The 115,343-nt window shown below is 57.6% G+C and carries 70 protein-coding genes, 4 tRNA genes and 1 pseudogene (1 of these 75 running past the window's edge); 38 read left to right on the forward strand and 37 right to left on the reverse strand.

Going from position 1 to position 115,343, the window contains the following annotated elements; all coding sequences use genetic code 11:
• Positions 1 to 48: 48 nt before the first annotated feature.
• Positions 49 to 930: a ThuA domain-containing protein gene (locus tag DHV10_RS14405; RefSeq protein ID WP_239461678.1), complete on the reverse strand. Its 882-nt coding sequence runs from the start codon at positions 928 to 930 to the stop codon at positions 49 to 51.
• Positions 931 to 1,080: 150 nt separating this feature from the next.
• Here DHV10_RS14405 and DHV10_RS14410 point away from each other — a divergent pair, with 150 nt between their 5' ends.
• The gene (locus DHV10_RS14410) at positions 1,081 to 1,845 is read left to right on the forward strand and encodes a DUF72 domain-containing protein (protein ID WP_109487048.1); all 765 of its coding nucleotides are present in this window, start codon (positions 1,081 to 1,083) and stop codon (positions 1,843 to 1,845) included.
• 62 nt (positions 1,846 to 1,907) lie between these two features.
• Positions 1,908 to 3,200, forward strand: a complete 1,293-nt coding sequence (locus DHV10_RS14415; RefSeq protein WP_109487049.1) for a cysteine desulfurase-like protein — start codon at positions 1,908 to 1,910, stop codon at positions 3,198 to 3,200.
• Between the two features lie 152 nt (positions 3,201 to 3,352).
• Here DHV10_RS14415 and DHV10_RS14420 read toward each other — a convergent pair whose 3' ends face one another.
• Complete coding sequence (locus tag DHV10_RS14420) at positions 3,353 to 6,904, reverse strand: carboxypeptidase-like regulatory domain-containing protein (RefSeq protein WP_162601540.1); 3,552 nt, start codon at positions 6,902 to 6,904, stop codon at positions 3,353 to 3,355.
• 403 nt (positions 6,905 to 7,307) lie between these two features.
• On the opposite strand from DHV10_RS14420, the gene DHV10_RS14425 reads away from it, so the two are divergent.
• Positions 7,308 to 8,636 (forward strand): hypothetical protein, encoded by a 1,329-nt coding sequence (locus DHV10_RS14425; protein ID WP_109487051.1) that lies wholly within the window; start codon positions 7,308 to 7,310, stop codon positions 8,634 to 8,636.
• Positions 8,637 to 8,654: 18 nt separating this feature from the next.
• Here DHV10_RS14425 and DHV10_RS14430 read toward each other — a convergent pair whose 3' ends face one another.
• The 3 genes from DHV10_RS14430 to DHV10_RS14440 are packed head-to-tail and all read right to left on the reverse strand — an operon-like array spanning position 8,655 to position 12,363.
• Positions 8,655 to 10,787, reverse strand: a complete 2,133-nt coding sequence (locus tag DHV10_RS14430) for an alpha-N-arabinofuranosidase (RefSeq protein ID WP_109487052.1) — start codon at positions 10,785 to 10,787, stop codon at positions 8,655 to 8,657.
• 37 nt (positions 10,788 to 10,824) lie between these two features.
• On the reverse strand, positions 10,825 to 11,793 hold the full coding sequence (locus DHV10_RS14435) for an RraA family protein (RefSeq protein WP_109487053.1): 969 nt from the start codon (positions 11,791 to 11,793) through the stop codon (positions 10,825 to 10,827).
• 36 nt (positions 11,794 to 11,829) lie between these two features.
• Positions 11,830 to 12,363 (reverse strand): enolase C-terminal domain-like protein, encoded by a 534-nt coding sequence (locus tag DHV10_RS14440; protein WP_275425921.1) that lies wholly within the window; start codon positions 12,361 to 12,363, stop codon positions 11,830 to 11,832.
• 994 nt (positions 12,364 to 13,357) lie between these two features.
• On the opposite strand from DHV10_RS14440, the gene DHV10_RS14450 reads away from it, so the two are divergent.
• Positions 13,358 to 16,855: a TonB-dependent receptor gene (locus DHV10_RS14450; protein WP_239461681.1), complete on the forward strand. Its 3,498-nt coding sequence runs from the start codon at positions 13,358 to 13,360 to the stop codon at positions 16,853 to 16,855.
• Between the two features lie 116 nt (positions 16,856 to 16,971).
• Positions 16,972 to 18,177: a tetratricopeptide repeat protein gene (locus DHV10_RS14455; RefSeq protein ID WP_162601541.1), complete on the forward strand. Its 1,206-nt coding sequence runs from the start codon at positions 16,972 to 16,974 to the stop codon at positions 18,175 to 18,177.
• Here the strand turns inward: DHV10_RS14455 and DHV10_RS14460 are convergent.
• Positions 18,174 to 19,958 (reverse strand): CRTAC1 family protein, encoded by a 1,785-nt coding sequence (locus DHV10_RS14460; RefSeq protein ID WP_109487058.1) that lies wholly within the window; start codon positions 19,956 to 19,958, stop codon positions 18,174 to 18,176. The genes DHV10_RS14455 and DHV10_RS14460 overlap by 4 nt on opposite strands.
• 380 nt (positions 19,959 to 20,338) lie before the next feature.
• Between DHV10_RS14460 and DHV10_RS28290 the strand changes: the two genes are divergently transcribed.
• On the forward strand, positions 20,339 to 20,647 hold the full coding sequence (locus DHV10_RS28290; protein WP_420818750.1) for a TIGR03435 family protein: 309 nt from the start codon (positions 20,339 to 20,341) through the stop codon (positions 20,645 to 20,647).
• A 281-nt stretch (positions 20,648 to 20,928) separates the two neighbouring features.
• Here the strand turns inward: DHV10_RS28290 and DHV10_RS14470 are convergent, their stop codons facing one another.
• From DHV10_RS14470 to DHV10_RS14485, 4 genes are all read right to left on the reverse strand, one after another.
• A complete protein-coding gene (locus DHV10_RS14470; protein WP_109487060.1) occupies positions 20,929 to 21,822 on the reverse strand; it encodes an SCO family protein in 894 nt (297 codons plus the stop codon).
• Positions 21,819 to 24,410 (reverse strand): FG-GAP-like repeat-containing protein, encoded by a 2,592-nt coding sequence (locus DHV10_RS14475; protein WP_162601542.1) that lies wholly within the window; start codon positions 24,408 to 24,410, stop codon positions 21,819 to 21,821. The genes DHV10_RS14470 and DHV10_RS14475 overlap by 4 nt, the downstream gene beginning before the upstream one ends.
• A gap of 206 nt (positions 24,411 to 24,616) precedes the next feature.
• The gene (locus DHV10_RS14480) at positions 24,617 to 25,888 is read right to left on the reverse strand and encodes an MFS transporter (RefSeq protein ID WP_109487062.1); all 1,272 of its coding nucleotides are present in this window, start codon (positions 25,886 to 25,888) and stop codon (positions 24,617 to 24,619) included.
• Between the two features lie 6 nt (positions 25,889 to 25,894).
• Positions 25,895 to 29,209: a TonB-dependent receptor gene (locus DHV10_RS14485; protein WP_162601543.1), complete on the reverse strand. Its 3,315-nt coding sequence runs from the start codon at positions 29,207 to 29,209 to the stop codon at positions 25,895 to 25,897.
• Between the two features lie 410 nt (positions 29,210 to 29,619).
• Here DHV10_RS14485 and DHV10_RS14490 point away from each other — a divergent pair, with 410 nt between their 5' ends.
• On the forward strand, positions 29,620 to 30,642 hold the full coding sequence (locus DHV10_RS14490) for a transglutaminase family protein (protein ID WP_204101420.1): 1,023 nt from the start codon (positions 29,620 to 29,622) through the stop codon (positions 30,640 to 30,642).
• Between the two features lie 14 nt (positions 30,643 to 30,656).
• Here the strand turns inward: DHV10_RS14490 and DHV10_RS14495 are convergent, their stop codons facing one another.
• The 7 genes from DHV10_RS14495 to DHV10_RS14525 all read right to left on the reverse strand — a co-directional run bounded on the left by DHV10_RS14495 (position 30,657) and on the right by DHV10_RS14525 (position 42,142).
• Positions 30,657 to 31,907, reverse strand: a complete 1,251-nt coding sequence (locus DHV10_RS14495) for a cation:proton antiporter domain-containing protein (protein ID WP_239461683.1) — start codon at positions 31,905 to 31,907, stop codon at positions 30,657 to 30,659.
• Positions 31,908 to 31,971: 64 nt separating this feature from the next.
• Entirely contained in the window at positions 31,972 to 32,841 is an 870-nt protein-coding gene (locus DHV10_RS14500) for an alpha/beta fold hydrolase (RefSeq protein ID WP_109487065.1), read from the reverse strand.
• Positions 32,831 to 34,219 carry an NAD(P)/FAD-dependent oxidoreductase gene (locus DHV10_RS14505; RefSeq protein ID WP_109487066.1) on the reverse strand — a complete coding sequence of 463 codons (1,389 nt, stop codon included), beginning with the start codon at positions 34,217 to 34,219 and terminating at the stop codon, positions 32,831 to 32,833. Before DHV10_RS14505 ends, DHV10_RS14500 begins: the two co-directional genes overlap by 11 nt.
• A gap of 144 nt (positions 34,220 to 34,363) precedes the next feature.
• Positions 34,364 to 35,962, reverse strand: coding sequence for an MFS transporter (locus DHV10_RS14510; RefSeq protein ID WP_204101421.1), 1,599 nt, complete (start codon positions 35,960 to 35,962; stop codon positions 34,364 to 34,366).
• Between the two features lie 37 nt (positions 35,963 to 35,999).
• Positions 36,000 to 37,028: a sulfite exporter TauE/SafE family protein gene (locus DHV10_RS14515; protein WP_239461686.1), complete on the reverse strand. Its 1,029-nt coding sequence runs from the start codon at positions 37,026 to 37,028 to the stop codon at positions 36,000 to 36,002.
• A gap of 451 nt (positions 37,029 to 37,479) precedes the next feature.
• A complete protein-coding gene (locus tag DHV10_RS14520; RefSeq protein WP_162601544.1) occupies positions 37,480 to 39,642 on the reverse strand; it encodes an alpha-L-rhamnosidase C-terminal domain-containing protein in 2,163 nt (720 codons plus the stop codon).
• An 88-nt stretch (positions 39,643 to 39,730) separates the two neighbouring features.
• Positions 39,731 to 42,142: a glycoside hydrolase family 3 C-terminal domain-containing protein gene (locus DHV10_RS14525; RefSeq protein ID WP_162601545.1), complete on the reverse strand. Its 2,412-nt coding sequence runs from the start codon at positions 42,140 to 42,142 to the stop codon at positions 39,731 to 39,733.
• 890 nt (positions 42,143 to 43,032) lie between these two features.
• Here DHV10_RS14525 and DHV10_RS14530 point away from each other — a divergent pair.
• Positions 43,033 to 43,731, forward strand: coding sequence for a tyrosine-type recombinase/integrase (locus tag DHV10_RS14530; RefSeq protein ID WP_204101422.1), 699 nt, complete (start codon positions 43,033 to 43,035; stop codon positions 43,729 to 43,731).
• Positions 43,732 to 43,780: 49 nt separating this feature from the next.
• Here DHV10_RS14530 and DHV10_RS14535 read toward each other — a convergent pair.
• The 5 genes from DHV10_RS14535 to DHV10_RS14555 form a co-directional block, all read right to left on the reverse strand.
• A tRNA-Cys gene (locus tag DHV10_RS14535) sits at positions 43,781 to 43,856 on the reverse strand.
• A 44-nt stretch (positions 43,857 to 43,900) separates the two neighbouring features.
• Positions 43,901 to 45,124, reverse strand: a complete 1,224-nt coding sequence (locus tag DHV10_RS14540) for a threonine synthase (RefSeq protein WP_109487069.1) — start codon at positions 45,122 to 45,124, stop codon at positions 43,901 to 43,903.
• Positions 45,125 to 45,163: 39 nt separating this feature from the next.
• On the reverse strand, positions 45,164 to 46,828 hold the full coding sequence (locus tag DHV10_RS14545; RefSeq protein ID WP_239461689.1) for a M28 family peptidase: 1,665 nt from the start codon (positions 46,826 to 46,828) through the stop codon (positions 45,164 to 45,166).
• On the reverse strand, positions 46,825 to 48,804 hold the full coding sequence (locus DHV10_RS14550; RefSeq protein WP_109487070.1) for a S9 family peptidase: 1,980 nt from the start codon (positions 48,802 to 48,804) through the stop codon (positions 46,825 to 46,827). The genes DHV10_RS14545 and DHV10_RS14550 overlap by 4 nt, the downstream gene beginning before the upstream one ends.
• A gap of 56 nt (positions 48,805 to 48,860) precedes the next feature.
• Complete coding sequence (locus DHV10_RS14555) at positions 48,861 to 52,253, reverse strand: TonB-dependent receptor (RefSeq protein WP_109487071.1); 3,393 nt, start codon at positions 52,251 to 52,253, stop codon at positions 48,861 to 48,863.
• 303 nt (positions 52,254 to 52,556) lie between these two features.
• Between DHV10_RS14555 and DHV10_RS14560 the strand changes: the two genes are divergently transcribed.
• The 14 genes and pseudogenes from DHV10_RS14560 to DHV10_RS14625 all read left to right on the forward strand — a co-directional run bounded on the left by DHV10_RS14560 (position 52,557) and on the right by DHV10_RS14625 (position 75,942).
• Positions 52,557 to 53,852, forward strand: coding sequence for a lactonase family protein (locus DHV10_RS14560; protein ID WP_162601546.1), 1,296 nt, complete (start codon positions 52,557 to 52,559; stop codon positions 53,850 to 53,852).
• An 847-nt stretch (positions 53,853 to 54,699) separates the two neighbouring features.
• The gene (locus tag DHV10_RS14565) at positions 54,700 to 57,096 is read left to right on the forward strand and encodes a DOPA 4,5-dioxygenase family protein (protein ID WP_239461692.1); all 2,397 of its coding nucleotides are present in this window, start codon (positions 54,700 to 54,702) and stop codon (positions 57,094 to 57,096) included.
• Between the two features lie 68 nt (positions 57,097 to 57,164).
• A complete protein-coding gene (locus tag DHV10_RS14570) occupies positions 57,165 to 58,121 on the forward strand; it encodes a rhodanese-like domain-containing protein (RefSeq protein ID WP_109487074.1) in 957 nt (318 codons plus the stop codon).
• Positions 58,122 to 58,270: 149 nt separating this feature from the next.
• On the forward strand, positions 58,271 to 59,218 hold the full coding sequence (locus DHV10_RS14575; RefSeq protein WP_162601548.1) for a PIG-L family deacetylase: 948 nt from the start codon (positions 58,271 to 58,273) through the stop codon (positions 59,216 to 59,218).
• 79 nt (positions 59,219 to 59,297) lie between these two features.
• Entirely contained in the window at positions 59,298 to 59,519 is a 222-nt protein-coding gene (locus tag DHV10_RS28295) for a helix-turn-helix domain-containing protein (RefSeq protein ID WP_420818751.1), read from the forward strand.
• A gap of 295 nt (positions 59,520 to 59,814) precedes the next feature.
• The gene (locus tag DHV10_RS14585; protein WP_109487077.1) at positions 59,815 to 60,135 is read left to right on the forward strand and encodes a rhodanese-like domain-containing protein; all 321 of its coding nucleotides are present in this window, start codon (positions 59,815 to 59,817) and stop codon (positions 60,133 to 60,135) included.
• 129 nt (positions 60,136 to 60,264) lie between these two features.
• Positions 60,265 to 61,185 carry a family 2A encapsulin nanocompartment shell protein gene (locus DHV10_RS14590; protein ID WP_109487078.1) on the forward strand — a complete coding sequence of 307 codons (921 nt, stop codon included), beginning with the start codon at positions 60,265 to 60,267 and terminating at the stop codon, positions 61,183 to 61,185.
• Positions 61,169 to 63,283, forward strand: coding sequence for a family 2A encapsulin nanocompartment cargo protein cysteine desulfurase (locus DHV10_RS28005; protein ID WP_109487079.1), 2,115 nt, complete (start codon positions 61,169 to 61,171; stop codon positions 63,281 to 63,283). Before DHV10_RS14590 ends, DHV10_RS28005 begins: the two co-directional genes overlap by 17 nt.
• Before the next feature lie 385 nt (positions 63,284 to 63,668).
• Positions 63,669 to 64,754: pseudogene (locus DHV10_RS14600) on the forward strand (YeiH family protein).
• A gap of 271 nt (positions 64,755 to 65,025) precedes the next feature.
• Complete coding sequence (locus tag DHV10_RS14605) at positions 65,026 to 65,430, forward strand: RrF2 family transcriptional regulator (protein ID WP_109487080.1); 405 nt, start codon at positions 65,026 to 65,028, stop codon at positions 65,428 to 65,430.
• Positions 65,431 to 65,542: 112 nt separating this feature from the next.
• Positions 65,543 to 68,737, forward strand: coding sequence for a carboxypeptidase-like regulatory domain-containing protein (locus DHV10_RS14610; protein ID WP_109487081.1), 3,195 nt, complete (start codon positions 65,543 to 65,545; stop codon positions 68,735 to 68,737).
• An 822-nt stretch (positions 68,738 to 69,559) separates the two neighbouring features.
• Positions 69,560 to 72,037, forward strand: a complete 2,478-nt coding sequence (locus tag DHV10_RS14615) for a TonB-dependent receptor (RefSeq protein WP_162601549.1) — start codon at positions 69,560 to 69,562, stop codon at positions 72,035 to 72,037.
• 243 nt (positions 72,038 to 72,280) lie between these two features.
• Positions 72,281 to 74,230: an asparagine synthase (glutamine-hydrolyzing) gene (gene asnB, locus DHV10_RS14620; protein ID WP_109487083.1), complete on the forward strand. Its 1,950-nt coding sequence runs from the start codon at positions 72,281 to 72,283 to the stop codon at positions 74,228 to 74,230.
• A 23-nt stretch (positions 74,231 to 74,253) separates the two neighbouring features.
• Complete coding sequence (locus DHV10_RS14625) at positions 74,254 to 75,942, forward strand: ArnT family glycosyltransferase (RefSeq protein ID WP_109487084.1); 1,689 nt, start codon at positions 74,254 to 74,256, stop codon at positions 75,940 to 75,942.
• A 638-nt stretch (positions 75,943 to 76,580) separates the two neighbouring features.
• Here the strand turns inward: DHV10_RS14625 and DHV10_RS14630 are convergent.
• The gene (locus DHV10_RS14630) at positions 76,581 to 77,612 is read right to left on the reverse strand and encodes a hypothetical protein (protein WP_162601550.1); all 1,032 of its coding nucleotides are present in this window, start codon (positions 77,610 to 77,612) and stop codon (positions 76,581 to 76,583) included.
• Between the two features lie 676 nt (positions 77,613 to 78,288).
• Positions 78,289 to 82,200 carry a DUF7948 domain-containing protein gene (locus tag DHV10_RS14635; RefSeq protein WP_109487086.1) on the reverse strand — a complete coding sequence of 1,304 codons (3,912 nt, stop codon included), beginning with the start codon at positions 82,198 to 82,200 and terminating at the stop codon, positions 78,289 to 78,291.
• A 168-nt stretch (positions 82,201 to 82,368) separates the two neighbouring features.
• On the opposite strand from DHV10_RS14635, the gene DHV10_RS14640 reads away from it, so the two are divergent.
• The gene (locus tag DHV10_RS14640) at positions 82,369 to 82,956 is read left to right on the forward strand and encodes a sigma-70 family RNA polymerase sigma factor (RefSeq protein WP_162601552.1); all 588 of its coding nucleotides are present in this window, start codon (positions 82,369 to 82,371) and stop codon (positions 82,954 to 82,956) included.
• A 66-nt stretch (positions 82,957 to 83,022) separates the two neighbouring features.
• Positions 83,023 to 85,758 (forward strand): serine/threonine-protein kinase, encoded by a 2,736-nt coding sequence (locus tag DHV10_RS14645; RefSeq protein WP_109487088.1) that lies wholly within the window; start codon positions 83,023 to 83,025, stop codon positions 85,756 to 85,758.
• Between the two features lie 753 nt (positions 85,759 to 86,511).
• Here DHV10_RS14645 and DHV10_RS14650 read toward each other — a convergent pair.
• Positions 86,512 to 86,588 (reverse strand) — tRNA-Arg (locus tag DHV10_RS14650).
• Between the two features lie 266 nt (positions 86,589 to 86,854).
• Between DHV10_RS14650 and DHV10_RS14655 the strand changes: the two genes are divergently transcribed.
• The 3 genes from DHV10_RS14655 to DHV10_RS14665 all read left to right on the forward strand — a co-directional run bounded on the left by DHV10_RS14655 (position 86,855) and on the right by DHV10_RS14665 (position 90,921).
• Positions 86,855 to 88,510, forward strand: coding sequence for a cryptochrome/photolyase family protein (locus DHV10_RS14655; RefSeq protein WP_109487089.1), 1,656 nt, complete (start codon positions 86,855 to 86,857; stop codon positions 88,508 to 88,510).
• Positions 88,511 to 88,872: 362 nt separating this feature from the next.
• Positions 88,873 to 90,039: a DUF5715 family protein gene (locus DHV10_RS14660; protein ID WP_109487090.1), complete on the forward strand. Its 1,167-nt coding sequence runs from the start codon at positions 88,873 to 88,875 to the stop codon at positions 90,037 to 90,039.
• A gap of 120 nt (positions 90,040 to 90,159) precedes the next feature.
• Entirely contained in the window at positions 90,160 to 90,921 is a 762-nt protein-coding gene (locus DHV10_RS14665; RefSeq protein WP_109487091.1) for a Yip1 family protein, read from the forward strand.
• Positions 90,922 to 90,999: 78 nt separating this feature from the next.
• On the opposite strand, the gene fabF is transcribed toward DHV10_RS14665, so the two are convergent.
• Entirely contained in the window at positions 91,000 to 92,256 is a 1,257-nt protein-coding gene (gene fabF, locus DHV10_RS14670; RefSeq protein ID WP_109487092.1) for a beta-ketoacyl-ACP synthase II, read from the reverse strand.
• A 3-nt stretch (positions 92,257 to 92,259) separates the two neighbouring features.
• The gene (acpP, locus tag DHV10_RS14675) at positions 92,260 to 92,499 is read right to left on the reverse strand and encodes an acyl carrier protein (protein ID WP_109487093.1); all 240 of its coding nucleotides are present in this window, start codon (positions 92,497 to 92,499) and stop codon (positions 92,260 to 92,262) included.
• Positions 92,500 to 92,831: 332 nt separating this feature from the next.
• Here acpP and DHV10_RS14680 point away from each other — a divergent pair, with 332 nt between their 5' ends.
• Together DHV10_RS14680 and DHV10_RS14685 are read left to right on the forward strand one after the other, a co-directional pair.
• Positions 92,832 to 94,304, forward strand: a complete 1,473-nt coding sequence (locus DHV10_RS14680) for a DNA recombination protein RmuC (RefSeq protein WP_109487094.1) — start codon at positions 92,832 to 92,834, stop codon at positions 94,302 to 94,304.
• A 138-nt stretch (positions 94,305 to 94,442) separates the two neighbouring features.
• Complete coding sequence (locus tag DHV10_RS14685) at positions 94,443 to 95,348, forward strand: hypothetical protein (RefSeq protein ID WP_109487095.1); 906 nt, start codon at positions 94,443 to 94,445, stop codon at positions 95,346 to 95,348.
• A 48-nt stretch (positions 95,349 to 95,396) separates the two neighbouring features.
• On the opposite strand, the gene DHV10_RS14690 is transcribed toward DHV10_RS14685, so the two are convergent.
• Complete coding sequence (locus DHV10_RS14690; protein WP_109487096.1) at positions 95,397 to 95,978, reverse strand: HIT family protein; 582 nt, start codon at positions 95,976 to 95,978, stop codon at positions 95,397 to 95,399.
• A gap of 248 nt (positions 95,979 to 96,226) precedes the next feature.
• Here DHV10_RS14690 and DHV10_RS14695 point away from each other — a divergent pair, with 248 nt between their 5' ends.
• Positions 96,227 to 98,497 carry a fused MFS/spermidine synthase gene (locus DHV10_RS14695; RefSeq protein ID WP_109487097.1) on the forward strand — a complete coding sequence of 757 codons (2,271 nt, stop codon included), beginning with the start codon at positions 96,227 to 96,229 and terminating at the stop codon, positions 98,495 to 98,497.
• A 103-nt stretch (positions 98,498 to 98,600) separates the two neighbouring features.
• Here the strand turns inward: DHV10_RS14695 and DHV10_RS14700 are convergent.
• A tRNA-Pro gene (locus DHV10_RS14700) sits at positions 98,601 to 98,677 on the reverse strand.
• Positions 98,678 to 98,740: 63 nt separating this feature from the next.
• Positions 98,741 to 99,301 carry a DUF4112 domain-containing protein gene (locus tag DHV10_RS14705; protein WP_109487098.1) on the reverse strand — a complete coding sequence of 187 codons (561 nt, stop codon included), beginning with the start codon at positions 99,299 to 99,301 and terminating at the stop codon, positions 98,741 to 98,743.
• Positions 99,302 to 99,363: 62 nt separating this feature from the next.
• Here DHV10_RS14705 and DHV10_RS14710 point away from each other — a divergent pair.
• From DHV10_RS14710 to DHV10_RS14720, 3 genes are all read left to right on the forward strand, one after another.
• Positions 99,364 to 99,438 (forward strand) — tRNA-His (locus tag DHV10_RS14710).
• Positions 99,439 to 99,478: 40 nt separating this feature from the next.
• Entirely contained in the window at positions 99,479 to 100,546 is a 1,068-nt protein-coding gene (locus tag DHV10_RS14715) for a YheT family hydrolase (RefSeq protein WP_239461698.1), read from the forward strand.
• Positions 100,536 to 101,090: a hypothetical protein gene (locus DHV10_RS14720; RefSeq protein WP_109487099.1), complete on the forward strand. Its 555-nt coding sequence runs from the start codon at positions 100,536 to 100,538 to the stop codon at positions 101,088 to 101,090. The genes DHV10_RS14715 and DHV10_RS14720 overlap by 11 nt, the downstream gene beginning before the upstream one ends.
• An 80-nt stretch (positions 101,091 to 101,170) precedes the next feature.
• Here the strand turns inward: DHV10_RS14720 and gyrA are convergent, their stop codons facing one another.
• The 3 genes from gyrA to DHV10_RS14735 form a co-directional block, all read right to left on the reverse strand.
• Entirely contained in the window at positions 101,171 to 104,005 is a 2,835-nt protein-coding gene (gene gyrA, locus DHV10_RS14725; RefSeq protein ID WP_109487100.1) for a DNA gyrase subunit A, read from the reverse strand.
• Positions 104,006 to 104,244: 239 nt separating this feature from the next.
• Positions 104,245 to 105,498 (reverse strand): cytochrome c3 family protein, encoded by a 1,254-nt coding sequence (locus DHV10_RS14730; RefSeq protein ID WP_109487101.1) that lies wholly within the window; start codon positions 105,496 to 105,498, stop codon positions 104,245 to 104,247.
• A 37-nt stretch (positions 105,499 to 105,535) separates the two neighbouring features.
• Positions 105,536 to 106,759 (reverse strand): hypothetical protein, encoded by a 1,224-nt coding sequence (locus DHV10_RS14735; RefSeq protein WP_109487102.1) that lies wholly within the window; start codon positions 106,757 to 106,759, stop codon positions 105,536 to 105,538.
• 104 nt (positions 106,760 to 106,863) lie between these two features.
• Here DHV10_RS14735 and DHV10_RS28300 point away from each other — a divergent pair, with 104 nt between their 5' ends.
• The 3 genes from DHV10_RS28300 (at position 106,864) to DHV10_RS28305 (ending at position 108,621) form a co-directional block, all read left to right on the forward strand.
• Positions 106,864 to 107,454, forward strand: coding sequence for a DUF488 domain-containing protein (locus tag DHV10_RS28300; RefSeq protein WP_162601553.1), 591 nt, complete (start codon positions 106,864 to 106,866; stop codon positions 107,452 to 107,454).
• Positions 107,394 to 107,831 (forward strand): DUF488 domain-containing protein, encoded by a 438-nt coding sequence (locus DHV10_RS14745; protein WP_109487104.1) that lies wholly within the window; start codon positions 107,394 to 107,396, stop codon positions 107,829 to 107,831. The genes DHV10_RS28300 and DHV10_RS14745 overlap by 61 nt, the downstream gene beginning before the upstream one ends.
• Positions 107,832 to 107,925: 94 nt before the next feature.
• The gene (locus tag DHV10_RS28305) at positions 107,926 to 108,621 is read left to right on the forward strand and encodes a dual OB domain-containing protein (RefSeq protein WP_109487105.1); all 696 of its coding nucleotides are present in this window, start codon (positions 107,926 to 107,928) and stop codon (positions 108,619 to 108,621) included.
• Positions 108,622 to 108,676: 55 nt separating this feature from the next.
• Here DHV10_RS28305 and DHV10_RS14755 read toward each other — a convergent pair whose 3' ends face one another.
• Positions 108,677 to 109,375: an Ig-like domain-containing protein gene (locus DHV10_RS14755; protein WP_162601554.1), complete on the reverse strand. Its 699-nt coding sequence runs from the start codon at positions 109,373 to 109,375 to the stop codon at positions 108,677 to 108,679.
• 436 nt (positions 109,376 to 109,811) lie between these two features.
• Here DHV10_RS14755 and ruvB point away from each other — a divergent pair, with 436 nt between their 5' ends.
• Together ruvB and DHV10_RS14765 are read left to right on the forward strand one after the other, a co-directional pair.
• Positions 109,812 to 110,849: a Holliday junction branch migration DNA helicase RuvB gene (ruvB, locus tag DHV10_RS14760; protein WP_109487107.1), complete on the forward strand. Its 1,038-nt coding sequence runs from the start codon at positions 109,812 to 109,814 to the stop codon at positions 110,847 to 110,849.
• A gap of 51 nt (positions 110,850 to 110,900) precedes the next feature.
• Positions 110,901 to 111,452: a thioredoxin family protein gene (locus tag DHV10_RS14765; protein WP_109487108.1), complete on the forward strand. Its 552-nt coding sequence runs from the start codon at positions 110,901 to 110,903 to the stop codon at positions 111,450 to 111,452.
• Positions 111,453 to 111,638: 186 nt separating this feature from the next.
• On the opposite strand, the gene galU is transcribed toward DHV10_RS14765, so the two are convergent.
• From galU to mfd, 3 genes are all read right to left on the reverse strand, one after another.
• Complete coding sequence (gene galU / locus DHV10_RS14770) at positions 111,639 to 112,517, reverse strand: UTP--glucose-1-phosphate uridylyltransferase GalU (protein WP_109487109.1); 879 nt, start codon at positions 112,515 to 112,517, stop codon at positions 111,639 to 111,641.
• A 112-nt stretch (positions 112,518 to 112,629) separates the two neighbouring features.
• Positions 112,630 to 114,381 carry a DUF885 domain-containing protein gene (locus DHV10_RS14775; protein ID WP_239461703.1) on the reverse strand — a complete coding sequence of 584 codons (1,752 nt, stop codon included), beginning with the start codon at positions 114,379 to 114,381 and terminating at the stop codon, positions 112,630 to 112,632.
• A gap of 24 nt (positions 114,382 to 114,405) precedes the next feature.
• Positions 114,406 to 115,343 carry the final stretch of a transcription-repair coupling factor gene (gene mfd / locus DHV10_RS14780; protein WP_109487111.1) on the reverse strand. The gene runs 2,626 nt beyond the window's last position, so only the last 938 of its 3,564 coding nucleotides appear in the window; the start codon falls outside the window, past its right edge; its stop codon occupies positions 114,406 to 114,408.

Below are 115,343 nucleotides of genomic sequence, written 5' to 3' on the forward strand. Positions count from 1 at the left end.
CGAGAATTGGATGCAGCTTTGAGTTCGACCGCAGTCCAAGGACTGAGATCACTGGGCTGCGGCTGGCCGAGGATGGCTGTCCGTGCTGCCGTACGTCATGAAGAGAGCCCACTTGATGGCTTCGAAGTACATCTTGCGGACGTCGGGATCATTCCACGACTCCTCGGTGTGTCCCAGTGTCGAGTAGAAGACGCGTCCCTTGCCGTACATCTTGCTCCACGCTACGGCGAAGTCGTGATCGGTGCGATGTACTCGATCGTTGTTCGCGTAGTTGAGCTTGTTGGGGTCGAGACTCAGCAACACATTCACTTTGTCGCGCGACCACTCCTTGGGCTGATAGATCTCGTCGTACTTGACGAATGACTTGGGGAAGTGGCGCACGGCCGGGAAATCCGCGGCTTCGTTGATGATGGGCGCATTGAAGGTCATCCACGGATGCTGATCGAACCACCCGCCGATCATTTCTCCGTACTCAGGCCATTTGTAGTTCGTGTCCAGAGCAGCGTGAATTCCGACGAATCCCTTGCCATCATCATGGACAAAAGAGAGGAAGTCTTTCTTCTGGGCATCATCCAGGTCAAGTTCACCCGTGGTGCTGGCGAAGACAACTACATCAAAGTAGCCGAGGTTTCTCGCATTCCGGCCGAGATCCTTCTTGGTCAGAAGCTCGGTGTCGGTACGGATCACAGTGTCCCACAGGCCGGTTTCCTTGCCCATGTTGTAGACGGCGGCCATGGCGTCGGGAATCGAGTCGTGCTCAAAGCCCTTGGTCTGCCCGATGACGAGGACGTGCTTCATGTGCACCTGTTTGGCGCGTGGAGCAGGGGGCATATCCGGCGAGGTCTGTGCACAGGCTCGCGGCAACTGGGTGGATGCGAGAGCGGCAAGCAGCCCGCAGGAAAAGATGAAAGAACGACGTGCGATGCGCAAGGGATCTCCTTTTTTGAGCAGCAACTCAGAGCGATGGCTCAGCCGCCCTTTTTGAACGCACCAATTCTAATGCCTGCGTGCGAGGCGGGTGTGAGGAGGTCGTCACCCGTCGGCGCGGTATGCCGCAAGCGGTCGTCGTAGTCTGCATGTATGCCCTTGTTGGTTGGTACGGCAGGCTGGACAGTCCCGCGACAACATTTACCGCTGTTTTCGCAGGCGATTGAAGGGTCGAAGATCTCGCATCTGGAGCGCTACGCAGCGCGGCTACGCTGCGTTGAAATCAACTCCAGCTTTCACGGGCCGCATCGACGAGCAACCTGGGAACGTTGGGCAGCGATCACTCCGCCGCATTTCCGCTTTGCCGTGAAAGCGCCGAAGACGGTGACCCACACAGCCGGCCTGGTGAATACAGGCGGCGCGCTTCATGACTTCTTCGACTCAGTGGCCGGTCTGGGAGAGAAGCTGGGCCCGGTGCTGGTGCAGCTTCCTCCCAAGCTTGAGTTCGACGAGGGTGTAGCACGCGAGTTCTTCAGCACAATGCGGGAGCTGCATCAGGGTAGTGTGGCGCTGGAGCCTCGCCATGCGAGTTGGTTTGCGGCTTCTGCTGATCGTCTGCTGCGGGATTTTGAGGTCGCTCGCGTAGCCGCTGACCCGCCGAAGGGCTCTGAAAAAGCTGAGAACCCGGGAGGCTGGGCGGGGCTGCGATATTGGCGGCTTCATGGTGCGCTGCGCACTTACTACTCGGAGTATGAAGAGCCGTGGCTGCGGGGATTTGTAGAGCGACTGCGATCGGACGATTGCTTGTCGAACGAGACAGAGACGTGGGTCATCTTCGACAACACGGCACTGGGCCACGCAACTGGGAACGCTTTGTGGCTGGAGAGGGAACTCAATGCGGAACAGAGAGGGCGATAAAGGGCTGACGTTGTGGCGGAACGCGCGTTATAGACTTCACGTGTGTATTGGGAGAAGAGAGCATGAGCACTACTGGAACAGCCATCCGAGAAACGTTGGATATTGATTGGGTCCGGTCGCAGTTTCCTTCGCTTGAGGCGCGGGTGAACGGCAACGCTGCGACCTTTCTGGATGGGCCCGCGGGGACACAGGTGCCTGCTTCGGTGATCGCGGCCATTCAGGGCTACCTGACGCAGTGCAACGCCAATCACGGCGGCGCGTTCGACACCAGCCGCCGCAGCGACGCGATGATCGCCGGTGCGAGAGCGGCCATGGCGGACTTCGTGAACTGCAGCAGCGATGAAGTTGTCTTCGGCCAGAACATGACGACCCTCACGTTTGGGTTCTCCCGCGCTATCGGGAGAGAGCTCGGACCGGGCGACGAGATCCTGCTGACAGTTCTGGACCACGACGCAAACTTCTCTCCGTGGAAGGCGCTGGAAGAGAAGGGCGTCACCATTCGCGTTGCCGATATTCGTGAGGAAGACTGCACGCTGGATCTCGACGATCTCAAGAGCAAATTGAACCGCCGCACCCGGCTCGTGGCCGTCGGGTATGCGTCGAATTCTGTCGGAAGCATTAACCCGGTTCGAGAGATCACGCAGCTCGCGCACCAGGCAGGGGCCCTGACGTACATCGACGCGGTGCACTATGCGCCGCACGGCCTGATCGACGTGAAAGAACTTGACTGCGATTTTCTGGTCTGCTCCCCTTACAAGTTTTTCGGGCCGCATATGGGAACGCTCTACGGCAAGCGCGAGCACCTCGAGCGTCTACGGCCGTACAAAGTTCGGCCTTCGAGCGATCAGATTCCGGAGCGCTGGGAGACCGGAACCCTGGCGCACGAGCTGATTGCCGGCGTGGGTGCAGCAGTCGACTACATCGCGGGACTGGGTCGCCGAACCGATTCACTCGCCGGAAAACGCCGTGAGGCCATTGCCGCGGCGTACAACGCGACGGTGGCTTACGAGCGCATCCTGCTGGAGAAGATGATGGAGGGCTTGCAGACGGTGCCGGGCCTGCGCATCTTTGGGATCACCGACCCGCATCGATTCGCGGAACGCTGCTCGACGCTTTCGCTGCGCATCGGCGATCATCACCCGAAGACAATCGCCGAGTTTCTGGCCGAACGCGGCATGTTCACCTGGGACGGCAATTACTACGCGCTGAATCTGTCAGACCGGCTCGGCGTAGAAGGCAAAGGCGGAATGCTGCGCATCGGCCTGGTGCACTACAACACGCTGGAGGAAGTAGATCGGTTGGTCAGTGCACTGCATGATTTTGCGCGGGGCAAGGGGCCGGCCGCCGGCGCGTGACGTGACCCGCGCAACATGCGTCGGAATAGGTGGAGGGGTGGCGGACGAGGGGGGAATCGAACCCACAGAAGAACTGGGCGGAATTAGCCCTGAGAGTGGAACTGTACGATACCCAGAGCACTCCCGAGAGTGCTCTGGGTATCCTAACCAGACTAGAACTGATACTTCGCTGCGAGTTGCAGTTGGCGCATTGCGCCGGTTCCGCTGATTCTGCCGAATGTCGGCGACGTAAAGGTCATGTTGGGGTTGTTCCAATTCGGATGATTCAGCGCGTTGAACGCTTCAAAGCGAATCGAGAGCTGGTGCTTCTCGTTGTATGGCATCTGCAGGACTTTGTGCAGCGATGCGTCGAGATTCGTGACAGCCGGGCCGGTGAAGCTGCCTCGATGCGCACTGCCGAAAAAGCCGACCGGCGCAAGCTGGTATGCCGCCGGGTTCACCCAATCGTTGAGCGTGCGTGCGCTTCCCTCCAGGTAAGGACTCTTGCCCGTTGCGTTGGGCCGGTCGTAGTTGCCGCCAGCGCCCTGAATGCTGGAGCGGTCAATCCCATCTTGAGGCGTCGCGATCGCTCCTGTCTGATGAGTAAAGATGCCTCCCAACTGCCAACCGCCCACAAGTGCGTTGACACCACGGTTGCTAACGCGAAGCAATTTGCCGGGACCAATCGGCAGCTCGTAGAGCGTTGAAATGACGATTCGATTCCTGACGTCAAACGCGGACAGGCCGTAGTCGCACCGCAGACAGCGATTGTCTTGCGGAAACAACGGATCGTTTCCCTGCACTCGAACTCCGCTCGTCTCATCCAGAGATTTTGCCCATGTGTAGGAGCCGATCACGTTGAAGCCATTGCTGAAGCGGCGAGTCGCTTTCGCGCTGAGAGCGTTGTAGTTGCCGATGCCTTCATCGTGAACGTACTGAATACCGCCCATGTTTGCGAACGGAGTCCGGAACTTCACGGAAGTGCCGGTTCCGTTGGGAACATATCCTGCCGGAGTGGCAATGTTGATATTTCTGAAGCCATACAGATGCTTGCTCTGTGCTCCCTGATAACCAAGCTCCACTGACCAGTTCTGCCCAAACTGCCGCTGCAGGTTCAACAGATACTGCTCCGCATAGGTCGTCTTGTGGGTCTTTGCCATCACAAAGGCCACCGTGGTTGGCGGGAGATTGGCGATTGCTCCGCCTCCAGCTCCGGGCGTTGCATTGCCCCACGACAGGGTGGAGGTGCCGTAGGGCGCAACCCCATTCGCGTTTGTATACGTAACGCGTCCCGCGATATTGCGCGCCATGTCGAAATAAGAGTTGCCGATGTCCTGGCTGTAGAAGATTCCGTATCCGACGCGAACAACCGTCGTTGCATTCGGCGAGAACGAGATGCCCAGCCGGGGTGCGAAGTTGTTGTACTGCGTATCCATTAAAGGACCATTGGGCAGCTTTCCATTGCTGCAAACCGGTGGCGGACCGTTGCCCACCGTACTCGCCGTCCAGCGAATAGCGAGGCCGTCGTAGACGTGATCCGGCGAGCAGTTACCTTGACGCACGTAATAGGGCCACTGATTCTGCTGATACGTCGTGCTGATCGCATAATGCGCGGGCAGAACCGGAATGCCAACGGTGAAGTTGTTGCCCAAGGTGTCATTCCAGGGTGGCGTAAGCTCGTATCTGAGGCCGGCATCGATCGTCAGCTTCGGCAGGATCTTGTAGGCGTCGTCTACGAATGCGGTCTGTACGTTTCGCACGTAGTTCGCATTGGCAACAGCTACCGCAACAGTAGATTGATACAGATTTCCGAGAAGGAAGTCGGCCAGAGCATCGCCCCCTGAGAGCGGACTGCTTCCTGCGCCGGAGTTGAAAGCAGTGGCAATTGGCTGAGAACTGAATTGCCCTCGCGAAAACTGGTTACCGAGTTGGTTGAACGTCTGTCTGTTGAACTCGTACCCCAGCCTGAGCGAGTGTTTAGCCTTCACCAATGAAACGTTGTCGACAATCTGCCATGACGGGTCGGTCACGACGTAGGGACCATCTCCGCCGCGATCTCCGAACCCGCTCCATATCTGCTTGAGCGGGTTCCCTGCCGCATTGCCGAACGATACGTCCGGAATGCCCCAGGTCGAGGCTGTGCCGCCGCTTAGACCCGGAATCTTCACCTCATCCACAACGTCATGCGTAAACGCCGACAGCAGACCCAGGGAATTATAGAAGTGCGTGTAGCCGAAGCGCGCTTCATTCACAATGTGCGGCGTCGCTGTCCACGTGTTCGAGCCCATGTACTGGTAGTAGTTGGTGATGATTTTGCTGCCCGCCCCAAGCAGGCCGGTTGAGACAATCTTTTCGTCGCCTGAGCTGTATCGAAACGAGTACTGCAGTTTCTGCGATTGCGCGAAGTCTCCACGCACCGTCAAGCTCTGCCGGTCCTGAGGAGAGGACGTACTGTAGGAGTAGTTGTTGTTGACCGAGCAGCTGGCGCCGGAGCATGTGTACGCTGGAGCCGCTGGTGCGGTTCCGAGATACTTCAGGAGGGCCGTTGAGACCGGGCTCATCCTCGCAGCGGGAATCTTGTTGCCGGGGAATGGCTGCTTGCCTAATCCATTTGCATCGCCCGTAGCCGGGTCGTAGATGGTCACCGGGTGCACTCCGGTCGCATCCTGGTACGTGTAGCCGGAGAAGTCGCCGGCAGCCAGTGCAGCGGTGGGCACCACTGCCTGCCCCTGCCCTATCGATCGAATCTGTCTCCATTCGTCATCGACCATGAAGAACAACTTGTTCCGTGCGTCGAGGATTTTCGGAATTCGGATGGGACCATCGAGCTCGAACCCGTAGTCATTCCATTTGAATGGGAAGACTTTGGGAGGTGCGAGATTGTAGGGGAAAAAGTATGGATCCGCGTCCACATAGTTGTTCCGTATGAATTCGTAAAGAGACCCGTGATACGCGTTTGTGCCAGCTTTGCTCACAACGTTTACCTGCGAAGCCTCGTGGCCGAACTCAGCTGAGTAGACGCCGGTCTGCACCTTGAACTCTTCAATACCGTCGACGGAGGGCAGCCCGACGTAGGTGTTGAAGTCAGGATCGGTATTATTCACGCCATCGAGCGTGAAGTAGTCGAACATGATGCGATTGCCGCCGACCGAGATGGACTGACTGGCGCGTTCGCCGCCGAGCCGAGCTCCCGCCTGGCCCGCGTTCGGAGAGAGGGTGTTGGCATTTGATGCGAGCACCACCAGGCCCAGATAATTTCTGCCATTCAGCGGCAGCTCATTGACGGCCGCATTCTCCATCACTGTTCCGAGTGTTGCGTTCTCCGCCTGCAGCAGTGCCCCGCTGGCCTGGACCTCAACCGACTCGGTGACCGCGCCCACTTCGAAGGGGAAATCAAGTCTGATCGATTGCTGCACCTGGACCTGGACTGCATTGCTGGTGATTGTTTTGAACCCGGTCCGGCTGGCGCGAAGTTTGTAGGTTCCCACCGGAACTTCAGTGAATGTGTAGTCTCCAGAGGCTGTGGTGACGGTCGACCGCTCCGCTCGGGTCTCAAGATTGGTCATCGATATAGCCGCCCCCGCCACAGCGGCTCCAGTCGAGTCGCTGACATGGCCGGAGATCGTTCCTGCAGTTTGAGCCTTCAGCAGAGGTGCGCATGCAAGCGCTACGGCCAGGGTGAAGAGACCAAGGCATTTCGCAATTCGGCTGGCACGTACTTCCAAGTGTTTCTTAGAGGTCCAGAAAGACACGGCGGATTGAGTAAGTCGAATGATGCTCTGCGCGAAAAATTCCGAGACGGTATCGAGAATGTGGTGGCTCACTGCTGGTTGACCTCCGGGTTGAATGCAGCCTGTTCGGTTCGGGCATTTCGTTTTTTCGGCAGTGCCCCGGGGGAAGCTCATCGGGAAGTCCGTGTTCTGTGGTCAACCGAACACGGAATCGCTGCGCGAACTGTGTGCAGGTGCAAGAAGACCTTTGCGCAGGAATGAAATACAAGGTTCAGTCGGGTACAGTTCAGGGCTGATGCAGCTAAGATTCTGCTTGTCAGTGCCTTAGGGCGGAGGTACAGTACTGTGGACGACCGCCTGAGCTGGCCGGCGTACCTCAATCCCCGGGGTCTTCCCTATGCGCACGACCGATGCGGTTTCTTCCGGTGAAGTCGAACGGCAGGAGTCGCATCGCGCCGATCCGCACGAAGTTGAGCAAACGCTTTCTGCCATTTTGCAAAGTGCCCCTTTTCGCTCAGCCAAGCAGATGCAGAAGCTCCTCCGGTTCATCGTGTCGGAAACTCTCGCTGGGCACTCCGAGATGCTGAAGGAGCGCAGCATCGGTTCTCACCTTTTTGATAAGCGTCCGGATTACGACACCAATAGCGACCCGGTCGTTCGCCTGCGCGTCGCGGAGCTTCGAAAGCGCCTCGCCCTCTACTACCAGGGCTCGCCCGACGAAACGATCCTCATCAATATCCCGTCCGGTTCATTCCGGGCGGTGTTCGAACGGCCAGGAAAGCGTCCTGGTCCGCTCCCATCGGATCCTCTCAACGGCCCCGAGACTCCCTTTCCGTTGATCCTTCCCACCGTCTCTGCAACCGAAAGCGTCACTGGGAAAGCGGTCGAGAAAACATCGTCGTCAAGGTTCCACTGGAAGCCCTGGGCGGCAGCAGCATGTGTGCTGGCGATGCTGTTGATCGGACTTTTCCGCTATTCACGTTCTCCAGAAGACCGAGCATTCGAGAAGTTCTGGGCACCTGTCCTGGAAAACTCTCGGACAGTGTTGATCGGAATCGGCAACAATCCGATTTACGAGCTTTCCAACGCAGGAGAGGATGCGTACTACCGGGACCACCCCAAAACGCGATTTCAGGAGATGGGGCATCACTCCTATCTTCCTCTCGCTCCAGGCGAATCGATTGACAGCCAATATCTCCACCCGGCGGCGAACACCTATCTCACGATCGGCGATGTGGGCGCGCTGTCGGACATCGAGTACATCCTCGCGCAACAGCACATTAAGATCGACGTTCGATTTGTGAATGACCTGACCTACGGAGACTTGCGCCAGAATCCGACCGTCCTTATCGGTGCGCACAACAACGTCTGGACGCTGAACATGACCGAAGATCTTCGCTTCGGGTTCCAGGGGCATAGCACGATCATCGACCGCTTCTCCCCCGCAAAGCAGTGGACCGCCAATGCAGATCGCTCTGAGACGTACGCGATCGCAGCTCGGCTCCTGAATCAATGGAACGGCAAAGTCGTCGTCGTCCTCGGGGGCGTGGGCTATGCGGCCACGCGGGCGGCGGGAGATTTCATCGCCGATCCGCAGTCCATCGCACAAATGGCAAAGTCTCTCCCAAAGGACTGGGAGAAAAAGAACATCGAACTCGTGCTGCATACGACCGTGAAGAACCAGGTTCCCGGTCCCGCGGAGATCGTCGCTGTCTATTCCTGGTAGCGCCGCCGACAGCAATCTCTAAACAACGCTGAACTGATACAAACTAACGCTGATTTTAGGAATACGCAGAGGGCCGGCAAGCTGCCGCCCACCATGCTCTGCAATCTCAAGGGCAGTTTTCTTCTCCGCGTCGTTCGATGCGTCCAGAGTTGGCGCGGCAATCTGCCACAGCTTGCCCTCACCCCGCAACTTCACTCCCATGATTTGGGGCGACAAGCTCTTTTCCTCTTCCGTGGGGTTCACCACCGACAGGTAGAACGTTCTTCGATCGTGCGACAGAGCCGCGAGCACATCCAGTGGATAGGTTGCGCTGCCTGTTGGATGCGTTGGGATGTCGACCATCGGCGTGCCTATCATTGGTTTCTGGGGCGAATTCCCGCTCAGCTCCACAGGAGTGGCGTTGCCAAAATGAGTGGCAAACAACTTCATCACCAGCCCTTCCACAGACAGGCCTACGGCTTCTCCGGTTTTGTCTATCAAAGCAGTGAAAAGCCCACCGGTGGGGCAACTGGCACCCACCATGTCTGAATGACGAAAGAGTTCGTGAAGAAGCAGAGCGTAGGAAAGCGGCCCTACCATTCCGGTGCCCATGTGCGGCTTGCCATCCGTCGATCGAAAGCGCACGCCCCACTCGTCGAAGATGAACTTGATGTCTTTATCTTTCAGAGCCGGAATCTTGTCCCGGTAGTGCTGCCACGCCTCGAAAGCTTCTCCGACGCGATTCGCCAGTCGCCGCGTTCTGAACTGCACTTCATCGTGCGCTTCAACAAACTGTTGCTTTTCCGGATCGAACACAAGATCTGGGTATGCGTAGGTGTGCTCGGAGACATAGTCGACGTGGTCAGCGCATTTTTCCAGCAGCCATCCGTCCCAGTCGCTCACACTTCCATACTCGAAGGGGAGCTTCTCCGCGATCGGAGGCTCCCAGATGCTTGGAAAGAAGTTGCCTTTCTTCTCCGCCCCATCGATGGACTTCTCGGCGATGCTTGCGCCGGAGAGAGTTACCTTTATGCGCGGATCCACCTTCTTCATCGCTTCAACAATCGTGTTGTGCTTTGCCCAATACTGATCCAGCGACATGTGTCCGTACTGCCAGGGCCCGTACATCTCGTTTCCGATACACCACAGGCGAATGTTGAACGGCGCAGGGTGGCCGTGCTCTGCGCGCAGCTTGCCCAGCCGCGTGCTGGGCGATGAATTGCAATACTCCACCTCGTCAGCTGCCGACTGTGCGTCGCCAAATCCAGAGTTGATGGTCAGGTAAGGTTCCGCTCCAAGCAAACGGCAGAATGCCATGAACTCATGAAGTCCAACATCATTGGGCTCTACCCGGTCAGACCACATGGCCTGCAGGCGCGGAGGGCGCTTGTCAGTATCTCCAATGCCGTCCCGCCAATCGTACGTAGAGACGAAGTTGCCTCCAGGCCACTTCGCCATCTTGAAACCAGCTTCCTTATAGAGCCGGATCATGCCTGCATGAAAGCCCTCCACGTTGTCCGCGGGCATCAGCAAGACTGTCCCGACGGTGAACGTGCCCGTACCTGTGCCGAGAATTTCCAGGCGCGCGTCCTCAGCATCCGTCTTCGGCTCGAACTTGAATGCGTGCTTTTGATACTCTCGCGACAACGTCGTGATGGTTACAGCCTGCGAGTCGTCTGCGCCTGCTCCCCACATGAGCCGAACCAGCACTTTCGCAGTTGGATCACCGGCGAGGTAGACCCGTCCGACGTAGCTCTTGCCGCCCTTTACGCGCAGCTTCCCCTGGCGAATTCCGCGCGGCTCGGTTCCAGCCAGCCTGATGCGTGGACTATGCTTGCCCACGAACGGATGCTTGCTGTCCATCTCAACCGCGTCCACGGGACCCACCGGTTTGAACGGCTCTCCCGCAAAGCGGCGGAAGAATGGGTTCACTGGCGGCGGTTCCGCATTTGTGATCGCATTCGCAAACTTGCGGTCTGTCAGCATCTCCGCCCAGACCCGCGTTGTTGCCGGCTCCATGTATCCGCCGAAGATCAATGGCGTAATCGGTTCGCCGAGCCTCGAAGCATCGATCGCGACTTGTATTTCCGGACTCAAAGCAAGCGCATGCGCGCGCCGGCCAAGCATCGTCGCGCCTGCAATCGATGCAGCTACAAACTCACGTCGATTCATTGGGTTGCTTTCTCCCTGACCTGCCGCGTCTCAAGACCTAGTCTGCCACCTGATGCTCGTTCAGAATCTCGTCGACTGTAGACTGCGGCACGGGCAAATGCCCTCGATTCTCCTTCAGCCACTGGTGAAAATCCTTCTCGATCTCCGCGGACCATTTGGCGTCGATCTGTCCAGCCGTGTACTTCTTCTCCTTCAACCGCTGGTGACCGAACATGTCCTGCAGATGAGTCCGCTCTGAATACTTCACAACCTTCTCAGCCACCTGCGGAGGGATGAAGAGCACTCCTCCGTTGCGGCCGAGAATCACATCTCCCGGCATCACCAGCGCATGACCGACCCTCGTGGGACCATTGATGCCCACCATTGTTGAGTTGAGGCGCGCACCGCTCGAGAGCGTTCCGAAGTGATGCGAAGGATCGTAACTGCGTACAAAAGATACGAAGTTCGGCAGCTCATTCAGGCCGTTGATATCCCGCACAGCGCCGTCGTAAACAATGCCGTTTCCCGATCGCGCATAGATCGCGTTTCCCACATTGTCGCCAATGGATGGCCCATCAACCTTCAGACCAAAATGATCGGCAACATACACGTCGCGGGGCTGCAGCATGTCCACAGGCCACGCGTTTGTGGCGCCCTTGCGGTTGTCGAGTTTTCCCTGATCTTCAACAACCTTCTGCACGTCGGGCCGGCCCGGCATCCACATCGCCGTGAGTGCCCGCCCCACGAGTACCTGATCGGGATGTATGCAGTACCACCCATCCTCGTACTGGTGATTGAAGCCCGCAGAACGCAGAGTCGCCCATGCTTCTTCGAGAGTCACGTTCTTCATACGATCCAGAATGTCGTCGGGAACTTTGGGGCGGCCGTCGGCGAATCGTTCCCCATGCCAGTCAGGCGTGTATTTGATCACGTCTTCTCGCGTGAAAAAGCCCTGCTGTGCCGACGCAGGACAAGCAAAACTCAGGATCGCTGCTCCGGTAAGTATGCTCGCAATAAGGTTCCGCATCTGCTGTCCTTTTGGTGACCAGGTGGAGGCTGGGATTTACTTCTCAGCTTCGAACCACGGCGTACCAGGTATCTGCGCCTTCCTGGCGACTTCCTCATTCATCTCGACGCCCAACCCGGGGCGATCCGGCGGTGTCACGTAGCCGTTCACGATGATCTCGCCTTCTTTCACCCAGGACTTCCAGAGGTCGGTGTGGTTGATCCAATGCCACTCGCAGGCAAGGAAGTTCGGATACGTCGTGCACGCATGCGCCGTTGCCATCACTCCGATCGGCGACACGACGCAATGCGGGGCAACCGGCAAGTAGTATGCCTGTGCCATGTTCGCCACCTTCTGCGCCTCCGCAAGCCCGCCTACCTTTTGGAAGTCCGGCTGGATAATATCGACAGCCCTCTTTTCGAGCAGCTCCCGGTATCCCCATCGCATGTAGAGGTTCTCTCCGCACGCAATCGGCGTCGAAGTCGAGTGGCGGATATCGGCCATTGCGTCGACGTCCTCAGCTGGCGCCCTATGCCGTCGCGGTACTTGAGATCCGCGCCCAGTAACTCTGGCGAGGCATGCGCTTCGCACGGTTATGGTAAGCCTGCGGTGCGGACCTGCACAGACACGGACACGACACTCGCCTTCCGTAAAAATCAGATCTTGGTTTCTGTCGAGGACAACTATAGTTGCGCCGTTCTGGAGAGTAGAAAAGTTCTACCTCTTACCGATCCCAACGGCGCTTTGCAAAGTACCCTGGATCACCCACTGACATCTGCGTCGATAACCGAGCTCAGTGCTTGTCCTCTGCGCCCTGTTCCTCTCATTCGCAGACCGGCTGATCGTCGGCAACGGAACTGCTGGTATAGCCGCTTCAACGACCGCGGGCAGTGCGGCGGCGTAAGGCCGGCGAAGCGCCGTCCAGCTCGCGCGGAAGCGAATTGAACTGACCTCCAGCCAAAACGCCGTTGTCCTCTCCATCGCTCCGAATCCCGCCTCGACGGAAACGTTTTCCCTTCGAAGTGAACCCAACGATAGGGCAACCACCTTATTGTGTCGACTAGTGATAAATGGCGTTTTTAGGGCCTCTTTCTCCGCCAGAGCCTCCCGTCCCAAATGTGAGTTTCTCGTTGACAACCGTTGTGCGATGGCAGCAGAATGGCGCGCTAAGGAAACGATTGCTGTAAATCGCCTGGCCGAACTTGGCGAGGAGAAACCACTTCCCGCGAAATCTGCCTCCACGGGGGCGATCGCGCAAAGAGGAGAACGAGCACTTCCCCGATCTTCCCCGAGGCTGAGAATTTCGGATCCCATGCATTAGTAGGGCTTCGAGCGAACTGCAGTTTCGCAGTTGCGCTCGTCTTAAAGGGAGATTCCGCTAAGGAATCCGCATTCAAGTAGCGTGACACCCATTTGGATCCGCAGCCGCAGTTGGTATTCCAGGGCAGTTTCAGAGTATTGAGCGCTTCTGGCTTCTCAGTTGGTTCCTGTGCTGATGAGAGGCGAAATCACCTCATCTCAACGAAGTAAGCGTTTACTCAGGAGTCCAGATATGAGCCACATTTCGAGGCAAATACGATCAGCCGTGCGAGGTAGAGCGTTCCACATAGCCTTAAACCCTCGTCCCACCCTCCTCGGCCTGGTGTTGCTGCTTTTGCTTTCTGTCGTCCCGGCCCTGAGCCAGGACAATGCCACGATCACAGGGTTCGTCACCGACCCCAGCGGCGCGGTCGTTCCCAACGCCCAAATCACCCTGACGAGCAATGCGACCGGCCAGAACCGCGAGACCGTATCAAACGCATCCGGCAGTTTCCGCTTCGCCAACATGGGCATCGGTACCTACTCGATGACCGTGGTAGCTCAAGGTTTTCAGAAGTACACAAAGACAGGGATCGTCGTTAACGTTGCACAGACCCTGGAGCAAGACGCAGTTCTGGCGGTAGGGAGTCAGGAATCGACAGTCACAGTCACTGCCGACGCATTGCAGGTGCAAACCGAAACCAGTGAAGTCAGCACTCTGATCAGCGGCACGCAGGTCGAGCAGTTGGCGACGAACGGACGCAACATCACTTCTCTGGCTGCTCTCGGCTTGGGCGTGTCCAACACGCTTCCGGCCTTTGGCGGGGTAAACGCGCTCACATCCGCCAACGGGATCAGCTTCAACGGAACCCGTTCGACGCACAACATCTACATGATTGATGGCGGCGAGCAGAACGACCGCGGCTGCGGCGGCTGCTTCATGAACCTGCCGTCGCAGGATTCCATCGCTCAGTTCCAAACTCTGGACAGCAATTACAAGCCTGACTACGGAATTGGCTCCGGCGGCACCATCTTGATGGTGATCAAGTCCGGAACCTCCCAATATCACGGCGAATTGTACGAATTCAACCGAAACACCGATTACAACGCCAATGACTGGTTCCTGAACCAAGGCGGAAAGCCTCGTTCCAAATTCCAGTTGAACATCCCTGGCGGAAATCTCGGCGGCCCGGTTTTTATTCCCCACGTCTACAACGAGAACAAGAATCGCACCTTCTTCTTCTGGAACGAAGAATGGCGTCGATTGATCCAGGGCAGCGCGCCATCGGTACAAAACGCGATCCTGGCATCCAACTTTCCCAGCGCGGGCGCGAACCTGGCCTACACTCCGCCGAGTGGAAAAGCCCCTATTGTTCCCGTCGTGACCGACCCGGCCAAGCTTGCACTTTACGCCGCTGACGGACTCACGCCCGGACAGCCGTTTCCCGGCAATGTCATCCCGGCCAACCTCATTGACCAGAATGCCGTACTCCAACTGAACGCCGGCACCTTCCCAAAACCAAACTTCAACAACGGCACCCAGTACATCGCTTCGATTCCGCAGCCGACCAATGTGCGCGAGGACATCATTCGCATCGATCATGCGATCAGCCCGAAGTACCAGCTGATGGGGCATTACCTACACGACACATTGGCCCAGAATTACTTTCCGCCGCTGTGGGGCAACAGCACATATCCCACCGTCGGTACTGCGATGAACAACCCCTCGTATTCGGCCGTAATCAAGCTGACACAGACCTACTCGCCCAACCTGCTGAACGAAACCGCATTCCTCTACAGCGGAAACAAAATCACGTTAACGCCGCTCAACGGACCCGGTGGAACATTTGTGAAGCCGACCGGATGGAATGCGACCAGCTTTTTCCCGGACGCAAACAACCGCCTCAACCGCATGCCTGAAGTCCAACTCCAAGGGTCTCCCATCAACGTTACATGGAGCCCCAGCTACTATCCGTGGAAAAACGGATATGAGGGCTTCCAGTATCGAGACGACGTCTCTTGGACGAAGGGCCGTCACCAGTTCAAGTTCGGCGCCGGCGTGCTGCACACCTACAAGAACCAAGAGTTGCAGTTCAACACAAACGGAGTCACAACATTCAACTCGAGTAACTTCTCTGGCGACTCCTACATCAACTACATCCTAGGCATGTCCAGCTCGTATTCGCAGTTGGAATACCTCGCGGGCAAGCACTGGGTAAACAACAACTACTCGGGATATGTGAATGATGACTGGCACATCTCACCGCGCCTCGTGCTGAACTTAGGCTTGCGCTACGACGGACTTCCTCACGCATTCGAGCGCTACGACAAGTTCTCGAACTTCGTCGCAGAAGACTACGACCGGTCCAAGGGCAATCCTATGAACGGGGATGGCACTCTGAACCCGGCTTCGCTCTCGACGTTTGCGAAGACCGGCAGTGAGCAGTTCTACCTGAACGGTATCCGGGAAGCTGGAGTCAATGGATTCCCACGCGGAAACGTTCGCAACCATTACTACACGTTCCAGCCGCGCATCGGATGGTCCTGGGACATCACCGGCAACGGCAAAACTGTATTCCGTGGTGGCTACGGTTTGTTCTGGGAGCGCATTCAAGGCAACGATGTTTACAACGCCGCGTTGAACCCGCCGTTCGCTTACATCCCGTCTGCGACCAACGTGTACTTCTCGAATCCCAACACCAGCGTGTTGACAGGTGCGACTACGCTGAACCACTTCCCATCCAACATCACGAACATTCGATACGACTACAACGCGCCCGGAACCTCGAATTACAGCGCAGGTATCCAGCGTGAGTTGGCCCCGTCCATCATCGCGGTCGTTCAGTATGTCGGCTCCGATGGTTTCAGCCAGAACAACGATCGCCAGATCAACACGCTTCCGCTGTTCAACTTCGACACCACGACTCCAGGGTCCGACCCAAAGAATCCTTACTGGGATCGCCAGCAGGTTGCAACCGGGAAGCTGCTCGCGAACGTATACCGGCAGTACCCTGGATTCGCCAACATCAACCAGGAGGAAAACGAAACCAACTTCAACTACAACTCACTCCAGGCCGGAGTACGCATCGAGAACCGGCATGGCCTGACCACGCAAGTGGCATACACGTGGTCACACCTGCTGAGCATTGTGGCCAACGATCTCAACGGGCTCTCCAATCCGTTCAGCGCCCGATACGACTTCGGTTCGGACACGGGCTTCGATCGCCGCCACATCCTGAACGTCAGCTACGTCTACGGGCTCCCCTGGTACAGGAAGAGCTCGAATACTGCTGCACGGCTGGCGCTCGGAGGTTGGTCGATTTCCGGCATCACCTTCATCGAGACCGGACTGCCGCTTCGTCCCGCATACTCCGGAAGCGACACCCTAGGGCTCGGCGGAGGCACCAGCAACCGTCCCAACCAGGTCGCACCAATCCACTATCCCAAGACGCTCAATCACCAAACCCAACGTTGGTTCGATACGAATGCCTTCGCTGATCCCGTGGCGCCCTGGCTGGGCGGCCCCAACCAGGGATTCGGAAATGCAGCGAAGGACGCGGTGAAGGGACCTGGAATCCAAAACTGGAACATGTCTCTGTTCAAGGCCATTCCATTGTCCTCGAACGAAAGGGTCCATATTGACCTTCGCTTCGAATCGTTCAACACCTTCAACCACGCCAACCCGCAAGGAGTTAATCTGAACAACCACGACGCCAACTTCGGCAAGATCACGAGCGACTACGGCCCTCGTACTCTGCAGTTGGGCGGAAAGCTCGTGTTCTGATCAGCACACCACAACCGGCGGCGCGTCAGGTGCACCTTGGCGCGCCGCTTTCTCATCTGCGAACCAAAGTTTGAAGTTGATGATCGCCGTTCGGACGAGCGAGAATGCGACAACACATGAATTGGCGAAGAACATATCGACCCCTGTCTCGATTTGGTCTCCTCATTTCCATCTCTCCCGTTCTTTCGTTGGCGCAAACCCCGGTCAATGCCGATGACCCTCGCCAGACCGCGATACAGTTCGAGCAGCAGGGCGATGCTGCACGAGCTCAGGAAGCTTGGCAATCGGTCCTTAAGCTCCACCCCCGCGACGCTGAAGCATTCGCACATCTCGGGCTTCTTGAAGCACATCTGGAGCGTTACGAACAAGCCATTGGTCACTACGAAAAGGCCATGTCGCTCAACCCTGAGATGCCTGGTCTGCGTCTGAATCTCGGCTTGGCGCTCTTCAAAGCTGGAAGAATGAAGGAAGCTGCCGCAAACTTTCTACAGCTTCTCAAGGAACTGCCCGCCGACTCCCAAGAGGCAACGCGTCTGAATACGCTCATCGGATTGGCACGCTACGGCTCGGGTGATTATGCGGGTGCAGTGCCTTTCCTCAAAAAGGCTGTTGCCGCAGACTCTCAGAACCTTCCCTTCAGAATGACCTTGGCCCAGAGTTGTCTTTGGTCTAAGCAGTACCGGTGTGTTCTCGATGTCTACCACGAGATCGTCAACCTCAATGAGAACTCAGCTGAAGCTGATATGCTCGCCGGTCAGGCACTAGACGAGATGAAGGATCGGCCGGGCGCCATCGAGCAATTCCGCGCAGCTGTTCAGGCCGACCCGAAGATGCCGGACGTGCACTTCGGCTTGGGCTACCTGTTGTGGGCGCAATTGAAATTCGATGAAGCGGCGAAGGAACTCCAGGCGGAACTCAACAACAGTCCCGATCATGCGCAGGCGATGGCCTACCTGGCGGACTGTTACATCCAGTCGAATACTCCCGAGCCAGCACTTCCTCTACTTGAAAAGGCCGTCCGGCTCAACCCGAAACTCGAGTTGGCGCACGTCGACCTCGGTGTGCTGTACGCAAATGCCGGAAAAGACGACGATGCCCTGCGCGAACTCAAGACCGCCGAGAGACTGGACCCCGGTGATCAGAACGTCCATTGGCGCCTCGGACGCTTCTACAAATCAGTTGGGAAGAAGGCCGAAGCCGAAATCGAGTTCCAAAAGACGCGCAGCCTGCAAAAAGCAGCCGACAAGAGCATATTCGACAAACTCCATTCAGCTCAGGAGAAGCACGAGAAAGAAAGCGCATCATCCCCGACCACGAACTAGTTGAAGGCCGGCGCTTTTCGGTTGATTCCTTCAGACTTGATTACACCCTTACCCTGACTCACGACATAGAATTGGTCTGCTGCAAGCTTGGTCAAATTCTCCTTCAACCCACCCGGCCACGTGATCTCCACTTTGTCGATCATGTCGTGTGTTCCTAGGCCGAAATGCAAGCGCAGATCGTTCTGCGACAAGTAGCTGCCTCCGCTGATCACCTCATCGAATTGCACAAGGTCTCCCGCGAAGACACGCACACGTGCATTCAACGCCAGACGATTGCACTTCACGCCTTCGAGCTGAAAGCTGGCCCAGTGGTTTTGGTTGCCGCTCTTCGGACGCAGGATCATCGGCTCGCCCTTCAGATTCTCGACCACTGCATCCAATGTGCCGTCATTGAACAAGTCTCCGATCGCCAACCCACGGCTCACTTGCGTAATCTGAATTGCTGGCCCTGCAAGCTTGCTGATGTCTTTGAAAGACCCATTCCTTTGATTGAGAAACAGCAGTTTGGGTTCGAGATACCGCAGGGATGACTGGATCCGGTCCACCTGCGGATACACGTGACCGTTCACGATAAATAGATCCTTCCAGCCATCGTTGTCGAAATCAGCGAAAGCGTCCCCCCATCCGACGTATCCAATCGTCCCGCGCCCGACCCCCGACGGCAGAGAAATATCCGAAAAATCCATGGCGCTGTCGTTACGATAGAAAGCGGCTGACTCATTGTCGAAGTGGGAAATCACCAGCGAGTTTCTGCCTGTATGCAGATAATCCCCAATGGCAATACCCATGTTGGCCTGACGCGCGCCGCTCTCGCTCAGTCCCACTCCTGAAGAGAAACCAACCTCTTCAAAGGATCCTTTGCCGTTCCCTTGGTACAGGTAGTTTGGCTGGCCATCATTTGTTACGAACAGATCAAGATTCCCATCCTGATCGAAGTCACTCCAGATCGCAGTCAGGCCGTATCGATGCTCCCCGTCGGCCACGCCTGCCTTCTTCGAGACCTCGGTGAACCTCCCGTCTCGATTGTTGTGGTAGAGCGTGTCAGGCGAGCCCTTCATACCTATCGGCCCGCATTGCACGTCGATGCCGAGATACTTGCAGGTATCGCTTGAACCCACTGCCGCAAGGTGCGCCAGATCCACTTCGACATAGTGTGAAACAAACAGATCGGCAAACCCGTCGTTATCGTAGTCGCCGAATGCCGCCCCGGTGGCCCACATCCTATCGCCTGCTAGTCCCGCCTCCCTCGTCACGTCGGAGAAGGTTCCGTCCTCGTTGTTTCGATAAAGCACTACGCCGCTCAAGCAGGTCACCAGCAAGTCCGGCCACCCGTCATTGTTGTAATCTCCAACAGCGCCCCCCATCGCCCAGCACGGAAATGCAACGCCAGCTTTGTCGCTCACATCGGTGAATGTTCCATCCCCGTTGTTGTGGAAGAGAGCGCTGCGGGCTTTCTGCCCGTGAAGCGCCATTTCCGTACTTTGCGCGTTGGTGAAGTAGATGTCTGGAAACCCATCCCGGTCATAGTCAATGAGCGCAACTCCCCCGCTCATCGATTCCACGATGAACTTCTGCTCGGGGCTGGAGATGTGCTCGAAATGAATGCCGGTCGATTGCGTGATATCGACAAGCTCTGGATAATCTCGGAGTATCTGGGCGTGAGGAACTGGTTTCTGCGATTCAGGTGCCGGAGCTTGAGCAGCCTGCCAGCCTCCCGAGCTGAAACTGAGGACCGCCCAGAAGGCCGATGTGGGGATTCGAAAGCGCACGCCGTCGCTCATGCCTCCAGTGATTTCGGGTAGCCCCTAATGGGTCATTCTAAGGGACTCGGCATGCATTGGGTTCTTTCCTGCAAGCAAGTTTCGCCTCAACTGAGTGGAAGAGACCACACCAAACGCCGGAAGCGATACGACCTCTACATGCGATTAGGGCTTCATATGGCTGCATTAGCAGTCTGAGGAGTCGCGAATGCCCTCGGACAGTCTGCTAAGCCGCTGAAGTTCGAAGTAGCCGCGGTTAAGAGCGAACTAAATAGGAGAGCGGGGAAGGGATTACCGCTATCGGCGGTGGTCGATTTAGGGCGACGAACATCCCCCTTGAAGATCCTGACTGCGGCCGCTTATGACGTCAGCTGAAGTGGCCTTCGACATTCAGACGGGCGATCGGGGCCAGGTGGTCTTCACCGGCGTCTCCATGCAGCGATTCCCCCCAGTTTCTTTCAATGTTTCTGCACCGAACTGTCCTCGACAAAACCGGGTTGACGGGAGTGTATGACTTCGAGCTTGCCTGGGCACCCGATGAGCTTAAGCAAGAAGGTCCTGGAAGCCTTCCGCAAATCGATCCTTTAGGAGCAAGCATCTTCACAGCTGCGCGGGAGCAACTGGGACCTAAGCTTATATCAGGGAAAGCATCGATCGGTGGAGTTCCTGGATATCACGCGTGCCGACGGACCTTCCAAGAACTAGCTTAGGCTGATGATCTTCGCCTTCGATGCGTTCCTATTCTGGAGTCAACGCACATCTCTGCTTGGATGGAGGACACTAAGTCGGCCAACGCCCATCGATCCGTGTTCGGCCAAGATGCCTCAAAACGGGCGACGCGCTCTCTTGGTTTCAGAATAGGCGGGCTGCTCGTGCGAGAGGACGCGTTGGCGACTCTACGTCAAAGTGGATCGTCGGCCACAAAACCGTGTTCGGGGTACTTGTGTCGAGCAAGGCGCTGGCGTGACCTAAGTCTCCCAAGGCAGAGGGGTCATTGCTGCATGACGCTCTCAACCACATCACCTAACTGCTGCGCGGTGAAGCCATTCCCTTCGAGATTGGCCGCCAGCTTCCCCCTTCGGTCGATCACGATCGTATGGAAGCTATGTGTCACGAAGCCTTCATCCTTCCAAAAGTTCATTCCAAAAAGAGCGGCAACATTTCTGATGTCCTCAATGGACCCTGTCAGAAAGTGCCAGCAGGCGGGACTCGCCTTCCACGTATCCGCATACCGCTCCAATGCCTTCTCGCGATCCTGCGCGGGATCGATCACGATGGTCATCAGGATCAAATCGCGTCCAGCTGCGGATCGAAAGCGGCGTTCCAGCTGGGCCAGATTGTTGGATAGTCGGAAACAATAGTTTGGATTGGGGCATCGCGAATAAGCAAACGTGAGTGCAACTACCTTTCCTCGAAACTGCGACATCTTGGTTGAGCGCTGCGCCTGATCGGTAAGTTCAAAGTCCGGCACTTGCGCACCAACCTGGATCGCCTTCTCCTTTAGAGACGGATCCAGCGACTCTTGTAGAAAGCTGAGGCGTCCTGCTTCCGTCGGTTCCGATTCGAAGTTTGACACTTCGACAATGCGGACGTTCTCTGCATAACTAACGCCCTTCTCTTCCAACATGTCGAAGTGGATTGTCGACCCAGGCGCAAGGCTCTTCAATTCGCCCGGACCGCGCACGGTGAACGGCATCACCATCGCTTCCATAAATCCCGGGATCGCCTCGCATGAAACAACAATCGAGTGGCGCAAAGGCTCTACCTGAACGAGCACTCCTTTGACCTGATGTCGCTCCGCAGCCGCAGCACTCAACGCAACAACTCCCAGAGCAGCAGCAATGATCTGCCGCGCCAACGTAGCAATCGCGCGCGTCAAGCTCACCGGGCTGCCTGCGCGGAAGTTACGCGATTCAGATGTGCAGGTCTCGGAACAGGCGTTCGCTCAAGAGTCTTATATTCGGGAGCAAACTCCTTGATTTCTATGAACTGATCTTTTCGGATACCGGCAAAGTGCTGACGAGTGTCGCTGACAGGCCAGTAGATATCGAGGTCAACCGATTCGCCTTGCGGGCCCAGGCCAATGTGCTGCTCCAGCGGATTGCCGCCGAATGAACTCGTTTGCCCTACGGTGCGGTGGATGGATCGGGCGGGAACATGACGAGAGCGGACCGTTACATGAATCTGAGCTCCCGATGCTTCACGATTCGATTTCACCCCGACAAGACGAACGTTCAACCAGTCATTGCTGCTGCCTGGGTTCTCGAATACGCGCATCGAGTGTTTGTCGCCTGGAACAGCGCCCCCGATCTGCGCCACGATATCCTCACTCCCGCGTCTCCTCAAGTCTGCGAAAGCAATCCCATGCCCCTTATGCAGCTCACCAGTTCCGGAGGATTCAGTAACGTCGACGAAGGACTTGCCTTCATTGTTCCTGAAGAGAACATGAGGAAGGAGCGCAGCATACGACGGCTGCCCAACACCCAAATAGAAATCCAGGTACCCATCATTATCGATGTCGCCGAAGTTTGAACCCATGGGCATATAGACCTTGTTGAGGCCCACTTTGGCCGTAACATCTTCAAATGTGCCGTCATGTTTGTTGTGATACAGCTTCAGCGTCTCGGCGTTTTGCGGAATGCCGGCATAGGTTTTCAGAGCTTCCGGGACCGATGTCAGGTAGCCAGCCACAAACAGATCCGGCCAACCGTCATTGTCGTAGTCGAAAAACCATGTTGCGAAACTGAACGAGGGTGCCTGCACACCGGCTTCACGGCCCACTTCTGTGAATGTCTTGTTTCCGTTGTTGTGAAAGAGTGAGTTCGTTCCGTGCTGATGCGTAACGTAGAAATCTACGAAACCATCGCCGTCGTAGTCAGCTGCGGTTACTCCCTTACTGAAAGCGGTCTCGTCGATGCCCGCCGCCTTGCCAATCTCTTCGAAGGTGCCATTGCCTCTGTTGTGGAAGAGCTGTGCGGGCGCACCCTCATTGGCGATGAAGAGATCGAGCAGACCATCATTGTCGATGTCCGCCCAAGCTGCCGACTGCGTTGCAGTCACGGTAATTCCCAAGCCGCTCGCATCAGTGACATCGGTAAAGGTTCCGTTGCAGTTGTTGCGGAGCAGGGATTTTCGATGCGGGAATTCCCAGCCGCCGCGGAGCACCAGAATGTCCATGCAACCATCATTGTTGTAGTCGGCTTGTACGATATTCAATCCACCCAACTGGTCGAGGATGCCGGCCTCTTGCGTCCTATCGCTGAATGTGCCGTCTCCATTGTTGTGGAAGAAGCGAATCGGGTCGCACACATCCATGCTGGATGCCACGACATCGAGCTGGCCGTCGTTATCGAAATCGTCGACAATAAGGCCTCCGGCAGCCCGAAACGAGTTCAGACCCTCTGCGGGAGCGACATCCCGAAACTTCCCTATGCTCTGCTTCGAATGGAATTCCGTCTCTGGAAAGAGGAACTCATTCGGTACTCCCGCCGGGTACTGCCCGAGTGTCATGTACGCGAGGTTGAGAAGCCAACGAACTTCCAGATCGTCCGGGCGATCTTGCAGGTACTGGTTGAAGTACCCGATTGCAAGCTTCGACGCCTCCTGCCGGCTGTAGCTCGCGTGCGGATTCAGCGGCGGGAATATGTCGACATCTTTCGATCCCTGATAAACATCGTTCTCCATCTCTGCGAGATGGAGATACGAGGTTCCAAGGCTCTCTTCGAGGTTCGGCAGAAACTGCGGCTCTCCAGATTGCGCAAGTGAGTAAGCAATCTTCCACTCCTCAATGGAGTCGTTCATTTCTCCGCTGTAGGCAAAAAGCTGAGCAACAGCACTGTGGCCCTGAATCTTCTCGGCCAGTGAGAACTGATTGCCTGAAGGACGATCCGCAGAAAGATTGGCGCGGATGTTCTTCTTGGCGTGCGCAAGCGACTCCGTCCGAATACGGCAGACCTCCTCAAGATCGCGCTCCCATCCGTCCGGCTTTGAATATTGCATGAACACCGCATCCGCTTCGTTGAGCCCCGAGATCTGTGCGCCAAACCGGATTGCTCCCGTAGCCAGCAGCGAGGAGATGCGAGCAGGATTGATGTCTGTGGTGTTTGGGGCGCTTGCCAGAACCTTTACGATTGCGAACCCTGAAGGCAACGGGATGATGCCGGTCAATTCGTCGGCCCGGAGCCCGTTCAGTGCCTTCCGCAGCTCCGGCCGCAGCTGGTCAGGATCAAGCTTTCCCATGTAGCCGCCGTCCACCGAGGTGGCATCTACCGACTTCTCCCTGGCCAGCACGGCGAAGTCAGCACCGTTCTGCACTTGGTGACGAGCCGCCTCGGCATCCTTCAAAGTAGGCAGCACAATGATCGCCAGATCCAGCTTCCTGGAACCGTCTTCGGCTTCTGCCACGATCAGAGGGATCCGCAGCAGAGCGAGCAGCACGAATGTGGCGCAAACGATGATTGGCCATCCTCGCATCAAGCTGGTTGTCTTCTGTCGTTTCAGTTTTTGCATTTCCCGATGGGGATGACGTTTGAGACTGAACACCAGCCCTGCGGCTCTGACTACTTTAAGGAACATACGCCTGCACGTCTTGCGCAGGGTGGTTGAGGTCCGGACCGGCCAGAAGAATGAAGAAAGCATCAACTAATCGGACGATTTCGGGCGCTCATCGAAGTAGAGTGTCAACCCAACTCCGCATGCATCTCCGGCTCTGCCTGGAATGCCGTATGGGAGCTAACTTCCTTGCCATACCGCGGCAGAAGGAACATCAGCAGACAAGGGATGAACGCAGGAAGCGCGAGCAGTTGGATCGTGCCGGGACGATAAGAGCCGAGACTGTCAAACAATTTGCCAACAAGGATGGGGCTTACTGCCGCACCGGCAGCATACGCAGTCCAGGTGAGTGAATAGAGCGTGGAGAGCCTCTTCAGGCCGAAGTAGCGGCTGAGCAGATAGGGCGTGATGTCACCCTCGCTACCCATGCTGAAGCCGATGAGTGAAGCTGCGAACAGCCCCGCTGTCAGCGAGTGAGCCAGGGATAGAAGAACCATGCCGATCGCCGTGATCAGGAGCATCCATTGAGACACGCGAACGCCAAAGAACCGGTCGAGGAACAACCCTGTTAGAAGCCTTCCGACTAATGCTGTTGCGCCGATCATCGAAACCGCGGCAGCTGCGCCTGATGCGGACACGCCTCTGTCGGTCAAAATAGCGGAGAGGTGAGCCAGCGCCCCATTCAGGCTGGCGGCATACAGACATACTGTGATCGCAATGATCCAGAAGATTCGGCTGCCCACCGCTTCCCCTAGCGTCACGTCCTGCTTCAACACCCCATTGGTTTGATCGAGGGCGACAGCTTGTTCCTTCAGGAACATCGCCGCGAACGGAAAGCCAACTACGAACGCGAGCCCGCCAAGAATTCCGTAGGCCGCGCGCCAGCCATAGTGAGCAATCGACGCCTGCGCTACGAGCGGAAGCAGCATGGCTCCGCAGCTACCGCCCGCAAGCATCGCTGAGAGTGCCAAACCTCGGCGCCGAACGAACCAGGTTGAAATTGCGCGCGAGTATCCGAGATACGCAGTCCCGTTGCCCACCACACCGAGGATGAAGAATGCGATGTAGAAATGCATGATGTGGGGCGTAAGCCAGACAAGCGAGACATATCCCGCACAGAAAACTGCCACACATGGCAGAACGATGCGCCGCGGTCCGAACCGGTCCAGGAGAAATCCGAGTCCCGGCGAAGCCGCAGCTACTGTCAACGCGGCAATGCTGAATCCCGCCGAAACCGCCTCGCGATGCCAACCAAACGCAGCCGAAAGCGGCTTGACGAAAACACTGAAGGTATACGGGACCACGGCGGCGAAACTCACCATGACCCCGAAGAACCCGGCTAGAACTACCTTCCACCCGGGATAAGTGATGCTGGACTCGGACTGATTGCTCGCCATCATTCAACCCTAGAACAGCAGTTTGAGAGCGAATTGCGTGAGCCGCGGCGGCGATGCCCGAAGAATGCGGCCGAAGTCCTGCGACGCAATATCTGCAATCGGCAGACCGAAATTGGCGTGATTCGCAATGTTGAACGACTCTGCACGGAACTGGGCGTGCAGGCGCTCAGTCACTGTGATGCTTTTCATCGCCGACAGATCGACATCGGCGAAAGCCGGGCCTCTGACGGCGTTGCGTCCTTCATTGCCGAACTGCCCAGCCTGTGTCTGAGGATTCAGCCTCTGGAACGGAGTCCTGTCGACCCACTGACTCACTGTGTGCGGTCCGTGGTTTGGATTCCCCACGAGGTTTGGCCGGCTTGCGAAAAATCCGGATATCGGAGGCGCCGAAGCCTGAAGAGAAACATTCGCGCTGTCATAGACGGTGTAGGGCGTCGCCGAGTTCGCGCTCGCAATTGCGTTCAGTTGCCAGCCGTCCAGCAGTACTTTTCGGAAGCCCTGAGTCCTGCTCGCAAACGGTATCTCCCAACTTGCGCTCGCCGTGAATCGATGTCTCGCGTCGAAGATGGAAGGACCATGCTCCGCCTTGAGGTCGAACGGATTCTGCGCAAGATCGTTCTCTCCACTGAGCGGCTTTGCGGACGCACCCTGCAGGTTCATGGACGATAGATAGTCCAGAGTCTTCGATGCCCAGTACGACACGTTGAATCCCAATCCCCTCGCATATTGGCGCGAGAAGCTCATCTGTCCTGCGTGGTAGGTCGAGTTCTGGCCATAGGTGAGTTCCGCAATCGTTGCATATTGGCATGGACCGTTGTTGGGAGCGCAGTTTGCGTGGATTCTTCTGCGGTCGGCATTCTGCGCTGTCGCGCCTGGCCCGTATACTGCCGGATTCGCGTCGATGTTTCTGGGCAGGTGCGTCCCCTTGGTGCCAACATATCGAACCTCAAGCACATAGCTCTTTGCGATTTCGCGCTGAACCGAGAGGTTCCAGTCCTGAGCATTCGATGGTCGAGCTTTCGTGTCCATTACGAACGGAGTTGATGGGCTTAGAAACGTATTCGGCGCGGGTATCGCTACATTGCTGTACGGAGAGTCGAACTTGAGCCTCGGAGGCGTAATCTGCTCGAACTGTGCCCAGGGGAGCGAACTGATCGGGCCCTGAGATGTGACACCTGATCCGTTGGCAAAGGGATCGTAGAAGATGCCGTACGAAGACCGAATCGACCACTTTCCTTCACCGGTCGGATCCCAGACGAATCCCACACGTGGCATAAAACCCTTGTAGTAGCTGGCCGCGATACCTTTCGAAACACCCGGATCGCCTGGGAACAGCACGCCCGTTGGGGCATTCGGCATGATGTGCGACTGCACACCCGGAATGAAGGCGTTCAGCCGGTTGCGCGTCTCAGTGTTGGGATTGATGATCTCGTAACGCATGCCGTAGTTGACGGAGAACCTGCGGGTCGTTCGCCATTCGTCCTGGTAGTAGACACCCATATTCCAGTTGCGAACGTAACGCGTGAAGTCGCCGCGGCCTTGGTAGAAAACAACAGGCGCGCCCAGCATCAGGTTGGCGAATGCGTCATTGGTCGGAAACGACGAGGCAAAGATAAAGAACGCATTCGGCGCGATTGACTGAAAGAGGTTCAATTGATTTCGCCGGTACTCGCCGCCAACCTTGAACGAATGGTCGCCATGAATCCACGAGAATCCATCGTGAACTTCGTAGGTGTTCTGTACAGATGTTCGCGGACCTGTAATCGCGCCGCCGATAGGAGAGTACCCAGAGAGGTTGAAGAAAGGCGGTCCCTGGCCGATGGCAGATGCCGAGTCGTAATCAAAGCCTAGGCTGCGCGGCGGAGTGCGATTCAACCGCTCATCAAACAGAAACCCGTATCGGAAGAATGAAGCTTCGAACGAATTCACCTTCGATGGCGACAACAGGTACGTGTTCGATCCCACAACGGAGTGCGCTGTGTAATCATCTCGGGTCGGGAAGCCCGGGATATCAGATCCACGGACTGAAACCGGATTGATGTTGTAGCCGGTGTAATAGGAATAGCGGCCGAAGTATTGGCTCTTGTCAGACTGATGAAAATCGAGCCGCATTCCCGTCTGGTCGTCATCGTTCGTGCCCACAACCACGGCGGTATAGATTGACGGAGTCACGTTGCCCGACGGGTACAACTCAGCGACATTCACCGCCACCGGATCGAACGCTGCCTTTGGGATCTGGTTGTTCGGAAACGGAACCCCACCTGCTGCGAAGTTGATCAACGGATGCCCTATTCCAGAAAAGTCGCCCTGCTTTTCCGCATCGGTTGGGACCGTAGCTGAGGTCGTGATCCCCTGCCGATTGCGAAATCCCTCGTAGTAAGAAAAGAAGAACAGCTTGTCGGTCCGGATCGGACCACCCGCAGTAACACCGAACTGGTTCTGCTTCAACGGCTCGACTTCCGGCGAGAAGTAATTCCTCGTATCCAGCGCATCGTTTCTGAAGAACTCGTACGCCGTGCCATGGAACTGATTGCCGCCTGCACGGGTAACGACGCTTGTCGTCGATCCGGTGTTGGCCCCGTATTCGGGTGGCGCCGTGTTCGTCAGAATCCGAAACTCTGCGATTGCATCGATCGGGATCTTCAGAGCGAATCCGCCATCCATGCGGTTCACATTCTGAACGCCGTCCAGCAGAAAATTGTTGGCCTCAGGCCTCTGGCCGTTTACCGCATACGACTGGCCCGAGCGCAGAGAACCGCCCTCTGTCGCGAGACCTGCGGACAAGGGGGCCACTCCGGTCTGCAGAAGCCCGAGTTGAGCGAAGTTCCGCCCATTCAGCGGCAAATCGAGCACTTCCCTGCTCTCCACCACTTTTCCCAATGTGTTCGTCGAGGTGTCGATCGACGCAGTTGTCGCGGTGACCTCAATCGACTCTTTCACCGAGGCGAGGACAAGCGGAACGTCGATGCGCTTCGTCTGGCTGACCGTGATGTCCACCGGCGACTGCGAGAAGTGCGCAAATCCCGCAGCATCGACCGCGAGCGAGTAGTGGCCGACAGGCAGTTGCACAAGCCGATACACACCATCGGAATCCGTGGTCTGGCTGCGCACCGCATTTGTCTCCATATTTTTGAGCTGCACCGTGGCATTCGCTACAGGCGTGCCGCTCTTATCTGTAAGCCTGCCTTCGAGAGCGCCTGTTGCGTCCTGGGCAGAGGCTTTGCAGACTCCGAAAACAAACAGGGCGATGAGAAGGACTTTCGGGATGAGAGTGCAGGAGCGAAGAGACAGGCGTCTCCTAAAGCAAAGAAGCGCTGGCATCATGTTGGCCTCAGAATCCGGGAAAGAATCGACACGAGCGCACGCCTTCGTGAGAACGAGACATGCTGCCGATATCGTTGAGCAAACACTAGCTGCAGCGCGACCAGACGTCATCGCTCGATAGTTTGAAGTCTCGGTCAATCAATGGGACTACAGAGCAACGGAAAACCAGGCTCCTCACGTTCGGCATCCACCTCAGCTCATCGTTCCGGTTCGCCGTATGGTTGCGACCAGCTTTTCATCCTTTCGATGGAGGCGGGTTCGGTGGGTGTTTGACGATGATGCCAACAGAAGATTTCTCCTGCCCATCGGAGTCACCCGTCAGCATGACAATCTGGAGGTCCCTTTTGAATCGGCGAGCATTTTTGTCTTCGAGTGCGGCTTTTTGTTCTGGTTCTGCGCTCAGCATCTCGATGCCTGCGCTGGCAAAGGCAGTGTCCGCTGACGGATGGCGCACTTTTGAGGTTGTAACCAGCGTCTCGCTGCATAATCCGAGAGGCGCCTGTCGCATTTGGCTTCCTGCGGCGCTGAATGTGGACACGCCTTACCAGCGAACGCGATTGAATCATCCCGCTGCAGAGGGCGGAGCGGTAACACTGACCCACAACAAACAGAATGCACTCACCATCGTTTCTGCCTCATTTCCGCCAGATGCGAGGCCGAGGCTAACGTTGACGAGCCAAGTCGCGCTCAAGAACTACACGGTCGATTTATCGCAACAGAAAGGCCGACCCCGCGCCTCTCAGGCCGAATTGAACTATTTCCTTCAGCCAAGCCGCTTCGTCCCGACCGATGGAATTGTGAGAGAAACGGCCCTGAAGGCGACCGCCGGCGCGTCGTCCGACACCGAGAAAGCGCGCGCAATCTACGACTGGGTAGTCAAGAACACATTTCGAGATCCGAAGGTACGAGGCTGCGGAAGAGGCGATATACGCTTCATGCTGGAGTCCGGCGATATGGGAGGCAAATGCGCCGATCTGAACGCTCTCTATGTCGGATTAGCTCGATCCGTTGGCCTGCCTGCGCGCCACGTGTACGGTCTGCGGATCGCGAAATCGGATCTCGGCTACAAGAGCCTCGGAATTGCGACTGACAAGGCCACTAAGGGTCAGCACTGCCGGGTCGAGGTCTACCTTCGCGAGCACGGTTGGGTGCCGGTCGATCCTGCTGACGTACGTAAAGTCGTTCTAGAAGAGCCGCCCGGAAACCGGCCGCTCATTGATGAGCTCGTCGCGCGCGCGCACGATCGCCTGTTCGGCTCGTGGGAGATGAACTGGATGGCCTACAACTATGCCCACGACGTTGTGCTGCCGGGCTCGACAAACAAGCCCCTCGTGTACTTCATGTATCCCCAGGCAGAGACTTCCGACGGGCGCGTGGATCCGTTCGACCCCGACAACTTCTCCTACGAGATCACCGTGCGAGAGATCGCCTGAAGCTTAGATTGGGCTCAGTTAAATTGCGCGGCCGACGATCTCACTTGCAATGAACTGCCATCTGCAATCCCGAGTGCTCTCAGAAGCGGCACTGTAATGGCAGTGGTGACCAGCGCCATCACAACCATCATGGTGAAGAGTGTTGGCGAGAAGACGTGCGCGTTATAGGCGATATTCAGCACAATTAACTCAACCAATCCCCGAGTGTTCAGCAGCGCGCCCAAGGTTAGAGAAGACCTCCATTCCTGACCAGTCAGACGAGCCCCGATGATCGCACCTCCCATCTTGCCCACTACAGCCAGCAGGAGAACGAATCCGGTCCAGAGCAACGTCCGAAGATCGTTCAGGAGATCCAGCCTCGTTCGCAAGCCGGTGAGGGCGAAGAAGAGCGGCAGCAGGATGAGCGACAATGTACTTTCGAGCCGGACACGAAGCGATTGTTGCCAATGAGGAACTCGAGGAAAGCACAAGCCAGCCAGGAAAGCCCCGAATAGAGGATGCACTCCAATTGCATCCGTGACCGCTGCAGATGCCAGTGCGATCGCGAGCATCAACCCCAGCGCCTCGTACGTCAGAATGTTGTGCGCTCTTTTGGTTGCGAACCGGCGCCCGAGCGGCCTGACGATATAAAACATGGCGGCCAGGTATATCGCGAGCCACAGCAATCGAAACCACAGAGCAGGCCCGCTGTTATTTGCCGAAATGAAGGTCATCCCCACAGCCAGCAGCAGCCATGCCGCGACGTCGTCGAGCGCAGCGCACAGCAACGCGGTCGCTCCCAGTGGAGTCGTCTGCAGATTTCGCTCCTCCAGTATTCGTGCGAGAACCGGAAATGCCGTGATGCTCATCGAGACACCCAGGAAAAGTGCGAATGGAAGCCTGCCCACTCCGTTGGGGGAGAAGCGAGCATGAAAGAGGGGTGCGGCTGCAGTCGCGAGTGTGAACGGCAGCACGATGCTGGTCAGGCTGGAAAGCAGAGCAGTCGTTTTCTGCTGTCTCAGGTGCTCCAGGTCCAGCTCTGATCCAACGATAAACAGAAAGAGAATGAGCCCGACGGTGCTCAGAACTTCCAGCGCCGCAAAGGAGCCCTGGGGAAAGAGCCTCGCGAAGAGCGACGGTGCGATCCGGCCGAAGATGGAGGGCCCCATAAGAATGCCTCCGAATATCTCGCCGATGACCTGAGCCCGCCCAAACGCGCGTGCAATGCGCCCGCATGCAATGCTGAGTAGCACGATCATGGACATCTGAAAGATGAGAAGGCTCAATGGTTCCTCGAAATGAAGGAGGACAGCCTGGATGATTACTCTGGATCAGTCCCTGCGGCCAAGATCAGTGGGCAGCTGGAACCGGTACGAGTTCTGGCCGCGCTGTAGGCGTTGCAGTCTTCCGCCGATGAGAAGTTCCTCGGCGGACGCCAGTCTCCATGCCTCGCGATCTGAAGTATGCGGCAAGGTTCTCCGCAACTTCAACTGCGCACTCAATCGGAATGAAGTGTCCTGAATCGAGCTCAATTAAATGCGAATTCGGAATCAACTCCGCGCCGCGAGCGGCAAACGACTCCGGCAGAATGTCTCTCGAACCGTGCACGACGAGTGTCGGGCAGTCGATCTCTCTGAGAATTGATGGAAACTCTTTGAAGACCGACTCTGGCTCTCCCCATCGCACGAGGCGCATCAGCTTCCACGGACCGACGGGTCCCGAAAACGTCTTTTGAAAACTGCACCGCTGCGCCGCATTCTCTAGCTCCGGAATGGCTCGCTTCATGGCAATCTGCCAGAAGCATGCATGAACCAGCGGCGCCAGGAGTTCCCCTATCACCGGCTTCCGCAACAGATCGAGTAGAAAGAACGGGCGAAGGTCGGGAAAGATCGCCGGCGAAAGGAGTGCCATGCACCCGACTCGCTTCCGGAATAAATGCGCATATTGCACTGCGATCGCGCAACCGCCATCATGGCCCACGACATGCCAACGCTGAACCTGATAGCGCGTGCGAATCTGCTCGATCTGTTCAGCAACTTGCGCAAAGTAAGCTGCACCATACGGCAGAGCGCGCGTTCCCCCCATGCCGGGCAGATCAATAATGAAGCACCGGAAGTTTCGGGAGAGATCCCGGACAACGCCGTCCCAGAGCCGGCCATTTGTGGGCATCCCGTGGACGAGCAGGACGGCTTCTCCCTTACCGCGCACGCTACAGTGCATAGATCTGCTCCCGGGTTGAAAACGGCTGGCATTGAGATCGGTTGGCAGTACCCGAAGGCATTAGGGATGCAACCTGAAACGCCAGCCAGGCGCACATACGAATTGTGTTCAGTATGGATGTGATGGCAACACTGCGTACCCAGGAACCTGCTGGCCGCATCCGGGTGTATACGACATTCATCAGCCACGCGGGAACCGTGTATATTCGCGCTGTGCTGAAGAAGCCGATGCGATCGCGCAACATCGGCTGATAAAAGAGCTTTTCAATCAGGCTGTTGAAGTAGAACCCGACAGTGGCGACGCGCAGATTGTAGAGCGATCTCGCCCATATTGAAATTGTGCCTCGCTGCCGATAGCGGCAGATCAAGCGAGAGGCTTCCTGGGCGTGTCTCAGAGCGGCGGTCACGCCATTTCCGGTGATCGGGTCAGATTGAGATGCGGCTTCACCCACGACCACCCAGTTTGTTCCGCATACACCTTCATAAGTTCTGCACAGAAACGATGTGGTCGCAGCCTGAGATACGTGGCCTTGTTCCACGATCTCCTGCAGCCGATCAAACCTGTCGCACTGACGAACGAGAATCTCGTGAGTCGAATGTCCCGCTGCACGCTGCCTCTTCACGCTCGATCCCGGGGCGATGTAACCGATGCTGCTGACTCCCGGACGGATTGGAATCTCCCAGATCCATTCCATGTATTCGCCCGGCGAAGGCACCATGTACAGCGTCGTTCCCTCAACCCACTCTTCGGTTGTCACGTGCGACCAGATCGCTGCTTTTCGCGGACCATACGCGACCGACTTCAACTCGAATCGCTTGCCAAGCAGACTCGCATCTGATCCTGATGCATCGATGAACCACGAAGCACGCACAAAAGTGCCCTGTTGAGTACGCAGCCCGAGAATTCGACGCGTCTTCGGATTGTGTTCGTCCATCACTGCAAAATCTGCTACCCGCTCGTGGAGGGTCTTTACGCCGAGTCGTTGCGCTGTCTCGCGGAGGCAAGCATCCGTTCGATCGCGGTCCAGGTGGAGCGTGCGGAGCTCAACATTCCACGGTCTTTCGGCAAGCCATTCTCCGGGTAGAAACTCCTTCCGCCCACCGTCAATGCTTGCGACGGTGATATGGCGCTTCCAGGTTGCCACTTCCTTTGAGACGAGTTCTTCCATGGGCAATCCAAGATCTGCGAAAAGATCCGGAGCCGACCAATCCAGGGATTCGCCTACGATGTTGCGGATCTCTCGCCGTTGCTCGATGCAGATCACGCGAAAGCCGTTCCGAGCGAGATGTATCGATGCGGCAGTGCCCGCAAGTCCACCTCCGATCACGACAGCATCGGTCTCAAATACGATAGGTTTTTCCTGCAGCGGCTCAGCCATGAGGACCCGTCTAGATGGAATAACTGCAGAGGAAGAAGCGATTTACGCCGCATCATTGAGGTGGGTTCGCGACGCATTCGCAACTGTAGCGGCCTGAGGGTCCAACAGGCATCGATCAAAAGGTGGAGGATCGACGCCAAGGCACTAAGCCACTTCCTCAAGCTCTCGCAGGTCGCGGTCGTGCGTCTCGTGCCCTAAAGTCGCAAGTAGCACAATAGAAAGCAGACAAGGCGCAACCACAATGCCGGCCGTCACCCCGAGGGCAGGAACCAGCGCAAGTGTCCCGAGCCCCTGAGCCAGTAATCCTCCCCCTTTGCTGAACCCAGCCACCCACCCCGTGGCCCGCCCTCTCACCCTGATCGGGTAGCTCTCTGCTGCATACGGCAGAAGCACAGAGATGATTCCACTGGTGCCAACCATCAGCAGGACAACTGAAAACACCGGGCTCGACAATGACGGAATATTCCTGAAGTCACGGAGAAGAATCGCAACAAGCCCAAGCGTCGTCACTCCGACCGTCAACACAAGAGTTCTTTTTGTGCTCCATATGCTGTAAAGCCACGAGACGAGCACAACCGTAGGTGCGGCGAACAGTGAAGAACGGGCGATCAGTTCGCTTGCGGCGCCCACGCTGCGACCTTCCCGCATCAGACTTCCTGGCAGCCAGAGCAGCACTCCGAGATTTACAAAACCGACGCACAAGGCCGTGAGCGTCAAGGCAAGAGTCAGACCGAGGAGCTTAGGTCTTCTTATTCGTGGGCCAGATGGCTCGGCTGGTGCGAGTCTGGCTCTGGTAGGCGCCGCCTTATCAATAGAGATGCCAAACCGCGCCAAGGTATCTCGGGCCTCCTGCAGACGTCCCATGCTCTGCAGAAAGCGGGCCGACTCCTGCAGCAGTGGGCTGACGGCAATCAAGATCATTGCGAGCGGAAGATTGATGAGCCACATGATCCGCCAGCCGAAGTAGGGCTGCAACCACGCCGAGAGCGCACTTGTGGCGAAGTAGCCGCCGACCGAGCCGATTCCGCCCACCAGCACAAGGCACCAACCGCGATGCCGTGTGGGCATGATCTCCGCCAGCAGCGCGTACGCCACGGGAAGCATGCCGCCGGCTCCCACCCCCATCATGAGACACATGAAGACATTCCACGCAAAGGAAGGCATGGAACCACAGATTGACGTGCCCATGAAGACCACAGAAGCCAGCAGAATCGTAGCCCTGCGCCCGTACACATCTGCAAGTATCCCCCAGATGAAAGAACCCACTGTTGTGCCGAGCAGCGCCACGAAGGGCAAAACGGCTACACCTGAAGAGCTGAGCCCGTACTCGAAGCGCATTCCTGGTACGACAAAGCCCAGCGTCGCCGGTTTCATCACGTCGATGATCAGCGCCGCTGCGAGAATGACAATCTGAACCCAATGTGCGCGAGTGAGTGGCGCATCTTCGGGTGGAGCGATCTCGTCCATTCGTGAACTGTCATCTCTGCGCGGGGGCAACAGCCCATAAGCGGTAGCCGCTGTTCCTCCGATGATGAGCCCCATGCCGATCAGCATTCCGGTGTCCATCGGCATGCCGGCGAGCCTGTAATGCACATCGCGTCCCATCAGGAACATAGGTATATGCAGTAGTACGCCAGCTGTGACCGCCACGCATCCTGCCCAGAAAGCTATGGCTCGCCCCGTGCTCGAGAAGAGAGATACCCTGTTCGTCGCTTCAATTCCACGGCTGGGTGTGCTCATCATACAGTCGGCCTCGTTGGGTCTTCGTTGTATGGAAGATTCAGTCTTGCGCTCCGGATTCAGCCGTTTCCGACGCGTAATTCTTGATCCGTGTCATCAGCCAATCGAGAGAGCCGCAGATAAGCAGCGTGGCTGCCGACACAAGCAGGACAGAGCGAGAGATCGGCACAAGCACAATCGTGCTAACGAATTCCAGAGAGATCAGCGCCAGAAGCAGATTCACAATCCATCGCCGGCTCATGCGTGAACACAAAAGGGCCCCTAACGGCCCTCCCACAGCAACAATCGGAACCGCCGCCAGCCAATAACCCTCAACTGTGGGCGAGAAATCTTTCAGCCAGAAAAGGTGAAGTAGGAACCCGGGGATGGTCGCCATCGTCATCACGACAACGCTGGTCGGGGTGGCAATCTTCTCGTTGATCCGGAATAACAGCACCATCACCATGGACACAACCGAGTTTGCGCCCGTCCCAACAAGCGAGCTTACGATTCCGCCGAGAAAACCCGTAGCAACCAGGACCAGAACTTCCCGTCTACCAAACCGGGGCATTCGAGCGTTGCGGAACTCATTATTTTCGCGATTCAAAAGCAGCAGTGAAAATCCGATCGTGGTGACGAGAACCGTGAACGAGGTCCGGACGAACACAGCCGGAACCAACGGTGCAATCCAGACTCCGCCGAAGATCACACCCGCAATCGAAGGAATGCCTGCGTACAGAACACTTCGCCGTTCGATTGGGATGCGCAGCAGCAGGATGCTCACAGAAGCTGCGCCCATGCCAACACTCTGGATTGCGAGCGAAAAGTTTCTCGCATCGAATGCCGAGATCGTAAGGATTTTTGTGAATACAGGGAACGCAACTGCTCCCCCGCCCTCGCTCGTTCCACCGCCGACGAGAGATCCGAAGACCATCGTGAAACCAATCTTCCAGTCGGCGATCAGATGATGGACGGCGCTCGTTCCGCCAAACAGAAGCCACGCTGCCCATGTAAGCAGCGCTAATAGAGCGTTCGCTTCGATCGGGCTCAGTGCTGGAATCGACTTGGAAGCCGGTGCGAAACCACTCACCGGAGTGCGCTCTGAAAGCACCGGGGTTCCTCGGACAGGGTCTGGACGAGCTTTGGGGTACCTGCCGCATGATCCCCAATCAGGACTGAACCTGACATCCACCTAACGATGGAGGACGCCATTCATCATGGAAGGACTTCCATCATAAAACCCATTCGGACCATAGCCTTGATCAGGAAATACAACCGAGCATGCTCTGAAAAACAGGACCCATCGAAGACCCAGATTATCCACCTATAAGTCGGCGAGAGTCTACAAATCCAGTCCACTTTGCCGTAAAACTGGCAACCGCTCTCTTGGTCAAACGCTTCACGAGCCGCTCGGCATAAGGGCGCGCCGGCGACTTTCCGTCAAGGTGGAACGTTGGCCACATGCCCAATTCCAGTCTCTATGACTTGCACACCACACACATTCCCTCGAATGAGGCGAATTTGAGTGCGCAGACCGGAGATTAGATATAGAAGTCTTTGCCGTCATCGCTCCTGAGGTTGTACCGACTAGACCCGGTTGAAAGTCTTCCATCAAGAGTCCGAATCGCCGTGCCAGCAGGAACATGAACCTCTCCTTCCACGCCTCGCCACTCGACCTCAATTGGGCCGTGCGGAGTTGGAACTGCCCCTTTCACCCACTCAAGCCCGCAACGCTGAGGAGCAACGCGGCAGACGCGATATCCCGGATCAATCGGCTCGACGCCGAGCACGCCGAGCGAAAGCGCCATCACCGGGGCCGCTCCCGCCCATGCGTGGCAAAGGCTTGTGGCGTATTTTCTGCCATACATCGCAAGTTGTTCTCTATCTGTCTTCACCGGATTGATATCTTCAAAGAACCTCCCACACCCATTTTGAATCGTCGGCAGCCATGCGCTCTTCAATCTTGCCAGAGCTCTTTCGGTGCGCCGAGCCTTGGCGAAAGCTGTCAATTCAACGACCTGGCTAAGGCTGAAGTGCGATGGACGTTTGCTGGTGTCCTCTAGAAATCGGAATAACGAGTCGTATTCTTCAGGCTTCGCGATTCCAAAAGCAACGGCGTATGCCTGAGCGAAAGATGTGAAGCGCTCATCCGGTTTGCCGTCCCGATCCAGACCATTCGTAAATAGCCCAGCGCTTGGCATCCAGAATGACTTTCTGGTCGAGGCGCGAAGACGATCGGCCGCACGATTGCAGCGCATCTCCAAATCTGTATCGCCCCACGCAGCCGCCAGGCTTCCCACCGCGTTGAAAGCCCCGAAAAGCAGAACCTGACCATACGCAGGAGTTCCATGTCCATCCGGTCCGCTTTGCTCGGTCGCTGACCAATCCGGGAAAAATCCATAAGGCTGGACCCGGGCCGCATTCACGAACCCTCGATCGTCTTGCAGCGATTCGTAGAACCTGACGATGTCCTCGATGCGATCACGAAACATCCGCGAAAAGCTGGCATCTCCGCGCATCATGTATTCGCGCTCGAAGCCGATTACGTCGTACATGGGCGAGTCGATGATACCCACGTCTCGAACGGTGGGTCTCTCCGGAAGCGTCTCCCCAATCAGTGTCTGCCGGGAGAGTCCGGCATCGAAAAACACGCGCTCATAGGCCTCGAGCGTGAGCGGGCCGTCATGCCATAGCAAGCCGTCACGCCGGATCCCATCGAGGTAGAAATCATGCATATTAGAGCGCAGTGTGGCGACTGCAGTCTTCCAGATAGCATTTAGGTCGCTGTCACTCGATTCGAATGTTCCCTTTTCTTTCGTAGGCCAGAGGCTTGCATCAAAGCTCACCCCCTGTATCTGCGCTTCGTCTGAAGCGATCAGACGCGCAAATCGCAGCGCGCGTTCAGGAAGAGAGACCTGCTGCACGTCTCCACTCAGCCGGATCGGCTTCAGCGGGTACTGCTCGAAGAAGCGAGGATCGGGATCCCTAACTTCTGCTATGGACTCTCCGACCTGCACATTGAGTTCGCCTTTGCCGCGAACGTCGAAGCGCAATCTCCCGAGTTCCGTCTCCCTGAAGTCGAGCAGCAGATCGCGTCCCGCAGTTAGAGCGTATGCAGTTTGCGGCGGCCCCTCAGGGTCGACTACACGAGAGACAGGCAGGCTCACGACTATCTCCCGCGGAGCATCTGGAAGCATGCTCGGATCGCTGCCCTCACCGGTCTCCGCCGGGACCCAATGTGTTCCGTCCAGGCTTGCTTCCCAGCCGACACCTGAAGAGAATTCGCCGCCTTCGAGCAGCAGGCAAGGCAGAGATTCCGCAAAATCAATCTGCACTGCAATCTCTGAGTCGCCTTTGCGCAGAACCCCGCGCCGAACCGTGATGTCGGATCCCCGCCCTCCCACGACTGTCCTTACGCGGCTCACGGGCACTGCCCATCGCAAACTGATATCATCGCGTGCGCTACCCCGCTTTCGAAACCATGCCTCCGCAAGAGGCTGCCGAAAGTTGGCCGGATAGCCGACATTCGTGCAACGCTGCACAGCCAGATGGACACGGCGCGCGTGCCGATAAGCAGCAAGTTGCCCTGGGTACCAGATCCATTGCGCACTCCACCTTTCGGGAACGCTCTCAGCCCTGACGCTCTGAATTTGCGATCCTGCGGCGGCCGCCGCGCTCAGAAGAAGGAAGTTTCGACGATCCATATTCGTTCCCATCTTGTTGGGCCAACAGTCCGCAATCCCACTGTTCTTCCTCTGCCTTCGCAGGTCAAATCAGCCTCGGAGGTAAACCTCAGGGGGCTAGCTGGAGAGATGATTCCAGCAGGAGTTTTCGTGAGCTTGTGCCCACCGCAAACTTGTAAGTGCCGCTCCATAACTTCCAGCCATGTTCCTCATCGCTCCACACGGATAAACGATTCAACGGGACTTCTATATTGACCGTTTTGCGTTCCCCGGGGCTGAGTGACAGTTTTTCAAATCCCTTCAGCTGCAGAGGAGGCTCTGAAGCGTGGTCCGGCTCCGTAACATAAACCTGCACTACTTCGGAGCCTTTGCGAGCTCCGGTGTTCGTAACAGCGACTGATAGTGAAACTTTGTTCCCCTCACGACTAACATGCAGATTGCTGTATTCGAAGGTCGTGTAGGACAGGCCGTGGCCGAATGGAAAGAGCGGCTGCTGCTGGTGCTGATCGTACCAGCGGTAACCCACGAAAATGCCCTCATCGTAGCGGGCAACGCCATCCAGGCCGGGATAGTTTTGCGACTTCGTAGCAGGACCCTGATCGGGAGAGGCTGGGAACGTAATTGGCAATCGACCGCCCGGGTCGGCATCTCCGAATAGCACAGACGCAATACCCTCCCCACTCTCCTGTCCCGGATACCATGATTCGAGTACAGAGGCCACTTTGTTGATCCACGGCATGGCCACCGGCGTAGATGTATTCAGGACGACCACCGTGCGTGAATTCACCGCTGCCACCGCGTCGATCAGTTCATTTTGATTGCCGGGCAGGTTCAGCGACGTTTTGTCCATGCCTTCGCCGAGTTGCTCGCCAGCAAACACGACAGCCACGTCTGCCGAGCGGGCGGCCTCGAGAGCGGCATTCCATTTATCCTCGTGCGGATGATCGAAGCCGACGTGTAGGAAGCTGCCCAGCACAGAATCGTCGTTCGAGTGCTCAACAACAATACTGACCGAGGTACCTTCTTTTAGGTGGATGAGGCCGAACGAAGTCGACTTGAAGTTCACCTTCTGCAATTGGGCTATAAGTTTGCCGTCAACAATGAGGCGTGAGCTTCCGGCTCCGTCTAGCGAAAAGCCATATTCGCCGGAGACGGATGGAGTCAGGGTCGCGCTCCACCGCGCCGACCACGAGAGTTTCGGCGGCCCAAATGAGCGAACTTCGGGTCCCAGCTCCGCAGCGGGTAGGCCATTTACATCTATCTCAGCATCGAGACGCGTCACCACCGGCGTGCCGCTTAGGTCGCTGCTGCGGTAGTAGGTGGCGGTGAAGCCATGCCCGGAACCCTCTGTTGGCGTGAGCACTTCGCCTTTGAGAAGCGGCAGCGGCCTGATACCAATTCCGACCTCGTGATAGCTCACTTTCATCGAGGACCCGGCGCGCTGGGCAATAGCTTCGGCAGGAATACTGAGCTTCTCAACGTGGACCGTCGGCCCCTCCTCGCCAAACACTGCCTGGGGCCCGGCTGCTACGCCGATCACCGCAATCGACTTTACCTTGCTGGCAGTGATCGGGAGTACCTGCTTCTCGTTCTTGAGCAACACTGATCCCTCTTCAACGATGGCCCTCGCAAGTGCGACATGCTCGCTCGTCGTCACGCTAGCCGCTGAATTGCCAGGAGCCGGCGAATCATAGATGCCAAGCTTGAAGATGGGAAAGAGCGCCGCGTACAGCATCCGATCCACATCTGCCTCGGTAAGCTGGCCTTTACCCAGCATGTCATGCAGCGTCTGACCGGAACCGATGTAGGTGACTCCTGCCTTTGCAGCGAGCAGCGGATCGTGCAATGCGAATACCGCATCCGGCGTGATTGCTCCTGAAAATCCCCATTTATGAAGTTCGCCGAGAACCTTAGCGTTGTTACAGGAGAACGTACCGTTGATTTGGTTGTAGGCGCACATCACGCCCGCTGCACCACCAGTCTCGATCGCTTCCTTGAATCCGGGATAGTAGATCTCGTGCAGCGCGCGCTCCGGGATGATTTCGTTGATGCCGGTGAAATCCGGGAAATGCCCAACGCGCTCCCAATCCTGGTTGTTGCCGGCGAAGTGCTTGACCATCGCGATCACGTGTCCGCGCTGCAGAGCGGCAACTTCCACCGACGCCATCTGTCCGTTCAGGAACGGATCTTCACCAAAGGTCTCCGCACTGCGGCCCCAGTGCCACGTGCGCATGATATTCAGCGTCGGAGCGATGATCTCAGAGCTTCCTTTGCCACGCCATTCCTCCGCCAAGGCCGTTCCAAAGTCATCTGCCCGTTGTCGATCCCAGGTCGCGGCCAGCGCAATCTCGTTTGGAAACGCCGTCACCCCGAGAGCTCTGGGCTGTGCAGGACCTGGAAAAGGCCCCTGAGCCCACCCGTTCGGTCCGTCGTTCGCGTTCAGAGCTGGGATCCCGAATCGATTCTCCGTCGGCTTGCCGAAGGAAGGTGCGAGTTGGCTGATCTTATCCTCGAGTGCCATCGCACGAATAAGTTCCAGGGTCCGGCACTCAGGACTTTGGCTCTGATCACGCCATGGTTCTTTTTGTGCCGGAACCCTGCAAGAATTGAGCCTGAGGGAAAGATCCTGTGCGTACGTAAAGCTGCATGGAAATGCGACTGCGCACAGAAAGATGAAGCTGCTCATCGTGGCACGTACTAAAGTCAACATTGCTCTTTCCTTTATGAGATTCGGCTCGGATTGACGCGCCGTTTCACAGACAGCTTTGGCGCGAGTCTCAACCGGAGGGTAAATCCCCGCGACCTTTCTACCATCTCGGGGTCGAGCACGTCATAGTCGACCGCCCCGAGGTGCTGCATTCTAGATCGGGATCGTATTGGCAGAGCTTTTGAGTTTGAGAAGACGATGTTTGTGCGTGACCACCACAAGGTGGTATGTCTCCGCAAGCGGCGCCGCTCTACAATTTCAGTAAGTCAGTGATTACCGTCGGTGAGCGGGAACTTGGAAATATCCGCTCGCATACAGATCAGTCCCCTTGAGTCGGCGAGTGTTTTACATCTAGTCCACGTGGCCGTGTAACGGGCGACTGGTCCGAGTGGCGGAGTAGGCTCATTGCCACCGCATTGGAGGCGGCTGGAATGAGAGGACACGCTCGGAAGAATGTCGGAAAGCCAAAACGACCGAAGACGAAACTTGGCCTTCCCGATCTGGACCACAGCAAATCGGCTGTCCTTGACAGCCTTCGCTCACGCGAGTCGAAGCGCGAATAGCGGCACGCGATTGATGAGTTTATTCAATGGTATTGCTCTGAACCTCGCCTGTCGTTCAGCAAAGTAGTCGTCACCCGCTATCGGATCTTCCTCGAGAATCGAAATCTCGCCGCCGGCACGATCAATGGACGACTCGCCGCCGTGCGACGCTTGGCATACGAGGCTGCGGACGCTGGTCTGCTCAGCCCTGAACTCGCCGCCGGAGTCCGGCGCGTAAAGGGTGTCAAGAAGCTCGGAGTTCGGTTAGGAAACTGGCTCACGGCTGAGGAGGCTCGTCGGTTCTTGCAGTCACCCCCGGCAGACACTCTCAAAGGGAAACGTGATCGCGCAATACTCGCCGTGTTGCTTGGCTGCGGACTACTACGGCGCCGCGAACTGGCTGATCTGGAGTTCACCCATTTGCAGCAGCGCGAGGAGCATTGGGCGATTGTTGACCTCATCGGCAAAGGGGGCCATATTCGGACGGTTCCTCTGCCGGAGTGGGTCAAAGAGACCATAGATCTGTGGGTCACTGCGGCCGGGGTTTCGACTGGCCGCCTATTCCGATGCGTCTGTCGGGCGGGAAAGACCTGGGGCGATATGGTTTCGGAACGCGTTGTCTGGCACGTCGTAAAGCAGTACGCGAAGGCTCTGGGTCTCGCTCAGGTGGCACCTCACGATCTGAGGCGCTCTTGCGCCAAGCTCTGCCATGCGTGCGGCGGAGAACTGGAGCAGATCCAATTTTTACTCGGACATGTTTCCGTCCAAACGACCGAACGGTACCTGGGATGTAAACAGCGAATCCGCGGAGCCGTGAACGACAACATAGGTATTGAACCGCAGCCAGGATCCGCGGGATAGGAGCGCGTAGGCGACTTTACGTCAATGTGGATCACGGAAGCTGGGCGTTTGGAGCGCCGAGCGGGAATCGAACCTGCGAGTGCAGGTTTTGCAGACCTGAGCGTTAGCCACTTCGCCACCGGCGCCTGAATTGAACTATGCTTCCCCGGTCAGTGATGCTTGGCAAAAGTCACGTTAGCATCTCGAAAACTGGCTGAGGCTCGGGCGCGGGCCGCTTCAAGCCCATGGCTTCTGCGATGACATCTGTATATTTCAGGCCCGATCCGGTATTGAACAAGAGCACGCGGTCCTTCGGGGACAGAGTTCCTTCTGCGATCAGTTTGCCGTATGCGGCGGTGACGGAAGCGCCTTCAGGCGACAAGAAGATTCCTTCGTTCTGAGCCCAATCCTTGATCGAAGCCAAGATCTCATCATCGGTCACAGAGATCGCGAGCCCATCAGACTGCTTGATGATGTTCAACATGATTCGATCTCCATACGGTTTCGGAACACGCAGCCCCGCAGCGAAAGTGGAAGCATTTTGCCACATCGTGCTGGTGTGAGCCCCACTTTCAAAGGCGCGGACAACCGGCGCACACCCGGAGGATTGAACGGCGATCATTCGTGGACGCTTGCCGGGTTTGACCCAGCCAATCTCCTCCAGTTCCTCGAATGCCTTCCACATCCCGATCAAGCCAACACCGCCGCCGGTCGGGTAGAAGACCGCCTCTGGATACTCCCAGTCGAGTTGCTCTACGAGCTCGTAGCCCATCGTCTTCTTGCCTTCAACACGAAACGGCTCCTTCAGCGTCGAGATGTCGAACCAGCCCTCCTGATCTTTTCGCTCAGCCACTATGCGTGCACAGTCTGAAATGAGACCGTCGACCAGCGTCACCTTGGCTCCATAGGCAACTGCCTCAACGTAGTTGGCCATCGGAACATCTTGTGGCATAAAGATGTGCGCCTCAATCCCGGCTGCAGCGGCATAGGCTGCGAGGGCTCCCGCGGCATTTCCAGCAGAGGGTACTGCCAGCTTCTTAAGCCCGTAGTGTCGAGCCATGGACACTGCCATGGCCAAACCTCGAGCTTTGAAGGTGCCCGTTGGATTAGTTCCCTCTTCCTTGAGGTAAACCGATTCAAAGCGCTTGCTCCGAATGATCGGAGTCCATCCTTCTCCCAGCGACACAGGCTCGACATCCGGCAACACCGATTTGTAGCGCCACATCCCGCGCCAATCATTTCGCGATTCGTTAATCACCTTCCTAGGGTCAGTGCCCTTCAAACGCGACAGGTCATAGCGCACGTACAACGATCCAGCCGGTGGCTCTAGACATTGCGTACAGACCGTCTGCGGTTCGTCGGCCGAGATGTGAGCTCCACAGCGGGTGCATTCGAGGAAAGCAATCGAAGGCATGTTGGCTATTTCTCCTGGTTGTTCACCTTGGTTTGTTGATCAGGTCCGCGGAATCGTTGAGAAGAAGCTCTCCGGGTACCACGCCGGAGCAGTCGGCGCATTGGCTACTCTGCGTGTCAGTGTCAGCAAAACTCTGTCAAAGTGAACGGCCGCTTCGCGATCGATCGTCTGCTTCAAATCGTCAGACGGATGATGGTAGCGATCATGAATCCAGTCGTTGAACGCCTTCTGCTCGGGAGACCCTGCTAGCCAACCGAACTTGAACGCAAGGGCCGGAATTCCGTATTTCACAAAGCTCGCCTGGTCCGAACGAATGAACCTGTTCTCATCCGGCTGCTTGTCAAACTGCACTTCGATGTCATTCAGTTGGGCCGCCGCTCGAACATCGTTCCCCAAAGTGGACTCACCTAGCCCTTGCACTTCCAGGAATCTCAGCGGAAACAATGGAAGATACATGTCCATGTTCAGCTCGGCGACAATGCGCGACCTCTGAACGGTCGGATAACGCGCGTAGAACTGGGATCCGAGTTCTCCCTCCTCTTCGCCGGTGAAAGCAATGAACAGGATGGATCGCTTCGGGCGCTCTCCTGCGCCCAGAGCCTTCGCGGTCTCGATGAGCGACGCAATGCCGACAGCGTTATCCATTGCGCCGTTGTAGATGTCGTCGCCATTCTCCGGTTTGCCGACTCCGAGGTGGTCCAGATGCGCGGTGAGCACAACGTATTCGCGATTCAGCTTGCGATCGCTACCCGGCAGAAGACCCACGATATTGGGAGCTTCGTACTTCGCAATTTCCTGCGTCACCGTGATTGCGCGGAGCTTCGTGGAAATCGCGAACCTAGGTAGGGGCTTAGCCTCTTTTGCCAGTGAAGCCAGCTCTTCATAACTATGAGGAGAACTGCTGAACCACACAGCTGCGTTCGCCGCTGGGACCGTCACTACAACTTGCGCACCATCGAGAGGATTGAGTGCAGAGTCGCTGAGTTGATCAATCGGACGAGGACGTGGCCCTGCGTCGGTTCGGCCATTCTGATTCACACGGGGCTCGGCAATCGTCACGATCCCAACTGCTCCCGCTGCTTTCAGCGCCTTCCAGCGGATTGCTGCAGTCCGATAATAGGCCTTGAGCGGCCCATGCACCGCCGCGGGAGCGCCCGCAAGAATGACCGCGATCTTCCCTCTCAGATCAAGCCCTTCCAGATCATTCACACCAACGCCTGGAACAACAAGTCCATGGCCTGCGAAAACGAGTGGAGCGTCAATCGCGATGGTGCCGGGCTTATTTGCACTGAGCACCGCCTCCGTCCCAATTCTCAGCTCGGCTGTCTTCCCGCTTGAATCAATGAGGCTGAGAGCTGATTTATCAGTATCGACTTGCAGGGTTTGAAATCCGACGGGCTGTCGATAACCTTCAACTCCCGCCGGCTTGAGGCCTATCGTTTTGAATTGAGTCTCAACGTACTCGGCCGCGCGGAGGTACTCGGGCGTACCGGTCTTTCGTCCTTTTAGATCGTCTCCGGCAAGCACCGTCAGATGACCAAACCAAGCGTCTTCGGCAACTTTCTCTTCCGCGGCTGCCTCCGCAGTGTCCGGGCGAATGCCGGGATTGAAGTGTGAAGGTGATCCGTGATGTTCGGCAACGGCCATGACTCCCGTGACGCAAAGGGCTGTGAGTAGCACTCCCAAAACCGGTCTGGAAATCATCGTTGTCCCTGAGCGAGCTGCTGTGTGGACTCTGGTTTCAGGTACTTATTCAGAAATGCCAGTTCGCGTTCGTACGCGTCTCGCCTGTGCTCCTTCTGCTGAAAGCCATGCCCCTCGCCCGGATACGTCGTGTAGGAGAAGTTCTTCCCGGCTTGCTCGAGCGCTGCGACGAACTCCTGCGATTCCTGCGGAGGCACTTGAGGATCCTGCTCGCCATGCAGGATCAGTAGTGGTGTCTTGATCCGGCCCACTTCAAGCAGAACATTCGCTTTTCGATAGACCGCTGGCCTCACATCGGGCGGACCGCCCATCTTGGTCTCCCACCGAATAGCCGAATTGCGATTCGTATACCGCAAGAACAACGCCCGATCAACCACACCGAACTTCTCGATACCCACCGCGAAGGTATCGGGTAGCTTCGCCACGGCATTAGCAACAACAGTGCCGCCGTGACTCCCGCCGGAAATTCCGACGCATTTCGGATCGGCAAGGCCAGCGTCGACCAGGTACTTCACTGAAGCAGCGATGTCATCGATCTCCCCGCCGCCGGAATCCTCCACATTTGCATTCCTGAATCTCTCACCGTAGCCGGTGCTACCGCGGAAGTTGGGCTCGAGCACTACATAACCCTGACCGGCAAGGAACAGCGACCAGGAAGAAGCACTGAGCGTGACCTGACCTTCTGGCCCCCCGTGAGGGAGGATGAGGGCTGGATATTGTTTGCCCGCTTGAAGCCCCGCAGGCTTATACAGGATCCCGGCGATTTGCAGGCCGTCCTTGCTCTTGTAGTGCACAACCTCAGGCACAATGCCGAGATCCGCATACGGAGATGGCTTGATCTCGCCTTCTAGCTTCGGCTCTTCGCTCACGGCTGCGTTTGCTAGATAAGTCGCAGAGTCCCCAAGAGCTGATCGCCATTGGAATCGGATGCTTTGGCTGTCCTCTGACCAGCGCGGATTGGTTTCGAATCCAGTGAGGCCCGTGAGCCGGTGTGGAGTTCCGCCTTTCGCGGACACTACCCAGAGGTGCCGCTCTTCAGGGACTCCGCGGTTTGATTCGAAGACAATCCACTTACCGTCGGGCGAATAAAGCGGCTCCTCATCCTCGCCGTCTCCGAAAGTGATCTCCGTTGGTTTGCCGCCCGCAGCAGGAATTGTCCATATCTTGTCCCAGTGGCTCTCTTGTAGAACAACAGCAAGCGTTTGGGAATCAGGAGACCACGCAGCTGTGTTGACAGCCCATGCTCCACCTGGATCGTTCTTTGCAATGTAGATGTCGATCGGTTCGCCGCCCGCCTTGCCCGAGTTCTGATCGAACGGCAGAATCTTCAGCTTCCCTGAGAAGAACTCGCGAGACCTCTCCGTATAGGAGATGCGAGTGCCATCCGGGGACCAATGCGGCCGGGGATCGAAGCGGTCCGACGAGACAGCATCGCCTTGATCCGGCGCTTTGCTCCCGATAACGTCCTTCCCGCGGTAGATCTCCGTGGCTGCAAGCTTGTTCCGTACATTGCCGTCGGAACTGATCACATACAGTTCATTGAAACCCTTCTGACCGGATTCATAGAGAATCCATCGGCCGTTCTGGTTCCATTGCGGATGATGATCTGTGGCCCCACGCGGATCTCCCGGCCCGGCTGGATCGTGCGTAAGCTCGGAGGGCTCGCCGCCTACGAGAGGCACCGTCCAGATCTGCCCGTCGCTTACATACGCGACATTTTGCTGATCCGGCGAGAGAGCAAGTTCAGATTTCGACTGGGCTGAAGATGTGAGGACTCGGTCATCGCCATCTTTTGACTTGACGGCGATCTGTTCACGCTCTACGACAACGCGGAAGCGTCCATCCCGCGACAATATTTCATTTCCGCGACGGCCGAACCCTTCGCCGCCCGTCAGCAGATCATCAATCGTCAGCTTTCGTGTCTGTGCTGACGCCAAAGTTGCGAACAGAGTTACAGGTACTACGAGCTTCCGCATGCACAATCTCCCGACAAGAGAAAGCGAGGCCCGATAGAAGCAGCCTCGCCACGTTTTTAGAAGATGAACTTCCCGTAGACGACGAGCACTCGACCCGAAACGATCGCGCCCTGCCCCGTTCCGTAGATACTCGTTGGAACACTGACGTCTGTCGTGACCGTGCCGAACGTCTGTCCCTTATTCACGTCGGCGTTCGGAAGTCCGAAGTTCGGATGATTGAAGAGGTTGTAGGCGTCGGCTCCAATCTCGAAACGGGTCTGCTCAGCCACGGCGATCTCTTTTCCGAGCTGTGCAGCAACTGAGGCAAAGCCAGGACCGCGGAAGCTGTTGGGCTTTGTATTGCCCCAATCCGACTGCGCCGCAGCGGATTTGAAATTGCTAGTACTCAAGCACGGCGTTTTGACTGCGCTTGCACCGCAATGCTTTCCTACAACGCTGGTATCCACTGCGTCCGCCAACACATTTCCGCTGAATGAGCTCGAGAAGACATTGGCGGTGCTCACGCCGCTGTTGATGACTGTGAAAGGCCGACCGCTGTAGAGGTAGACCTTGCCGCCCAACTTCCAGTCGCCGAGCAGGCGATTGGCAAAGCGGTCGCCCCTGTGAGGCGTGGAGTACACGAAGTCCGCGGTAAAGTTGTGCCTGGTGTCGAAGTTCGTAGGCCCGTAGTTCGCGTCTGTCGTTCCGGTGGGTGTCAATCCGTTAAGAGCGTATACAGTTGGGTTGTAGATCGTCCCAAGCTGCAGAGCCTTGCTCCATGTGTAGCTCGCTTCACCCTGCAGGTTGTGCGTGAGTGAATGGCGTTCCACAACAGTCAGGCCGTTGTAACGAGAGAATCCGCGATCGAAGATCTGCGTGACAGTCGAGAATCGAGGATCGGGGATCGATTTGGGAAGCCCGCCGAACCCATTCGCAGCCCAACCATTCGCCGCAGCGTCCGAAATCGATTCGTTGTATCCGTGGTTTCCTGAATAGGAGATCGAAGCCACGTCGTGAATAGATAGAGGCTGCTCGATCTCGAAGCTCCATTCAAGAACCTTGATCGTGTGGAAGCGATCAGGGTTCACGTAGAGCGTTGGAGTCGAGAAGGTGACCCCTGCCGGAACAGCTGCCTTCAGCTGGTTGAGGGTATACCCTTTGGAGAATCCGCTCTGGAATGCATTATTTGATGCAACGGCAGCGGCTTGCGATGAACCTGTATCGCCCGCCAGTCCCACCGTTCCGTTAGTCACTTTAGGTGCGAATTTATTAGGCGCATTGCCATAGACGTTCGCAGCAATGTTCGCCGCAATTGTGTTTGCAAACAGCCCAATGCCACCGCGAAGAACGGTCTTTCCCGCTCCGTGAGGAGAGAACGCTACAGCCACTCGAGGTTCGGGGATGATGCCTTCAAACTTCTTGAAGTCAGTATGACTGCCGATTTGCAACGTCGAGTTGTATGGAACGGTGCTGCCGGCCTGGTACCCGGGAGCGAGGAATGCCGTGTTCGCTCGCGAATAGCAGGTTTCTTTGCACCACGGGTTCTGCTGATACTCGAAGCGAGCACCGTACGTCACCTTTAGGTTTGGGCGAATCGACCATTCATCCTGGCCGTAGAAGCCGAGCGAGTCGACCCGAAGGTGCACAGTCGGCAAGACCGGAAATGACTGGGTAAAGCTGTTGAAGTTCTTCGCATCCGCGATGTTGCCCTGTGCGAAGTCAGCGACACTGCCGAAAGTGTACGTGCCGATGATCGATCCGCTCTGGTTGGCGGTGCTGGTGATGCGATTGTTACGGTTATTCACTCCGAACTGCAGCGTGTGCTTCCCATGGCTCCAGGAAAGATCGTCGATCACTCCCAACTGCTGTCCGCGCCGTCCCTGCGGAGCCGCTGGTCCGAGAGCCTGAAACCCTGCATCACCCGCGCCACCGTCGGTGAAACTGAAGGCGAGAGGTATAGCCTGCTGCGCAGCCTTGAAGTTGCTGGATCCGTAAAAGATCGCAGAGTAGTAGTTTCCGTTCAGCACCAGGTTGTTCACCAGGTTCGGTGTGATCGTATACGTGTGGTTCAACTGCGGAATCACCCAGGGCTGGGGGCTGATTCCATTGAACAGCGGGCTGATCGGGCTGGTGCTGCTGGCCTGCACTCCAGAGTCTCGGCTAATCCGGAAATACAGCTTCTGCTTGGAGTTGATATTCCAGTCTACCCGTCCATCGGTCAGATATTCAGTGTTCACGCTCGAGGCCGTCGAAACGAACGCGACTGCGCAAGGTACACCGCTTGCGCCACCAAACGTCGCGCCGCTCCCACCCGGAACTGCAACACCGGACAGTCCATTGTTCTTTCCGCAGCCCTGGTTGCCCGTACCGTCCTGCAACTGCCCGGATCCGTTGGTTACCGGAACAGCACGGCTAACACCGGGAGCAGCGTTATAGAGCTTGAAGAGATCCTGATAGTACGGCACAGAAGCCGCCGGGACATGCGCAAGAACGTAATTCTGCAGCTCCGGCGAAGGAATCGATACAACCTTGTTTGTCGGCAGCGAGTAGCGCAGCCCTTCGTAGTTGTAGAAGAACGTAATCTTGTCCTTCTTGATCGGTCCACCTACTGATCCGGCAAATTGATTTGCAACCGCACGGCCTCGGGGCGTATTCGAGGCATTGCTGAAGTAGTCGTTCGCATTCAGAATGTCGCCGTTGTAGTTTTCAACGAGATTGCCGTGGAATCGATTCGTGCCGGACTTGCTGATGTAGTTCACCTGCGCGCCTGCCATTCGGCCATACTGCGCGCTGTAGGCGTTGGTGATCACTGAGGCTTCAGCCACGTCATTCTGCCCGAGCGTGTTATTGCTCGATCCCGACTTGTTATTTAAGCCGAAGGGCTCAACGATGTCCGCCCCGTTGTAGGTGAACAGTACAGAGCTGAACGGCAGCCCGTTGACGTTGAAGTTGTTGTTGCCTCCTCCAACGTTGACGCGCACTCCCGGCGTTGAGAACGCCAGATTCGTGATATCTCCGCCATTTACGGGAGTGTTCTCGACGAAGTGCAGGTTGAAATCAGTCAGGTTGTTGCCGTTTTCCGTCTGTAACAGCTCGTTGCCGGCGTTAACCTCAACCGTCTGCTGCACAGCTTTCACTCCAAGAGTGACCTCGACAGTCTGCTCCTGGCCCACGAGCAGATGAATACGGACAGGCTCGGCAGCCAAACCGTTTGCTTCTGCTGTGATTTCGTAGTTGCCCGGCTTCAGGAACGGAAATCGGTATTCGCCTGCTTTGCCGCTCAGCGTTGTGGCGATGGAGTTTGTTTCAGGTTGACGGATATGCACTGTAACTTGCGGAAGCAACGCTCCGGCAGGATCCTTCACAGTTCCTACTACCGTTGCGCTGGTAAGAGTCTGGGCAAAGATGTGGCGTACTGGCACGATTAAGAGCAAAGCGATCAATAGCGTACGAAATTTGAGGCGAGTCATTCTTCCTCCGCGTGGGTCACGCTGGATGTGCGAGGTCACGAATAGGACTCCGCATCTTCGCGGTCATACGAAGGCGGAGAGTCGTCGATCAGAAAGACATCTGCACAGACACTAATGCCGGTTCAGATCTCTTCGATTACGACTGGATTGTCAGGGAAGATGCCGTTAGCGACATCGACAACAAAGGAAGGATGCGCTCGAGGTTGATCCGAGGTTTTTCGTGAAGTGGGTCAAAACGCGCATGGGTTTGGTATACCACAGATCACGTACTTGTCAAAATCTTCTCGTCTCGATGATACAAAGATGAATCGAATGCGCATGAATACCTTCAAGTCAGCTTTGAGTAGTCCGTCCGATTCGCTGATCAGCAACCTTGCCGTTGCGATTCTGTTTCTAGCCACTCATCTTGGAAGGCCGGCGCAGAATCTCGACATCCGTTCGGAGATCTGCGCAACTCGTGGCAATCCCACTTCTGCAGTCTCCACACGTGATGGCCGATTCGTATTCGTATCGGTCACAAATGTCGATCAGCCGGATTTCCCCGGCCCGGACTCAGCCGCAGGTAGTCGCACCGACGCGGTTTCAGGCATCGAGGTATTCCGCCGCGATGTTGCCACTCACAAACTGTCGCCAGTAGGGTTCGTGAAGACGGGCTCAACAGGGGCCAATGGACTCGTGCTCCTCCCGCAGGAACGAACGCTCGCTATTGGCGTTGGTGATGAGGGTGTCGCGTTCCTCGACGTTCGAGATCTGGAGCACGGAAAGGGCACGCCTCGCTTCGCACATCAGACAGCTGGAGCAGGCACGTTCGATGTGGTCGCGACCCCAGATGGAAAATATGTATTTTCGTCGAACGAGTACGGTATCGTCTCCGGGCAGCGAGGGAGCGTGGGTGTAATCTCGACAGGCATCGATCAAAAGGGCCGCGCGCGGTCTCCACATACCCTTGGCCAGATCCCGGCCGGCGATGTCGTACCGAGTCTAGCGATATCACCAGACGGAAGCCGCCTCTACGTGGCGTCTGAATTGATTCCTCAATCTCAATCATTTGCGATTGCGGGATCGAACAACCCTGTGCTCTCAAAGAATGATCGTGTGCAGAAACAAGGTTCACCGGCACGCCCGAATGGATACATTAGCGTCGTTGACGTCCAGCGAGCCATCGCGATCAAGCCGGATGCGATCCTGGCGCGCGTTGCGGCCGGTTGTTCGCCGGTGCGGATCGTCGAGGCAGCTGACGCATCGCGGCTCTATGTTTCTGCACGTGGAGACAATTCCATCCTGGAGTTCGACCCTCATCGTCTGGAGAACGATCCAGAACATTCGCTGCTGCATTCATTCGCTTCAGGGGGAACCGCACCGGTCGGAATGCGGCTTTTCATGAGTGATCGATACCTGGCCGTTGCAAATTCGAATCGGTTCGCAGAAGGCAACGGGAATCTTGCGATCCACAAGCTGGAAGGCAACCCCGATCCGGAACCACATCGAATCTCTGCCGGAGGATTCCCGCGGAATCTGAGTCTTTCCGCCGATGGCTCGACACTCTACCTGACGAACTACAAATCACGAACTCTCCAAGCCCTGGAGTTGAATCACTGAGGACGCCGTGTGAAATCCGAGTAGCAGCGCCACCCGGGAAAGAATGTTTTCGGTTGGACTCGAACGAGATCCTCAAGCGTCGTGATACTTTGTAGGAATGATGACCCTACCCATCAGCCTTCCTTCCAGCGGATGCCCGGTGGCTCGTCTCCTTCCTTGTCGATGTTGCTAATCCAACTCTTCTGACACATACCAAGCCATGCTCCTGATGCAGTGTCTTCACGCTCTACTCTGCGCATTTGGCAAAGGAGCAAGTCGCTGATAGTTGAGCCAGGACCACTGCGTCCGGCTTTTGCATCTTCCCGTCGCATTGCTGTGACGCCGGAATAACCCGCCTATTCCATGGCGGCATGGAACTCGTACGAGGAGAGAAATGGAATATCGCACGCGAATTGCCGGCCTTTTGCTTATATTGTCTGCTGTAGCATCGTCGTTGTCTTTAAGCCAGACCAGAGAGCCGTCCGGAACCATAACAGCGGAAGATTTGGAATCAGTCCATGACATCATCTCTCCGGTTCTGTCTCCAGATGGGTCCAGGTTTGCTTTCACCAGATCCGGACAGATCTTCCTGTTCCCGGCTACTGGAGGTTGGCCGGTAAGGCTCACATCTGACCCAGCCAGCAAGTCTGAAATTGCATGGTCGCCTGACTCCCGAACTCTCGCATACGTGGCTGGTGGCTCGATCTGGGTAGTTTCCGCCGATGGGGGTCAACCCAAAAGGCTCACGGATGGCGCGCCGGGACCTGGCGATCCCCGAGTCAATCGCGATCACACTCCGAAGTGGAACCCAAAGAGCAACTGGATTCTCTTCCAGTCAGGACGAAGCGGCCAAAACGAACTTTGGGTAGTGAGTTCCGATGGCAAGTACAAGAACTATCTCGCCACTACTGAGCGTTATCTCGGCCCTGAACACCTCGGCGACCAGCCCACAACTGATGGCGATGGCTTGGCTGGTGGACTGTTCTTCCCCGACCCCGCGTGGTCTCCGGATGGAACTCAGCTCACCTTCACCGAACGTTCGCGCGAATTCTTCTCGGGCAAACTTGAGCTGCTTGCATTTGATTTAGCCACGGGTCGGTCCCCTTCACCGCCTCGCGAACTCTACACTGCCAAACCGGATAACGGTGGCGCCTGGGCGATCGACAAAGTGACTTGGTCTCCGGACGGAAAGACGCTTGCGTTCACACTTCAGGACACTGGCTGGGACAAGGTTTACCTTCTGAGTGTGAATGGCGGTGTTCCACGGCAGCTCACCTTTGGAGAATCTGAAGACGCGAATCCGATCTTTTCTCCTGACGGCAAAGCGATTCTCATCCAGTCCAATCGAGACGCACCCGAAGAGCGCCATCTCTGGATCGTGCCTCTCGATGGGGCTGCTCCTCCGCATCGAGTGACGAACTTCTCTCGCTCAATTGAATCTGCGCCTCAATGGTCGCGCGATGGAAAGCAGATCTACTTCTTGCATTCTGCTCCGTTTCACTCGCCCGATCTCTACGTCGCATCGACAGAGACAACCGACACACCGCGAGCACTCACGCACACGCTGCCCCAGAACTTTGCAGCTCTCCAATGGAAAACCCCCGAACTTGTTCACTTCAAAGCGAAGGATGGGCTGACTCTTTCCGGCGTACTCTACTTCCCCCCTGGATATATACCAGGTCGGCGGTATCCGGCTGTCCTCTGGGTACACGGTGGTCCGGAAGGACAGGACTTGCTTGGCTTTTCGCCCTTATCGCTTTACTTCGCTCAAGACGGGTATGTCGTCTTCCATCCAAACTACCGAGGCGGGATCGGATATGGTGAACGATTCCGAAATCTCAACGTAGGTGACTCCGGCGGGGGCGAAGTGCAGGACGTTGGGGACGCGGTGCGCTATCTGATCGATCGCGGTATTGCCGATCCCAAGAGGATCGCGATCGGCGGCACGAGCCACGGAGCAACCATGGTGCACTATGCCGTAACAAAACTGCCAGAGCTATGGGCGGCGGGAATCTCTTTTGGCGGCGCAGTCAATCGCGCTACGTTTCTCGAGCGCACCAATCGGAATTCCGAAATCCGGTGGGAGATCAAGATGGGCGGTACCCCTGACGAGAAACCTGAAGCGTATCGTCAGACCGACATCATTCCGGACGTTCCGAAGATTAAAGCTCCATTGCTGATTCAGTATGGTCAAGCCGATCCGCAACTTCCACCCTATGAGTCGGAACAACTCATCACTGCGCTGAAAAAGAGCAACAAGCCCTATCTCGCGTACTCCTACCCTGGAGAATTTCATGAGTTCTCGAAGCCGGAAGACCGGATCGATGTCTGGATTCATCAGCGTCTTTTTCTTCGCCGCTTTTTGCACCTGCGTCGAGCGCGTCATCGAATTCAGCCATTGATTGAGCAAATCCGCGAGAGATCGATGCCCAGACGGTTTGCTTGCGGCAGCAATGTCCAACGAGGAGAGACATCCATGTGCGACACGTATAGCCACAACAGCGACGACCTCCGGTTTGATTCGAGCGAGCGGATCGTGAAGAACAGCGAAGTCGACCAACAATGGGCAGACTGGCTCGCTCCTACTCGACGATCGTTCCTCTTCGGAGCGGGTGCAGCCGCTGTTGGACTCACACTCGGCGATGAAGCTCAAGCAGAAGCCCGAGAGGACGCAGACCAACATGTGGCTGGACCAGCTGCTGCGTTTCTCGCGCTGAATGGTCCCATCAAGCCATATGTCTCTGCGGACCACGGACCCAGCGAGTGGGGATATGAAACGCTGAAGCAGCCCACGGCTCAACCCAGGGGCTTATGGCCCGGTACTGAAAACGGGCTGCCCGCAAAGCCGCGTGCTTACACGGACATCAAGAGCTATCACGCGCACTTCTACTTCGACTACGACACCTATGAGAAAGCGGCACTGATCCGTCGCTGGGCTGGGGAGCGCTTCCCCGTCGAGTTGGGCGACTGGAACCTGCAGCCTCGCGGACCACACGTCACGCCGTCGTTCTATTTCGGATTCACCAATGATCTTCTTCCAGTGATTGTTCCATGGGTGCAGCTCAACAGCCTGGGCCTCACGATCCTATTGCATCCCAACACTGATGATCCTCGAGCCGATCACCTTTACTACACACTGTGGGTAAACCGCTCGCAGCCTGTGAACGCTTACGGGATGAAGGCACCGCGCGACGAACGAGGGAAAGCAATTGTCGAAAAGATTCTTCCGAACGTGACTCCCTCCATCAAGCTCGAGCTCTCTTGAGTAAAGCTTCGATCATTGTCAATCGTTCGGACGGTTAACCAAGCCTTGCGTTCACAGGAGCAATTCAGATGTCCGCCACTTCGCAGGAACAAGCTACATCAGAACTCATCTCGCGAGAGTATGCATCTTCAGCACGGGATCTCAGAACGACCTCTGAACTGGAAGAGATTGTGGCCCAAGTCGCAGCGACGGATCAATGGGCAGATCGCGTGCGTTTCCGCGGCGACCGGCGCTGGTATGAGCGGATTCATCACGCACCAGATCATGACATCTGGATCATCAGCTGGTTGCCGGGGCAGTCGACCGGGTTCCACGATCATGGTGGCTCCATCGGCGCGTTCGCAGTAGCCTCCGGCGTCCTGCAGGAGATCCGGGCGGACGGATCCTGCCATGTTGCAGAAAGAGGCAAAGCCTTCTCATTTGGTCCGGACTATGCACACGATGTTCGGAACGACTCGAGTGCGCTCGCGGTCAGCATTCACGCCTATTCGCCGCCGCTAAATGAAATGAATGAATACGAGCTCGACAATGGATATCTGGTTCTGCGAAACACCACATCTCAGGATCGGGAACAAACGATCGTTCCGGACCCATTCACGCAGGGCAAGAAGACAACTCAACGTGTGGACGAATCCAATGTGAGCCGCCTCGTGGCAAGTGCGCGTTCCCGTCTGCACCGAGTATCTGCGCGCGAAGCCTGCAATGCGGTCTCGGCCGATCAAAACATAGTGCTTGTTGATATCCGCCCGAGCAGTCAGCGGGCCGAGGAAGGCACGATACCTGGTGCGCTCATTGTTGAGCGAAACGTACTTGAATGGCGCTTCGATCCAACCTCCAGCGCTCGTTTGCCAGTCGCGAGTAGCCCCGACTTACGCGTGATTGTTTTCTGTTCGGAAGGCTATGCGTCCAGTTTCGCTGCTGCCGGATTGCAGGAAATTGGGCTTTGGAGGGCGACGGACATCGTTGGTGGATTTCGCGCTTGGGAAGCAGAGGGACTGCCCACGAATCCACCCGAGCGGTTCTGACGCACTCCCGAGTGAATGTCCGCACAGTATAAGACTTGTGCTGCGGTTTCAACGGACCTGGAGCTTTTCCCCGGGTGTTCAAGGAGATCTCCTACATCATGCCGCAATTGTCGAATTCGCTAACTCGGATTGAGAGAGGGGTCTCGAGAGTGGTCGAAAGAGCTCGAAACCGACACGTCGAGGAAGATCAGAACCCAAAGCTTCGTAGGCATTACAGAGCCCGTTTCTGGTTAGCTCGATTCGCGCTCGTTCCTCTAATCGGGCTCGGTACTGTCTTCGCAGAACAGCCTGGCAAGGCCCTTATCGTAGTCGCGCATCCAGACGACGAGTACTACTGCGCATCCACCGTCTACAAAATGGCTGTGCAACTCGGCGGAACCGTAGACGAACTGATCATCACGAACGGCGAAGGCGGTTATCGCTATTCAACCCTCGCCGCGGCCTACTATAAGAAGCCGTTGACGAATGAGGTCGTCGGGCGGAGAGAATTGCCGGCGATTCGCAGACAAGAGGCAATCAATGCCGGCAAGGTGCTTGGGATACGATCGCACTACTTTCTCGATCAGGTCGATCAGCACTTCACCACAGACGAGAGGGATGGGGCCAAGTACGGCTGGAAGTCTGACTTGATCTCCTCACGCATTCGAGCACTGATCAGGCAAGAGAAGTATAGGTACGTCTTCGCGTTGCTTCCGCGTGCCACATCCCACGGGTACCATCAGGCTGCTACGGCCCTGGCGGCTTCGGCAATCCAGGCTTTGCCTCCCATTCTTCGGCCAGTCTTGCTTGGATTCGATACGAATCCGGCGCGCTTCGAACCACTGCCGACAGAACTGTTCCCGCAGACATGGCAACTCGACTATCGCTTCGCATTCGACAGAACTACCAAGTTCGGTTTCCGTGATGCGTTGTCATACCAAATCGTTGTGGATTGGATGATCGCCGAGCACAAATCACAGGGCTTGTTGCAGACAATGGACCGCAGAGACCCGAAAGAATACATCTGGGTAGATCTTTCGAGTAGCCCCCAGGCTCAGAAATCAGCCGACTCACTCTTCCGCCTTCTTGGTCAGGACGTCACACACAATGACAAATAGGCAGTTCAATCAGTCGACTGAGGCTCCCGGTTCCGCACCGGACCTGCCATGGGTACATTGTGCGCTCGTGGCGCGAGATATGCGTCTGTCGGGGATCTCCTATGCTGAGGCCCTTCGCGCATTTCAGAGGCGCTACATCATCGAAGTCTTGGCAGCTGAAGGTTTCCACCTTGGAAGAACATCGCGGCAGCTGGGAGTTCATCCCAATACACTTACGCGAACCACCCACGATCTGCGAATCAATGTCGGGGAAATCCGCAAAAATCGGCCTGAGGTCATACGAGCCCTATTAACCGCCTAACCACTTCAATTCCATTGGGTTGGGATGAAACACATTCGCTTCATCAACAATCACTAGTGCTGGTCATCTACGGGTCCTCGGAAAGACGTGATATGCTCTACGACATGAGTTTTGGCTCCCAGAAGAGCGTCGTTTGTTGTCTCGCCTGCTGTATGTGCTGCGAGCACGTGTCTTCTGGTATGAGGGGATTGCGAAGCCAATAGGCTGAAATCAATCGAGTCTCAACGGACCCACCGCCAGAAGATGCACTGGCAGGTGGGTTTTCTATTTTGGGCCAAAGAAGGAGAAATGCGAAGTGAGCGTTCCTGAGATTCAAGCTGAAGAACTAAAGACCCTACTCGACCACGGCGATAAGCTGTTTCTGCTCGATGTCCGAGACGAATACGAATATGAGATCTCCAATATAGGCGGTCACCTGATTCCGTTGCCGGAGCTTCCGAAGCGCCTCAATGAACTGAACTCACGGCACGAGATCGTAACGGTGTGCAAGATGGGCTCGCGAGGAGTCAAGGCAGCGGAATTACTTCAAGAGCGGGGCTTCAAGCGAGTCCGAAACCTTAGAGGTGGGATTCATGCTTGGTCCGAGCGTGTTGATCGCGCAGTTCGCAAGTATTGACCCGACTTCTCCCGCTCCACTCGGCGCCTCCGAACTGCGACAGCGGCCAGGATTGAGCATTGTTGATGCCCTGGCCACTTCTCCGATGTAAAATCGCTGCATTCTTCGGCAAATAGCAAGGAGTTCTCTGTGCCTGAAACTACGCGTACATCTCTCAGCGAACAATCGGCTTATCAACTTGCAAACGTAACCAAGACTGCTCCTATATATAGTGCGGTTACGCCGCGGTGGGTCGTGCGGCTTCTGGATTGGAAGCCCCTCGAGGCCGGTATCTTCCGCAGAAATCGCGTTGTCGATGAGAAACCCATTGAGGTTGCTTGCAGCCACATTCAAGAAGCAGAGATCCCTGGAACATACGCCGAGTACGAAGAGAATCCGCGCGAATACATTCTGAGCAGTATCAATGCTGTCGTTAACGTCGACACGCGCATCGGAGACCTGTTCAGCAAACCGTACGACCAGATCCGGGAGCAGCTGCGAGTCACAATCGAAGCAGTGAAGGAGCGACAGGAAAACGAACTCCTCAACAATGCCGACTATGGCCTTTTGAATAACGTCGTAGACTCGCAGCGCATCGCCACACGAAAAGGCTCTCCGACACCCGACGATCTCGACGAGTTGTTGACGAAGGTTTGGAAGGAGCCATCATTCTTCCTTGCCAACCCGCGTACGATCGCCGCCTTCGGCCGTGAGTGCACGCGCCGCGGCGTGCCTCCGCCCACAGTCACTCTGTTCGGTAATCCCTTCCTTACGTGGCGCGGGATTCCCCTCATCCCGACCGACAAGATTCGGGTAGCCGGCAAGATTCCGAAGTCAAAGATACTTCTGGTCCGTGTCGGCGAGCGCAAGCAAGGCGTCATTGGGTTGTTCCAGCCCGGGCTCGCAGGCGAACAGAGCCCAGGTCTATCGGTGCGATTCAAGGGAATCAGCGACAACGGGCTGTCGTCCTATTTGATTTCGCTCTACTGCTCTGCTTCTGTTCTCGCTGACGATGCCATAGCGGTTCTCGATGATGTCGAGGTTGGGCACTACCATGAGTACACCAAGTAGTCCGGGAGATCTGCCCGGCAACCCGACGACTGGGAAATTGAACACCGGTGGCGACGACGCCCTCGCGTCTCTATCGGGAGCGCTCGTAAGCCCGGAAGTACTCGCGCGCATGGCCAACGAGTTGTTCAATGCATTGCCGGCCGGCGCTGAAGAATTTCCCGACGAGATCCGAAACCCAACGCAGGGCGCCAACCCACTCCAGTCTCAACCCTCATCGGTTCCAGCATTCCCCCCTGAGGTTTCGCTACCTTCAGATCCCCATCTTCCTGGAATGCCAGCGAGTGCCGGGCCAGCTACAATTGCGCCGATCACAACTCAGATCCAGATGTCGCCACCTGCACTGCCGGGTGCAGCAGCATCGACAATCCCAACCGGAGTTTCAGGACCGTTCTCTTTTCTCGACGAGATCCGACCAGCCTTCGGATTCGATCCAACACTAGGTCCGACCGCCTACCCCGACTCGAGACCCGATTCCGAGTTTGCGTCCGATTGGCAAGCATCTCACCCTCCGAGTAACAATGAGCAGCCAACATCAACGACGTCGAGTTTCAACAGTCCTCCCTCGCCGACAGTTCCAAGTTCCCTAGGGCATGTGGATTCGTCAGCAGTTCCTGCGTTCTCATTCATGGAGGAGGCCCGACCGCTATTCTCTACAACACCATCCATTCCAGGTCCAGTCCCCGCGGGTCTCGACCCTGGCCTTCTCAGGCTTTCGGACGGAACTCGCTCAGACGAAAACCTCCACTCATCTCCTGCAAACCCATTCGGGTTCCCTCAGGAACCCCGCTCCATAACGCCGGAGAGCTTGGAAAGTCGAGACGCTGCTGGCATAGAACCGAATGTTCCTGCGGAGAGAGATCTCTCTTCATTTCCTTTCGACGCCGCGGCTCTCAAGCGAGACTTCCCGATTCTTCACGAGCGTGTTCACGGGCGCCCGCTCGTATGGCTCGATAACGCCGCCACAACTCAGAAGCCGCAGAGTGTTCTTGACCGGCTTACCTACTATTACGAGCACGAAAACTCTAACGTCCATAGAGCTGCCCACGAATTAGCGGCGCGAGCAACGGACGCCTACGAGTCAGCCAGGGAGAAGGTGCGGCGGTTCCTGAATGCATCGTCCTCTCGTGAGATTGTTTTCGTTCGCGGCGCAACGGAAGGAATCAATCTTGTTGCGCAGAGCTGGGGTCGTCAGAACATTCAGAAAGACGATGAGATTGTAATCACCTGGCTTGAGCACCACGCCAACATCGTTCCGTGGCAGATGCTGTGCTCAGAAAAGGGCGCACACCTTCGCGTAGTACCGGTGGACTCCACCGGACAAGTCCTCCTGGACGAGTACGAAAAGCTTCTGGGACCCAAGACGCGCCTCGTTGCATTTTCGCAAGTCTCAAATGCCCTCGGAGTCGTGACGCCCGCAAACGCAATCATCGATGCTGCTCATCGACACGGCGCCAAGGTCCTGCTCGATGGAGCACAGTCCGTATCGCACATGCGGACCGATGTTCAATCGCTCGATTGCGACTTCTTCGTCTTCTCAGGGCATAAGGTGTTCGCGCCTACGGGCATCGGCGTTGTTTACGCCAAGCCCGAGATACTCGAACATATGCCACCGTGGCAGGGTGGCGGCAACATGATCCAAGACGTCACCTTCGAGAAGACCATATACCAGCCCGCACCGCAACGCTTCGAAGCCGGCACCGGCAATATCGCAGACGCCGTTGGGCTCGGCGCTGCGATCGATTATCTTGACCGCGTCGGAATGGAGAACATCTCCCGCCATGAACATACGTTGCTTGTCTACGCAACAGAGTCGCTCCTGCAGATTCCTGGCCTGCGAATCATCGGTACAGCAAAGGAAAAGGCTGGCGTGATCTCGTTCGTGATGGACGGATTCCGCACCGAAGAGATCGGCGACTACCTCAATCATAATGGGATTGCAGTCCGTTCAGGGCATCATTGCGCCCAACCAATCCTCCGCCGCTTCGGACTGGAAAGCACGGCGCGAGCTTCGCTAGCCCTCTACAACACTCTCGACGACATCGATGCCTTAGTTCGAGCGCTCTGGAATCTGCGGCAGGGACGAACATCGATCGAGTGAACGAGCAGCTAAGTGAAGTCGGATCTGCTTCGAGTTCGCTTTCGACTCCCACACTTCGAGCCAGGTTATTGCGATTGCAACAAAGCAGTGATACAAAAGGAAGACGCGAGATATGATCCACTCTCTCCAAGCCGGCCGACCTTCTTCCAGCCGTACCCTCGCTGCCTGTTGTTGTCAGTAGCTTTCTCTTCTCCGCTCCATTCCTGAAATCCCCAATCCATAGCCCAATACACGGAGGCACGCCCATGTCCGTTACACGCCCCTCATCCAGGCAACAGATCTCCATAGACACCTGGGCGGTGGTCCTCGCACTGCTTTTAGCCCTTCTTGTTCGCGTTGGAATCCTCAAAGCGGTGCCCTGGTAACCACCTGAAAGGAGCCTTCAATGGCAGACTCAGTCGCACTTTCCGAACCTCGCTCGATCTCACTGCAGGGCCGGGCATTTGCACTTGTGCCGGGTATTCTTTTGCTCGCGGCCGTTGGGTATGCGGGGAAGTTTATCGAGCGGTTTATCGCGCAGTACGGCAAAGCACATCATCTCGTCCTGCCGAACATCGAGTACGTGCTCTGGGCAATCCTCATTGGCCTTCTGATCTCGAACGTCATAGGTCTCCCAACTCTGTTTCGAGCCGGAGTGGCCACGTACGAGTTCTGGCTGAAAGTGGGTATCGTTCTTCTCGGCGCTCGCTTCCTGCTCGGTGACGTACTCCGTCTGGGCGGTCTCTCGCTCGCATTGGTGTTCATCGAGATTGCATTGTCGCTGACGTTCATGACTCTTCTGGGGCGGGCATTCGAACTACGTCCCAAGCTAACAACGCTACTAGCGGTTGGATCATCGATCTGCGGCGTCTCGGCAATCATCGCTACACAAGGGGCGATTGATGCCGACGAAGAGGATTCTTCCTACGCAATCGCAGCCATTCTCGCACTCGGCGCTATCTCATTGTTCCTCTTCCCACTCATCGGGCACACGCTTCACCTGAGTGATCGTGGCTATGGTCTGTGGGCAGGGCTCGCTGTCGATAACACCGCTGAAGCTTCCGCAGCTGGAGCCCTCAATTCCGATGCGGCAGGAAAGGTCGCGGTGTTGGCTAAGACATGCCGCAATGCAATGATTGGATTCGTGGTCCTCGGATACGCGATCTACTAGGCTTCTCGCGGGCAGGCTGCTCAGGTCAAGAACAAGGGCGCATTTTTGTGGGCCAAGTTCCCAAAGTTTGTGCTTGGCTTTCTCTTGATCTCCCTCCTTGCGTCTATTGGCTTCTTCACGAAGTCTCAGACTGCCGCCCTGGGAAATCTCTCCCGTTGGGCATTTCTCCTGACCTTCGCAGGCGTCGGACTTCGAACCAATCTGCGCGATCTAGGCAAGCAGGGGGTGCGCCCGTTCCTGGTAGGAGCTATCGGAGAGATCGCGATCGCGGTGATTACGCTTGCTCTGGTTTACGGAGCGAGCCGGTTCGCAAGTCTGTAGCAGAGGTTTGCTAAATAGATGGGCTACACTCACCAAGTGACTAGCTGCTGGTCTAAAGCAACTGCGTTGCGGGTTCGATCCCCCCAGTTCTGCCCTACTTGATTCTTGGATGGGCGTGCCTGCGACCATGAATGTTTATCTACGCCGCAGGCAGGCGATCTCTATATTTACTAGAATAAAGTCTAGTTTACTGGTAGACTTTATTCCAGTCGTTTCTTCCCCAACTCTAGCCGCCATATGACTGCAGATCCAGAGTTGACTTTCTGAGAATATGAGGATCTCCCAAAAAGGCCTTTACGCGCTGCAAGCTCTTACAGTACTGGCAAAGCATTATCCCGACGATGTTGTCAAAACTCGCGACATCGCCAAGGAGGAACAACTCCCTGAGAAGTTTCTGGAGGCAATTCTGCGAGATCTCAAACGCGCTCGTTTTGTGAACAGCATTCGTGGTGCTGGAGGCGGCTACCAGCTCAAACGAGCGCCTGAGAAGATCTTTTTGGGTGAAGTGATCCGCCGTATCGACGGACCGCTGGCCCCCTTTGAGGACGCTGAATCGCTCCGCAAACGAGTCAAATCCGGCGACAGACAGCGCGCCCTTTTTCGAGTTCTTCTTGACGTCCGAGACGCCGCGGCACGGATTCTGGACGGCACTTCCCTTGCTGATATTTGCCGCTAGTTTTCCTTTCGAGCTGAATCCACTCGTCGCTCAAATCTGACCGTATCCGCATCGCGAACTCGGCAGAACTCGTGCACCATCTCGGGGCACTGCATACTTCGGAGGCATGTAAATGAAAGTGTTGCGAAAGATCTTATTGCTGGTCTCACTGCTTGTATTTGGGATCAGTCCGGCACCCGGTCATTCCCAGATCGTCGGCGCAACCGTCACTGGCACGGTACACGACACCTCCGGCGCCGCACTGAGCGACGCGACGGTCACTGTTCGGCAGTCCGAAACCGGCCTCACCCGCAAGGTGACCACGGATGCTCAAGGGCGCTTCTTCGCTCCGTCCGTGCCGATCGGCCCTTACACCATTACTGCCGAGCATGACGGGTTCGCGGCCACTGAGCAAACCGCTACTCTCGTTCTCGGCCAGAGTCTCCAAATCAACCTTGTTCTCGGCGTCGCATCGGTGCAGCAGGTTGTCGAGGTCACCGCAGACTCCGCTGCTGTCAACACCACCACACAGCAGACTGCGGGTCTGGTCGACGAGCGGCAGGTCAAAGAACTTCCGCTCAACGGCCGAAGCTACGACGGCTTAATGACGCTGAACCCCGGAACCGTCAACTACACAAGCCAGCGCGCCGGCGGCGTAGGAACCTCGAACTCGTCTGTAGGTAACATGTTCTCTGTCTCCGGCCGTCGCCCGCAAGACAATCTCTTTCTTCTCAATGGAATTGAATACACCGGAGCGTCGCTCACCAACGTCACTCCCGGCGGGACGAGCGGGCAGTTACTGGGTGTTGATGCCGTGCGCGAGTTCAATGTAGTCACGGACACCTACGGCGCTGCCTATGGAAAGCGTGCCGGCGCCCAAGTCAGCATCGTGACGACAAGTGGGACCAATCAGTTCCATGGCACAGCCTTCGAGTTCATCCGCAATAGCACGCTAGATGCCCGCAACTATTTCGATCACGGTTCGATTCCGCCCTTTCAACGTAATCAGTTTGGCGGATCTTTGGGTGGGCCGCTGATCAAGAATAAACTGCTGCTCTTCGGGAATTACGAGGGGTTCCGCCAGGCATGGGGCCTTAGCGCCGTTACGCTTGTTCCTGACGCCAAGGCACGCCAGGGCTATTTGCCTGACTCCTCGGGTAATGAAAAGTTCGTCGGCGTCGACCCATCGGTTGTCCCCTTGCTCGCTTTGTGGCCTGAAGCAAACGGCCCTGAACTTGGCGGTGGCATTGCGCTCGCATACAGCAATCCGAAACAACATATCCGCGAAGACTTCGGCACTACCCGACTCGACTACAACCTCGGGGCGAAGGACCTCCTGTTCGCCGTCTACACTGTCGATGACAGCACCGCCGACACCCCAACCCAGAACCCCCTTAGCCGAATCAATGAGAGCCTGCGTGCACAGGTCGCGAGCATCCAGGAACAGCACGTCTTCACTTCAACTCTTTTGAACACCGCTCGCTTCGGCTTTTCGCGTGCGAAATTCTCCTTCTTTGGCTTCCCCACCGTTGAGCTCCCAGGATGGGTGGCCGGTAGAGGCATCGGTGCTGTCGTGATCGGTGGAAGCACAGCCTCCAATGGCGCCTCAACGCTCACCCAAGCCGGCGCCAACGTTGGCAACAACAATGCGCAAGCGCGCAACCTTCTTACTCTTGACGATCACGTGTATTGGTCGCACGGCCGGCAGCAGATTGAAATCGGCGGATGGCTGCAGCGGATTCAATCGAACAGCTTGCTCGCCCAGTACCAGAACGGCCAGGCCTCGTTCAGCGACCTCCCGTCCTTTCTCAAGGGCAAGATCAAGACCTTCACCGTTGTGCCGCAGGCTACGGAGATGGCATGGCGCGTACTTGAAGGCGCTGCCTTCGTAGATGACACCATCAAGGTGACTCCCAGGCTCGAAGTACGGGCCGGCTTCCGCTTCGAATCGACCAACGGCTGGAACGAAGCTCTTGGCAGGGCGTCGAACTATAAGTTCGTCGACGGCGTAATCCAGACCACGCCGTTCGTCGGCAACTCGCCTCTCACGACGAACAACGCGAAGTTCCTCCCTGAGCCTCGTCTTGGTTTTGCGTGGGATGTTTGGGGTAACGGGAAAACCGCCGTACGTGGCGGGGCCGGCATCTACCGCAGCCTTCTCGACACGATCGACTATCGCACGGATTCAACTGAGCCATTCAACACGATCTACACGCTCAAGAACGCAAAGGTATCCTGCCTGAAAATCACGCCGGGGCAGGCCTTCCCCTCTTGCGCCACTGCGAACGTTTCTCCCAGCAACATCCAGTCGGACGCAAAGACTCCGACCGTGATTCAGTGGAGCCTGCGTGTTGAACAGCAAGTCGCTCCTCAGACCGCGCTCACGTTCGGTTATCTCGGATCGCATAGCTATCATCAGATCCTTTCTGAAGATGCCAACGAGCCGGTGCCCACATTCCTCGGGGACGGCTCAGCCTATTACCCGACCGGATCGGTCAACTCTAATCCAGCTCTGGCTAACACCACGACCTGGGTTTCCAGTGGAATCGGAATGTATAACGCCTTCACTGCAGACCTGAAGCGCTCCTTCGCCAAGGGGGTGCAGTTCCGCGCAAACTACACCTTCGCCAAGAATCTCGACAATGGAACGGCCTGGAACACCAGTGTCAGTGTCAACGCGCCCGGCTACGTAATGTTCCCGCTTCGGCCTAAGCTCGACTGGGGACCAGCCGCAACGGATATCCGCCACCTCTTCGTATTCAATGGAACCTGGGAGTTGCCCTTCGGACCGAAGCGCCGTTTCCTCAAAAATGGCCCGAAGGCGGCAAATGCCTTGCTCGCCAACTGGGCAGTCAGCGGCATTTTCAATACCATGACCGGTTTCCCCTTCACCCCTCAACTCGGTTACAACCCAACGGGGAATGGCGACACACGCAACCCTGTGCGGCCTAACTGGAACCCCAACTTCCAAGGCAAACTCTATCCGCACGGGGTAGGAAAATGGTTCGATCCCACGGCCTTCGCTCCTCCTGCCACCGGCACATACGGCAACGTCTCGCGTAATTCTCTCATCGGGCCGGGAAGCTCCGAACTCGACTTCTCTGCCGCAAAAACGGCACACCTGACCGAGCACCTGGGCCTGCAGTTCAGGGCCGAGTTCTTCAACATCCTGAATCACACAAATCTGTCTACGCCAAACCCCGTGGTGTACGCCACCGCCCCAACCGACACTCCATTCACACTGGACGTGTCCCCCACGGGCGGGGTGATCACAGCAACTGCAACAACTTCGCGGCAGATCCAGTTTGGAGCCAAGCTGCAGTTCTAGTCATCGAGGAGGCGAAAAGGCCGAGTCAAGTTGGCAATTCGTCTCCTCTGGTTCGTGTTCGCTACTTTTATGGTTGCAAATTGCACAGCTGTCCAACGCGTAGCTGCGCTTTGCATTCGAGTAATCTAGTACTGCGTCAATTGAAGCTTGTGAGCGATCGATGAAAATCTTCCACAATCATATTTAAGCTTCTTGGATGTTGGCTCGCGACCCCCTTCTCCTGCGGTTCGGGACTTGGATGATGATAAGTCTTCTTGTATGTAGTTCTGCGGCGGCGCACAGCCGGAAAGCTCAGCGCCATCGGCATTCTAACCTTAGTGGTCTGAGGGGTTGACGATCAGCTGTTACCGGTGGCTATGGCCGTGACTATGCCGCAAACTTCCGTAGCAAAACTCTTGATCCTTGCAGACAGCGGCCATGCCCTGTCACTCGAGAAGCCGGATGATTTCGTCGCTGCTCTGGAAGACTTCCTCCGCTGAGCGCGCCACACGAACGTTCGTCTTGTCGGATCGCCTTCATTAGTCCAATGCATGTCCGCAACCAACCGAACCTCTGAGCTTTTCCGTGCGTCGAACCGGACTCCATGTACAGTCGTATCAGCCTGCGGGGGCGGCAGTGCAGTCGCGACACCACTTGAACGGGCCGTGCAAAGTGAGCTGGGAGTAAGATGAGATCAGTCAAATCCCCTCCTGGGTCCCGATCGCGGGCTACTTACCTCGGTTCCGCCCCCGATCCACGCGATGAAGTGCTGGCATGAGCAAGATGAAATGCAGCCGTTCAAATGCATTCTGCCGTGTGCGCGCCACGACAGGAGGCACGGTTATGCTTTTCTGCCTGCTCGGCGCCGCAGCCCAGACCGCTCCCAAAACCGCTCCGAAGACCACACAGATCCTTGTCGAGAACGCAAGCGGTACGCCTTTAGCCGGAGTCGCCGTGCAGATCGTCGACGATTCTGCCCGTGATGCACAGATCGCTACCGTCACAGGCTCGGATGGGCTTGCGATCGTGCACTGCCCCGCTGTCGAGAGTTGCGTTGTTCAGCTGAGCCTGCCGGGATATCTGTCCCAGCGTCAGGCTCTCAATGCGATCGACATCGCTCAGGGATCAACTTTCCAGATCGTCCTAAGCCGGACCATGCAGGAACAGCAGAACGTCACCGTCGAGGGCGATACCGCTGCGCCGCTCGTACAGACAGAAAGCATCCAAGCCGAGCTCGAGATGGAATCGGTGAAAACAACCCCGCTGCGGCCGGCGACGCTCATCGATACGCTGCCTCTCGTCCCGGGTGTCTCCCGAACGCAGGACGGCCGGGTGATCATCGGCGGCATCGGCGAAGCGCACAGCGCGCTTCTGATCAATTCGGTGAATGTAACCGATCCAGCCACCGGCAACTTCGGCTTGAGCGTTCCAGTCGACAGCGTGGAGGAGGTAAAAGTTTCGATCTCGCCGTTCCTGGCGCAATATGGCAACTTCATCTCGGGCGTGGTGAGCGCCGAAACCCGGCGCGGTGGCGAGAAGTGGACCTACAGCCTCAATGATCCCTTGCCCGAATTCCGGATTCGCAGCGGGCATCTCCGCGGACTACGGAGCGCTACGCCGCGGGTGAACGTGAGCGGGCCCGTTCTTGCCAATCACCTGTACCTCCTGGAAGGGGCCGAGGTTCTGATCAACAAGGATCAGGTACGGACGCTTCCCTTTCCGGAAAACCAAATCCGCAGCCAGGCATTCAATTCATTCACGCAGTTGGACGGGATTTTGAACCCGAAGCAGACGATCACCGCCACTTTTCACTTCGCGCCCCACCAGCTGGACCATGCGAATCTCAACTATTTCGATCCACAACCCGTAACACCAAACGCTGCGTACCACGAAGACACAGGAACCGTCCTGCACCGATGGGCACTGGGCAAGGGCCTCTTCACCAGCACCTTTTCCGGGACAAGAGTGGCGGCCACCGTCGCCCCGCAGAGCAGCGGGCAGATGAATCTGACGCCGATCGGCAACTCCGGCACATATTTCGGCCGCGGAACCCGGGAGGCAACACGCTTCCAATGGCTTGAAACCTGGGCTCCCGCCCCGATCGACTGGCATGGCAGGCACCAGCTGGGTGTTGGATCCACCGTGGCACACGCGGAGGATTCCGGTACGTTCTCCGGCTCGCCCGTGCAGATACGCGACGGCTCGGGCAATCTGCTGCGGACGATCAACTTTACAGCGCCTGGATCTTTCGATCTGGCGGACACAGAAACCGCTTTGTACGCTCAAGACCACTGGATGGCCGGGCGCCTCCTTGCACTCGACGTGGGAATACGCGCAGAGACGCAGACGTTGACGCACACCAATCGCGTCGCGCCTCGCGCAGGTTTTACTCTTCTGCCCGCCACCGCATCGCGCATCGCCATTCGCGGCGGAATTGGTGTTTTCTACAGTGAGGTCCCGCTGAATATGTATGCCTTCTCCTCCTATCCCAAGCAGGTGGTGACCACCTACGACGGAAAGGGGAGCATCATCGACGGACCCAGGGAGTTCATCAACCTGACAGGGCAGTCGCACGAATCTGAATTTCCGTTCATCTTGCAACGGAATGTAGGCGGCAACTTCGCTCCGTGCAGTGTCGGTTGGAATGTGGAGGCGGAACGAAGCATGGGCTCCGAAGTCACGCTTCGTGCACAGTACATCCATAACGACCTGCGCAACCAACTCACCCTTGAGCCGATGATTGCGCCGGAAGCGAGCGCTCTTGTCCTCGGGAGCGCGGGAGAAGGCAAACTGCGCCAGGTCGCCCTCACCGCCGGCTTCGGGCATGAGCCAAAGCGCCAATTTTTTGCCTCTTACGTGCATCAGATGGCGCAGGGCAGGCAAACCGACGCAAGCGCTTATCTCGGAGACTTCCCTTTTCCCGTGGTGCGTTCTGCGATTGCTGCGGCAAATCCCGGCGAACTGCCGAATCGCTTTCTTCTGTGGGGCACAGCCGATCTGCCAAAGAGCATGCACATCGCGCCTCATGTCGAGTGGCGCAATGGATTCCCCTTCCAACCAGTCGACGCGCTCAGGCAATACGTGGACCTGACGGGTTCAAGTCAGCCCCGCTTCCCTGCCTTCTTCAGCGCGGATGCGACGGTTTCGAAGGACATCAATCTCAACCCGAAGCATGCTGTCCGGCTGTCTGTCACCGGAATCAACCTGACCGATCACATGAACCCGTTGCAGGTACACGACAACGTCGCTGACCCCCGCTTTGGCTCCTTCTTCGGGAATTACGGACGCCACATCCTTTTCGATTTCGATGTGCTTTTCTGATCTTTTCAATCCATTCCAAACTGCACCCCCCATCCACACTTCTCAAATCCTCGTCTGCAAATCTGCTATTAGACGGATTCTTCTCGCTTGAGATTACGTTTTGGGATATAACAACTCTAACTTTCATTGTGACAATCGACGGCTGGTTCCCCATGGGTCTTGGTTCAGCTCTGAAGTACCGGGGTTGCGGTGCGGTATCGCCGTAAACCACCGGACAATGTGAGATTTGCAAGGTGATCTCTCATGTGCGGAATTGTTGGCTTCACTCATTGCTTTCGCTCTCTGCCCGCTGAAGTACTCACCGACGCCCTAGCGTCCCTGGTTCACCGTGGACCGGACCGGCAGGCGGGGTTCACGACGTCGCACGTTTCTATGGGCGCGGCTCGGCTGCGCATCGTCGACCTGGATCATGGCGATCAGCCGATGCACAGCGACGACGGCTCCTGCACCATTGTCTTCAACGGCGAAATCTACAACCACCACGCGCTACGCGAAGAGCTCAAGCGACTGGGCCGCCGCTTCCGGACCGAATGCGATACCGAAGTGGTCCTCAACGGCTATCTTGAGTGGGGAAACGACTGCTTCCGCCGCTTGCGCGGAATGTTCGCCGTGGCCCTGTGGGTCGAACCAGAACAGCGGCTTGTGCTGGCGCGCGACCGTGCCGGCATCAAGCCGCTCTACTACAAAATTCAAGACAGAGAGATCTTCTTCGGGTCGGAGCTGAAATGCATCTTCGCGCATCCGCGCGTCCAGCGAAGGCTCGACCTCAGGGCCTTGAACTGCTTCTTAAGCCTCAACTACGTCCCTGGCCCTCTCACGCTGGTCGAAGGCATCACGAAATTGATGCCCGGAAATCTACTCGAGTGGAAACACGGCAGCGTCTCGATCGAGTCCTACGTCCCGGCCACTCGCGCTGGGCAGAGTCCGCGCAATCTGGAGGAAGCGAGCGAAGAGCTCGACATGCTTCTTCGCGAGTCAGTGTCGGAAGAAGTGGCAGCTGAAGTACCGATGGGCATCTGGCTGAGCGGAGGGCTCGACTCCTCCACGGTTTTGCATTATGCGGCCGAGCACAGTATTGCACCTCTGAATACCTTCTCGATTACGTTCCGCGGCAAATCCTTCGATGAAGCCAGGTATATCCGCTCGGTGAGCGAGTTCTATGGAACAAACCACACTGAGCTCGATCTTAATGAAGATCTTGATCTGGCCGACATCATCCAGGAGATGAGCTACTACTCCGACGAACCGGGAGCGGATGCGGGCGCAGTTCCCGTGTGGTACCTGGCCAGGATGACGCGGAAGAGTGCGACTGTTGTCCTGACCGGCGAAGGCGCAGATGAGTTATTCGGTGGTTATCTCACCTATCAGGCAAATCGGTACAGACGAGGAGCCAATGCGGTGCCGCGACCGCTGCTGCGCGGCGCACTTCGTTGCGCGAGGATTCTGAAAGCCTCTAACGAAAAGATCGGTTTCGATTACAAGTTGAAGCGCTTCCTGCAAGGTGCATTACTGTCGCCCGAAGCTGCTCACGTCTTCTGGAACGGAACCTTCAGCGAGGATGAAAAACGCGCGCTGTTCCGTTATGCCGACGCCGGCCCGTTGGCAGAGTTGCTGGGACAGATGCGCCCGGGAAAATCAGTAGAGCGCTTCCTTGATTTCGATCAGCGCTACTCCCTTCCCGATGCGCTCCTCTACAAAGTCGACCGAATGAGCATGGCCCACGCCATTGAAGCTCGCCCACCGTTCCTTGACGAACGGATCGTGGACTTCGCATCCCGCCTGCCTGCGGACTTCAAAATTCGTGGCAAGGAAACAAAGGTGGTCCTGCGCCACCTGATGCGAACCCGACTTCCTCGAACGGTGCTGAAAAGGCCGAAGATCGGCCTGGACATCCCGATCCACGAGTGGTTCCGAGGCGTGCTGCGGCCGCTACTCCTTGAAAACCTCAACGAGTCCTCGTTTGAAAACACGGGACTGTTCGACTGGCCCACCGTGCGCACACTAATCGATGAGCACCACAACCGTAAAGCGAACTGGGGGTATCACCTGTGGGGCCTGTTAACGCTCACGCTCTGGATGAAACGTTGGGAGATCGAAGTTCCGGTCGAGACACAGCAGATGGTGACCTCCCCAATCGGCCCCGCGTCGGAGGAATCCTCGTTGCTCTGGCAGCCGGCCTCGTATTCTGCCTGAACGCGATCAGCCCACCGCGGTTGATGGACGACGTCGATGCCGTACAGGCCCAGATTGGCCGCACCATGCTGGAGAGTGGAGACTGGGTCACGGCCCGATTGGATGGCGTCGCGTATCTCGAAAAGTCGCCGCTCATCTACTGGATCATGGCGGCTTCGTTTCGCGTTTTTGGAGTCCATGACTGGGCCGCGCGCCTACCCCTCGCTCTGATCGTCGTCCTGCTCTGCTGGGTCACCTATCAGGTTGGCCGGTGGGCATTCGGTGAACGCGCCGGCATCTACAGTGGCGTGGTGCTCGCGACCTGCGCCGGGCTTTATCTATTCACGCGAATCCTCATCCCTGACGCCGCGTTGACCCTTACGATCACGGTGACGCTTTGGGCCTGGATCCGGCTGCTCGAAGGAGATGAAGCACGGCCACGACGATGGGCCATGCTGATGGGCGTCTCACTTGGCTGCGGGCTTCTGCTGAAAGGGCTGATCGCGGCCGTCTTTCCAGTGTTAACCGGTCTCGCCCACATGGCGCTTGCACGCAAGCTCTTCTCCCGCTCGGCGTGGCGCAGTCTTCACGTATTCACGGTTGTCGCTGTAGCTCTTCTAGTCGCGGTTCCCTGGCACGTTTTGGCTATGCTGGCTAATCCTCCGCTCTTCGCCTTCTCTTTCCATAGCGGGCCCGGAGAGTATCGCGGCTTCTTCTGGTTCTACTTCTTCAATGAACATCTGCTCCGCTTCCTCAACCTCCGTTATCCGCGCGACTACAACACGGTGCCGCGCGCTCTCTTCTGGGCGCTGAACCTCGTGTGGCTCTTTCCTTGGTCCGCGTACCTGCCTGGAGCAGTGAAATTGAGCTATGGCCGTGAGAGCCGCGCCGCCAGCCTTCGCTTGCTCGCCGTCTGCTGGATAGCAGTAGTGATGCTCTTCTTCACCTTCTCGACCACGCAGGAGTACTACTCGATGCCCATTTACCCCGCGATGGCGCTACTGATTGGTTCCTCAATGGCGGATCAAAGATGGACGGCTCACGGATCTCGCGTGCTTGCCGGCTCCTTCGCGCTCTTTTGTGTGGCAATGCTCACAGTCCTCGGGCTGGTCGCGAAGGTTCCGGCACCGGGAGAATTGGCAGCCGCGCTTACCCAGCATCCAGAGATGTACACGCTCTCGCTGGGCCATATGGGCGACCTTACACTCGCGGCATTCGCATACTTGAAGCTGCCGCTCGCGGTTGCCGCCGTCTCCTGCGCCATCTGCGCGGCAGGAGCGTGGTTCACGCGCTTTTCTATTCAGCGCACCGTGGTGTTCCTCGCCATCGGTATGATTCTCTTCTTCCAGGCGGCACGTCTCGCCCTGATCCAGTTCGATCCGTACCTGGGTTCCTACCCGCTCGCGAAGACGTTGTTGGATAGCCCGCCCGGAGGATTGATCGAGGCCGATTCCTACTACAGTTTCTCCTCCGTCTTCTTCTATACAAACCGGAAGGCTCTCCTGCTGAACGGACGGGACAACAATCTTGAATACGGCTCCTACGCCCCAAACGCGCCATCCGTATTTATCGACGACGCCGGCTTCGTCTCCCGATGGGACTCGCAGCAGCGCTACTACCTGCTGATCAACGAGCCCGATCTCGGTCATATCATCGAGCTCGTCGGCAAAGACCATGTGCACCTTGTCAAAGCGAGTAGCGGCAAAGTGCTCGCGTCTAACAGCCTTCTGTGATCGAGTTCCTCACTTCAGCCTGGACGTGAAAGACCTGTTAATCCCCAAAGCCCCGTCACCTCCATTGCTCTACTCGCTCACTGCTGCGAGTTCGAAATTACCGGCTTCGGGATGCAGCAAGTATCCGAAAGGTGTGTCACGGGTTCATTAGGACAGCCTCGAAGATTCGTAGATGCAGCGACGAAACGACGACGACGTTATTCAGTTTGTCGAAGCCGGCTTTCCAGGGCCTTTCAGTTTCGCGCGACGGCAAGTGCGCCTTCTATTCGCAAGTGGACCGCAATGTGCACGACATCGTACTACTTAGGAGTTTTCGCTGAGCCAAGGACAATGGCACCTCGAGAAAAGACGTGCTGCAACCGGTCAGGATTATCAAAGCGCTTCGGCGTAATCTATGCAGACTTCGCAAACCAGAAGCGCACTCCAAGACTCTCCTTTGAACCGCTCGGCATAAGAACGCGTCGGCGGCTCTACGTCAAGGTGAAATGCTTTACCTCACCTGGGTGGTCCGAAAGCCTGTTGCTGGAGACTACAGTCTCTCAGGTTGCCCCAGGAATTCATCGCAGGAAAGAGCTTCTCAGGCGATTCCTCTGAGTTGATTGCAACGATGGTGAACGATTTCTTCAGCCTGGCCCTTCCTACTGCACCTCAGTCATCTGCGTCCAGGTCCCCACCTCTCCCGCCTTCTCCGGGGTGTAATTGGGATCATCGGTGCTGCGGTAATTCCCGAAGCCATCGGTGAAGTGGTACTGGCCGAGGTTGGTGAGCTGAATCGTCCCTCCAGTGCTGGGATCATTGAGAGTATCAACGCCACGGATTAAGTCGTCAGCGTGGTCGAAGCTGCTCCGCGTTGGGCGGCCGCTGGCACCTCCGCCTCCGGTTGCATCGCGGAGCCAGCTGTCGTCGAAGTTGGACGATCGCAAGTTCTGGTCGAATGCATCGATGCTCTTGTTGAACTCGCGTTCCTGCGCCTGCATTTGTGCCATCGCAGCCTGGCGGGCGCGAAGCTGCTCGTAGCCCTGTTGAAGTTTTTGATTGAAGGCGGCGACCATCTGATCGTGGATCCTGGTCGCAAGTTGCTGCCATGGCGGATTGTAGGTCAGCGACTTGGCGATCAGGCAGAAGAAGGGCATACGGTTGTCGAGCGTGCCCGCAGGTGCGCGAAAGCTCTGCAATGCGCGGAATCCCCAGTTGGTCTGCTTGATTGTATTTGCCGCCATGTGGAGCTGACCGACACTTTCTGCTTCGTTGCCGCCCTGGGAGTAGTAGTAAACCCCGAAGAAGGCTTCTTCGATGGACTGGCCGTTCAGGTCGTAGCTCACCTTGATGGCGACGCCGTGATCGTTGGGCCACGGGTTGAGCCTCAACGCCTGTGCCAGCCCCGGCAGATCCTGCTGTCCGACCCATTTAAGATTCTGAGCATCTGTACGCACTTGCTTGATGAAAAGGGCCAGAGCCTTAACGGGTGGTTGCTGAGGCATGCTGATCGCCCCAAGAGGCAGTCGTTCCCCAGGCCGCGCCTGCTTCCCCCGTAGATATTGTCGGTACTGAGGAGGCACTTCAATCGAATCGAGACGAAGCAGAGGATAGGCGAAGTAGGCCTCGGCGTTCGCTGGGTCGTAGCAGTAGCGCTGAAGATGAGCGGGTTTTCGACCCAGTCGTAGTGCCACTCGACCTTACTGTCTAGTTTCCAAGTTTCCGGCAGATGAATGGTGGCCGCCGGAATGTTGCCGTGTACGGAGTCTGGAATGATGCGCTGGACGAATTTTTCTCCGTCAACGCTTACCTGCTTCCTCGGCGACTTGCCGGAGCCAACCGGCGTGCCCGAGGAAGCAGGGGTGGTTGCCGGCATAGAAGGAGAACTCGGGGGAGCAGGAGGAACAACGGCGCTGGATTTGGAGGGCAAACCCGCGGCCTGGCGGCATTGGTCGGATAGCGAGTCTTGATGCTGCTTGAGGCAGGCGATGATGCGCCCCCCGCCAGACTGGACGCCGGCGCATAGCCGAGCAGAATCGCCGGAGCAGCCGGCGCGCAGTGCGTCGAGCGAGGTTGCATTCCCCGACGTCTGGGCGCTGCTGCCTGCAACGCTGGCGATAAGTATGGCGATCATAGACGAACAAATCGTGCGGCTGAGCTTCATCGGGCGCCTCCAGGGTAGAACTTGCTTGCGCAACATTGATTCAGAACGCGGCTGGATTCCTGATTTATGTAGCGACTCACTCAAGAAGCGATTTTTCGAAAGGAAATGCCTCACTAATATGAGCAACCCGGAACCCAGTCCGGCAGCAGCGTCGAGTTCCAGTCGACTCTGCTGCCGAATTGTGGATCGGAACTTCCCCTGGTGGTCTATTTCACAGTCAAAGAGTAGGTTGAGCTGTGAGTAAGTGACCCTGAGGTGGCAGTAACAGTGACTGTGTATGTTCCGGCTGGAGTTTTGGTTCCTCCACCTGCTGTGCCACCGCAGGCGCTCATTGCCACCGTTGCGAGCGTCAATAGCAGCACTGAAAGGGAGCCTACGAGAAGGCCAATCCGTCTGCGATCCCGCGTTGCGACTATCGGAATCAGCAATAGTGATAGCGAGCCGCCTGCAAATGCGATAGCAGCCTTGACGTTGCTCTCGATCGTCATGGTTGTGGTTGAGGCCGCTGTTCCGTTCGGCGTCACAGACGCCGGGCTGAAGTTGCATGTTGAATTTGCAGGAAGGTTTGAGCAAGCGAAAGTCGTCGCTCCGGTGAAGCCATTGACTGGAGTGACGGTCACAGTGGCTGTAGCGGCCGTCCCGGCGTTCACCGACGTGCTTGCCGGCGCAATTGACAAGGTGAAGTCGGGTGCGGGCGGAGCATTCACAACAATGCTGAGAGCCGATGATGTAGAAGTGAGATTGCCGGCGTCGCCCCCGTATGCGGCGGTAGTGGAGTGAGTGCCCACACTGAGCGCCTTTGTGCTGTACGTGGCCTTCCCAGTTGCGTCGAGAGTACCCGTTCCCAGACTCGTGGAGCCGTCCTTGAAAGTGACGGTTCCGGTGGGGACGACCGCCCCGGATACAGGGCTGACAGTTGCGGTGAAGGTGATGTTCGCACCGCTGACGACAGTGGACGCACTGGCCGCGAGCGACGTTGTAGTACCCACAGCCGGGACGCTGATCACGAGTGTTGCTGCGCTGGAAGTGGAACTTGCATCGTTGGCATCGCCACTGTATGCCGCCGTAATCGAGTAGCTGCCCGCTGCAAGGGTGGAAGAAGTGTAGGTCGCACTTCCGGATGAATCCACAGCAACGGCTGCCAGCTGCTTTGTGCCATTGAGAAACGTGATGGTCCCTGTTGGTACGGCGCTTCCGCTGCTGGCCTTCACCTTCGCGGTGAATGCGATTGTCTGGCCAACGGAGGCGGTGGTCGGGGACACGGTAAGCGTAGTGGTTGTGGAATACGGACTGACCACGAGCATTTGCGCGCTCGATGCGCTCGGCGAGTAGTTTCCGTCACCGCCGTAGGATGCCGTCAGCGAATATGTATTCGCCGCAAGGGACGAGGTAGAGAAGGTGGCTGTTCCCGTGTTGTCCAGCGTGCCGGTTCCCAGGCTCGTCGAACCGCTCAGGAAGCTGATCTTTCCGGTAGGTACCACCGTTGCGCCCTGCGGGCCTGAGACTTTGGCATTCAACGTTACTTGCTGTCCGACGGTCGGAGATGCAGGAGAGGTCGTCAGAGCGGTGGTCGAGGGTTGAAGCGACATTACCTTGGCGACGAATGCGTCCGTTCCCCCGCCAGCGTAGGCTTGCTGAAAAGCTCCGGTGGTTGAGAACTGACCGCCAGCGCCGATGGCACCTCCAACGTAGATTCCGCCAGCGGCATCGACCGCGAGGCCGCCAGCCTTCTCAGGCGCATTCCCCGGCCCGCCAAACGTGGAGCCAAAGAGAACCTGCGAACCAGTCGGATTGAATTTCGCAACATAGAGTGTGTTATTCCCCGTTAGCGTGCTCAGGTTGCCTCCTCCGAGCGGCAGTTGGCCTGTTCCTTCGCCGAGAACGTAGACATTGTTGGAAGGGTCCAGAACCACGGGAGCGAGGAAGTAAAGCGGCGCATTCGAACCGACCCCGAAGAATGTCGCCCAGACGAGGCCGGTTCCGCTGGGATTCAGCTTGGCAACGTAGCCGGTCTGATTGCAGTAGGTCGGTACCTGGGTCGGGTCGCAAGTGGTTTGGTAGGCGCCGGCGGTCGCTGGGAAGTCTGCTGCGTGTGTCTCACCAGTGATGTAGACATTCCCGCTGCTATCTGCGGCCAGACCACCCACATCGCCGCCGTAAACCGCGCCCCCGCCGAAGTAGGTGCTGTAGACGAGGGTGCTTCCGCTGGCGGTCACGGGCGCGAATTTGGCGACGTAACCATAGCCGCTGGGAGCAACAAGGATCTGCGGGGTGGCGGGAATGGGGCCGCTGCCCAAGGTGTTGTAAGCACCCGGAGTGGTGATCATGTTCGCCGCAACTGTTCTGCCGCCGATGTAGACGTTGCCGGCAGAGTCGAGCGCAATGGAGGTTCCATAGGTCCCCGCACCGCAGTCGATGGAGCAGCCGCCACCCTTTACAGAGACCGTCCCGTTCTTGTCGCCGAACAGGGTCGAGTACACAAGTGAAGATCCGGTGGCGTTGAAAACGCTCATGAATGCCATATCGATGGGGTTTCCGCCGCCGATATCGGAGATGAGGGCGTCCGACGTTGTGGGGAAGCAGCCATATTGGGCGCCGTAGAGGTATGCTGGTCCGCCACAACCATTGGCCGAGGCGACACCCGTGACATAGGCCTGTCCCGCGCTATCAACAGCAATACCCGTCCCCCACGAAGCGCCTTGTCCACCCAGAAAACTTGAGTAGATCAGGGTTGAGCCGGTTGGATTCAGCTTCAAGGCAAATGCATTTTGTGTGTAGTTGCCGCTTCCCGTGTTGAACGTGCAGCTTGCCACTTCCCCATTGGTGAAATTGTTATACGCAGGCCCGCAGACGGTCTGAAAGGCTCCAGCCGTTACAGGGAAGTCGTTCGTCCCGGCAGCGCCAGTCACGTATGCGTTCCCGGTACTATCCACCGCCAATGCCCAGGCAATGTCGTTTCCGCCCGCTGATCCACCGATGTACGTCGAGTAAAGCAGCTTTGAGCCATCGGGGCTAAATTTCGACACGAATGCCCAGTACTGCCCGCTACCTTTTGTAGTCTTAGACAGCGCAGGCGAAGCGGTCGGGAAATCCAATGAACTGGTCGAGCCGGCTACATATAGGTTGGATTGACCGTCTACGCCGACAGCCTGCGTCGGTTCTGGACTTGGCGAACCGTAGCCCTGATTCACGCTGTTGCCGATGTAGTCGTTCCCAGTACCGCCCAGGTAGCTGAAATAGCTTAGAACGGGATCGATAACCAGTGTCTTTGTGCGATCGTAAGCGCCGAGCGCAAAGTGAACCTCCCGCGCAGTGACGGCGTAGGAAACTGCCACTGGTCTGCGTTCGCCATCAACAATCTGGTAGGCCACCGGCGCCAGGAATTGAACCGGTCTGCCAGATGTCTCGAGTTCCAAGCTTCCATCCTTAACCAGACGTGGTTCAGCGCCGCGAAACGACCAAGCAATTTGAGATGAATCGCCACCCGGCTTCACGACGAAATCGTATTCAAGCTGCCTCTGATTGCCATAGAAGATAAGGTCGATATCGGGATAGGCATCCTTGTATTGCACCTTGCCGTATGTGGCAATACCGGTTCGCCACTTTGCGGGATCGTTGCCGATGAAGTAGTTGACGCGACCCGGCAGAGGCGCGAGACCTGCGACGGAAGACCCCGCATTGGCGCCTAGAAGTTGCATACTCACCGTGTCATGTGAGACGGCGCTGAACGATGAAGTTGCACTTCGCTGGCGCCGGGACAGCGCAAGGGTGACCTCATCTCGCGAGAGCAGAAGTGTGTACCCCAAACCGCGCCCTACGTACTGCACGCCCGAAGCAGTTTGGCCTTGGTTGATCTCGAAACTGATCGGAACCTTGCCATAGCTTTCAGCAAGCTGCGCGCGAGTCGAACTTGTGTCTCCTGCCGCAGACGACTGCGGCGCCAATGGAGGAACTGCGTGCGCGATCCCAGAGGAGAAGAAGTTGACAGTCGCGACCGCAAGGACAATGCAGAAGCAACGCCAGGCGGTGAATCGTGTTGAGAAAAGTTGAAGCGATCGCGCGCGCCGCGCGACATTACCACTGGGCACACCTTTTCCAGCCATCTGACCTCTCCCCATCCGTGAATTGTTTTCGCTGTTCACTTGAGGAGGCGCAAACGCGAGGAAAAATGACTCACGTCACATTTAAAGCGCGACGAATCGCAAGAAATTGATCCGGTGAGTGACTGAATCGAGGGATGATACATTTAAGGCAACATTCCCGGTATCAACATCTTTGGTGAGAGCGTGGAACCCGGTTCGGGCGAAATCACCGTTCTACTTGTGCGCTGGCAAAGCGGCGACGATGCTGTCTTTGAGCAACTGATTCCGCTTGTCTACCCACACCTGAGGCAGGTTGCTGGAGCTTACATCCGACGCGAACGGAACCCCGATCTCCTCCAGCCGACTGTTCTTGTGCACGAGTTGTATCTGAAGCTTGTCGATCAAAAGAAAGTTCAGTACCACGACCGGCAACACTTCTACGCCTTCTCTGCCCGGGTCATGCGCAGGATTCTTATCGACCATGCACGCGGCAATCAGGCAGCCATCCGTGGAGGTGGGAATACCCGTGTTCCTCTCAGCGATGATCTTCCGTGGGTAAGCATCGGAGGTGAAGAGATGCTGGAGTTGAACCGGGCTCTCGATGAGCTAAACGCGCTGGATCCGCGCAAGGTTCAGTTGGTCGAACTTCGCTGCTTTCTTGGCTGTACCGCCGAAGAGACCGCAGCCCTCACTCAGACTTCAAAGGCTACGGTGGATCGCGATATGAAGTTTGCGAAGAGCTGGCTTTACCGCCGTTTGTATCCGCAGTCCGCTTCAATCCCGACTGACTGATGATTCATTTGGGTCCCAGTTTCCGCTTCTAAGAATGACCGATCTCATACGGCAGGTTGATGGCCCATGAGTTTCCCGTCGGAAATGCTCCAGCGGATCGAGCTCATCTTCAATGAGGCACTTGCTGTGCCAGAAGGTGATCGACAGAGCCTGATCGAAGCGCGTTGCCAGGGAGACGCGAAGCTTCTCGTTGAGGTTTCAACTCTGCTTGACGCCTGTGTTGCCGAGGAGATCGTCGCAGCCGCTCGACTCCAACAAACGCGGGACATTCGGGCAAACGACGCAGAACGCATCCGCGTCGGTGCGTACGAAATCGATCGTCTGATAGGGCGCGGCGGGATGGGCGCTGTCTATCTCGCGCACCGCGCCGATGGAAACTTCGAACAGCAAGTAGCAATCAAATTGATCGACCTTCCGCTGGCAACGGACCTTTTCAGGGAACGACTCCGCATGGAGCGTCAGATCCTTGCGGGACTGAATCATCCGTACATCGCGAGGCTAATCGACGGAGGTGTGACTACCGACGGCGAACCGTTCCTCGTCATGGAGTATGTAGATGGCACTCCGATCAATCGCTTCTGTGACGAGAACGCGCTCTCCCTCGCTCAGCGTCTTCTGCTGTTCAGAAACGTATGCGAAGCTGTCCAGTTTGCGCATCAGAATCTGGTCATTCATCGAGACCTGAAGCCGGACAACATTTTTGTAACAGCGGAGGGCACGCCCAGGTTGCTGGATTTCGGAACCGCAAAGCTGCTCTCTCCCTCTCGACCCGGATCAGAAAGCGAACTGACGCGTCAAGGCTTTCAGTCGTTCACGCCTCAATATGCCAGCCCCGAACAAGTGCTCGGCAACGCGATCACCACGGCCTCGGACACATACTCCCTGGGCGTGCTTCTCTATTTGTTGCTGACCGGCAAACTTCCTTACGAACTCAAAGAGTTCACGACATCGGAGATGCTTCGCGTCATATGCGAAGAGCCGCCACACCGTCCGGGGCACGGGAATGGTTTGCATATCGATACGGATCTTGAGGCCATCGCGTTGAAGGCGCTCCGCAAAGAGCCGTCGGAGCGCTATTTGACCGCTCACCAGTTTGCCGCTGATGTACAAGCCTATCTTGATGGGAAGCCAGTTTCAGCGCGGCACGGCACGTACAGTTATCGCGCCGGCAAATTCATACATCGGCACAGGATCGGACTTGCCGCGGCAGGGCTGGTGATTGCAAGCTTGGCCGCGGGAGTCGAAGGCGTGCTCTGGCAGGCCAAAGTAGCCAATGCGGAGCGTCGCAAGGCCGAGGCACAGGCAGCGGATTTACGACAATTGAGCAACAGCCTGCTCTCGGAAATCGATGAAGCCATTCGAAAACTTCCGGGATCAACGGGAGCGCAGCAACTGTTGGTAAGCACGGTGCTGGAGCACCTCGATCGCTCCACAAAAGATTCCCGCGATCCCAAATTGCTTCTCGATGCGGCCACCGCATACATCCAACTTGGAAATGTTCAGGGGAATATGTACTCAGAGCACACCGGAGATACTCAGGGAGCCCTGGCCAGTTTGGATAAAGGCGTCGCGATCACGGCCTCTCTTTTGGAGGAACAGCCCAAGAACGCAGCCGTCAAACACGCGCTGGCGTGGGCCCACAGGTCACGGAGCGAAATTCTGTTTGGGATCGGCCGAACTCAGGAGGCAGTTCCTGAGATGCGGACGGCGATCGCGTTGTTTGATGAACTTGCTGCCGGGCGTGGCTCCAGTCTGGACACGCTACTGGACTCCGCAGCCGCGCACGGCCGCCTCGGCGCTGAACTCGGAGTGCCCTATTGGCCGAGCCTCAGTGATTTTCCAGGCGCTCTCGCCGAGTATCTGAAGGCGCGCGAGATTTACCAGCGCGCTATCGCCGTAGATCCGAACAACATCCGCGTCCTGCAGGCCATGGCCGACAATCACAGGATGGTTGGCGCCATTCAGATGCAGACCGATCCTGCAGGTGCTCTGCCCGAATTGCGTGCGGCCATCAGTGGCATTGACTCCCTGCATGAACAAGCCAAATATGAGATGGCCATCCGGCGGATGCAATCGGGCACAATCGGACCGTACGCGGGAGCACTGATCGAGATCGGCCACTATCGCGAAGCCTTAGCAGCGCTCGAACAGGGCCAGAGCATTTATCGCGAACTCCTCGCCGCTGATCCGAAGAACATTCGGGCCGTCCAGGACGTCGAGGCTGGATTGAGCCGGGAAGCCGAGGCCTATCAGGAACGCGCCTCGGGCATCTTTCCAGAGGAAGGCGCCAACCCTAGAACTGATGCGGCAAATGCCTTGAAGGTTCTGTTAGACCAACGTTCTGTGCTCGAACAGATCCTTCGCGTCGAACCGCATAATGGGAATTGGGAGTCGAAGCTGGGCATGGTGCTGATTGACATTGGCCGCCAGCAACGTGCGTTGCACCTCGAAAATGGGTCACTGGACGTGGAGCAGAGGGGGCTCACGATATTAAAGGAGGTTGCGCAGCGTCCCGATGCGCAGGCCTACCAACTTTTTGACGCGGCCAACGGCCTCATCACGGTCGAACCACCGAGTTTGCGCGAGCCGGCCTTGGCAGTGAAGTACGCGGAGCGCATTGTCGAGAGGAGTTCCTATCACAATCCCGAATTCCTCCTGACGTTGGCGAACGCATACCGCGCCAACGGAGAAACGGAGAAGGCTCGGGCTGCGGCGAAACGAGGGCTGGAGTTGCTACCACCTGAGACATCCACCACGGTAATGTCGCGAGTACGGAAACTGCTGCGCGCTCAGCTGAAGTAGTGAGATCCTCACAGGTGGGCGGGCAGTACTCGGGCAATCTGGTTTGAATGGTGGCGGCGCATCACATCGCCACGATGCATGAATGTTCCAGCACTAAAATCCAGAGGGATCCCGCACAGGCTAGAGAGGAGTATCAGATTCCCGCAGAGACCTATGAGGCACTTGCGGAGCGAAGCAGACACTGTCTCGGCCCCGCACATGCGTACGAATCTGCTGAGTAAAGAGCCATGTCGCTGCGAGAAATGGCAATATTTGGTAAGCTCGGCCTCTTTTCGATCAAGCGCTAGCAATTCAAGGAAAGGTCGTGGCGCAGGATCGCAAAGACAACCGGTCAGCTGTTGAAGTTGGAGGTATAACGGGCTATGTTGAGATTTGTCCGCTGGCACCGACCCTCTTCACGCCAAGACCCTAAATCAAAAAGCGTAGGCGCAAGATGTGTCGATGCGCGCACACTCGGCAAGCGCTTTGCAGTCTCGCAGCCGCATACCGGATTCACAATGGGTGAGAAAAGCCCTTCAGAAGAGATCACGACCCTTGCGATCCATCGAGATTCGCCTGAAAAACAACCGTGTAGGCTCCACGCACCGCAACAACAACGCGAATGTGGTGCGCATTTGAATCCTGTTCCGAATCGCTCCCCATTCTCGTTCCGACTCTTCTGCAGTTTGCGCATTTTTCGGCCGGGGGTTGCAGGCCAAAACGGAGGGTCCAAGTGAAGGTAAGTACTTGAAACTAGGGGAAGTGGAGATTGACTGGCGGACGAGGCGGGAATCGAACCCACAACCCCCGGCTTAGAAGGCCGGTGCTCTATCCGATTGAGCTACTCGCCCGCTTTCGTTATTGTAGCGTCGAAATGGCTGGCCCCAAACCTCGTTAGTAACACGTACGCGAGCTGCGCAGGTGCCGTGTGCAGATGCGTGAGTGCCAAGTGCGGACTACGCGGGTGCGAAATGCAGACTGCGTGGGTGCCAGGTCGGGATCGTCTGACCGGTCGCGGGCCGCTCGTGACACTCCAGGTGGTCGCCCGCTTTTTCCTCATCAAAACGGAGTGTGCGGCGTGCGCCGTCAGCTTAGCCGCCTTTTCTAGTATCGAAAGATGTCACGCTTCTCCGAGCTCATCGCTCCTGCTGCCCCGACGAAAGCTGATCTGCGAGAGCGGCGCTGGATCTTTGTTCCCTACGACCGGTTCACCGATCGAGTGGGTCCGATTGCCGCGCAGGATGCCAACCTGACCGGCATCGTGATCGTCGAATCGACGAATAAGGGGCATCGCCGCGCTTACCACAAGAAGAAACTGGTTCTGCTGATTTCGAACATGCGCCACTTTGCGCTCGAACAGGCGGAGCGCGGAGTCAAGGTCGTCTACCACTTCTCGGAGTTGAGCCATGGACAGGCGCTGGTGCAGTTGCAGAGACAAGGTAAGATTCCCCAACTGGTATGCATGACGCCGGCGGAGAGAGAGCTGCGTCTCGATCTGCAACAAGCGATCGGAGACGGACTGAAGATCAAATTCGTGGAGGATTCGACATGGCTATCGAGTATCGAGGATTTCGTCTTGGTGTATGGCAAGTACGCCGCTGGGAAGAGCTATGTGATGGACCGGTTTTATCGCAAGATGCGGCAGCAGACCGGAATCCTGATGCAAAATGGTCGGCCGGTAGGCAAGCAATTCTCGTTTGACGCGGAGAATCGGAAGCCCTGGCGTGGAGATCCGGCGGTGCCGGAGAAATTGCAGTTCCCACCGGACGAGATCACGCAAGAGGTGATCGATCTGGTCGCGTCAACGTATGGGAATCACTTCGGCAGCATTGAAGGTTTTGACCTGCCGGTGACGCAGGAGGATTGCGATCGGATGTGGCGGCATTCTCTGGCGCATATGCTGCCCTATTTTGGGCCGTACGAAGATGCGATGCGCGACGACGCGCCGCGCCTGTTTCACAGCCAGGTGTCGGCGCTCGTGAATCTGGGGCGGCTGCTTCCCGCTGCGCTGGTGCGCGATGTTGAGCAGGCGGCTAGCAAAGGAAAGATCCCGCTGGCGAGCGCGGAGGGATTCATCCGCCAGCTTCTCGGCTGGCGCGAGTTCATGCGGCACATTCATCAGCAGACCGATGGGTACCGGCTGGTCGAAGCTCCGCATGAAGAAGGCAAGCCGCGCAGCACGAGCCGTCAACCGCTCATCGGCGCGGCTCCCGCGGCGCTGCACGCGTCACTTCCCTTGCCGGCTGCGTACTGGGGCGTGAAGTCGGGGCTGCATTGCCTGGATACGGTCGTCGAGCAGGTTATTGATGAGGGATGGTCGCACCACATTACGCGGCTGATGGTTCTGTCTAACCTGGCTACGCTTTGCGGATTCTCTGCGCGAGAACTCACGGACTGGTTCTGGATCGCCTACGTAGATGCCTATGACTGGGTGGTGGAGACCAACGTGCTGGGAATGGGAACCTATGCCGATGGTGGCGTGACTGCCACCAAGCCTTATGTCTCGGGAGCCGCCTACATCAATCGAATGTCGAACTATTGCGGACACTGCCGGTTCGATCCGAAGCAATCGACGGGATCGGATTCGTGCCCTTTCACCGCACTCTACTGGACCTTCCTGGAGCGGAATCGCGACGTGCTCGGGAACAACTTCAGGCTGCAGATGCCCTACCGGACTCTGGACCGTAAACCGCATGAGGAACTGGTGGAACTGAGGGCGCGTGCCGAAGGCGCTGTCGAGCATCTCCTGAGCTTCTCCCGTCCGGTCTATTGAACTTTGTCCGTTGCAGCGGAAGGACTTACGGTCGAGGATGCGTGGAATGGCTCGGCAGAGCGCCCAGTACGGCCCTAGATTGCCAACCTGCCCGGGAGGGCGGGCATCGTACATTGAATGGGCTGCAGAGGTTCCGGCGGACGTGTCTCGGCTGGTCCCGGCTCAGCGAGGACAATTAATTTCTGTGAGAGGATAGTTTTAGCGGGATGAGACGTGTGCCTCAGTTGCCGGCTGCACGATGGATAGGGCGCCTTGAAACTACGGCGCAAGTCCTTGAACGAAAAGCCGCGGACCGTGAAAGTTATCGGACAAAACGGAACCACCGTCGCTACTCCAATTCTCTCCGGATGCGTTTTAGACTAATGAAGCTCTGGTTTCTCCGCGCACCTTTGATGTTGCGCCCTGTTCTTATCGCTGGTTGTCTGTTCCTTCTGCTTGCATCGTCTGCCGGTGCTGCGCGAATCAACCCGGTGCGCGATGGCGCCCACCCTTCCAAGCACGCGAAGCATACCGCCAAGGCTGCGCAGCACACCTCGCGCAGCAAGGTGAGCAGTGCGCGAACAAAGACGGCAACCCGCCGGACCACCCGGTCTGCCCGTTCGACTGCGTCGGTTCGCAAGCCCGCAGTTCCGGGCCGCCATCTGCGTCGTGCGAGATATGGCCGGCACTCGAGGGCCCGGTTCGTTCCGTTAGCGACCGTGCCGATCCGCCACTCCGCTGCACAATCTGATTTCTCGTCCAACGGTTCGGTTCCTGACTCAGGTGCACCGACGTCTGCGGCGGCTGCCCCTGCCGGAAATACGGTCGCGGTCGCGGCTGCGGGAGACTCCTCAACGGCTCGTGCGAGCGAAGAAGCATTTGCCGTTGGCCAGATCGCCTCGCTCGATGTGCCCCGCGTCTACGGCCGCTACGCACTTCGCGGCACGCATGACTCGCTGGTGCGCCAGAATGAGCGGGTCGAGCTAGAGTCTCTGGAACGGATCGAAGACGACAACGATCTGCAGAACCGGATTGCGAGCGGCTCGCTGGTTCATGTGCCGGAGGCTGCGGGTCTGATCGTAAATCCTGGCCTGCCTGAAGATCGCCGCTACTGCCGCCAGTGGACAGCCGACTTCCTGAGCGACCTGTCGCGCGCGCATGAAGCACAGTTCCACAAACCGCTGATCGTCAGCTCCGCGGTTCGCACCGTGGAATTCCAGAAGCATCTGATGCGGGTGAACCACAACGCGGCAGATGCGGAGGGCGACATCGTGAGCCCGCATCTCACCGGTGCAACGATCGATATCGCTAAATCCGGTCTGTCGCGACGCGAGATGCAATGGATGCGCGATCATCTGTTCGCTTACCAGACTGCCGGTGTGATCGACGTTGAGGAAGAGTTCCGCCAACGCTGCTTCCACATCACGGTGTACAAGAACTACTCGCCGGCTTCATCGCCTGCAGGTCCGCACCATGCGCCGGTGCCGCAGACGGTGCCGCCGGATCCGTCGACAGCCACGGTTTCTGACGAGGCGCCGAGCAACAAGTAGCCGGACTCGCCCAGTCATCTCGCAATTTCATTTCTTATCTCTACGGGAAGCGTTACAATCGCGGGCGAATGCGGTTGTAACGCTTTCGTACTTTTGAATGCAGAATCTGCGAGGACAGATATGAGCGATTCAGCAGTTCAGCCAGTGGCAGAAGTGGCAACGGGCCTTTCGCAAGGCCAGCGCTTGATGAACATGTTCACGGCGCCGTCGAAGACCTTTCAGGACATCAAGGCCGGCCATAGGAGTTGGTGGCTGCCGTTCATCATCTATGCGGTGCTTGGCTTTGCGTTCTACGGTGTGGTGAACGCGAAGGTCGGCATGCGCCAAGTGAGCGAGAACCAGGTCAAGCTCAGTCCCAAGACAGAAGAACAGATGGCGCAGCTTACGCCTGAGCAGCGCGAGCAGCGGATGAAGATCTCGACTGCCATCACGCAGGGCATCTTTCTTGCCGGGCCAGTCTTTATTCTGGTGATGGGCGCGGTGATCTCGGCCGTCCTTCTCGCAACAATCAATTTTGTTTTTGGAGGAAAGGCGAGCTTCGGCAGCATCTTTGCGGTCTGGATGTACGCGATGATGCCCTCGTGCATCAAGACAATACTTGGAATCGTGGTGCTGTTCGCCGGGACGGCGCCAGATTCATTCAATATCAAGAACTTCGCTCCGACGAATCTCGCAGCGTTCATGAATCCGATGGAGACGAATCCGGGTCTTTACAGCCTTCTGACCTCGATCGATTTTGTGACCATCTGGACGCTCGCGCTGGTTGGGATTGGCGTTGCGATCGTCGCGGGCACGAAGCGTACGTCTGGTTATATCGCCAGCTTTGGATGGTGGGGTCTGATCGTAATCGTCGGGGCGGGATTGACGGCAGCCTTCAGCTAATTGTCGGAAATTTGACAACAGAAAGGCGCACATCGCAGGATGTGCGCCTTTCGCTTTCTGATGCCCGGTCCCGGTTTCCTACTCGCTGCCCTCATTCCACCTGCGCATAATCAGCGTAGCGTTGATTCCGCCGAAGCCGAACGAGTTCGAAAGCGCGACGTCGAAGTTGTGGTTGATGGCATTGTTGGGAACGTAGTCCAGCTTGCACTCCGGATCGACGTTGTCGAGGTTGATGGTCGGCGGGAGCACCTGGTTGATGAGCGAGAGAACCGTGATGCCGGCTTCGAGCCCGCCGGCTCCGCCGAGCAGGTGGCCGGTCATCGACTTGGTGCCGCTGATCTTCAGCTTGTGGCTTGTGGCATGTTCGCCGAAGACGATCTCGATGGCCCGTGATTCGTTGCCGTCACCAGCGGGGGTGGAGGTGGCGTGTGCGTTGATGTAGCCCACGTCTTCCGGCTTGATGCCCGCATCGTTCAGCGCGGCACGCATGCTGCGCTGCGCTCCTGCACCTTCAGGGGCGATGCCCGTCATGTGATACGCGTCGGCGCTCATGCCGTAGCCGATGACTTCGGCCAGGATTTTTGCGCCACGCCTCTTCGCGAATTCCAACTCCTCGAGTATGAGGATGCCGGCGCCTTCGCCGATGACGAAGCCATCGCGATCCTTATCGAAGGGACGGCTGGCCTTGGTCGGCTCATCGTTGCGCGTGGAAAGCGCGCGCATCGAAGCGAATCCGCCAACGGAAAGCTGCGTGACCGCCGCTTCCGATCCGCCTGCGATCATCGCATCGGCGTCGCCGTGCATGATCATGCGCACGGAGTCGCCAATGGAGTTGGCGCTCGTTGCGCATGCGGTTGCGGTGGCCGAGATCGGCCCACGCGCACCATAGCGAATGCTCAACTGGCCGGCTGCCATATTGATGATCGTCGCGGGAATGAAGAAAGGCGATATTCTGCGCGGGCCGTCTTTCAGCAGGGTCGCGTGTTCGCGTTCGATGATCTCGAACCCGCCGATTCCGGAGCCGATAAAGACGCCCACCCGATCGCCGTTTTCCTCGGTGATCTTGAGGCCGGATTGCTCCAGCGCTTCCTGTGCGGCTGCGAAAGCGAAATGAATGAAGCGCGCCATCTTCCGCGCTTCTTTCTTGTCGACGAAATTTAACGGGTCAAAGTTTTTGACCTCGGCGGCAAAGGTGACAGGAAAGCCGGTTGTATCGAAACCTGTAATCGGCCCCATACCGCTGGCGCCGGCGACGAGTTTCTCCCAAACCTCCTGCGCGGTATTGCCCACACCGCACACCAGCCCGAGGCCGGTGATCACGACTCTACGATTCACCGGCTACTTGCCTTTCGCGTTCTTCTCGATGTAGTCAATCGCGTCCTTGACGGTCTTGATCTTCTCAGCATCTTCGTCGGGAATTTCGAGGTCGAACGCCTCTTCAAACTGCATCACAAGCTCAACAACGTCCAGCGAATCTGCGCCGAGATCCTCCTGGAAGCTAGCGCCGGGCGTGACCTCTGCCTCGTCCACCTGCAGTTGCTCGACGATGATCTGCTTAACTTTTTCTTCTACCGCCATGCCTGATTCTCCTCAGTTTCAATTACCAAATCTGAAAGCCTGCGACCAAAGTGAACCGCAGTACGCCTGCCTACAATACCGGCAGACGGCACACTGACACAACCGCCGGACGAACAAAAGCTTCGCCAGCCCCGAAACTCCAAGTCTAAAGGTCCGCCCCCGGTGTGTAAAGCAGAGCAGAGTGGAAATAAATCAAGCACCTGCGCCTAGATGCGGGCTGATTTGTCCGGGTCGTAACTGATGCGGGACCGGTGATAGAAAAGCTAAGTTTCAGCCCACAATTGCACAGCAGAAAGGCGTAGATTAGGCGAAGATAGCTGGAGGGGTTCCCCATGCAGGCTCTCTTCGTTGGTATCGCGATTGTCGCCGGGCTGGTAATCGGCTTTGTCATCCGTGCGGCCTCGGCGCGCAGAGAGTCGGCGCTGCTGGAGCAGCGGAATCGCGAGGCCTTCGATGCGCTGAATGCGCTGCAGCGCCAGCTCGCGCAGGCTCAATCCGAGTCCGCTGCACGCGCCGGGTTCGAGTCGGTGGCAGCAGAGCGCGCGGCGACCATTACGCACCTCAATTCCGAAGTGGCGAACGTCCGCGCCGATCTCGACTACAAAGCTGCGAACGAGACGACTCTGCGCGCGCGCATCAGCCAGCTTGAAGCGGAGCTGACCAACGAACGCAAAAACCTGGGCGAGAAAGTCGAGCTGCTGGAGACGGCGAAAAAGAGCCTCTCCGATCAGTTCCAGACTCTCGCTGCCGACATCCTCGAAACGAAATCGAAGACTTTCTCGGAAGGCAGCCAGAAGGAACTTGGGAACCTGCTTTCGCCGCTGCGCGCGCAAATCGAAGAATTTCGGAAGAAGGTTGAAGAGGCGCAGTCGGACTCGAAGACCGGGGTTACCAAGCTCGAGACGCTGATTGGCACGCTCGGCACTCTGAACGAACAGCTCACCGAAGAGGCGCGTAACCTGACTACTGCGTTGCGCGGCTCCGCCAAGACACAGGGCGACTGGGGCGAGTTCATTCTGCGCGATCTGCTCGACAAGGCCGGCCTGCGCGAGGGGGAGCAGTACGCGTTTCAGCAGTCGTTCGCCGGTGTAGAGAGCGAAACGGGCGAGCGCGGACGCACGGTCCGGACGGACGTAATCGTGTATCTGCCCGGCGGCCGCCATCTCGTCATTGACTCGAAGGTCTCGCTCACCGCGTACACCGACTGCGTGGGCGCCGCGGATGAAGAAGCGCGCAAGAGCGCGATGAAGGCTCATCTCGCCAGCATGCGCGGCCACATCGCGGGGCTTTCAAAAGCGGGATATGACAGACTGCCGGGCATCGAAGCGCCTGATTTTGTGGTGATGTTCGTTCCCGTCGAGCCGGCCTTCCTCATGGCATTCCAGGCGGACAGCGAGCTCTGGGCCGACGCTTACAAGCAGGGCATTCTCCTTGTCGGGCCGACGACGCTGCTCTACGTGATTCGCATCATCAACGTCCTCTGGCAGCAGGAGCGCCAGGCGAAGAATGTGCGCGAGATCATGGATCGCGGAACAAAGCTTTATGAGAAGTTCGCGGGGTTCGTCACCGATATGGACGTGATCGGCGACAACCTGCGCAAGGCCGACCAGAGCTACAGCAGTGCGATGAAGAAGCTCGCTGAAGGACCGGGGAACCTGATCGGGCAGGTCGAAAAGCTGAAAGAACTCGGCATCCGCACCAACAAGTCGATTCCCAGGAAGCTGCTGGACCGAGCCGCCGTGGATCAGGCGGAGCTGGCGCTCAGCGCCGAGGCCGAGGTCGCCGAGGGTACCGGCCAAGCATGATCCGGGTAGTTGAGCCGTAAGTCCTTGACCTGAAAAGCGGCCGTCAGCGCTACTTACCAAGGTTTCGCGTGCCACAAGCCCTGATCGCCTCTTGCGCGTCGTTTGCCCGTACTCTTGTGATAGAGGACTGTGCACGCGATGGGGAGCCATGCGATACCTTACGCTGTAGTTGCGCTTGCCATTGCCGCTGTCTGCCTCGCCGCAGGTTTCGCCTGGGGCCGTTCCAACGTAAAAGCGCAGATTGAGAACGCGGTCGAGAAGGAGCATGTGGCCCTCGATGCTCGCGAATTTGCGATGCGAACGCAGCTTGAAGACGCGATTGCAGAGGTGGCAAAGCTTCGCCCCGTCGCGGATGAACTCGGCCGGGTGCAGAAGCGTCTCGAGCGCGAGCAGGCCAAGTACGCGCAATTGAAGGCGGAGTTCGACTCCGCGATGGGCGTCACTCCCGAGACCTCCCCTGCGGAGGACTCCGAAGCGGAGACTGTTTCGAGCTCGGAGTCCGCCGATGAGGCCATCCAGAAACTGCTTCAGTCTCTCGAGGTCTTCAACGATCCGGATGCTCCGGCTGCCGGTGAATCGGCGCCGGTAGCCGCTGCGGCTCCAGCGAATTCCGCGCCGGCCCCTCCGGTGCCCGCGAAGACGGTGCCCGCTTCTGCGGTCGCGACCAAGCCGCCTGTTGCGGCGCCTCCGGTACCTTCGCGATCAGTGGAAGCGCCCCGGCCCACTCAGCCTCCGAAGCCGGTGGAAGTGACGCGACCCGCCGCTCCTCCTCGGCCGGTCGTGCCTCCTGCGAGAGTGCAGGTCCCGATGCCGCCACCCGCTGCGAGACCCGCCGCACCCGCCGCGTCGGTTCCTGTGGCGCAGCCGCTGCCTCCGGCGCCCCAGCCGCAGAAGGCCGCTCCCGCCGAGCCGCGCATGCCGGTGCCAAATGCTCCCGCCAAGCCTGCTGGTGCGCCGCCCGCGAAGTCTGGACAGAAGGTGGATGAGTGGCAGGAATTTGCGCGTGAACTCGAAGCCCTGACCGGCAAGAAGAAGCAAGCCTGATCGACGCAGTCTTCTCAGCGGAGAGGCCGGAAGATAGTTCCGCGCCGTTTACGTCTTTTGCCTCTCCAACTCGGCGAATGTTGCTCGCAGCCTCTTCCATGTCGTGCCCAGATCCTCTGGCAAAACGCGAGTCTCGGCCACGGTCGTCATGAAGTTGGTGTCGCCTACCCAGCGCGGCATGGCGTGCATGTGCAGATGTCCCGCGACGCCCGCGCCGGCGGCCTGCCCGAGGTTGAGGCCAAAGTTGAATCCGTGCGGACGATAGAGCTTCTCCAACGCACGCTCTGTCTGCTGCGCCAGGTCCATCAGTTCGTGAGCGGCCTCAGCGTCGAGTTTGGCGATTCGGTCAAGGTGCGCGTAGGGCATCACCATAACGTGGCCCGAAGTGTAGGGATACGCATTCAGGCACACGAAGCAGTGCTTGCCGCGTACGACCAGTCCGCCCGCTTCCTCAGCTTCGTCGACCGACATGCCATGCTCGATGGCGTAGTCGACACTGGCCATCAGGTTGCAGAAGACGCACTGGAGATCGCCGGGCCAGGCATCGAGCCGCTGCGGCACACCGGGGCGCGGCGCGCCATCGGCCGTCGTCACGTAGGCAAAGCGCCAGGGGCTCCAGAGCTGTTCCATGCTGCGCGCGACCTCCTTGGCCGATACGCCTATCGCACCAAGTATAGTGTGATCTCCCGAGGCCAATTTCGGGTGGTCCGGGCACTTCGAGAGAGGGCAGTCCGTGCAGAGACGTCGAACCAACACCGTTCTGCGAATTAGTTACCGTGGTCTTTGACCGAGCCAGGCTGTTATCCTCGGACCCGCCCCACAAAAACAACTCTGAAGGATCCACCAAAGTGCATAGCGACGGCTATTCAACCTCAGTGATGTCCGAAGAAAAATTCGGCAGAGCGCCGACGATCTCCTATCGTCTCTTGCCTCCGCTCTTCGGTGTGACCGTCTTCCTCAGCGCTGCGCTGCTCTTCCTTGTCGAGCCGATGATCGCCAAGATGATGCTGCCCCTGCTCGGGGGTTCTGCGGCAGTGTGGAACACCTGCATGGTCTTCTTCCAGGCTGCGTTGCTCGCCGGCTATGCTTTCGCGTACGCGGGCAGCAGATGGCTGCCATGGCGCGTTTTGCTCGTTGTGCAGTGCTGCGTCGCCGCTCTCCCGGTTGTCACCGGCGTTCTGCCCCTTACCCTTCCGCACGGCTGGACTCCGCCGCTCCAGACCACTCCGATCCCGTGGATCCTGGCAATGCTGGCGGTAGCTGTCGGCCTCCCTTTCTTCGTCCTCTCATCCTCCGGCCCAATGTTGCAGCGGTGGTTTGCAGCTTCCGGGCATCGCGGCGCCGCCGATCCTTATTTCCTATACGCCGCCAGCAACGCCGGAAGCCTCGCCGGACTGTTCGCTTATCCACTGCTGCTCGAACCGCTGCTACGCATCAGCAATCAAAGCCGCCTCTGGAGTTTCGTTTATCTGGTCTTCGCTGCTTTGACTACCTTGTGCGCAGTGCTTTGCTGGAACAGGCCGCAGCGGCAAGGCACTTCAGATTCCTACTCAGGTTCTGCACGCACAAGTATCACGTGGGCGCGGCGGCTGCGCTGGATCGCGCTGGCATTCATCCCCTCGAGCCTTATGCTCGGCGTCACCACAGCCATGACTGCGGACGTGCCCGCAATTCCTCTCTTCTGGATCGTGCCCCTGGCACTCTATCTCTTGAGCTTTGTTCTGGTCTTCGCGCGTCGTCAGATCATCGCTCCCGAGACGTTCAACCGCAGGTTGCCCATTCTGATCCTCTGCGGATTGCTGCCCGGCATGCTGCAGACAAAGCTGCCCCTTCCGGCACTGCTTGGCCTTTACTCAATCCTTTTGTTTGGGATCGCAATGGTCTGCCACGGAGAACTGGCCGCCACTCGTCCGTCGGTACACGGCTTGACGGAGTTTTATCTCCTGCTTTCTGTTGGCGGAGTTCTCGGCGGCATCTTCAACTCGATCATTGCACCGCTGGCATTTCACTCCGTGCTCGAATTTCCAATCGCGCTGATCTTCGCGGCCCTGCTCCGGCGCACGGCGGAACCTGAAGAGCACAAGAAGCCCGGAAGGCTACCAGATGGAGTAAAGGACTGGCTGTTGCCACTGGTGCTCGGAGCAGCTTCTGCAACCGGTTTCCTGGCGCTACGCTTCGTGAATGAAAAACTGGCGCTCCTGATGAGCATCTTTGTTTTCAGCTTTGCGGCCGCCTCCTGCTTGAGCTTCGGCAAGCGCCCGGTTCGATTTGGACTCGGACTAGCCGCCTTGTTTGCCGCCAGCTTCCTCTATGTCGGCCCCTTCGGCCAGATCCTCCACACAGAACGGAGTTTCTTCGGGGTCTACCGCGTATCGAACGAACGGACGGACCGCTTCCGCTACTTTCTCCATGGCGGGACCGTGCATGGAGTGCAGAGCCTCAACCCTGCACGCCGACGTACGCCGCTGGCCTACTACACCGCGGGCGGTCCCGCTGGACAGATGCTCGAGGCGATGCAATCTCGAACCCCGAACGCAAGCATTGCGGTGGTGGGATTGGGCGCTGGTGCGATGGCTTGCCTGACTGATCCCGGTTCCACGATCACCTACTACGAGATCGATCCGCTTGTGGTTCGGATTGCCAAAGATCCGCACTACTTTACTTTTCTGCAAGATTGCGCGCCTCGAGCGGGCTACAAAATCGGCGACGCTCGATTGCGCCTGCAAGAGGCGCAGGACTCTTCCTACAACATGATCGTTCTCGATGCCTTCAGCGGAGATTCAATTCCCATGCACCTCCTGACGCGCGAGGCCATGGCGCTTTATTTGAACAAGTTGGCTCCCGGAGGAGTGCTCGCTTTCCACGTCACCAATCTGTACCTGGACCTTTCTCCAGTGCTGGGCAATCTCGCCAGCGAGGCGCATCTAGCCTCGTGGAGCGAGGACGATTCTTCCATCTCGCCGCAGGAATCCAGCGAAGGAAAGTTTGCCTCGCACTGGATCGTGATGGCGCGCAGCGAGAACGACCTGGCATCCCTCGTGCACGAACAGCATTCCACTGCGCCATGGGTTCCGACGCCGCGCAGTCCGCATAGCCGCGTCTGGACGGATGACTACTCCAACCTCCTGAGCGTGATCCGATGGAGATGACTGCGAACACGGCAATGCTGCACAGTTCTCATCCTCGAAAACAAGTAAGCTACGGTCAGATTTTCTGGATTTTGAGAGAGAAGAGGAAAGTGATTGCATGCGATGGTCGGGGCGGAGGGATTCGAACCCCCGACCCTCTGCTCCCAAAGCAGATGCGCTACCAGACTGCGCTACGCCCCGACGTCGTTCTCTCGATTGTATCGCGGAACAGGATTGAGCCGAAAACGTGCACGCAGGCACGAGTTACCGAATGATCGTGTGCTGGTTGAGCCAGATGAGCAGCCAGACGAACACCGCAATAGGAATGGCGAAGACGATGGCGATCGCGCAGATCAGCGCAGCGAGGAAGGCCCAGTCCTTCCAGGTGTGACGGCGTGGCTGGCCGATGTGCCGCTGCATGAGTTGGTAGTTGCGCCGGTTCGGTTTGAAGGCGATGTCAAAAGCATCGCCGATCAGCGGAATGGATCCGACCAGCACGCCGATTCCGACGTTGACGGCCATGCGCGCCAGAGCGACATACGGAACCCCCCGCGTCCAGGCGGCAATGGGAATCACGAGCGACAGCAGCCCGGCGATCACGTCACCGAGGCCCGGCACCAGGCCGATGATGCCGTCGATGCCGAACCGGAAGCCGGTGAACGGGATGCGAAACGCCTCATCGAGCAGGATTTCGAGTCCGCGCAGCGTCTCATCGCGGAAGATCCACGCGCCCCTCTCCCATCTCTCCGAGGGAACGATCGTGCCGTCGGCGGGCGCGCCCGGCAGGCAGTTGATTCGGGGCGAGTTGGCCTTCGGAGCGGGCATAAACAGCTTGGATGCGCGGAGTTCGGGCTAATCTGGTTCGATGCTACAATCAGAAGGGTACGGCGGCTATAGTTCAGAGGCAGAACGCCTGACTGTGGCTCAGGATGTCGTGGGTTCGATCCCCACTAGCCGCCCCAATGTGCTCGCCATCAATTGGGCACTTCTGATGCCGACCAAGTGAGCCCAGAACCTCCCCAGAGTGACAATCTCGATGCTGCAGCGACCCTGCTGAAGGCTGGCCTGCGCCCGTTTGAGCCGCGGCGCGGGCTGCGCAACGCGCATTTGCAAACCATTATCGGCAACTACCTTAGGCGGCCTGCGTTTCGGGGAGAGACCGTGGCTGAGGCCATCGAAGTGGATGCGGCCGATGGCAGCCGCGTGATGTGCCACTGCAACTGGCAGCCTGAAACGGTGAGAGCGCAGCGGCTGACTGTGATCCTGGTGCACGGATTGGAGGGCTCGTCGGAGTCGCGCTACATTCGGGGTATCGCGAGCCGCGCGTGGGATGCGGGCTGCAACGTGGTCCGGATGAACATGCGCAACTGCGGCAACACCGACCACCTTACGCCGACGCTCTACCACTCGGGCCTGTCGAACGATGTTGGCGCGGTGATTCGTCATTATGCTGCGCAATTCAACCTGGAACGCGTGGCCCTGGTCGGCTACTCGATGGGCGGAAACCTGGTGCTCAAGCTTGCCGGCGAATGGGGCAACAAGGCTCCGCTGTACGCGGTTGCGACGGTATGCCCGGCGATCGATCTTGCGGCCGGATCGGACGCGCTGCACGAGCCCGCGAATCGGATCTACGAGTGGCACTTTCTGCGCGGACTGATGCGGCGCTACCGGCGCAAGGCTTCGCTTTATCCGCAGGTCTACGGCAACGACGGCGTAGGTCCGATCCGGTCTCTGCGGCAGTTCGACAATGAGATCGTTGCGCGCCACTGCGGATTTCGCGATGCAGATGACTACTACTATCGTGCGGCCAGCGCGCGTGTGGTGGACAAGATCGCTGTTCCTACACTGATTCTGCGCGCCGTCGATGATCCCTTTGTGCGCATGACCACGGAGACGCGCGTGAAGCTGCTCGCGAATCCCCATATTCTGCTGGTGGAAACTGCGCATGGCGGGCATTGCGCTTACCTGTCGCGCGATCGCGGAGAGGACATCCACTGGGCTGAGGCGAGTGTGGTCCAGTATCTGACGCGATCGGCAGAGCAGCCGGCGGGCAAATCGAATGGAAGCTGACTGGGAGTTCGAGATCGGAGTCGGTGCGCCCGTCATCGAGGCGAGATGGAGCGGCTTCGTTGACCTGCGTGCGCATCCTGAGCGAGTTTCAGAGTTGAGCGAATGTCGCGATCTGCCGGGGTTGGCGGAGGCTCTGGTGCGATTGAATGCATCCGGCTCGCCGGTCTGGACGAGCAAAACCGATGTCTTCCCGCCCGAGCACATCGATGCGGACGAGATCGATGCGTCGGCTGAAGAGGCGGCCAGTGCAATCGCCTGTTACATTGATATGCTGCCCAGCGACGGATCCGCATGGGGCAATGCCCACGCCGCGGAACAAACATGCAGGAAGCTCTGCGCGAGCCTGAGGATCATTCCGCTGTCACGCTGCCGAGTCGACGTGGTCGCGCGAAGGGCAATGTTGGGCGATGCCGAGGGCCTGGGGGCCACCGTCTACTTCACAGCGTGCGGCGAGGCGAGTTCAGATGCCAACGTACGGCTCGGTGCGTGTCTGAACGCCTTCGTCGACAATTTACTGTCTCTCAATTTCGCCTCGCGGAGTTAGTCAGGCGCGTTCCGGCCCCTGTAAGAAAGGGTCGGTAACTCGACCAGGAGTCCGACCCTTCCGCACGACTTCAAGACTCACTACTGAATCAATGTTCCCTGTTCGTCTTCCTTGCCGTTAACTTCGTCCGGTGGGATGATCACGGCCGCTGCGACCTTGTCATCCGCTTCGAGGTTCAGCAGGCGTACGCCCTGGGTATTGCGGCCGGCCGAGCGCACGGTGTTGGTGTCGATGCGGATGATCTTGCCCCACTGGCTGATGACCATCAGCTCCGAGGTTTCGTTCACTAGCAGGATCGAAGTCGTCTTGCCGACCTTCGGAGTGGCTTTCAGGTTGGTAACGCCCTGCGCGCCGCGCGCGGTGAGCCGGTATTCGTCGACATCCGTCCGCTTGCCGAATCCGTTCTCTGTCACGGTGAGGATGCGGGACTGCGTGACGCAGAGTTTCTCGTCGAGGTCCTTGAGCGCCGACACCGCATCATCGAGAGCCTTCTCAGCCTTCTTCTCTTTGTCTTTCAGCTTTTCGTTCTCGGGATCACCGTTGCGGCGGTCTTCGCGCGCCTTCTGCAACGCATCCTTCGCATCAGAGTAGGCCTTACGTAGCGACTTGAGTTTGTCCGTCAGGTTGCGAGCCTTGGCGCACTCATCGCGTTCCTGGTCGCGTGCTTCGTCGGAGTCAGTGATGGCAGCGCCGATGACATAGTCGCCCTTTTTAAGCGAGATGCCCTTGTTGCCTGCGGCATTGCGGCCCATCGGGCGCAGACCGATTCCGCTGCGCTCAGGATCGTACTCTTCCTGAAAGCGGATCGCCATCCCTTCTCGAGTGGCGATAAAGATGGTCTGCTTGCCGTTGGTAATGCCTGCAGTGACCAGGTCGTCGTCCTTGTCGAGGTTGATGGCGATGATGCCGCGCGCCATCACATTGGAGAAGTCCTTCAGCGGAGTTTTCTTCACTACGCCATTGCGCGTGGCGAAGAAGATGTACTTGCCTTCCTCTTCCAGGTCGCGTACGGGCAGGATGGTGCGGACGTTCTCGCCGGGCTGCAGGCTCAGCAAGCTGGCGATCGACTTGCCCTTGCCCGCCGCACCCACGTCGGGAATCTCGTACACCTTGAGCCAGTACACGCGCCCCGTGTTTGTAAAGCAGAGCAGGTACGCGTGCGTCGAGTCGATGATGAGCTGCGAGACAAAATCTTCTTCGCGCGTCTTCATCCCCGTACGGCCCGTGCCTCCGCGACGCTGCTGACGATAGATTGAGATGGGCGTCCGCTTCAGGTATCCCTGGTGCGATACGGTGACAGCCACCTGCTCGTCGGCGATCAGGTCTTCAAGCTGAATTTCGGCCGACTCATCGATGATCTGCGTGCGGCGCTCGTCGCCGTACTTGTCGCGGACTGCTTCCAGTTCTTTAACGATCACGTTGCGCAGCTTTTTATCGCTGGCGAGAATCGCTTCGTACTCAGCGATCTTCTCGCGAATCTCCCTCATCTCATTCAGAATCTCGTCGACTGAGAGCTGCGTCAGGCGATAGAGCTGCAATTCGAGAATCGCATCAACCTGCCGCAAAGAGAGGCCGCGTTCTTCGTTTGGCAGCCGCTCGCGATCGAGGTTGATGACGATCTCGGTGCCCTTGCCCCACGCGTACAGGTTTTCTCGTGCTTCTGCGCGCGAACCGGATGCGCGAATGATCTTGATAACCGTATCGAGATTATCGAGAGCAATCTTGTAGCCTTCGAGGATGTGTTCGCGCTCACGCGCCTTGCGCAGCAGGTACACGGTCCGGCGTTGCACCACGTCAATGCGGTGGTCGACAAACGCGCGAATCGCGGAATCGAGACCCAGTTCCTTCGGCTGGCCGTTGAGCACCGCAAGCAGGATCATGGAGAAGCTCTCCTGCATCTGCGTGTGCTTGTGAAGCTGGTTGAGAATGATCTCCGGCTGCGCGCCGCGCTTGAGTTCGATCACGATGCGCATGCCGTCGCGGTCGCTCTCGTCGCGCACATCGCCGATGTCGTCGATCACTTTTTCGGTCACCAGCTCTGCGATTCGCTCGATGAGCTTCGATTTGTTGACCTGATAGGGGATCTCCGTGACGATGATCGCCTGTCGTTCCTTCGTGATGCTTTCAATCGCCGCCTTGGCGCGCATCATAAAGCGGCCGCGGCCCGTCTTGTAGGCTTGCGCGATCCCCGCGCGACCGTATAGGAATCCGCCGGTCGGGAAGTCTGGGCCTTGAACGTGCTTCAAAATCTCGGCGAGCCCAGCTTTGGGGTTTTTGACCACCTCAATCGTGGCGTTCACGATTTCGGTGAGGTTGTGCGGCGGAATGTTCGTCGCCATGCCTACGGCGATGCCGCTCGATCCGTTCACCAGAAGGTTCGGGATGCGTGTCGGCAAAACCGAAGGCTCCTGCGTCGACTCGTCGTAGTTAGGAACGAAGTCGACCGTCTCCATGTCGATGTCGGCCAGCAGCTCGCCGGTCACGCGCATCATGCGGCACTCGGTGTAACGCATGGCAGCCGGCGGGTCGCCATCGACCGAACCGAAATTGCCCTGGCCGTCAACGAGCGGATAACGCAGCGAAAACGGCTGCGCCATACGCACCAGCGTGTCGTAGATGGCAGAGTCGCCGTGCGGGTGATACACACCCATCGCCTGACCGACAACCTTCGCGCACTTTGTGTATTTCTTGTTGTACTCGAGCCCCATCTCGCTCATGGTGTAGAGCACGCGACGATGCACGGGCTTCAATCCATCGCGGGCGTCAGGAAGAGCGCGCCCGATGATCACCGACATCGAGTAGTCGAGATACGACCGGCGCATCTCCTCTTCGATATTGATCGGGATCAGATTCGTGTTATCGCGTGGTGGCGTACCGCCATCAAGGGGGAGCTGGGGGTTCTTATCGTCTGCCATAGAGGTCGTCAAGCCCGCTGAAGAGGCGGCAAAAAGTCACCGGAAAAAGCAGGACCGGAATTCTTCGGGCTACACGCCTATTTTACCCTTCGAGGGCCGCAATCAGCAACTCAGGATTCGATATTTAAGTTCCCATTTTTCTTCAGCTTGCGAGACGCCCGTAAACCGTCTGGATGACCTATTTCAGACTTCCCTTGGAGGACGGTTTTCCACATCGGAAGCGGGCCCTTTAGCATCGCTCAGCGCGCCACTCTCCAGGGCGAGGTCGTGGTCCACGTCGCGAGTTGCTGCCGCGCCCAGTCGGTTGATTTGTCCTTGTGGCACGACGTGCATGGATTAGGGATTCCGGACCTCTCCGTGTCGTCCGGCGTAATGAAACGGAACGTGTGCGCAGCCACGTAGTTGTCCTTGATGGTCTGCTCGATGCGCGGCATGTGGCACGCCGTGCACAGGCTGCCGGCGCTGTTTGCGGAGTGGTGCGTATGCTCACTCACCGTGCCGCGCAGGCCCGCCGGGTTCTGCTTCGTGTGGCAGCCAAGGCAGAGCGCGTTGCCGCTTACCGGCAGGTTGGACACCACGCTGCTGTGCACTTCGTGGCAATCGAAACAGCGGAGCTGGCGGTGATACATGTTGCTCTGCACAAAGTCGTTGCCCTGCATCCGATTCTTGTGCGACGTGAGGTCGGCGTACTGGAAGAAGTTCGTCGTACCGGGTTTCGTCTCCTCAAGCTGCCAGTAGTCCGCCAGCCGCTCTCCGGCTGTGAACCCGACCGGCCAGTCGAAGTACTTGCCCTCAATTGGGTTCTTCAGCGGACGGCCCTGGCTGTGGCACTGGATGCAGACATCGTTGGCACGCACAAAGTCCAGCTTGTCGGGATTCACGATGTTCGATTTGGTCGCATGCGCCACATGCTCACTGCCGGGCCCGTGACACTTTTCGCAGCCTACGTTCCACTCCGTCACCTGCTTGGTGTGCACGTCGTAGTTCACCGAGTGACAGCCGTCGCAGGTTGGCCCGGTGGGGCGGTCGAAGTTCGTGGGGCCATAGTACGGCACCCACCAGTCTGTGCCCGCTTCCACGTGGTAGGCCAGCCATTTCTTCTTGGCAACGTCCCACTGCGCCGGCAATGGGAAGTAGTCATCTCCTCGCTTGGCGAAATAGCGCTGCTTGAAGCGGCCGCCGTACGTGAACGCAACATCGTCCAGAGTGAAGGTTCGAACCGGGTCAGGATGCGCGAAGTCGCCGACGACTGCTTCCGGATGCTGCTTCGGATCCAGAAGAATGTTCGCCATCCGACTCTTCTTCCAGCCGTTGTACTGCTCGAGGTGACAGGTTTTACAGGCGTCAGAACCAACGTAGTGCCGTGCTGGCGACGAGGCCGGCTTCTCCGCGGCGCTGGAAGGTGAGTTCTGAGCGCGCGCTGCGCTTCCAGCAAAAACCAGGAGCAAGACGCATGCGGCAGCCGACAGCCAGTTTCGGAACAAGAACGTCATCGGGACCTCGATCGTTTCAGACTGCGATGACCAGTGTTCAGACGAGCCGGGGAAGGCTCATGATGCAAATGACTACTTGAAGGATAACCAACGACGTGGCGGCGACGATGAAGACCTTCCGCCGTTCGGATTCAAACGCGTCGGCGAAGACTCCGCCGATGAACGTCAGCAAAAACGGCAGAGCCCACAACGACGTATTCGCCGGAACGCCTTTGGTCACGAGGAGAAGGAGAACCGCCGTGCAGATCAGAGGGGCCGTATTGCCGAAGTAGCGCGAGCGATTGACGCCGATATAGAGCAGAAAAGCCGCACCCGCCGCAACGATGATCCCGGTGATGGATGGGAAGGTGAAAAAACGCTTGACAGATTCGAGTGAAACGGAAAGGAACCCCGCCCCAGATCGGAAGACATAGCTGAAAGCGTCTGGCGACAACCCGTAACACGCAAACAGCAACGCAAGCGCTCCCGCCGAGGCAAGCAGCACAATGGGCAGAACCTGGCTGCGCCGGCCCTCCGCAATCCACAGCATCAATGCGAGCCCCAGCAAGGCCGCCACGGGAAGGGCTACGATGTGCCCGGCGGCGGCGATCCCCAGAACGACCGTAAGCAGGATGATGCGCGGACGCCACTTGCGCCGCGGGCCCTGCATCGCATGCGCGACCCCTATACAGGTGTAGATGCCACCATAGATGCCAAGCGCGGTCAGGATCTCGGGGCTTGGCGACAGGCAGGCCTTCAGCACGAGCGGCGAGAAGCAGTAGAGCGCCAACGCGACGTATCCGCCCATGTTACCGTAGAGTCGCCGCGTCACCCACCAGAGGCCGCCGCCGAGCACGACTCCCGCTGCAAGAAAAGGCAGGCGCAGGAGCAGAAGCACGTGCGTCATCTGGTGGCGAAGTTCCCAAGTGCTGAGCCCGGTACTTCCCTGCCCTCCATTGCCCTGAAACACGCGATCCTCCGGCTTGCGGAACAGGTCAACGCCATGCTGCACGAGTAGATTCAGCGTGAGCGGGAGGCCTGCAATGCGATATGCCAGGATGCCGTCGCGAATGTTGCCGCAGGTGGTGTAGTAGCCCGCGAGAGGCGATGGCTTCTCCCACGTTTCGCGCCCGCAGCGCGCGTACTGATAATCGCGCTCAGAGAGCGTCTGGTGCCCGGCGACCAATAGGCCCTGTAGAAGAAAGAGCGCAAGCATCACCGCGGCGATACGCTGAGGCAGGTTGAAATGGAAGCGGCGGATGCGGGCGAATCGGGGTGTCATCAAAACGAGCGAACAGACCTATCCAGTCTAAATGGCCCAATTGAGCTGCCTATCCAGGATCACAGGCTCAGGCAAGGTAAGGTGCTATGCTTCAGCATTCAGCGATGAGCACCGTCCACACCATCGGGCACTCCACGCATTCTTGCGAAGAGCTCACGCATGCATTGAAAGAAAATCGTATCGAAGTCCTGGTCGATATCCGATCCACTCCGTATTCCAGCTTCTCACCTCAGTTCGACCGTGAGCTTCTAAAGGAACGCCTGCAACAGTCAGGGATCAAGTATCTCTTTCTCGGCGCTGAGCTCGGGGGACGCCCAGGAAGGTCAGATTACTACGATTCGCGCGGGCGGGCAGTCTACGGCCGAATGGTTTCAGATGTCGAATTCACCGCCGGAATCGACCGATTGGAACGTGGAATGGGAGAATTCCGGGTCGCAATCATGTGCGGCGAAGAAGATCCAACTCATTGCCACCGCCGGCTTCTTGTCAGCCGAGTCCTGATTGAACGAGGGCACGACATCCTCCACATTCGTTCCAACGGCCGTATACAAACCGAGACGCAGCTTGCAACAGACTCGGGCATAGAGCTCATTGACTCACAACCTGCGCTGTTCGCAGAGATGGATCAGGATAGATGGAGATCTACAGCATCGGTTTCACACAAAAGAGCGCCGAAGGATTTTTCGAAACCTTAAGGGCGAACCGAATCGAACGGCTCCTCGACATCCGGTTGAATAACACTTCCCAGTTGGCTGGATTCGCCAAAGCACGCGATCTTGCCTACTTTACGGCAAGGATATGTGGCGCGGAGTACAGGCATGAGTCATTGCTCGCGCCTACGCAGGAGATTCTTGACGCGTTTAAGAAGCAGAAGGGCGACTGGAACGTCTACTGCGATGCTTACGTGGCCCTCATTACGGATCGCAGAGTAGAAGACCAGCTCGACAGAGAAGAATTCTCTAAACGGACAGCGATGCTGTGCAGTGAACCGACCCCCGAACATTGCCATCGGAGGCTCGCGCTGGAATACCTGGAGTCGAAGTGGGGAGGATTCGAAATTCATCACCTCTAGCGACTTCCCGACTTCCGCCGATCGTGCCAAGGATCACATCCTCAGATCAGCGACTTGAAGAAGAATGAACCATTCCCCAGGAGAAATTGCGGGAATGTCGCTGACTCGGATCGTTTGCCTTGCCAACTCTTACAAACACGACCATCGGTGCGTCGCAGGGATAGACCTTAGAACCAAGCAGTGGGTTCGCCTAGTCGGCAATTCAATTCCTGGATGCATGACATTAGCGGAAGCGAGCTATGTCGACGGTACCCCCTTGCGTCTGCTTGATGTGTTCGAAGTTGAGTTGGCGGAACCATGCGGGACCGATGACCATCCTGAAGACGTGAGGGTGTCCCGGGGCGCAATATTCTTCTCTCGCAAGTTCAACGGCTTTTCCGACTGCCGACTGCTAGCGGGAGTCAAAGCCAAAGCCGGGCAAGTGCTCCAGGGATACAGAGACCGGGTATTTGCTGACCCGATCCGGAGAAACTCCCCTTGCCGATCTCTCGAGCTCATTCGACCGGATGATCTGTGGTGGTGGATTAGGAATGACGGTAAGCGCAAGAGTCGCGCGTTGTTCCGGTCGAATCGCACCCGGTTCGATCTAGCGGTGACAGACCCCGAATGGCTCGAGAAACTGGCCCCTCTGGAACCCGGAATTTACCCACACGGCTCTTTCTTCTCACGGAATGCTCAAGAGACATACCTCACGATAAGCATGAGCGAGCCATTCGAACGGTTTCGATACAAGCTGGTCGCAGGCGTCATCTCGGCGCGTGCCAGCGGTGGATTCGAGGATCGCGCTTGAAACGCCACAGGCCGCCTTGCGGCGGGCTGAGCAGATGAGAGCAACTTGTCGGATGTTAGTTCTGGGCGAGAGAACCGAAGTCGGCACTGCCGACGGCCGTGCTTCCGTCAGCGCCGTTATAGGTCGCGGTCACCTTGGCTTTGCCCAGGGTCATCGCGCGAGCCACGCCAGTGGTGGCGTCGACTCTGACAGCCTGCGGATTGCTCGATGACCAATCGATCTTGCCATTGAGCGGAACCAGCGTTCCGTCTTCCGTCTTTCCGACGGCGATGAACTTCGCCATGCCGTTCAGAGCTGAACTCTGGCCGGAAAGGCGGATCACAGAAAGGCTCGTGACGGCCGTCTTCGGGGCCACAGGCTCCTGCTCGATGAAGTTCGCATAGCCCACGATGATTCCGTGGAAGCCCTGCGCACTGGCAGACATGAGGATGTTCGCGTTGAATGTGCTGCCCGGGTTCGCGCAGGTGGTTACGCTGGCAAGCCCGTCTGTCGAGATAGTCAAAAGCTGAGTGTCAAACGACTTCCATGTAACTTGCGAAGTTATATCGCGCGTAACGGCCGCGTGATTCGGGCGCGTGAAAGTTCCGATCGCGGTAAGCTGCGACTGAACCTGCACCGTTCCGCAAGGGCCAAGCAACGCCGTCGTTGTGGTGGGAATAATCTGGATCGAGGTCAGCGCCGGATCGACCGCGCAGCTTGTAAAGGGGATCACCGCACCGAGCATCAACAAGGCACCCAACGAACGATTACGCATAAACGACATCTCCTGGCGTCTCCGCCTTGCTGACCTGTTTCGTCGCGGTCAGCTCGACCACCGGGGATCTGCTCCCCGAAAAGCATTGCAATCAGTTGGCAAGCGCCGCAGCGTCTGCGCATGCATCGCAAAAAGTCTGTGGTTGTACCGGGGCTGGACGCAGAGATTCACTGCATCTGACCGTCAACACACCTGTCTCCTCATGAGAGGTGGCCCAAGAATACGGCAGTTCAAAGCGGCGAATCAATAACAATCTTGGATCGAAGAGCCTTGTTTGTTACGCGCGTAACTAGCGAAAGGCAGCGGAGTTGTGAGCAATTTGGAGTTAGGTGAGAAATAAGCATGGCCGAAAAACGGAGTTACCCGACTTAGTCCTTTCGTGTCACGGCGAAGGCGGTTTTGCCGGGCACCCCCGCAGCCGCTACACTGCTGGCACATGGTCATCGCGCGCGACAACTCCCCGGAACGTCTTGTAAGCGCCTCGCGCGCCGAGGAAGAGCAGAGTTTTGAGCTGAAGCTCCGTCCGCGCTGGCTGAAGGAGTTCATCGGGCAGGCCAAAGCGAAAGAACAGCTGGCCATCGCGCTGGAGGCGGCAAAGTCGCGCGGGGAGGCGCTGGATCACGTCCTGCTGTTCGGTCCTCCGGGTTTGGGCAAGACCACGCTGGCTACGATCATCGCCAACGAGCTTGGCGTTGGTTTTCAGCAGACCTCGGGACCGGCGCTGCAGATTCAGGGCGACCTGACCGCGATCCTGACCAACCTTCGCGACCGGCAGGTACTCTTTCTCGACGAGATACACCGGATGCAGCCGGTTCTCGAAGAGAAGCTCTATACCGCTCTTGAGGACTACAAGCTCGACATCATCATTGGACAGGGACCCGCGGCACGCACGCACGTGATGGAGATCAAACCCTTCACGTTTGTCGGCGCAACAACGCGGCCTGGGCTGCTGAGTTCTCCTCTGCGCTCGCGTTTTGGGATTCTGCTCCGGCTCGAGTTCTACACCGAAGACGACCTTCGCGTGATCGTGCAGCGTTCAGCGGAGGTTCTCGGCGTGCCTATCGACGCAGACGGCGCGGCGGAGATCGCGCTGCGCTCACGCGGAACGCCGCGTATCGCCAACCGTCTTCTACGCCGCGTGCGCGACTTCGCCCAGGTGCGCGGGACCGGTGTCATCGACAGGCCCACGGCAAACGCCGCTCTGACGATGCTGGAAGTGGATGCGCATGGATTTGACGAGATCGACCGGCGGCTGATGCTGACGATCATGCAGAAATACGATGGCGGTCCGGTCGGCTTGGGGACTCTCGCAGCGACTCTGGCCGAAGAAGAAGATGCTCTCGAGGAGGTATACGAGCCGTTTCTCATTCAGATCGGCTTTCTCGATCGCACGCCGCGCGGACGCGTGGCCACACGGCTTGCGTACGAGCACTTCGGCGTGCCAATGCCCGGACGACAAGGTGGATTGTTCTAACCCGCTTTCAGCTCTCAGCTGTCAGCTATCAGTGATATCGGGAGAAGAGTTATGGCACTGACTGAATCGACGATGCTGGAACTTGGAACGACGGCGCCGGACTTTGCGTTGCGCGATGTGGTCACAGGCAAAACCGTTCGCCGCGATGACTTCAAGGGGCACAAGGGCCTGCTCGTCATGTTCATCTGCACACATTGCCCCTACGTCAAGCACATCGAGAAAGGGCTGGCACAGCTCGGATCGAACTACGCCGGCAAACTCGGCATCGTTGCCATCAGCAGCAACGACGCGCAGAACTATCCCGACGACAGCCCTGAGGGGCTGAAGAAGCAGGCCGAGCGGCTCGAGTTTAAATTCCCCTACCTCTACGATGAATCGCAGTCTGTGGCGCGGGCCTTCGCAGCCGCCTGCACGCCCGACATTTACCTCTTCGATAAGGATCTGAAGCTCGCCTATCGCGGCCAGTTCGACGGCGCACGTCCCGGGAACAACGTGCCCGTAACCGGCGAGGATTTGCGTGCTGCTATCGACGCGGTTCTGCAAGGCGAGAAGCCGAGCGCGGACCAGAAGGCATCCATCGGCTGCAATATCAAGTGGAAATAGCGGGGCTAGCCGTTCGCTTCGCGAACGTGTTAGCAGAGTTAGCAGCCGCTGCGCGGCTTGTTCGCCGCGTTAGTATCTGCTCGCTGGCTTCTTGCAGTTCCTAGCTCCGCTAACACCGCTAACCGTTTGCGAAGAGAACGGCTAACACCGCTCAGCCTCTGCTAACCTCGCTAGCCCTGCTGCCTCTCAGCAGATGCCTAATCCCTTCAGATACTCCCGGAAGCGCTCGCCAAACTCGGGCCGCTTCAGCGCGAATTCAACCGTAGCCTGCAGCATTCCGAACTTGTCGCCGGCGTCGAATCGCTTGCCTTCGAACGTGTACCCGAATACTTTCTCCTCTTTGAGGAGCGCTTTGATGCCGTCGGTGAGCTGGATTTCGCCGCCTGCTCCTGGAGTCGTCTGCTCGAGAAGTTCGAAGATGCGCGGAGTGAGGATGTAGCGCCCGATGATGGCCTGCTTCGACGGAGCGTCTTCCAGCTTTGGTTTCTCCACCATTCCTGTGCAGTTGTAAATACGCGGGTCGTTCTTGTCCGGAGATCCGGCCAGGACGCCATACGCGGAGATGCCGGGCCCCTCCACTGTCTGCGTCGCCAGCACCGAACCGCCGCGATCGTTGAAGACGTCGATCATCTGCTTGAGACAGGGCGTTTCCGCATCGATCACATCATCCGGCAGCACCACCGCGAACGGCTCATCGCCGACCAATTCCTTCGCGCAGAGCACGGCATGTCCCAGGCCCAGCGGTTCGCGCTGCCGCACATAGCTGACGCGCGCCAGAGTCGCCACGCTGCGCGACACGTGCAGCAGGTCCTTCTTCCCGCGGCGCTCCAGCGTATGGTCCAGTTCGAAATTGTGATCGAAGTGGTCTTCCATCGCGCCCTTGCCGCGGCCAGTGACGATAATGATGTGCTCGATGCCCGAGGCGACCGCCTCTTCCACGCCGTATTGGATGATTGGCTTATCGACCAGCGCCAGCATCTCTTTGGGGATCACTTTGGTGGCGGGCAAAAAGCGCGTGCCAAGGCCGCCGGCGGGGAAAACGACTTTGCGAACTTCCTGTCTCATTACTGCTCCATCGATCTGCTCGGGTCTATTGTCGAACCTGCTGTTGTTTTCAGACCCGTTTTCCGTATCGAAATTACTTACTTTAGTCCTGCGAACACGTCTGAAATAGGTTCTACAACGTTGGTGAACCGTCGCCCAGCATCGCTTCGCGAATCACCTTAATGGGCGGAAAACCCTGGCTCAGGAAATCATCATGAAATTTCTGTAACGAAAATGCGCTGCCTTGCTTCTTCATCAGATCTTCGCGCAGCTTCAAAATCTCGAGCTTGCCCAATGTGTAGTACAGGTACGTAGGATCGCCTGCACCGCGTTTCGCCTCGACGATCGACGTTTCTCTGGGCTGGTAGCCTTCCTTCTGGAAGAACTCGACGGCCTGATCGTAGGTCATGTTCCCAGTGTGCATTTGGATGCCGACGATGAAGCGGGCGTTGCGCAGCAGCGCATCCTGTAGCTGGCCAAGGCGGAGAAACTTCGCTTCTCGCGCGTCCCTGGCTCCGATGCCCGGCTGGCCGTATCCGTTGTCGAGCATCATCTGCTCCGTGTAGTGCGCCCAGCCTTCGATGTTGGTATTCGCCTGCAATATCTTTCGCACCCGCGTCGGCGCTTTCAGCGAGTAGAGGTATTGCACGTAGTGCCCCGGATACGCCTCATGAACGGACGTCGAGATCACCGTGCCGATGTTGTAGGAGTGCATGTAGCCCTCCACTTCGGCGGGCGTCATGGAGGGATCGGGTAGCGTCACATTGAAGTACGACGTCGTAGCCTTCGTCTCGAAAGGCCCTGGCGAATCCATGCTGGCCTGCGTTGTTGCCCGCATGAAGGGCGGCGTCTCTTCCAGCACCGGCCTTACATCGGACGGGATGGTCACGATGTGGTGTGAGCGGATGAAGTCGAGGAGGCTGGAGAATGTTGCGCGGAAAGAATTGAGGAGCTGATCGGGAGACGGATGCTGATGGCCCAGTTCCTCAAGCACCTCGCGCGGAGTCTTGTCGGGCTCGAGTTCCTTGGCCACTTCAGCGAAGTGCTGCTGATTGCGATGAAGATCGGCGTAACCGACCTCGAGCAGCCTCGGCAGCGGGATATCGACCATCTCGTCGTACTGCAGCTTCTTTGAAAACGTGTCGGCGCCGATCCGGAAGTCGCCGTTCGAACGCGGCAGCAGGTCCGACCTGAGCCACGTCATGTAGCTGGTCAACTCGCCGATGACCGCGGCATTGCTCTTCGCGAACTCCGCCTTGAGCGCCTCGTCCTGTGCATCGGCAAACGCCAGCGGAACGTCGTGCTGGAAGAAGGCGATGATGCCGGGCAGCTGCTCGATCGCAATCTCCGTAAAGATGCGCGGCGGATTTTGAAGATTGGCGCGAGCCTGGACGAGGAGCACCGGCATCTTCTTCTCGCGTGCAATCAGCGAGCGCAGCCTGTCGTCAGAAGGAGCGAACTTGCGCTCCATCAGCGTAAACACCCCGCTGGCGCAAAGGCTCGAATAGTAGTCCGCGTTCTTAGCCCACGGTCGGATAGTCTGCAGTGTCAGGCGGCGCGAACGGATCTGATTGAGCACCAGCTCGCGGTCCGCGCGGGTGGTCTGATCGAGGGATGCAGCCGGAATCGCGGAGATGCGCTTCTCAAACGAGTCGAGTGCCGCAACCTCCGCATCGATGCTGCCTGATGCAAGGTCATCGAGCTTGGCGTCGTACTGGTGATAGCCCCATACTGTGCCCGCTATCGGCTGATGAGGAAAATACACCTGATCGAAATACTCGTCCGATGCTCGCTGAAATTGCTCTTGAGCGGCTTTGTCGGAGGTGGCAGCGGCAGAAAGAGTCATGCAGGCTCCAAAGGCGAGCAGCGAAACGTATTTGTTCACGGTCCCTCTTGTTTTCATCTGAAACTATGCGGTGACAGCGTCGGGAGCGAGCTTCTCGATCAGGTCCCGAATTTCCAGCAATACATCATCGGGCTTGGTGGCGGCGAGGGGAAACTTCAGCAGGCCCTGCGGCGTGAATTGCGCTCCGCGCTTTGCATTCCTGGCAACCAGGCGCATGAGATGCTGCGGATCGATGGCCGCCTTCTCTGTAAACCGGATCTGCAGTTCAGCACGCTTGCGATCGATCTGCGCGATGCCCATGCGTTCGCATTCCAGACGCAACGATGCGGCCTCGAGCAGGTAGACTGTCGAATCCGGTAGCGTTCCGTACCGGTCTTCCATCTCGGCGCGAAGGTCGGCAAGAGCCTTTTCATTTTCTGCTCCGGCGATCTTCTTGTAGAGGCGCAGGCGCTGATTCTCTTCGCCAACGTAGGTCTCGTCAATGCGCAGTGCAATGCCGAGATTCAGCTGCGTGCTGGGACGCTCTTCCTCGCCCTCTCCCTTCATCTCTTTCACGGCAGCTTCGAGCATCGACGTGTACATCTCAAATCCGATCGCCTCAATGTGACCGCTCTGCTCGCCGCCCAGCATGTTTCCGGCACCGCGTAGTTCGAGGTCGAGCGCGGCGATCTTGAATCCCGCGCCCAGGTCCGAGAATTCCTTGAGCGCTGCGAGGCGGCGGCGCGCGATGTCGGTCAGCTCACGCTCCGGCGGAATCAGCAGATAGGCATACGCCCGGCGATTGGAACGTCCTACGCGTCCGCGCAGCTGGTAGAGTTCGCTGAGCCCGTGCCGGTCGGCTCGATTGATGATTATGGTGTTGGCCAGCGGGATGTCGAGGCCGTTTTCGATAATGGTCGTGGCGACGAGGATGTCGAACTCGTGATGCATGAAGGCCAGCATCACCTGCTCGAGTTCCTTTTCGCCCATCTGCCCGTGCCCCACCACAACGCGCGCGCCGG

Source organism: Occallatibacter savannae (genome assembly GCF_003131205.1).
Classification (GTDB): Bacteria; Acidobacteriota; Terriglobia; order Terriglobales; family Acidobacteriaceae; genus Telmatobacter; species Telmatobacter savannae.

Coding starts and splice junctions, on each gene's coding strand:
- DHV10_RS14410 (WP_109487048.1), top strand. CDS start 1,081: ATGCCCTTGTTGGTTGGTACGGCAGGCTGGACAGTCCCGCGACAACAT.
- DHV10_RS14415 (WP_109487049.1), top strand. CDS start 1,908: ATGAGCACTACTGGAACAGCCATCCGAGAAACGTTGGATATTGATTGG.
- DHV10_RS14425 (WP_109487051.1), top strand. CDS start 7,308: ATGCGCACGACCGATGCGGTTTCTTCCGGTGAAGTCGAACGGCAGGAG.
- DHV10_RS14430 (WP_109487052.1), bottom strand. CDS start 10,787: ATGAATCGACGTGAGTTTGTAGCTGCATCGATTGCAGGCGCGACGATG.
- DHV10_RS14435 (WP_109487053.1), bottom strand. CDS start 11,793: ATGCGGAACCTTATTGCGAGCATACTTACCGGAGCAGCGATCCTGAGT.
- DHV10_RS14455 (WP_162601541.1), top strand. CDS start 16,972: ATGAATTGGCGAAGAACATATCGACCCCTGTCTCGATTTGGTCTCCTC.
- DHV10_RS14460 (WP_109487058.1), bottom strand. CDS start 19,958: ATGAGCGACGGCGTGCGCTTTCGAATCCCCACATCGGCCTTCTGGGCG.
- DHV10_RS14475 (WP_162601542.1), bottom strand. CDS start 24,410: ATGCGAGGATGGCCAATCATCGTTTGCGCCACATTCGTGCTGCTCGCT.
- DHV10_RS14480 (WP_109487062.1), bottom strand. CDS start 25,888: ATGATGGCGAGCAATCAGTCCGAGTCCAGCATCACTTATCCCGGGTGG.
- DHV10_RS14485 (WP_162601543.1), bottom strand. CDS start 29,209: ATGATGCCAGCGCTTCTTTGCTTTAGGAGACGCCTGTCTCTTCGCTCC.
- DHV10_RS14490 (WP_204101420.1), top strand. CDS start 29,620: ATGCCTGCGCTGGCAAAGGCAGTGTCCGCTGACGGATGGCGCACTTTT.
- DHV10_RS14500 (WP_109487065.1), bottom strand. CDS start 32,841: ATGCACTGTAGCGTGCGCGGTAAGGGAGAAGCCGTCCTGCTCGTCCAC.
- DHV10_RS14505 (WP_109487066.1), bottom strand. CDS start 34,219: ATGGCTGAGCCGCTGCAGGAAAAACCTATCGTATTTGAGACCGATGCT.
- DHV10_RS14510 (WP_204101421.1), bottom strand. CDS start 35,962: ATGATGAGCACACCCAGCCGTGGAATTGAAGCGACGAACAGGGTATCT.
- DHV10_RS14520 (WP_162601544.1), bottom strand. CDS start 39,642: ATGGATCGTCGAAACTTCCTTCTTCTGAGCGCGGCGGCCGCCGCAGGA.
- DHV10_RS14525 (WP_162601545.1), bottom strand. CDS start 42,142: ATGGCACTCGAGGATAAGATCAGCCAACTCGCACCTTCCTTCGGCAAG.
- DHV10_RS14540 (WP_109487069.1), bottom strand. CDS start 45,124: ATGCCTTCGATTGCTTTCCTCGAATGCACCCGCTGTGGAGCTCACATC.
- DHV10_RS14545 (WP_239461689.1), bottom strand. CDS start 46,828: ATGATTTCCAGACCGGTTTTGGGAGTGCTACTCACAGCCCTTTGCGTC.
- DHV10_RS14550 (WP_109487070.1), bottom strand. CDS start 48,804: ATGCGGAAGCTCGTAGTACCTGTAACTCTGTTCGCAACTTTGGCGTCA.
- DHV10_RS14555 (WP_109487071.1), bottom strand. CDS start 52,253: ATGACTCGCCTCAAATTTCGTACGCTATTGATCGCTTTGCTCTTAATC.
- DHV10_RS14560 (WP_162601546.1), top strand. CDS start 52,557: ATGAATCGAATGCGCATGAATACCTTCAAGTCAGCTTTGAGTAGTCCG.
- DHV10_RS14570 (WP_109487074.1), top strand. CDS start 57,165: ATGTCCGCCACTTCGCAGGAACAAGCTACATCAGAACTCATCTCGCGA.
- DHV10_RS28295 (WP_420818751.1), top strand. CDS start 59,298: ATGCGTCTGTCGGGGATCTCCTATGCTGAGGCCCTTCGCGCATTTCAG.
- DHV10_RS28005 (WP_109487079.1), top strand. CDS start 61,169: ATGAGTACACCAAGTAGTCCGGGAGATCTGCCCGGCAACCCGACGACT.
- DHV10_RS14605 (WP_109487080.1), top strand. CDS start 65,026: ATGAGGATCTCCCAAAAAGGCCTTTACGCGCTGCAAGCTCTTACAGTA.
- DHV10_RS14610 (WP_109487081.1), top strand. CDS start 65,543: ATGAAAGTGTTGCGAAAGATCTTATTGCTGGTCTCACTGCTTGTATTT.
- DHV10_RS14615 (WP_162601549.1), top strand. CDS start 69,560: ATGCTTTTCTGCCTGCTCGGCGCCGCAGCCCAGACCGCTCCCAAAACC.
- asnB (WP_109487083.1), top strand. CDS start 72,281: ATGTGCGGAATTGTTGGCTTCACTCATTGCTTTCGCTCTCTGCCCGCT.
- DHV10_RS14625 (WP_109487084.1), top strand. CDS start 74,254: ATGGACGACGTCGATGCCGTACAGGCCCAGATTGGCCGCACCATGCTG.
- DHV10_RS14635 (WP_109487086.1), bottom strand. CDS start 82,200: ATGGGGAGAGGTCAGATGGCTGGAAAAGGTGTGCCCAGTGGTAATGTC.
- DHV10_RS14645 (WP_109487088.1), top strand. CDS start 83,023: ATGAGTTTCCCGTCGGAAATGCTCCAGCGGATCGAGCTCATCTTCAAT.
- DHV10_RS14655 (WP_109487089.1), top strand. CDS start 86,855: ATGTCACGCTTCTCCGAGCTCATCGCTCCTGCTGCCCCGACGAAAGCT.
- DHV10_RS14660 (WP_109487090.1), top strand. CDS start 88,873: ATGAAGCTCTGGTTTCTCCGCGCACCTTTGATGTTGCGCCCTGTTCTT.
- DHV10_RS14665 (WP_109487091.1), top strand. CDS start 90,160: ATGAGCGATTCAGCAGTTCAGCCAGTGGCAGAAGTGGCAACGGGCCTT.
- acpP (WP_109487093.1), bottom strand. CDS start 92,499: ATGGCGGTAGAAGAAAAAGTTAAGCAGATCATCGTCGAGCAACTGCAG.
- DHV10_RS14680 (WP_109487094.1), top strand. CDS start 92,832: ATGCAGGCTCTCTTCGTTGGTATCGCGATTGTCGCCGGGCTGGTAATC.
- DHV10_RS14685 (WP_109487095.1), top strand. CDS start 94,443: ATGGGGAGCCATGCGATACCTTACGCTGTAGTTGCGCTTGCCATTGCC.
- DHV10_RS14690 (WP_109487096.1), bottom strand. CDS start 95,978: ATGGAACAGCTCTGGAGCCCCTGGCGCTTTGCCTACGTGACGACGGCC.
- DHV10_RS14695 (WP_109487097.1), top strand. CDS start 96,227: ATGTCCGAAGAAAAATTCGGCAGAGCGCCGACGATCTCCTATCGTCTC.
- DHV10_RS14705 (WP_109487098.1), bottom strand. CDS start 99,301: ATGCCCGCTCCGAAGGCCAACTCGCCCCGAATCAACTGCCTGCCGGGC.
- DHV10_RS14720 (WP_109487099.1), top strand. CDS start 100,536: ATGGAAGCTGACTGGGAGTTCGAGATCGGAGTCGGTGCGCCCGTCATC.
- gyrA (WP_109487100.1), bottom strand. CDS start 104,005: ATGGCAGACGATAAGAACCCCCAGCTCCCCCTTGATGGCGGTACGCCA.
- DHV10_RS14730 (WP_109487101.1), bottom strand. CDS start 105,498: ATGACGTTCTTGTTCCGAAACTGGCTGTCGGCTGCCGCATGCGTCTTG.
- DHV10_RS14735 (WP_109487102.1), bottom strand. CDS start 106,759: ATGACACCCCGATTCGCCCGCATCCGCCGCTTCCATTTCAACCTGCCT.
- DHV10_RS28300 (WP_162601553.1), top strand. CDS start 106,864: ATGAGCACCGTCCACACCATCGGGCACTCCACGCATTCTTGCGAAGAG.
- DHV10_RS14745 (WP_109487104.1), top strand. CDS start 107,394: ATGGAGATCTACAGCATCGGTTTCACACAAAAGAGCGCCGAAGGATTT.
- DHV10_RS28305 (WP_109487105.1), top strand. CDS start 107,926: ATGTCGCTGACTCGGATCGTTTGCCTTGCCAACTCTTACAAACACGAC.
- DHV10_RS14755 (WP_162601554.1), bottom strand. CDS start 109,375: ATGCGTAATCGTTCGTTGGGTGCCTTGTTGATGCTCGGTGCGGTGATC.
- ruvB (WP_109487107.1), top strand. CDS start 109,812: ATGGTCATCGCGCGCGACAACTCCCCGGAACGTCTTGTAAGCGCCTCG.
- DHV10_RS14765 (WP_109487108.1), top strand. CDS start 110,901: ATGGCACTGACTGAATCGACGATGCTGGAACTTGGAACGACGGCGCCG.
- galU (WP_109487109.1), bottom strand. CDS start 112,517: ATGAGACAGGAAGTTCGCAAAGTCGTTTTCCCCGCCGGCGGCCTTGGC.